Genomic DNA, 83,632 nt, shown 5'->3' on the forward strand with positions numbered 1-83,632 from the left:
TTTGTTTTGCCCACAGAAAAGTCACGGTTACTGGATTTCTATGCAATAGCTCGGTGCGTGGCTATCATGCGGACCTCATTGTGAGGCGAGACCTGCATGCTGACGTTGTTAAAGCTTCTTAAAGATGGCCGATTCCATTCGGGTCAAGCATTGGGTGCCGCCCTGGGCATCAGTCGTAGTGCTGTGTGGAAGCAGCTTCAGCATTTAGAAGCTGAGTTGGGTTTGTCTATTCATAAGGTTCGTGGGCGTGGTTATCAACTGTCCGCACCATTAGCGTTGCTTGATCCTTCCGAGATAAGCGCAAAAGCGCTTTCTTGCGACTGGCCCGTTCAGGTTTACGACTCAATCGACTCCACGAACGCCGAAGCGCTGCGTGCTATAGAGCGGGGGCAAGCGGCGCCATTTCTTGTGCTTTCTGAGCGACAGACGGCCGGGCGCGGGCGACGTGGTCGCAAGTGGGTCAGTCCATTCGCAGAAAACGTCTATTACAGCCTGGTGCTACGCATTGATGGTGGGATGCGCCAGCTGGAGGGTTTGAGTCTCGTCGTTGGGCTTGCTGTTTTGCAGACGTTGCGTGAGCTCGGTATTGCGGCGGCTGGATTGAAGTGGCCCAACGATGTTCTGGTGGGTCAGAAAAAGATTGCTGGAATATTGCTCGAGTTGGTTGGTGACCCTGCTGATGTGTGTCACGTGGTTCTGGGGGTGGGAATCAATGTGAACATGCAGTCCGCTGACGAAGTGGACCAGCAGTGGACATCCATGCGGCTCGAGTCGGGCAAGTTGTTTGATCGCAATCAATTGGTCGCCATGTTGGGGGAGATGCTGCAGCGATACCTGGCTCGTCATCAGTCGGGTGGTTTTTTGGCTATCCAGTCAGAGTGGGAGCAAAATCACCTGTGGCAGGGGCGAAGTGTGTCGTTGATTGCCGGTGTCAATCAAATAGATGGTGAGGTGCTTGGTATTGATGGCCAGGGCGCCTTGCGCCTGAAGGTGGATGGTGTGGAGAAAGTCTTCAGTGGTGGTGAGTTGAGCCTGAGGTTGCGTGATGATTCTTGAGCTCGATTGTGGGAATAGTTTCATCAAGTGGCGCGTGCTTGCCGTTAATGCTGGGCAGGTGCTTGGTGAGGGGGTCGTCGATTCCAATCTCGCATTGCTTGAGGGGTTGGGGGAGCTCAAAGGGCTTGCCCTTACGTTTTGCCGGCTGGTGAGCGTCAGGACTGCGGAGGAGACCGCTGCGCTGACGTCTTTGCTCAGGGATGCCTTTGATGTGCCGGTTGTGTGCGCAACGCCAGCGCGCGAAATGTCAGGCGTGCGCAATGGGTATGAGGAATTTGAGCGGCTGGGTCTGGATCGGTGGCTTGCAATGCTTGGAGGCTTTCATTTGGCTTCAGGTGCGTGCCTGGTGCTCGACTTCGGTACGGCTGTGACTGCTGACTTTATCGCAGCGGATGGTGAGCACTTGGGTGGTTTCATCTGTCCGGGGATGCCGTTGATGCGAAACCAGTTGCGCACCCACACTCGCAAAATTCGTTATGGGGACCTTGCGGCTGAGCAGGCTCTGGAGAGTCTTGTTCCAGGTCGTGCGACTGTAGAGGCTGTAGAGCGTGGTTGTTTGTTGATGCTGCGCGGCTTCGTACTGACTCAGCTTGAATTGGCGCACAGCTACTGGGGTGAGGACTTTGTCGTATTCCTCACCGGGGGGGATGCGAGCCTGGTTTCTGAGGTCGTGCCTCAGGCCAGGGTTGTTCCGGACTTGGTGTTTGTCGGATTGGCCATGGCCTGTCCCTTGTCCTGAGGTTTTTATGCGTTGGTTGTTCCTGCTGCTGCTTGTCCTCAATGGGTTTTACTACATTTGGCATCAACAAGAGGCTCCTCTGCGCGCGAAGGATGTCACGCCTTTGAGTCTGTATCGTGGGTCTCAACAAGATATCCGCTTGCTGAGCGAGGCAAGTGACGTGTCCAAAGAGAAGGGTAAGGCTGTCTCGACAGACAATGGCTGCCTTTATCTGGGGGGGTATACGCGCCAGGAGGCCGCGCAGGCGGTTGAGCGGCGGTTGAGCGGGATGGAGGTCAAGTATCAATCCCTGCCCAGGGGCTCGGAAAGCGCAGGGTATTGGGTGCGTATTGCCCCGGAAAGCCGGCGTTGGCTGGACGATCTGCAGCTGCAAAACCTTTCTAAAGAATTCAATGAGTTAAAACATAAAATAATGCCGTGCGAGGGGGTTGCACCCACCGAATAGTTTGCATAGAATGGCGCCCGCTCCACAGCGAACACCGGAAACGGTTAACGAAGTGAAGCGAGGTCAACGCAGCTAAGCTCAGGTTTTTAATGAGAAAAATGCTTGACAGAAGGCTGGCATGATGTAGAATGCCGGCTCGCTTAGGAGGGGTTCCCGAGCGGCCAAAGGGATCAGACTGTAAATCTGACGTCTACGACTTCGAAGGTTCGAATCCTTCCCCCTCCACCATTTTTAGCGAGAGCTGTAAGCCTCGCGGGTATAGTTTAGTGGTAGAACCTCAGCCTTCCAAGCTGATGATGCGGGTTCGATTCCCGCTACCCGCTCCAAGTTTACAGGTTTTGCACAGTGTTACGCTCTTGTAGCTCAGTTGGTAGAGCACACCCTTGGTAAGGGTGAGGTCAGCGGTTCAAATCCGCTCAAGAGCTCCATATAACAAGGCAGATATGAAAATATCTGCCTTTGTTTTAGGTGGTTGTGGTTGCGCCTCGTTGTGTTTTCGGGGTTGCCGGTATCGCAGATGCTGGTGTTGCAGTCGGGATTGCCTGGTAGGTGTTGTAAAGTCTTTTTCGGGTCGGCATAATGGTCGGCCTGATTTTGTTTTAGGTCAGTAGCTCAATTGGCAGAGCGACGGTCTCCAAAACCGTAGGTTGGGGGTTCGATTCCCTCCTGACCTGCCAGATTCACTCGGTGTGTCTGGCTTTCTTTTCACAGGATCTTCATAGATGACTCCTAAAGCTGAAGCTCAGGGCTCTCGTTTCGACCTCCTCAAGTGGCTTGTAGTAGTCGCTCTGGTGGTTGTTGGCGTTGTTGGCAATCAGTACTTTTCTGCTTCGCCGATCCTGTACCGCGTACTCGCATTGCTTGCTATTGCTGCTGTAGCTGCCTTTGTAGGCCTGCAGACGGTCAAGGGCAAGTCTTTCTTTGTACTGGTTAAGGAAGCTCGCACCGAAATTCGTAAAGTCGTTTGGCCAACTCGCCAAGAAACCACGCAGACCACGTTGATCGTTGTGGCTGTTGTCCTGGTTATGGCGTTGCTGTTGTGGGGGCTTGATTCCCTGCTCGGCTGGCTTGTTTCCTTGATTGTCGGCTAAGGGTGTCCCGTGGCTAAGCGTTGGTATGTTGTGCATGCTTACTCCGGTTACGAGAAGCATGTAATGCGCTCGCTGATCGAGCGCGTAAAGCTGGCCGGTATGGAAGACGGCTTCGGCGAGATTCTGGTTCCCACTGAAGAAGTGGTTGAAATGCGCAATGGCCAGAAGCGCAAAAGCGAACGCAAATTCTTCCCTGGCTACGTGCTGGTACAGATGGATATGAACGAGGGTACTTGGCACTTGGTCAAGGATACTCCTCGGGTGATGGGTTTCATCGGCGGTACCGCCGACAAGCCTGCACCGATCACCGATAAGGAAGCAGAAGCGATTCTGCGCCGCGTTGCTGACGGTAGCGACAAGCCGAAGCCGAAGACGTTGTTCGAGCCGGGTGAGTCGGTGCGTGTCAATGACGGTCCATTCGCGGACTTTACCGGTGTTGTTGAAGAAGTTAACTACGAAAAGAGCCGGATTCAGGTCGCAGTGCTCATTTTCGGTCGCTCTACTCCGGTGGAGCTCGAGTTCAGCCAGGTCGAAAAGGTCTAGCTGAGCAAAAATCCCAACCCCGCAGCCGTAGGCTGTGGGGTTTTGTCGTCACTGGGATAAACGCGCAAGTAACCGGGGAGCCTCTCGAGGCGTTCGAACCCGTAATTGGAGTGCCTCATGGCCAAGAAGATTACCGCTTACATCAAGCTGCAAGTGAAGGCCGCTCAGGCTAACCCAAGCCCACCTGTTGGTCCTGCTCTGGGTCAGCACGGCGTGAACATCATGGAATTCTGCAAGGCTTTCAACGCCCGTACTCAGGGTCTTGAGCCAGGTCTGCCGACTCCAGTGATCATCACTGTCTACAGCGACCGTAGCTTCACTTTCGAAACCAAATCCACCCCTGCTTCGGTTCTGCTGAAGAAGGCGGCCGGTCTGACCAGCGGTTCCGCTCGTCCGAACACCGTTAAGGTTGGCACCGTAACTCGTGCTCAGCTGGAAGAAATCGCGAAAACCAAAAACGCGGATCTGACTGCAGCTGATATGGAAGCAGCCGTGCGTACTATCGCCGGTTCTGCTCGTAGCATGGGCCTTAACGTGGAGGGTGTGTAATGGCTAAGCTGACCAAGCGTCAAAAGGCTATCGCCGGCAAAATCGAAGCAGGCAAGGCCTACAACTTTGTAGACGCCGCTGCTCTGCTGGCCGAGCTGTCGACTGTCAAGTTCAGCGAGTCGTTCGACGTAGCTGTAAACCTGGGTGTTGACCCGCGTAAATCCGACCAGGTCGTTCGTAGCGCTACTGTGCTGCCACACGGCACTGGCAAGACCGTTCGCGTTGCTGTGTTCACCCAGGGTCCTGCTGCTGAAGCCGCTCTGGCTGCCGGCGCTGACCGTGTAGGCATGGACGACCTGGCTGCCGAAATGAAAGGCGGCGACCTGAACTATGACGTCGTGATCGCATCCCCGGATGCCATGCGCGTTGTGGGTCAGTTGGGTCAGATCCTCGGTCCACGTGGTCTGATGCCTAACCCTAAAGTCGGCACCGTGACTCCAGACGTAGCTACCGCGGTTAAAAACGCCAAGGCTGGTCAGGTTCGTTATCGCACCGACAAAAACGGCATCATCCACACTTCCGTTGGCAAGATCGGCTTCGACGCCGTCAAGCTGAAGGAAAACGTTGAAGCCCTGATCGCTGATCTGAAGCGTATCAAGCCAGCTTCCTCGAAAGGCATTTACGTCAAGCGCGTTACCCTGAGCACCACTATGGGCCCAGGTCTGGTCATCGACCAAAGCTCGCTCGACGCGTAAGACAAAGATTGGCGCAAGCGATTGCGCCAATTGAAAAATTGGGGTCCCTGCCTGGCGGGGGCTATCCAAGACCGTAGGCGACGCAAGTCTTAAACCACAAGCCTACGCAGATGGTGCTCCCGGTTCCTTACCGAATCAGACACCAAAACGACATCCGGTTTCGACCAGATGAAACGGTAACAAGCAGGAGTTAAACCCGTGGCAATTAAACTCGAAGACAAGAAGGCCATCGTCGCTGAAGTCAACGAGGCTGCCAAAGTCGCTCTGTCCGCTGTCGTGGCTGATGCCCGTGGCGTAACAGTAGGCGCGATGACCGGACTCCGTAAAGAGGCTCGTGAAGCTGGCGTTTACGTACGTGTTGTACGTAACACCCTGCTCAAGCGCGCTGTTGCTGACACTGAATTCAGTGTTCTCAACGACGTGTTCACCGGCCCTACCCTGATTGCGTTCTCCAAAGAACATCCAGGCGCTGCTGCCCGGATCTTCAAGGAATTCGCAAAGGGTCAGGACAAGTTCGAGATCAAGGCAGCTGCGTTCGAGGGCAAGTTCCTCGCAGCTAACCAAATCGACGTACTGGCAACTCTGCCGACCCGTGACGAAGCAATTTCTCAGCTGATGAGCGTGATTCAAGGCGCTACCAGCAAATTGGCTCGTACTCTGGCGGCAATTCGCGACCAGAAAGAAGCTGCTGCAGCCTAAGGCTCGTCAACTTCTCGCGTTTTTTGTTTTTTTCGATGGTCGCGTAGGCCGTCCCCAATATCAGGAATTAGATTCATGTCTATCTCTCAGAACGATATCCTTGAAGCCGTTGGCAACATGTCCGTAATGGAAGTTGTTGAACTGATCAAAGCTTTCGAAGAAAAATTCGGCGTTACCGCTGCTGCTGCATCGGCTGGTCCAGCTGTTGCTGCTGCCGTTGCTGAAGAGCAAACCGAATTCAACGTCATGCTGACCGAAGCTGGCGAGAAGAAAGTTAACGTGATCAAGGCTGTACGTGAACTGACCGGTCTGGGCCTGAAAGAAGCCAAGGCTGTAGTTGACGGCGCACCTGCCATGGTTCTGGAAGCTGTTGCCAAAGACGCAGCTGACAAAGCCAAAGCAGCTCTGGAAGAAGCAGGCGCTAAAGTCGAGCTGAAGTAAGCATCGACTTTGCTCCTCCAGCCCGAGCGTTAAGCGACAGGCTGATGGCTGGTGGCTCTTGCCACCGGCCTTTTTCCGTTATTGGCAGCCGACTGGGTCGGTGCCGATAACGTGCTGTAACCACCCGATGCGGTGGCGCAAACCATGGGGTTTGCACGATTTTCTGGCTGCTCCCGTCGGGAGGGGCCAAACAAGCAGGTGACCAAGCTGGGGAACGCTGATGGCTTACTCATATACTGAGAAAAAACGTATCCGCAAGGACTTTAGCAAGTTGCCGGACGTCATGGATGTGCCGTACCTCCTGGCCATCCAGCTGGATTCGTATCGTGAATTCTTGCAAGCGGGAGCGACTAAAGATCAGTTCCGCGACGTGGGCCTGCATGCGGCCTTCAAATCCGTTTTCCCGATCATCAGCTACTCCGGCAATGCTGCGCTGGAGTACGTCGGTTATCGCCTGGGCGAACCGGCATTTGATGTCAAAGAATGCGTATTGCGCGGTGTAACTTACGCCGTACCTTTGCGGGTAAAAGTGCGCCTGATCATTTTCGACAAAGAGTCGTCGAACAAAGCGATCAAGGACATCAAAGAGCAAGAAGTCTACATGGGTGAAATCCCCCTGATGACTGAAAACGGTACCTTCGTAATCAACGGTACCGAGCGTGTAATCGTTTCCCAGCTGCACCGTTCCCCGGGCGTGTTCTTCGACCACGACCGTGGCAAGACGCACAGCTCCGGTAAACTGCTGTACTCCGCGCGCATCATCCCTTACCGCGGTTCGTGGCTGGACTTCGAGTTCGACCCGAAAGACTGCGTATTCGTGCGTATCGACCGTCGTCGCAAGCTGCCTGCATCGGTACTGCTGCGCGCGCTGGGCTATACCACCGAAGAAGTGCTGGACGCGTTCTACACCACCAACGTATTCCACGTGAAGGGCGAGACCCTGAGCCTGGAGCTGGTGCCTCAGCGCCTGCGCGGTGAAATCGCTGTCCTCGATATTCAGGATGACAAAGGCAAGGTTATTGTCGAGCAAGGTCGTCGTATCACCGCTCGCCACATCAACCAGCTGGAAAAAGCCGGGATCAAAGAGCTGGATGTGCCTCTGGACTACGTCCTGGGTCGTACAACCGCCAAGGTCATCGTGCATCCGGCAACCGGCGAAATCCTGGCAGAGTGCAACACCGAGCTGAACACCGAGATCCTGGCCAAAATCGCCAAGGCTCAGGTTGTTCGCATCGAAACTCTGTACACCAACGATATCGACTGCGGTCCGTTCGTCTCCGACACTCTGAAGATCGACTCGACCAGCAACCAATTGGAAGCACTGGTCGAGATCTATCGCATGATGCGTCCAGGCGAGCCGCCAACCAAAGACGCTGCCGAGACTCTGTTCAACAACCTGTTCTTCAGCCCTGAGCGCTATGACCTGTCTGCGGTCGGCCGGATGAAGTTCAACCGTCGTATCGGTCGTACCGAGATCGAAGGTTCGGGCGTGTTGTGCAAGGAAGACATCGTCGCGGTATTGAAGACTCTGGTCGACATCCGTAACGGTAAAGGCATCGTCGATGACATCGACCACCTGGGTAACCGTCGTGTTCGCTGCGTAGGCGAAATGGCCGAGAACCAGTTCCGCGTTGGCCTGGTACGTGTTGAGCGTGCGGTCAAAGAGCGTCTGTCGATGGCTGAAAGCGAAGGCCTGATGCCGCAAGACCTGATCAACGCCAAGCCAGTGGCTGCGGCGGTGAAAGAGTTCTTCGGTTCCAGCCAGCTGTCCCAGTTCATGGACCAGAACAACCCGCTGTCTGAGATCACCCACAAGCGTCGTGTCTCTGCACTCGGCCCTGGCGGTCTGACTCGTGAGCGTGCCGGCTTTGAAGTTCGTGACGTACACCCGACGCACTACGGTCGTGTTTGCCCGATCGAAACGCCGGAAGGTCCGAACATCGGTCTGATCAACTCCCTGGCTGCCTATGCGCGCACCAACCAGTACGGCTTCCTCGAGAGCCCGTACCGCGTGGTGAAAGACGCTCTGGTCACCGACGAGATCGTGTTCCTGTCCGCCATCGAAGAAGCCGATCACGTGATCGCTCAGGCTTCGGCCACGATGAACGACAAGAAAGTCCTGATCGACGAGCTGGTAGCTGTTCGTCACTTGAACGAATTCACCGTCAAGGCGCCGGAAGACGTCACCTTGATGGACGTTTCGCCGAAGCAGGTAGTTTCGGTTGCTGCGTCGCTGATTCCGTTCCTCGAGCACGACGACGCCAACCGTGCGTTGATGGGTTCGAACATGCAGCGTCAAGCTGTACCGACCCTGCGTGCTGACAAGCCGCTGGTAGGTACCGGCATGGAGCGTAACGTAGCCCGTGACTCCGGCGTTTGCGTCGTGGCTCGTCGTGGCGGCGTGATCGACTCCGTCGACGCCAGCCGTATCGTGGTTCGTGTTGCCGATGACGAAGTTGAAACCGGTGAAGCCGGTGTCGACATCTACAACCTGACCAAGTACACCCGCTCCAACCAGAACACCTGCATCAACCAGCGTCCGCTGGTGCGTAAGGGTGATCGGGTTCAGCGTAGCGACATCATGGCCGACGGCCCGTCCACCGACATGGGTGAACTGGCTCTGGGTCAGAACATGCGCATCGCGTTCATGGCATGGAACGGCTTCAACTTCGAAGACTCCATCTGCCTGTCCGAGCGTGTGGTTCAGGAAGACCGTTTCACCACGATCCACATTCAGGAACTGACCTGTGTGGCCCGTGACACCAAGCTTGGCCCAGAGGAAATCACTGCGGACATCCCGAACGTGGGTGAAGCTGCACTGAACAAGCTGGACGAAGCCGGTATCGTTTACGTAGGTGCTGAAGTTGGCGCAGGCGACATCCTGGTCGGTAAGGTCACTCCGAAAGGCGAGACTCAACTGACTCCGGAAGAAAAACTGCTGCGTGCGATCTTCGGTGAAAAAGCCAGCGACGTTAAAGACACCTCCCTGCGTGTACCAACCGGTACCAAAGGTACTGTCATCGACGTACAGGTCTTCACCCGCGACGGCGTTGAGCGTGATGCTCGTGCCCTGTCGATCGAGAAGTCCCAGCTGGACGAGATCCGCAAGGACCTGAACGAAGAGTTCCGTATCGTTGAAGGTGCTACTTTCGAACGTCTGCGCTCCGCTCTGGTCGGCCACAAAGCCGAAGGCGGCGCCGGTCTGAAGAAAGGCCAGGACATCACCGACGAAGTTCTCGACGGTCTTGAGCACGGCCAGTGGTTCAAGCTGCGCATGGCTGAAGATGCTCTGAACGAGCAGCTCGAGAAGGCTCAGGCCTACATCGTTGATCGTCGCCGTCTGCTGGACGACAAGTTCGAAGACAAGAAGCGCAAACTGCAGCAGGGCGATGACCTGGCTCCAGGCGTGCTGAAAATCGTCAAGGTTTACCTGGCAATCCGTCGTCGCATCCAGCCGGGCGACAAGATGGCCGGTCGTCACGGTAACAAGGGTGTGGTCTCCGTGATCATGCCGGTTGAAGACATGCCGCACGATGCCAATGGCACCCCGGTCGACGTCGTCCTCAACCCGCTGGGCGTACCTTCGCGTATGAACGTCGGTCAGATCCTTGAAACCCACCTGGGCCTCGCGGCCAAAGGTCTGGGTGAGAAGATCAACCGCATGGTTGAAGAGCAGCGCAAGGTTGCCGAGCTGCGTAAATTCCTGCACGAGATCTATAACGAGATCGGCGGTCGTCAGGAAAGCCTCGATGACTTCTCGGACCAGGAAATCCTGGACCTGGCTCAAAACCTGCGTGGCGGCGTTCCAATGGCCACTCCAGTGTTCGACGGCGCCAAGGAAAGCGAAATCAAGGCCATGCTGAAACTGGCAGACCTGCCAGAAAGCGGCCAGATGCAGCTGACCGACGGCCGTACCGGCAACAAGTTCGAGCGTCCGGTTACCGTTGGCTACATGTACATGCTGAAGCTGAACCACTTGGTAGACGACAAGATGCACGCGCGTTCTACCGGTTCGTACAGCCTGGTTACCCAGCAGCCGCTGGGTGGTAAGGCGCAGTTCGGTGGTCAGCGTTTCGGGGAGATGGAGGTCTGGGCACTGGAAGCATACGGTGCCGCTTACACTCTGCAAGAAATGCTCACAGTGAAGTCGGACGATGTGAACGGCCGTACCAAGATGTACAAAAACATCGTGGATGGCGATCACCGTATGGAGCCGGGCATGCCCGAGTCCTTCAACGTGTTGATCAAGGAAATTCGTTCCCTCGGCATCGATATCGATCTGGAAACCGAATAACACGTGACGCGAATCGAGAGCGGGGCAGGATTGCCCGCTCTCTGCTCCGCCAGGAGGAAAGGCCTTGAAAGACCTACTGAATTTGCTGAAAAACCAGGGTCAAGTCGAAGAGTTCGACGCCATCCGTATCGGATTGGCATCGCCTGAGATGATCCGTTCGTGGTCGTTCGGTGAAGTTAAAAAGCCGGAAACCATCAACTACCGTACGTTCAAACCTGAACGTGACGGCCTGTTCTGCGCCAAGATCTTTGGCCCGGTAAAGGATTACGAGTGCCTGTGCGGTAAGTACAAGCGCTTGAAGCATCGTGGTGTGATCTGCGAGAAGTGCGGCGTTGAAGTCGCGCTGGCAAAAGTTCGTCGTGAGCGCATGGCGCACATCGAACTGGCCTCGCCGGTTGCTCACATCTGGTTCCTGAAATCGCTGCCGTCCCGTATCGGCTTGCTGATGGACATGACCCTGCGTGATATCGAGCGCGTTCTCTACTTCGAGAGCTACGTCGTTATCGACCCAGGCATGACCACCCTTGAAAAAGGTCAGCTGCTGAACGACGAGCAGTACTTCGAAGCGCTGGAAGAGTTCGGCGACGATTTCGATGCCCGCATGGGTGCCGAAGCTGTCCGCGAGCTGCTGCACGCTATCGACCTGGAACACGAGATTGGCCGTCTGCGTGAAGAGATTCCGCAAACCAACTCCGAAACCAAAATCAAGAAGCTGTCCAAGCGTCTGAAGTTGATGGAAGCCTTCCAGGGTTCCGGCAACCTGCCAGAGTGGATGGTGCTGACCGTTCTGCCGGTTCTGCCGCCAGATCTGCGTCCACTGGTCCCGCTGGATGGCGGTCGCTTCGCGACTTCCGACCTCAACGATCTGTATCGTCGAGTGATCAACCGTAACAACCGTTTGAAGCGCCTGCTGGATCTGTCCGCTCCGGACATCATCGTGCGCAACGAAAAGCGTATGTTGCAGGAAGCCGTCGATGCACTGCTCGACAACGGTCGTCGTGGCCGCGCTATCACCGGTTCGAACAAGCGTCCTCTGAAATCCCTGGCTGACATGATCAAGGGTAAGCAAGGTCGTTTCCGTCAGAACTTGCTCGGTAAGCGTGTTGACTACTCCGGTCGTTCGGTAATTACCGTAGGTCCGACCCTGCGTCTGCACCAGTGCGGTCTGCCGAAGAAGATGGCTCTCGAGCTGTTCAAACCGTTCATTTTCGGCAAGCTGGAAATGCGTGGTCTTGCGACCACCATCAAAGCTGCCAAGAAGATGGTCGAGCGTGAGCTGCCAGAGGTTTGGGACGTTCTCGCTGAAGTGATTCGCGAACACCCGGTTCTTCTCAACCGTGCACCGACTCTTCACCGTCTGGGCATCCAGGCGTTTGAACCGGTACTGATCGAAGGTAAGGCTATCCAGCTGCACCCGCTGGTCTGCGCCGCGTACAACGCCGACTTCGACGGCGACCAAATGGCCGTGCACGTACCGCTGACGCTGGAAGCCCAGCTGGAAGCGCGTGCGTTGATGATGTCGACCAACAACATTCTGTCGCCAGCCAACGGTGAGCCAATCATCGTTCCGTCGCAGGACGTTGTATTGGGTCTGTACTACATGACGCGTGAAGCGATCAACGCCAAGGGCGAAGGTCGTGTGTTCGCGGATCTGCAGGAAGTTGACCGTGTGTTCCGTGCCGGCGAAGCCGCACTGCACGCCAAGGTCAAAGTGCGGATCAACGAAACCGTCAACGACCGTGACGGCGGCAGCGTGACCAACACTCGTATCGTCGACACCACTGTCGGCCGTGCGCTGTTGTTCCAGGTTGTGCCAAAAGGTCTGTCGTACGACGTCGTCAACCTGCCGATGAAGAAAAAGGCGATCTCCAAGCTGATCAACCAGTGCTACCGCGTGGTTGGTTTGAAAGAGACCGTGATCTTCGCTGACCAGTTGATGTACACCGGTTTTGCCTACTCGACCATTTCCGGCGTTTCCATCGGTGTTAACGACTTCGTTATCCCGGATGAAAAAGCCCGCATCATCGGTGCAGCCACCGACGAAGTGAAAGAGATCGAGAGCCAGTACGCCTCCGGCCTGGTAACCCAGGGCGAGAAGTACAACAAAGTGATCGACCTTTGGTCCAAGGCGAACGACGAAGTTTCCAAGGCGATGATGGCCAACCTCTCGAAAGAGAAAGTCATCGACCGTCATGGCGTCGAAGTCGACCAGGAATCCTTCAACTCGATGTACATGATGGCCGACTCGGGTGCGCGGGGTTCCGCAGCACAGATTCGTCAGCTGGCCGGTATGCGTGGCCTGATGGCCAAGCCGGACGGTTCCATCATTGAAACGCCGATTACTGCGAACTTCCGTGAAGGTTTGAGCGTACTTCAGTACTTCATCTCCACTCACGGTGCTCGTAAAGGTCTGGCGGATACCGCGTTGAAAACTGCGAACTCCGGTTACCTGACTCGTCGTCTGGTAGACGTGGCGCAGGATCTGGTCGTAACCGAGATCGATTGCGGCACCGAACACGGTCTGCTGATGACTCCGCACATTGAAGGCGGTGACGTTGTAGAGCCGTTGGGTGAGCGCGTATTGGGTCGTGTTATTGCCCGTGACGTATTCAAGCCGGGTACCGAGGACGTCATCGTTCCTGCCGGCACCCTGGTAGACGAGAAGTGGGTCGAGTTCATCGAGCTGAACAGCATCGACGAAGTGATCGTGCGTTCGCCGATCAGCTGCGAAACCCGCTACGGCATTTGCGCCAAGTGCTACGGCCGTGATCTGGCTCGTGGTCACCAGGTGAACATCGGTGAAGCGGTCGGCGTTATCGCTGCCCAGTCCATCGGTGAGCCGGGTACCCAGCTGACGATGCGTACGTTCCACATCGGTGGTGCGGCAAGCCGGACCTCCGCAGCCGACAGCGTTCAGGTGAAGAATGGCGGTACCGTCCGTCTGCATAACCTGAAGCACGTTGAGCGAGTGGATGGTCACCTGGTGGCTGTATCCCGTTCCGGTGAGCTGGCCATCGCTGATGACTTCGGTCGTGAGCGTGAGCGTTACAAGCTGCCGTACGGTGCTGTGATTTCGGTTAAAGAAGGTGACAAGGTCGACGCTGGCGCAATCGTGGCCAAGTGGGATCCGCACACTCACCCGATCGTTACCGAAATGAAAGGTACCGTGACCTACGTGGGCATGGAAGAAGGCATCACGATCAAGCGTCAGACTGACGAATTGACCGGTATGACCAACATTGAAGTACTCGACGCCAAAGATCGTCCAGCTGCCGGTAAGGACATCCGTCCTGCCGTGAAGATGGTCGACGACAACGGCAAGGATCTGTTGCTGCCAGGCACTGACGTTATCGCTCAGTACTTCCTGCCAGCCAACGCCCTGGTCGGTGTAGCGGACGGTGCGAAGATTGCGATCGGTGATGTTATCGCTCGTATTCCGCAAGAAACTTCGAAGACCCGTGACATCACCGGTGGTCTGCCGCGTGTTGCCGACTTGTTCGAAGCCCGTCGTCCGAAAGAAGCGTCGATTCTGGCTGAAGTCAGCGGCACCATCGCGTTCGGTAAAGAGACCAAGGGCAAGCGCCGTCTGGTTATCACCCCGAACGACGGTAGCGATCCGTACGAAGAGCTGATTCCGAAGTGGCGTCACCTGAACGTGTTCGAAGGCGAACAGGTAAACCGCGGCGAAGTTATCTCCGACGGTCCTAGCGATCCACACGACATCCTGCGTCTGCTGGGTGTGAGTGCGCTGGCCAAGTACATTGTTAACGAGATCCAGGACGTTTACCGTCTGCAAGGCGTGAAGATCAACGACAAGCACATCGAGACCATCCTGCGTCAGATGCTGCGTAAAGTTGAAATCGCTGAATCCGGCGATTCCAGTTTCATCAAGGGCGACCAGATGGAATTGACTCACGTTCTGGTAGAGAACGAGCGTCTGAGCGGCGAAGACAAGTTTGTCTCCAAGTTCACTCGCGTTCTGCTGGGTATCACCAAGGCGTCGTTGTCCACCGAATCGTTCATCTCGGCGGCTTCCTTCCAGGAAACCACTCGCGTACTGACCGAAGCGGCGGTAACCGGCAAGCGCGATTACCTGCGCGGCCTGAAAGAAAACGTGGTCGTGGGTCGTCTGATCCCGGCCGGTACCGGTCTGGCTTATCACAGCGAGCGTAAGCGCCGCCGTGATGCAGACAAACCGTTGCGCGTAAGCGCCAGTGAAGTGGAAGCTGCACTGACCGAAGCGCTGAACTCGAGCGGTAACTGAGTTCTGCGGTAAATGAGTGTGAGGCCCTGGTCGCTCCGTTCATCGAATCGAGACAATTTGTCGAGATTGGATGAGCGGGGAGGGCGGGGCCTTGCCTTGACTGGGGACAAGATCCTCTTTAGACTCTTGTACCCCTAAATTTGGCGGGAACTCGTTCCTGCCATTTTGCTTTTCTTGCAAGACAATAGCGTCGCAAGACAACAGTGGAGCTAGTAGATGGCAACTATCAACCAGCTGGTACGTCAGCCGCGTAAGCGTATCGTCGAGAAATCCGACGTGCCTGCGCTGCAGAACTGCCCGCAACGCCGTGGCGTGTGCACCCGTGTGTACACCACCACGCCGAAAAAACCTAACTCGGCACTGCGTAAAGTATGCCGTGTGCGCCTGACCAACGGTTTCGAGGTTTCCTCGTACATCGGTGGTGAAGGTCACAACCTGCAAGAGCACAGCGTGGTACTGATCCGCGGCGGTCGTGTAAAAGACTTGCCAGGTGTTCGTTACCACACCGTTCGCGGTTCGTTGGATACTTCCGGTGTTAAAGGTCGTAACCAGGGTCGTTCGAAGTACGGTACCAAGCGTCCGAAGTAATCGGCCGTTTTGCAGTTTTTCATTTTATTGAGTCGATAAGAGTAAGGTCGGGCACGTATCCACAGGATCTGTCCCGGGCTAACCTGAAGACCGTTTGAGGGCTTATCAATGCCAAGACGTCGCGTAGCAGCCAAGCGTGAGATTCTGGACGATCCGAAATACGGAAGCCAAATCCTCGCCAAATTCATGAACCACGTAATGGAAAGCGGCAAGAAAGCCGTTGCCGAGCGTATCGTTTATGGTGCCCTGGATACCGTGAAGGCTCGTAAGGCCGGCACCGATCCCCTGGAACTCTTCGAAAAAGCACTCGACGCCATCGCTCCGCTGGTCGAAGTGAAGTCGCGCCGCGTTGGTGGTGCTACTTACCAGGTTCCGGTCGAAGTTCGTCCTTCCCGTCGTAACGCTCTGGCAATGCGCTGGCTGGTAGACTTCGCCCGTAAGCGTGGCGAGAAGTCTATGGCTCTGCGTTTGGCTGGCGAACTGTTGGACGCCGCCGAAGGCAAAGGTGCTGCAGTTAAGAAGCGTGAAGACGTGCACCGTATGGCTGAAGCCAACAAGGCTTTCTCGCACTACCGCTTCTAATTCTAGCGTCACTCATTTTGCGAGGGCTTTATGGCTCGTACTACACCGATTAATCGCTACCGTAACATTGGTATCGTTGCTCACGTGGATGCTGGTAAAACCACCACCACCGAGCGCGTCCTTTTTTACACTGGCAAAAGCCACAAGATGGGCGAAGTGCATGACGGCGCTGCGACCACTGACTGGATGGTTCAGGAGCAGGAGCGTGGTATTACCATTACTTCTGCTGCCATTACTGCCTTCTGGCAGGGTTCCGCCAAGCAGCACAAAGACCAGTACCGCTTCAACGTCATCGATACCCCGGGTCACGTAGACTTCACCATTGAAGTTGAGCGTTCCCTGCGTGTACTCGACGGCGCGGTCGTTGTGTTCTGCGGCACCTCCGGCGTTGAGCCTCAGTCCGAAACCGTATGGCGTCAAGCCAACAAGTACGGTGTTCCACGTATTGTTTACGTGAACAAGATGGACCGTGCCGGTGCGAACTTCCTGCGTGTGATCGCTCAGATCAAGCAGCGTCTGGGTCACACTCCGGTGCCGATCCAGTTGGCTATCGGTTCCGAAGACAACTTCCAGGGTCAGATCGATCTGATGACCATGGAAGCGGTTTACTGGAACGATGCTGACAAGGGCATGACTCCACGTCGCGAAGCTATCCCTGCTGAACTGCAGGAGCTGGCTGAAGAGTGGCGCAACAACATGGTAGAGGCTGCGGCCGAAGCCAGCGAAGAGCTGATGAACAAGTACCTTGAAGGTGAAGAGCTCACCATCGAGGAAATCAAGGGTGCTCTGCGTCAGCGTACTATCGCTGGCGAGATCGTTCTGGCTGTTTGCGGTTCTTCCTTCAAGAACAAGGGCGTTCCCCTGGTTCTCGACGCCGTTATCGACTACCTGCCTGCACCAACTGACATTCCTGCCATCAAGGGTACTGACCCGGATGACGAGGAAAAGCAGATGGAGCGTCATGCAGACGACAACGAGCCGTTCTCGGCTCTGGCGTTCAAGATCGCTACCGACCCATTCGTGGGTACCTTGACCTTCGTCCGCGTTTACTCGGGCGTGTTGGCCTCCGGCGACGGCGTGATCAACTCGGTCAAAGGCAAGAAAGAGCGCGTGGGTCGTATGGTGCAGATGCACGCAAACGCCCGCGAAGAGATCAAGGAAGTACGCGCTGGTGACATCGCGGCCTTGATCGGCATGAAGGACGTCACCACTGGTGAAACCTTGTGCAACGCTGACAAGCCAATCATCCTGGTTCGCATGGACTTCCCGGAGCCGGTTATTTCGGTTGCCGTTGAGCCTAAGACCAAGGATGACCAGGAAAAAATGGGTATCGCTCTGGGCAAGCTTGCTCAGGAAGACCCGTCTTTCCGCGTCAAGACTGATGAAGAGACTGGTCAAACGATCATCTCTGGCATGGGCGAGCTGCACCTGGACATCCTGGTTGACCGGATGCGCCGTGAGTTCAACGTCGAAGCCAACATCGGTAAGCCTCAGGTTTCGTATCGTGAGCGCATCACGAAGAGCTGCGAAATCGAAGGCAAGTTCGTTCGTCAGTCCGGTGGTCGTGGCCAGTTCGGTCATTGCTGGATCCGTTTTGCTCCTGCTGACGAAGGTCAGGAAGGTCTGCAATTCCTGAACGAAGTAGTGGGTGGTGTGGTTCCTAAGGAATACATCCCGGCGATCCAGAAGGGTATCGAAGAGCAGATGAAGAACGGCGTTGTTGCCGGCTATCCGCTGATCGGCCTGAAGGCTACCGTGTTTGATGGTTCTTACCACGACGTCGACTCGAACGAGATGGCGTTTAAAGTGGCTGCTTCCATGGCGACCAAGCAACTGGCCCAGAAGGGTGGTGGTGAGTTGCTCGAGCCGATCATGGCGGTAGAGGTTGTTACGCCTGAAGACTATATGGGTGACGTGATGGGCGACCTTAACCGTCGTCGCGGCATGATTTTGGGTATGGAAGACACGGTCTCCGGCAAGGTAATTCGCGCTGAAGTTCCGCTGGGCGAGATGTTCGGTTATGCGACCGACGTCCGTTCCATGTCCCAGGGTCGCGCAAGCTACTCTATGGAATTCAAAAAATACAATACAGCTCCGTCGCACATCGTCGAAACTGTAACCAAAAAACAAGGCTGATTCAGTCCTTTAGGCAAGGAGTTAATTGTCGTGGCTAAAGAAAAATTTGATCGTTCCCTACCGCACGTCAACGTTGGCACTATCGGTCACGTTGACCACGGTAAAACCACTCTGACCGCAGCTCTGACTCGCGTTTGCTCCGAAGTTTTCGGTTCCGCAATCGTTGAATTCGACAAGATCGACAGCGCTCCAGAAGAAAAAGCTCGTGGTATCACCATCAACACCGCGCACGTCGAGTACAACTCGAAGATTCGTCACTACGCTCACGTTGACTGCCCAGGTCACGCTGACTATGTGAAGAACATGATCACCGGTGCTGCCCAGATGGACGGTGCGATCCTGGTTTGCTCGGCCGCTGATGGTCCGATGCCACAAACCCGTGAGCACATCCTGCTGTCCCGCCAGGTAGGCGTTCCGTACATCGTGGTTTTCCTGAACAAGGCTGACCTGGTAGACGACGCTGAGCTGCTGGAACTGGTAGAGATGGAAGTGCGCGACCTGCTGAGCACTTACGACTTCCCAGGTGACGACACTCCAATCATCATTGGTTCGGCCCGTATGGCGCTGGAAGGCAAAGATGACAACGAGATGGGCACCACTGCCGTCAAGAAGCTGGTAGAAACTCTGGACAGCTACATCCCAGAGCCAGAGCGTGCTATCGACAAGCCGTTCCTGATGCCAATCGAAGACGTATTCTCGATCTCCGGTCGCGGTACTGTTGTAACTGGTCGTATCGAGCGCGGTATCGTTCGCGTTCAAGATGCACTGGAAATCGTTGGTCTGCGTGACACCACCACCACCACCTGCACCGGTGTTGAGATGTTCCGCAAGCTGCTCGACGAAGGTCGTGCTGGCGAGAACTGCGGCGTTCTGCTGCGTGGCACCAAGCGTGACGACGTTGAGCGTGGTCAGGTTCTGGTTAAGCCAGGTTCGGTTAAGCCGCACACCAAGTTCACCGCAGAAGTTTACGTTCTGAGCAAGGAAGAAGGCGGTCGTCACACTCCGTTCTTCAAAGGCTACCGTCCACAGTTCTACTTCCGTACTACTGACGTGACTGGTAACTGCCAGCTGCCAGAAGGCGTTGAAATGGTAATGCCAGGTGATAACATCCAGATGGAAGTTACCCTGATCAAGACCATCGCGATGGAAGACGGCCTGCGTTTCGCAATCCGTGAAGGCGGTCGTACCGTCGGCGCTGGCGTCGTAGCCAAAATCATCGAGTAAGCTTCTCTTTTGAGATAGCTTCGATGCTTTGAAAAAGCCCCCGCTCAGCGGGGGCTTTTTTATTGGGTTGACACCCATCTGGGGCGTCTATAGAATTGCGCCTCCTTTTAACGGGCGTATTGCGCCCGGTGGGAATAGCAGCCGGAGTCTGAAATCCAATGCAAAATCAGCAAATCCGTATCAGGTTGAAGGCTTTCGACCATCGCCTGATCGACCAATCAACCCAGGAAATCGTGGAAACCGCGAAACGTACTGGTGCTCAAGTGCGTGGTCCAATTCCACTGCCTACCCGTAAAGAGCGGTTCACCGTTCTGGTCTCCCCGCACGTCAACAAAGACGCGCGTGACCAGTACGAGATCCGTACTCATAAGCGTGTTCTGGACATCGTCCAGCCAACGGATAAAACCGTTGACGCTCTTATGAAGCTTGATCTTGCGGCCGGTGTGGAAGTGCAGATCAGCCTCGGCTAAGACTCGGTCTTAGTCGTGTAACGCTCTGAAATGGGCGGCCATAGCGGGTGAAAGCCCCGTACACTCATGAGGTTTACAACATGACTATTGGTGTAGTCGGTCGTAAATGCGGTATGACCCGTATTTTCACCGAAGAAGGTGTCTCCATTCCGGTCACGGTCATTGAGATCGAGCCGAATCGCGTCACCCAGTTCAAAACTGAAGAGACCGATGGCTATCGTGCAGTGCAAGTCACTGTCGGCGAGCGTCGTGCTTCGCGTGTAACAGCAGCTCAGGCTGGCCACTTCGCTAAAGCGAACGTTGCCGCTGGTCGTACCGTAATGGAATTCCGCCTTGAAGAAGGCGAGTACCAGGCCGGCGATCTGATCAACGCTGAAATCTTCGCCGCTGGTCAACTGGTTGATGTAACCGGTCAGTCCAAGGGTAAAGGCTTCCAGGGTACGATCAAGCGTTGGAATTTCCGCGGGCAAGATAACACCCACGGTAACTCCGTATCCCACCGCGTTCCAGGCTCTATCGGCCAGTGCCAGACTCCTGGTCGTGTATTCAAGGGCAAAAAAATGTCCGGTCATATGGGCGCTGAGCGCGTGACCGTGCAGTCCCTCGAAGTAGTGCGCGTGGACGCTGAACGCAATCTGTTGTTGGTCAAGGGCGCTGTTCCTGGCGCTACTGGCGGCAACTTGGTTGTACGTCCAGCAGCCAAGGCTCGCGGTTAAGGGGAAGCTGACATGCAATTAAATGTAAATGACGCTCAAGCGATCGAAGTTTCCGAACTGACATTTGGCGGCGAATTCAACGAGACGCTGGTTCACCAAGCAGTCGTGGCCTACATGGCCGGCGGCCGTCAGGGTTCCAAGCAGCAAAAGACCCGTTCCGACGTTCGTGGTGGCGGCAAGCGCCCATGGCGTCAGAAAGGTACTGGCCGTGCTCGTGCCGGTACTATCCGTAGCCCAATCTGGCGTGGCGGCGGTACCACTTTCGCAGCTCGTCCTCAGGATCACTCCCAGAAGCTGAACAAGAAGATGTATCGCGCAGCAATGCGTTCCATCCTTGCTGAGCTGGTGCGTACTGATCGTCTGGTCGTGGTTCAGGATTTCGCCGTTGAAACGCCGAAAACCAAAGACCTGCTGGGCAAGCTGAACAACATGAGCCTGACCGACGTTCTGATCGTGTCGGACGCTGTTGATCAGAACCTGTACCTGGCTGCTCGTAACCTGCCACACGTAGATGTACGTGACGTGCAAGGTTCCGATCCAGTTAGTCTGATCGCATACGACAAGGTGTTGATCACCGTGTCGGCCGTGAAGAAATTCGAGGAGCTGCTGGGATGAACCAGGAACGCGTATTTAAAGTTCTGCTTGGCCCGCACGTTTCCGAGAAGGCTACGGTTCTGGCAGACAAGAAAGGCCAGTTCGTTTTCAAGGTTGCTACTGATGCAACCAAGCTGGAAATCAAGAAGGCCGTCGAAAGCCTGTTCAGCGTGAAAGTAGAGCGTGTTACTACCCTGAACGTTCTGGGTAAGAGCAAGCGCACTGCTCGCGGTCTGGGCAAGCGTAATGACTGGAAGAAGGCAGTTATCTCCCTTCAGCCAGGCCAAGATCTCGATTTCAGCAGCAGTGCTGAGTAAGGAAGGGGTGCATCATGGCAATCGTTAAATGCAAACCGACTTCCCCTGGCCGCCGTTTTGTGGTCAAGGTGGTCAACCAGGAGCTGCATAAAGGCGCTCCTCACGCACCGCTGCTCGAGAAGAAATCGAAGACTGGTGGTCGTAACAACAATGGCCGTATTACCACTCGTCACATCGGTGGTGGTCATAAGCAGCATTACCGTATGGTCGATTTCCGTCGCAACGACAAAGATGGCATCGTCGCCACTGTCGAGCGTATCGAATACGATCCAAACCGTACTGCTCACATCGCACTGCTCTGCTACGCAGACGGCGAGCGCCGCTACATCATCGCCCCTAAAGGCGTGAGTGCTGGCGACCAGCTGATCGCAGGCGCTCTGGCTCCAATCAAGCCAGGCAACGCTCTGCAACTGCGCAACATTCCAGTCGGTTCTACCGTACACGGCATCGAACTGAAGCCAGGTAAAGGCGCACAGATCGCTCGTTCCGCTGGTGCTTCGGCTCAGCTGATCGCTCGTGAAGGCGTGTACGTTACCCTGCGTCTGCGTTCCGGTGAAATGCGTAAAGTCCTGGCTGAATGCCGTGCGACCCTGGGCGAAGTCTCGAACTCCGAGCACAGCCTGCGTTCGCTGGGTAAAGCCGGTGCCAAACGCTGGCGTGGCGTTCGCCCAACCGTTCGTGGTGTTGCCATGAACCCGGTTGACCACCCACATGGTGGTGGTGAAGGTCGTACCTCTGGTGGTCGTCATCCGGTATCGCCATGGGGCTTCCCGACTAAGGGCGCGAAGACTCGTGGTAATAAGCGTACCGACAAAATGATCGTCCGTCGTCGCAAGTAAATAGAGGGATACGACAGTGCCACGTTCTCTGAAAAAAGGTCCTTTTATCGATCTTCACCTACTGAAGAAGATCGAAGTGGCGGCGGAAAAGAATGATCGCAAACCAGTGAAAACCTGGTCGCGCCGTTCGATGATCCTGCCACAAATGGTCGGTCTGACCATCGCAGTACACAACGGTCGTCAGCACGTCCCAGTTCTCGTGAACGAAGACATGGTCGGCCACAAACTGGGCGAGTTCGCCGGTACCCGCACTTATCGCGGGCACGTGGCAGACAAGAAAGCCAAGCGTTAAGGGGTTAGGAAATGGAAGTAGCCGCTAAGTTGTCGGGCGCTCGAATCTCCGCCCAGAAAGCCCGCTTGGTCGCCGACCAGATTCGCGGGAAGAAGGTGGGCGAAGCGCTCAACCTGTTGGCTTTCAGCAGTAAGAAAGCCGCCGAGATCATGAAGAAAGTGCTGGAGTCGGCCGTAGCCAACGCCGAGCATAACGAAGGCGCAGACGTTGATGACCTGAAGGTCAGCACCGTTTTCGTCAACGAAGGGCGTTCGCTGAAGCGCATCATGCCACGTGCCAAAGGCCGTGCTGATCGCATCGTCAAGCGGTCTTGCCATATCACTGTCAAGGTTGCTGACAAGTAACGGAGTCGAAGAGATGGGTCAGAAAGTACATCCCATTGGCATTCGCCTGGGAATCGTCAAGGAGCACACCTCCGTCTGGTACGCAGACGGTCGGACTTATGCGGACTATTTGCTCGCAGATCTGAATGTGCGTGAGTACCTCCAAGACAAACTAAAAAGCGCGTCCGTAAGCCGTATCGATATCCATCGTCCGGCCCAAACTGCACGCATCACCATCCACACCGCTCGTCCAGGTATCGTTATCGGGAAGAAAGGTGAAGATGTTGAGAAACTGCGTCAGGACCTGACCAAGCAAATGGGTGTGCCTGTGCACATCAATATCGAAGAGATCCGCAAGCCGGAGCTCGACGGTATGCTGGTTGCGCAGAGCGTAGCTCAGCAGCTGGAGCGTCGCGTAATGTTCCGTCGCGCTATGAAGCGCGCTGTACAGAACGCCATGCGCATTGGTGCCAAAGGCATCAAAATCCAAGTGAGCGGTCGTCTCGGCGGTGCTGAAATCGCACGTACTGAATGGTATCGCGAAGGTCGTGTGCCATTGCACACCCTGCGTGCCGACATCGACTATGCCAACTACGAAGCTCACACCACTTACGGTGTGATCGGTGTAAAGGTTTGGATCTTCAAAGGCGAAGTAATTGGTGGTCGCCAAGAAGAACTGAAACCACAAGCACCAGCGCCTCGTAAAAAAGCTGCTAAGTAAGGGGTACGCCAAATGTTGCAACCAAAGCGTACGAAGTTCCGCAAGCAAATGACTGGTCACAACCGTGGCCTGGCATTGCGCGGTAGCAAAGTCAGCTTCGGCGAGTTCGCGCTGAAGTCTGTTGCTCGTGGTCGTCTCACCGCTCGTCAGATCGAGTCAGCGCGTCGTGCTCTGACCCGTCACGTAAAACGTGGCGGCAAGATCTGGATCCGTGTATTCCCGGACAAGCCGATCTCCAAAAAACCTCTCGAGGTTCGTATGGGTAAAGGTAAGGGTAACGTGGAGTACTGGGTTGCCCAGATTCAGCCAGGCAAAGTCCTGTATGAAATCGAGGGTGTTTCTGAAGAGCTGGCGCGTGAGGCTTTCGCCCTGGCTGCTGCAAAGCTGCCGCTCGCCACCTCCTTTGTTAAACGGACGGTGATGTGATGAAAGCGAATGAACTTCGTGAAAAATCCGCACAGCAGCTGAACGAGCAACTGCTCGGCCTGCTGCGCGACCAGTTCAATCTGCGTATGCAGAAAGCAACTGGCCAGTTGGGGCAGTCTCATCTGCTCTCGCAAGTTAAGCGTGACATCGCTCGCGTGAAGACTGTGCTCAACCAGCAGGCAGGTAAGTAATCATGGCTGAAGCCGAAAAAACTGTCCGTACGCTGACTGGCCGTGTTGTCAGCGACAAGATGGACAAAACCATCACCGTTCTGATCGAGCGTCGCGTTAAGCACCCGATCTACGGTAAATACGTTAAGCGTTCGACTAAGCTGCACGCGCACGACGAAACCAATCAGTGCCACATCGGCGACAAAGTCACTATTCGTGAAACTCGTCCTTTGGCCAAGACCAAGTCTTGGGCGCTGGTTGATGTTCTCGAACGCGCTGTGGAAGTCTAAGGACTAGGGGTCGGAGAAATTATATGATTCAGACTCAATCCATGCTCGATGTGGCCGATAACAGCGGCGCTCGCCGTGTTATGTGCATCAAGGTGCTGGGTGGCTCCCATCGTCGTTACGCTGGTATCGGTGACATCATCAAAGTTACCGTGAAGGAAGCAATTCCTCGCGGTAAAGTGAAAAAAGGCCAAGTGATGACTGCTGTTGTAGTCCGCACTCGTCACGGCGTACGTCGTGCTGATGGCTCCATTATCCGCTTTGATGGCAACGCTGCTGTTCTGTTGAACAACAAGCAAGAGCCGATCGGCACCCGTATCTTTGGGCCAGTGACCCGTGAACTTCGTACTGAGAAGTTCATGAAGATCGTCTCGCTCGCCCCAGAAGTGCTGTAAGGAGATCCGACATGCAAAAGATTCGTCGTGACGACGAGATCATCGTGATCGCCGGCAAAGACAAAGGTAAGCGCGGTAAGGTGCTGAAGGTTCTTGCTGACAACCGTCTGGTTGTTGGTGGTCTGAACCTGGTCAAGCGTCATACCAAGCCTAACCCGATGTCGGGCGTACAGGGCGGTATCGTCGAGAAAGAAGCGCCACTGCACGCTTCCAACGTCGCCATCTTCAATGGCGAAACCAACAAGGCTGACCGCGTTGGTTTCAAAGTAGAAGACGGTAAGAAAATTCGTGTCTTCAAGTCGACCCAAAAAGCGGTTGATGCTTGAACACTGCTAGGTAGAAGACCATGGCACGACTAAAAGAGATTTACCGGAAGGAAATCGCTCCGAAACTTAAGGAAGAACTTAAGCTTTCGAACGTGATGGAAGTTCCGCGCGTTACCAAAATCACCCTGAACATGGGTCTGGGCGAAGCGATCGGCGACAAAAAAGTCATCGAGCACGCTGTTGCTGACCTGGAAAAGATCACCGGCCAGAAAGTCGTTGTGACCTACGCTCGGAAATCCATCGCTGGCTTTAAAGTCCGTGAAGGTTGGCCGATCGGCGTCAAAGTGACCCTGCGCCGTGAGCGTATGTACGAGTTCCTGGATCGTCTGCTGTCGATCTCCCTGCCTCGGGTTCGCGACTTCCGCGGCCTGAATGCCAAGTCCTTCGATGGTCGTGGCAACTACAGCATGGGCGTGAAAGAGCAGATCATCTTCCCGGAAATCGACTACGACAAGATCGATGCTCTCCGCGGTCTGGACATCACCCTGACCACCACTGCCAAGAACGATGATGAAGGCCGCGCTCTGCTGCGTGCGTTCAAATTCCCGTTCCGCAACTGATTGGAGTAGGACCATGGCCAAGATGAGCATGAAAAACCGCGAGCTGAAGCGTCAGCTCACGGTTGCCAAGTACGCCAAGAAGCGTGCAGCACTGAAAGCTATCATCGTTGATCTGAACGCAAGTCCAGAAGCGCGTTGGGAAGCTACAGTAGCTCTGCAGAAGCAGCCACGTGACGCAAGCGCTTCGCGCATGCGTAACCGCTGCCGCCTGACCGGTCGTCCACACGGCGTTTACCGCAAGTTCGGCCTCGGCCGTAACAAACTGCGTGAAGCTGCCATGCGTGGTGACGTACCGGGTCTGGTTAAAGCCAGCTGGTAAGTACTGTCAAAGTCTCGGTGTCCAGGATCGCAAGATCCTGACCACCGGTGGCCTTGAATCTGGATCAAGCCCCTTTTGGGGCTTGATTCATTTCTGGGGTGTGTCTAGAATACCCGGCTCGCCTGAGCCCGTGTTTTTCATGCCCGGAGATTCTCGGCGACACGTAATAGCCGCAAGGCTAATTTTTTTGTATTAGGAGCGTCTAGCCCATGAGTATGCAGGACCCGTTAGCGGACATGCTAACTCGTATCCGTAATGCCCAGATGGCTGAAAAGTCCGTCGTAAGCATGCCATCTTCCACGTTGAAGGTAGCTGTTGCCAAAGTCCTGAAGGACGAAGGTTACATTGCGGGTTATCAGATCAGCAGCGAAATCAAACCACTGCTGTCCATCGAGCTGAAGTACTTCGAAGGCCGTCCGGTTATCGAAGAAGTGAAGCGCGTTAGCCGTCCAGGCCTGCGTCAGTACAAGTCCGTCGATGATCTGCCAAAAGTTCGTGGCGGTCTCGGTGTGTCTATCGTCTCCACCAACAAGGGTGTGATGACTGATCGTGCTGCGCGCGCTGCCGGTGTCGGCGGCGAAGTTCTTTGCACTGTGTTCTAAGGGGGGATAAGCATGTCTCGCGTCGCTAAGAACCCCGTTAAGCTGCCAGCCGGTGTCGAAGTAAAATTCGCAGGCCAACAGCTTTCGGTGAAGGGTGCCAAGGGCACTCTCGAACTGAACATCCATTCGTCCGTTGAGATCGTTGAAGAAGCTGGTGAGCTGCGTTTTGCTGCTCGCAATGGCGATCAACAGACTCGCGCAATGGCTGGTACCACTCGTGCGTTGGTAAACAACATGGTCCAAGGCGTAAGCCAAGGCTTCGAGCGCAAGCTCCAGCTGGTCGGTGTTGGTTACAAAGCGCAAGCAAAAGGCACAGTGCTGAACCTGGCTCTTGGCTTCTCGCACCCAGTGGATTACGAACTGCCGGAAGGCATCACCGCTGAGACTCCTAGCCAGACCGATATCCTGATCAAGGGCATCGACAAGCAGCTGGTAGGTCAAGTGGCCGCCGAGATCCGCGACTTCCGTCCACCAGAGCCGTACAAAGGCAAAGGTGTGCGCTACGCGGACGAAGTCGTCCGTCGTAAAGAAGCCAAGAAGAAGTAGGGCATAGCAAATGACCGACAAAAAAGTTACTCGACTGCGTCGCGCTCGCAAAGCACGCCTGAAAATGCACGAACTCGAAGTCGTGCGTCTCTGCGTGTTCCGCTCTTCGCAGCACATCTACGCCCAGGTCATTTCGGCCGACGGCAACAAAGTCCTGGCAAGCGCCTCGACTTTGGATAAAGAACTGCGTGATGGTGCCACCGGCAACATCGACGCGGCCACTAAGGTTGGCCAGCTGGTCGCTACGCGTGCTAAGGCCGCTGGCGTCTCGCAGGTGGCTTTCGACCGCTCTGGCTTCAAGTACCACGGCCGCGTTAAAGCGCTGGCTGATGCTGCTCGTGAAGCTGGGCTGGAGTTCTAAGTTATGTCAAATAACGACCAAAAGCGCGACGAAGGCTACATCGAGAAGCTGGTTCAAGTTAACCGCGTAGCCAAAACCGTTAAAGGCGGCCGTATCTTCACTTTCACCGCGTTGACCGTGGTTGGTGATGGTAAGGGCCGTGTTGGCTTCGGCCGTGGCAAGTCGCGTGAAGTGCCTGCTGCGATCCAGAAGGCAATGGAAGCTGCTCGCCGCAACATGATCCAGGTTGATCTGAACGGCACCACCCTGCAGTACGCAATGAAGTCCGCTCACGGCGCTTCGAAGGTGTACATGCAGCCTGCTTCTGAAGGTACCGGTATCATCGCTGGCGGCGCTATGCGTGCCGTTCTCGAAGTTGCTGGCGTTCAGAACGTTCTGGCCAAGTGCTACGGCTCGACTAACCCGGTAAACGTGGTTCACGCCACTTTCAAGGGTTTGAAAGCAATGCAGTCTCCTGAATCCATTGCCGCCAAGCGTGGCAAAAGCGTCAAGGAGATCTTCTGATCATGGCTACCGTTAAAGTTACGCTGATCAAAAGCATGACCGGCCGCATCCCTAACCACAAACTGTGCGTTAAGGGTCTGGGTCTGCGTCGCATCGGTCACACTGTAGAAGTCCAGGATACTCCCGAGAATCGCGGGATGATCAGCAAGGCTTACTACATGCTGCGTGTCGAGGGTTAATCGATGAAACTCAATGATCTGAGTCCAGCGCCGGGTTCCCGTCGCGAAAAGCATCGTCCGGGCCGTGGTATCGGTAGCGGTTTGGGTAAGACTGGTGGCCGTGGTCACAAAGGTCAGACCTCTCGCTCCGGTGGCACCATTGCTCCAGGCTTTGAAGGCGGTCAACAGCCGCTGCATCGTCGCCTGCCGAAGTTCGGTTTCGTTTCCCTGAAGGCCATGGACCGCGCAGAAGTGCGTCTGTCCGAGCTGGCTAAAGTGGAAGGCGACATCGTCACCGTGCAGTCCCTGAAAGATGCCAACGTGATCAACGTCAACGTACAGCGTGTGAAAATCATGCTGTCCGGTGAAGTGACTCGCGCTGTCACTATCGGCAAGGGAATCGGCGCCACCAAAGGTGCGCGTGCGGCTATCGAAGCAGCTGGCGGCAAGTTCGAGGAATAAATGGCTAAGCAAGGTGCTCTCTCTGCGCTCGGCAAAGGCGGTATGTCTGAACTCTGGGCTCGTCTGCGTTTTCTGTTCCTGGCGATTATCGTCTACCGAATAGGCGCACACATCCCGGTTCCAGGTATCAACCCGGACCGACTCGCGGACCTGTTTCGACAGAATGAGGGGACCATTCTTAGCTTGTTCAACATGTTTTCCGGCGGCGCGCTGGAGCGGATGAGCATCTTTGCACTGGGGATCATGCCGTACATCTCGGCATCGATCATCATGCAACTGATGACCGCCGTCAGCCCGCAGCTGGAGCAGTTGAAGAAGGAAGGTGAAGCTGGCCGTCGCAAGATCAGCCAGTACACCCGCTACGGCACTGTCGTCCTCGCTCTCGTTCAGGCCATTGGCATGTCCATTGGTCTGGCGGGGCAGGGCGTTGCGTTCACTGGTGACTTTGGCTTCCATTTCGTCGCGGTATCCACGTTTGTGGCTGGTGCGATGTTCATGATGTGGCTGGGTGAGCAGATTACTGAGCGTGGTGTTGGCAACGGTATCTCGATGTTGATTTTTTCGGGTATCGTCGCCGGTCTTCCGAGAGCGATCGGGCAGTCTTTCGAGTCTGCACGTCAGGGTGATATCAACATCTTCGCCCTGGTTGCCATCGGTTTGCTGGCAGTAGCGATTATCGGTTTCGTGGTGTTCATTGAGCGTGGTCAGCGTCGTATTGCTGTTCACTACGCCAAGCGTCAGCAGGGCCGCAAGGTCTTCGCTGCGCAGACCAGCCACTTGCCGCTGAAGGTGAACATGGCCGGTGTTATTCCGGCTATTTTCGCGAGCAGCATTTTGCTGTTCCCGGCTTCGTTGGGTGCCTGGTTCGGTCAGTCTGAAGGTATGGGCTGGTTGCAGGACATCTCGCAGTCGATCGCTCCTGGTCAGCCGTTGAATATTCTGCTGTTTAGTGCAGGGATTATTTTCTTCTGCTTCTTCTATACGGCGTTGATGTTCAATCCGAAAGACGTAGCGGAAAACCTGAAGAAGTCCGGTGCCTTTATTCCGGGCATCCGTCCAGGTGAGCAGTCTGCGCGCTACATTGATGGCGTTCTGACCCGCTTGACCATGTTCGGTGCTCTTTACATGACGGCCGTCTGCCTGTTGCCCCAGTTCCTGGTGGTTGCAGCCAACGTACCGTTCTACCTTGGCGGGACCTCGTTGCTGATCGTCGTCGTGGTTGTGATGGACTTCATGTCCCAAGTACAATCGCACCTCGTTTCGCACCAGTACGAATCCCTGATGAAGAAAGCCAACCTGAAGGGTTACGGCAGCGGCATGCTGCGCTGACCCATAAGGTTCGAGGAGTTGGTGATGAAAGTTCGTGCATCGGTGAAAAAGCTGTGCCGTAACTGCAAGATTATTCGCCGCGAAGGTGTTGTTCGAGTAATTTGCAGCGCGGAACCGCGTCACAAACAGCGCCAAGGCTGAGTGTGATTGTGCTTCAAGCCCGGCAGCTAGTGCGCTGCCGGGTTGATTATTTGTTATTACAGCGATATTATCTCGCGCCCTATTTCTTGGCTTCCGGGGCGTAGGTAGCTGTCAATTGGAGTCCCACTGAATGGCCCGTATTGCAGGCGTTAACATTCCAGATAACAAGCATACTGTTATCTCGCTGACCTACATCTATGGTGTTGGTCGCACTACTGCACAGAAAATTTGTGCAGAGACTGGGGTAAACCCAGCAGCAAAGATCAAAGATCTGAGCGACGAGCAGATTGAACAGCTGCGTGGCGAAGTGGCGAAGTTCACCACTGAAGGTGACCTGCGTCGCGAAATCAACATGAAAATCAAGCGCTTGATGGACCTCGGTTGCTATCGCGGTCTGCGTCATCGTCGCGGTCTTCCAGTGCGCGGTCAGCGTACCAAGACCAACGCGCGTACCCGTAAAGGTCCGCGTAAGCCGATCCGCAAGTAATCGCCCCAGCGAATCGACAGGAATTTAATCATGGCAAAACCTGCTGCTCGTCCTCGTAAAAAAGTTAAAAAGACAGTGGTTGATGGCATCGCCCACATCCATGCATCTTTTAACAACACCATCGTGACCATTACCGACCGTCAAGGTAACGCTCTTTCCTGGGCTACCTCCGGTGGTTCGGGTTTCCGCGGTTCCCGCAAGTCCACCCCGTTTGCTGCTCAAGTAGCTGCTGAACGTGCTGGTCAAGCTGCGCTGGAATACGGCCTGAAAAACCTCGACGTAAACGTCAAAGGTCCAGGTCCAGGTCGTGAATCCGCAGTCCGCGCTTTGAACGGCTGTGGCTACAAGATCGCCAGCATCACCGACGTGACGCCAATCCCGCACAACGGGTGCCGTCCGCCGAAGAAGCGCCGCGTGTAATCCAGGAGATTGTAAAGAATGGCTCGTTACATTGGTCCAAAATGCAAACTCGCTCGTCGCGAAGGCACCGATCTCTTCCTGAAGAGCGGCGTGCGCGCGATCGAATCGAAGTGCAACATTGAAGCAGCACCTGGTATCCACGGCCAACGCCGCGGTCGCCAGTCCGACTACGGCACCCAACTGCGTGAAAAGCAGAAGGTCCGTCGTATCTACGGCGTTCTCGAGCGTCAGTTCAGCGGCTACTACAAAGAAGCTGCTGGCAAGAAAGGTGCAACTGGCGAAAACCTGCTGCAACTGCTCGAATGCCGTCTGGACAACGTTGTATACCGTATGGGCTTTGGTTCGACTCGTGCCGAATCCCGTCAGCTGGTATCGCACAAGTCGATCAGCGTAAACGGTCAGACCGTTAACGTTCCGTCCTACCAGGTTCGTGCTGGTGACGTGGTTGCTGTTCGCGAGAAAGCAAAAAATCAACTTCGCATTGTCCAAGCTCTCGATCTGTGTGCCCAACGTGGCCGCGTAGAATGGGTAGAAGTAGACACTGAGAAGAAGTCGGGCGTTTTCAAGAACGTTCCAGCTCGCAGTGATCTGTCCGCCGACATCAACGAAAGCCTGATTGTCGAGCTCTACTCCAAGTAAGGGCTAGAAAATAGGTGCATCCATGCAGATTTCGGTAAATGAGTTCCTGACACCCCGCCACATTGATGTGCAGGTTGTCAGTCCAACCCGCGCCAAGATCACTCTCGAGCCTCTCGAGCGTGGTTTCGGCCATACCCTGGGCAACGCGCTGCGCCGCATCCTGTTGTCCTCAATGCCCGGCTGTGCAGTAGTCGAGGCCGAGATTGACGGTGTGCTCCACGAGTACAGCGCCATCGAAGGTGTACAGGAAGACGTAATTGAAATCCTGTTGAACCTTAAAGGTCTGGCTATCAAGCTGCACGGTCGTGACGAAGTTACGCTGACCTTGTCGAAGAAGGGTTCGGGGGTGGTTACCGCTGCCGATATTCAGCTGGATCATGATGTCGAGATCGTTAATCCCGATCACGTAATCGCTAACCTGGCGTCTAACGGCGCCCTGAACATGAAGCTCGTAGTAGCTCGTGGTCGTGGTTATGAACCGGCAGACTCGCGTCAGAGCGATGAAGACGAAAGCCGCAGCATCGGTCGCTTGCAGCTTGACTCTTCGTTCAGCCCGGTTCGCCGTATCGCATACGTGGTGGAAAACGCCCGTGTCGAGCAGCGTACTAACCTGGACAAGCTGGTTATTGATCTGGAAACCAACGGTACTCTGGATCCTGAAGAGGCTATCCGCCGCGCTGCAACCATTCTGCAACAGCAGTTGGCTGCGTTCGTCGACCTCAAAGGTGACAGTGAGCCAGTGGTTGTCGAGCAGGAAGACGAGATCGATCCGATCCTGCTTCGCCCGGTTGACGATCTGGAACTGACTGTACGTTCGGCTAACTGCCTTAAGGCGGAAAACATTTACTACATCGGTGACCTGATCCAGCGTACCGAAGTGGAACTGTTGAAGACTCCGAACCTGGGCAAGAAATCCTTGACTGAAATCAAGGACGTTCTGGCCTCCCGCGGTCTGTCCCTCGGCATGCGCCTCGACAACTGGCCGCCTGCAAGTCTTAAGAAGGACGACAAGGCGACTGCCTGATCGTCGTAATCACCGAACGTAGTGTTTGGTAAGGAATGAACCATGCGTCATCGTAAAAGTGGTCGTCACCTGAGCCGCACCAGCTCGCACCGCAAGGCCATGTTCCAAAACATGGCGGTGTCGCTGTTCGAGCACGAGCTGATCAAAACGACTCTGCCAAAAGCCAAAGAACTGCGCCGCGTTGCCGAGCCGCTGATCACTCTGGCCAAGACAGACAGCGTTGCTAACCGTCGTCTGGCTTTCGACCGTACTCGTTCGAAAGCTATCGTTGGTAAGCTCTTCAACGATCTGGGCAAGCGTTACGCTACCCGTGAGGGTGGCTACCTGCGCATCCTCAAGTGCGGTTTCCGCGCTGGCGACAACGCGCCTATGGCGTACGTCGAGTTGGTTGATCGTGCTACTGCCGGCGAAGCTGTATCCGCCGAGTAAGACGTCAGTCTGAAACAAAGAACCGGGCCTAGTGCCCGGTTTTTTGTGCCTGTAAGAAATGTACCTTCGTATAATCCTTGAATCCTTCCCGTTGTCATATTATCGGTTGGGGGCTGATCATTAGTAATTTTCTATCGATGCCTGCAAGTTAATGAATTTGTAGGTGTAACATTGATGATCAATACTCCTTCTCAGCCGATAGCCGGCAGTTCAAGACCGACAGAGGAAGGAAGATCGCATGAGCCAAAACAAAACGCTTACCACCGCCAGTGGCGCTCCTGTTGCCGATAACCAGAATTCCCGTTCCGCCGGCCCTCGTGGCCCGCTGCTGCTCGACGACTTTCACCTGATCGAGAAGCTTGCCCACTTCAACCGTGAAAACATCCCTGAGCGCCGCGTGCACGCCAAAGGCTCGGGTGCCTACGGTACGTTCACCGTGACACGCGATATCACTCAATACACCAGCGCGAAGTTGTTTGATGCAGTCGGCAAGCAAACTCCAACGTTCCTACGGTTTTCCACTGTGGGTGGTGAGCGCGGTTCGGCCGACACCGAACGTGATCCACGCGGATTTGCCTTGAAGTTCTACACCGAGGAAGGCAACTGGGACATCGTCGGTAACAACACGCCAGTGTTCTTCATTCGTGACCCACTGAAGTTTCCGGACTTTATTCACACCCAGAAGCGCTTGCCGCAAAGCAATCTGAAGAGTGCTCAGATGATGTGGGACTTCTGGTCGCATTCGCCTGAGGCGTTGCACCAAGTCACCATCCTGTTCTCCGACCGGGGTATCCCTGACGGATACCGCCACATGCACGGCTTCGGCAGCCACACTTACAGCCTCATCAACGCTCAAGGCGAGCGTCACTGGGTGAAGTGGCACTACAAGACCAAACAGGGGATCAAGAACCTTGCTCCTGCCGAGGCTGCGCGCCTGGCGGGTACAGATCCGGATTACGCCCAGCGCGATTTGTTTAATGCCATCGAGCAGGGTGATTTCCCGAAATGGCGCGTGTGCATTCAGCTCATGAGCGAAGCTCAGGCGGCAGCACACTACGAGAACCCGTTTGATGTGACCAAAACCTGGTCGCAGAAAGAGTTTCCATTAATTGAAGTCGGAGAGCTGGAGCTCAATCGCAATCCGCAGAACTACTTCGCGGAAGTCGAGCAAGCGGCGTTTGGCCCCAGCAATATGGTGCCAGGCGTTGGTCTCTCGCCGGATCGTATGCTACAAGGCCGGGTATTCGCTTATGCGGACGCTCACCGCTACCGTGTCGGCACCAATCACCAACAGTTGCCGGTCAACGCTGCGCGGAGTCCGGTGAACACTTACCAGCGCGATGGCTCGATGGCTTTTGGCAGCAATGGCGGTGCGGCACCGAACTATGAGCCGAACAGCTACGTCGAGTCGCCGAAGCAGGCGCCTCGTTACGCAGAGCCGGCGTTGGCCCTCAGTGGTGCTGCCGATCGTTACGACCACCGTGAAGATACGGATTACTACAGTCACGCCGGCGCGTTGTTCCGCTTGATGACTGAGGAGCAGAAATCACTGCTGGTCAGCAACATCGCCAGTGCGATGGCGGGTGTGTCGAGTGATGTGGTTGACCGCCAGTTGCAGCATTTCTACAAGGCTGACCCGGCGTATGGAGAAGCAATCGCAAAGCTGCTCAACGTACAGCTTAACGAAGTCTAAATGAGAAGCAGAACCGCCCTTGTTTGGGCGGTTTTTTGCGTTATTTAAGCTGTTTTTCTCAGAATATCTTCGCTTTTATTGCGTCTGGCGAGTGACGATAGGGACATGTTGGTTCAAACTACAACTTTCAAGCAGGGAGATGTAGGGCGATGCAAGGCCACCCAGATGTGATCGATTACCTCAACACGTTGCTGACCGGCGAACTGGCCGCGCGTGATCAATATTTCGTCCACTCGCGGATGTATGAGGACTGGGGTTTCACCAAGCTCTACGAACGAATCAACCACGAGATGGAAGAAGAAGCCGGGCACGCCGATGCCCTGATGCGCCGGATTCTGATGCTCGAAGGCACGCCGCGCATGCGTCCTGATGATCTGGATGTCGGCACCACCGTTACCGAGATGCTTGAAGCGGATTTGCGTCTGGAATACAAGGTCCGTGCTGCACTGTGCAAAGGCATCACGCTCTGCGAGCAGCACAAGGACTATGTCAGTCGCGAAATGTTGCGGGTTCAATTGCATGACACCGAAGAAGATCATACCTATTGGCTCGAGAAGCAGTTGGGTCTGATCAAGTTGATCGGGCTTGAGAACTACCTGCAATCCCACGCCTGATTCAGCGGATACAAAAAAGCCCCTGTCACTGACGAAGTGACAGGGGCTTTTTCATGGGGCCCGGTTAAGCCCGGTCACGCTCCAGCAGTGGTTTGAGGTAGTAGCCAGTGTGAGATTGCTTCATCTCGGCCACTTCCTCTGGCGTGCCGACGGCAATGATCTGCCCGCCCTTGGAACCGCCCTCTGGACCCAGGTCCACCAGCCAGTCAGCTGTCTTGATCACATCCAGGTTGTGTTCGATCACCACCACGGTGTTGCCGTGGTCGCGCAGGCGATGCAACACGTCCAGCAGTTGCTGAATGTCTGCGAAATGCAGCCCGGTGGTCGGTTCATCGAGGATGTATAGGGTTTTACCGGTATCGCGCTTGGACAGTTCGCGGGAGAGTTTCACCCGCTGGGCTTCACCGCCGGACAGCGTGGTCGCCGATTGCCCCAGCTTGATGTACGACAGGCCGACGTCCATCAACGTTTGCAGCTTGCGCGCCAGTGCCGGTACGGCATCGAAGAACTCCCGCGCTTCCTCGATGGTCATCTCGAGGGTTTCGTGGATGCTCTTGCCCTTGTACTTGATCTCCAGGGTTTCACGGTTGTAGCGCTTGCTCTTGCAGACATCGCATGGCACATAGATGTCCGGCAGGAAGTGCATCTCTACCTTGATCAGGCCGTCGCCCTGGCAAGCCTCGCAGCGTCCACCCTTGACGTTGAAGGAGAAACGCCCCGGCCCGTAGCCCCGGGAGCGGGACTCCGGTACGCCAGCGAACAACTCGCGGATCGGTGTGAACAATCCGGTGTAGGTCGCCGGGTTGGAACGCGGTGTGCGACCGATCGGGCTCTGGTCGATATCAACCACCTTGTCCAGGTGCTCCAGGCCCTTGATGCTGTCGTGGACGGCTGCCTCAAGCGTCGTTGCGCCGTTCAACGCCGTGGCGCTCAAGGGGAACAGTGTGTTGTTGATCAGCGTCGACTTGCCTGAGCCGGACACGCCGGTGACACAGGTCAGCAGGCCAATCGGAATCTCCAGGTCGACATTGCGCAAATTGTTGCCACGCGCGCCCTTGAGCGACAGCGTCAGCTTCTTGTTGCGTGGCGTACGTTTGGCCGGGACTTCGATCTTCACCCGGCCCGACAGGTATTTGCCCGTCAGCGAGTCCGGGTGCGCCATGACCTCGGCCGGTGTGCCTTCGGCGACGATATGCCCGCCGTGCACGCCAGCACCCGGGCCGATGTCCACCACGTAGTCGGCCAGGCGAATGGCGTCTTCGTCGTGCTCGACCACGATCACCGTGTTACCGATATCGCGCAGGTGCTTGAGGGTGCCCAGTAGCCGGTCGTTATCGCGCTGATGCAGGCCGATGGAGGGTTCGTCGAGGATGTACAGAACGCCCACCAGACCGGCGCCAATCTGGCTGGCCAGACGGATGCGCTGGGCCTCGCCACCGGACAAGGTGTCTGCACTGCGATCCAGCGACAGATAGTCGAGGCCGACGTTGACCAGGAACTGCAGGCGTTCGCGGATTTCCTTGAGGATCTTGTCGGCAATTTCGCCACGGCGACCGGTGAGCTTGAGCCCGCCGAAATAATCGGATGCATCACCAATCGGCAGGTTGGTCACCGCCGGCAGGGTTTTCTCACCGACCCACACGTGTCGCGCCTCACGGCGCAGGCGGGTGCCGCGGCAGTCCGGGCACGACTGGGTGCTGAGGAACTTGGCCAGCTCCTCGCGCACCGATGCCGATTCGGTTTCGCGGTAGCGTCGCTCCAGGTTCGGCACGATGCCTTCGAACGGATGCGAGCGTTTGACGATGTCGCCACGGTCGTTCAGGTATTTGAAATCGACGTTTTGCGAGCCGCTGCCTTGCAGGATGAATTTCTGCTGGTCGGCGGGCAGTTCGTTGAACGGCACTTCCAGGCTGAACTTGTAGTGCGAGGCCAGCGAGCCGAGCATCTGGAAGTAATAGACGTTGCGCCGGTCCCAGCCACGAATCGCCCCTTCGGCCAGGGTCAGTTCGCCGTTGACCAGGCGCTTGATGTCGAAGAACTGTTTTACCCCCAGACCATCACAGGTCGGGCAGGCGCCGGCCGGGTTGTTGAAGGAGAACAGCTTGGGCTCCAGCTCGCTGATGGCGTGGCCGCAGATCGGACAGGCGAAGCGTGCGGAGAAGATCATCTCTTCACCCGGCTCGTCGTCCATCGGTGCCACCAGGGCGATGCCGTCCGCCAGCTTCAGCGCGGTCTCGAAGGATTCGGCCAGGCGTTGTTGCAGGTCGGCGCGGACCTTGAAGCGGTCGACCACGACATCAATAGAATGCTTTTTCTGCTTGTCGAGCTTGGGTGCTTCGTCCAGTTCGTAAAGCTTGCCGTTGATCCGGGCACGGACGAACCCTTGGGCGCGCAGTTCTTCGAAGACCGACAGGTGCTCGCCTTTGCGCTCGCGGATGACCGGCGCCAGCAGCATCAGCTTGCTGCCCTCCGGTTCGGCGAGAACCAGGTCGACCATCTGGCTGACGGTCTGTGCTTCCAGCGGGATGTCGTGATCCGGGCAGCGCGGAATACCCACGCGCGCATAAAGCAGGCGCAGGTAGTCGTAGATTTCGGTGATGGTGCCGACCGTCGAACGCGGGTTGTGCGAGGTGGACTTTTGTTCGATGGAAATCGCCGGCGACAGGCCTTCGATGGTGTCGACGTCGGGTTTTTCCATCATCGACAGGAACTGCCGGGCGTAGGCCGACAGCGATTCGACGTAGCGGCGCTGACCTTCGGCGTACAGGGTGTCGAACGCCAGGGACGACTTGCCGGAGCCGGACAGGCCGGTGATGACGATCAGCTTGTCCCGTGGCAGGGTCAGGTCAATGTTCTTCAGGTTGTGGGTTCGAGCCCCACGAATCAGGATCTTGTCCAAGGTGGCCTCGCTTGGCGGGCGTCGAAAACGTAGGAGTATACGGCCAAATACTGGATGGATGCACACTATCAAACGAGAGGGTGACTGTCTTACATGAAGAGTGTGTCAGCAATGCGCGTCAAAGCGTCGCGATATACCCCGCCAATCGATGGGGCTGGTAGAATCGGCGCCGGTTCACATGAGGTTTTTCCATGCACGATCCCCACAGCGAGCGCATGAGTGGCAGCGAGACCCGCGCAGCAAGCGGTCTGGCCCTGGTGTTCGCCTTCCGTATGCTTGGCATGTTCATGGTGTTGCCGGTACTGGCGACCTATGGGATGGATCTGGCCGGGGCTACGCCGGCGCTGATCGGCCTGGCGATTGGCGCTTATGGCCTGACGCAGGCGGTCTTCCAGATTCCGTTCGGTTTCATTTCCGACCGCATCGGCCGTCGCCCGGTGATTTATCTGGGCTTGATCGTCTTTGCCCTCGGCAGTCTGCTGGCCGCCAATGCCGATTCGATCTGGGGCGTGATCGCCGGGCGAATCCTGCAGGGCGCCGGGGCGATTTCCGCGGCGGTCATGGCCTTGCTGTCCGACCTGACCCGCGAGCAGCACCGGACCAAGGCCATGGCCATGATCGGCATGACCATCGGCCTGTCATTTGCGGTGGCCATGGTGGTCGGCCCGCTGCTGACCCGTGCCTTCGGACTGTCCGGGCTGTTCCTTGCCACGGGCGGCATGGCGCTGTTCGGCATCGTGATCGTGATGTTCATGGTGCCGCGCTCCACCGGCCCGTTGCAGCACCGCGAATCCGGTATCGCGCGCCAGGCGCTGATCCCGACACTCAAGCATCCGGACCTGCTGCGTCTGGACCTGGGCATTTTTGTGTTGCACGCGATGTTGATGTCCAGCTTCGTCGCCTTGCCGCTGGCGCTGGTCGAGAAAGCCGGGCTGCCCAAAGAGCAGCACTGGTGGGTGTACCTGACCGCGCTGCTGATTTCTTTCTTCGCCATGATCCCGTTCATTATCTATGGCGAGAAGAAACGCAAAATGAAACGAGTTTTACTCGGCGCCGTCGTGACGTTGATGCTCACTGAGCTATTCTTCTGGCAGTTCGGCGATAGCTTGCGGGCTCTGGTGATCGGTACGGTGGTGTTCTTCACCGCATTCAATCTGCTGGAAGCTTCGTTGCCATCGCTGATCAGCAAGGTTTCACCGGCAGGCGGCAAGGGCACTGCGATGGGGGTTTATTCCACCAGCCAGTTCCTCGGCTCGGCACTGGGGGGAATCCTCGGTGGCTGGCTGTTCCAGCATGGCGGTCTGTCGGTTGTGTTCCTCGGATGCGCCGGTCTGGCTGCCCTCTGGCTGGCCTTTGCTGTTACCATGCGCGAACCTCCCTACGTCACAAGCCTGCGCTTGCCGTTGTCGCCCGAGGCGATCCGCGAAGCGGGTCTGGTCGAGCGCCTGAAGGCGGTCGTAGGGGTAACAGATGCAGTCATCGTCGCAGATGAGGCGGCGATTTACATCAAACTGGACACCGAACTATTGGATCGCACCACCCTTGAGTGCCTGGTGAACAACCCGGCCGGGGCAGCGTGCGTAGCCTAGGAGAACGTTATGGCCCGTGGGGTTAACAAAGTCATATTGGTCGGCACTTGCGGCCAGGATCCCGAAGTTCGCTACTTGCCTAACGGTAATGCCGTGACCAACCTGAGTCTGGCGACCAGCGAACAGTGGACCGACAAGCAAACCGGTCAGAAAGTCGAAAAGACCGAATGGCACCGTGTGTCGATGTTCGGCAAAGTGGCGGAAATCGCTGGCGAATACCTGCGTAAAGGTTCGCAGGTGTACATCGAAGGCAAGCTGCAGACCCGCGAGTGGGAAAAAGACGGTATCAAGCGTTACACCACCGAAATCGTGGTCGACATGCAAGGCACCATGCAACTGCTGGGCGGCCGTCCACAGGGCGACCAGCAGGGCCAGGGCGGCGGTAACAACTACCAGCAATCCGCTCCGCGCCAGCAGGCTCCGCGTCCACAGCAATCGGCACCGCAGCAATCGCGCCCGGCGCCACAGCAGGCTGCTCCTCAGCCGGCTCCGGATTTCGACAGCTTTGATGACGATATTCCGTTCTAAAGCAGCTGCTAGCCTCAAGCTACAAGCAGCAAGCTGACAAAACAAAACCCGCACTTCGGTCTGAAGTGCGGGTTTTTTATGGGCGGTGAGATTTAGTTGCAGACTCAGGCCGCGATGAACTCGTCGGTCGAGACCACGCTGGCATACGCAAACGCCAGGGCTGCCATGAACGCCGCATGAACCTGCGCCGCCGGAACCGTCACGCCATTGAATTCCAGGTCACGGGTCGCGCAGGCATCGTGGATCACGGTGACCTTATAGCCAAAATCCGCCGCCGCACGGGTGATGCCATCGATGCACATGTGGCTCATGCTGCCCACGATCACCAGCTCCTTGATGTCTTGCTCGTCGAGGATCGATTTCAGCCCGGTTTCGCGAAATGAATTGACGAAGTGCTTGAGCACCACCGGTTCGTCGGCGCGGTTGAGGACTTTGGGGTGCAGCTTGGCGCCTTCGGAGTTCGGGGTAAAAAACGGTGCCTCTTCGGAGGTGAATTCGTGGCGGATGTGCACCACTGGATCCCCCGCGTCGCGGAAGGCCTTGATCAGGCGTGCGGCGTTGTCGGCGGCCGCGTCGGCGCCAACCAGCGGCCACTTGCCTTGGGGGAAGTAGTCATTCTGGATATCGACTACGATGAGCGCTTGCCTGGCCATGACTGTTTCCTCGAAGTGTGTGTTGGCTGTGGAATGAAGTATTGGCTCTGGCAGGCGATCCGGGGATTGGCCGCACCGACAATAGAAGGGGGAAAACTGACAATGGACGCAGAAAGGGCAATCGCCGAACTGGGGGTGTTGATCTATCCCGGCGCGCAGATGGCGGCGGTGCATGGGTTGACGGATTTGTTCGGGGTGGCGAACCGGATCGCCGCCGAACATCAGTCTGCGCAGTTGCCGCTGCTGCGGGTCAGCCATTGGCAGGTCGAAGGCGATCAGGCGCCGGTTCGGGTCTTCGACAGCCATCCCGGCCCGGACCGTGCGCTGGTGGCCGTGTTGATTCCGCCGTCGATCACCGGTTTTTCCGAGGACAAGGCGCCACAGGGATTGATCCACTGGTTGCGTCAGCAACATGCCAGTGGCGCGACGCTGGGCGGGGTTTGCGTGGGGTCTATCCTGTTGGCCGAAAGCGGTCTGCTCGATGGTCGCAGCGCCACCACCCATTGGACCTCGGCCAAAGCCTTCGCCGAACGTTATCCGGCGATCCGGCTCAAGGCCGATACGCCGATTGTCGATGACGGCGACCTGATTACCACCGCCGGGCTGATGGCCTGGTCGGAACTGGGTCTGCGCCTGGTCAACCGGCTGCTGGGGCCGAGCATCGCCACCAATACCGCACGTTTTCTGGTGGTGGAGCACAGCGACAGCGCCAGCGAGTGCGGCAGCAACTTCGCGCCGATCCTCAGCCACGGCGATGCCCAGATCCTCAAGGTGCAACACTGGCTGCAAAGCACCGGGGCAACCGATGTGTCGCAGGCGGCGATGGCCGAAAAGGCAGGGCTGGAAGAGCGCACCTTCCTGCGCCGCTTCCGCGCAGCCACCGGGCTCAAACCCACCGAATACTGCCAGCATCTGCGAGTCGGCAAGGCCCGGGAAATGCTCGAATTCACCAACGGCACCATCGACCACATTGCCTGGACGGTGGGTTATCAGGACCCCGGCGCGTTTCGCGCGACGTTCAGGAAAATCACCGGGCTGGCGCCGAGTGATTATCGGACGCGGTTCGGAGGTGACGCCGGGTGCCGCGGTCACGATAGGCCCATCACCACAAATCTTCTGTGGGAGCGGGCTTGCTCGCGAAGACAGAGTGTCATTCAGCGCAAATGTTGACTGAAAGTCCGCCTTCGCGAGCAAGCCCGCTCCCACATTGATTCTGTGCCAGTCTGGAGTCGTGCAAAATGCCGGCATATCAAAGGGCATCGTGCAGAATAAAACAGGCCTCATGCCATCATGTTTTACCCAATCGGTTGATTTGAAAGGTATTTCCCGGCACCGCGCCTTGGCCTGATCTCTGCACCCCCTCAGCTACATTCATCAAGCGTCGATTGAAGGGGGATGCATGACCCCGACGAACTGCAAGAAACTGGTGGTCGCCCATTCGGTGCTCGCCGACGCGCCGCTGCATGAAGTCGAAACCAACCGTGCGCTGGCCCGTTGGCTGGCGCAGATTTTGCGGCTCAAGTACGGCGGCAGCTACGACCCGCAGCTGCACGACGGACGGGACCTCTATCTGTTGCCGACCCAGACTCTGGTGGGCGCTGCGGCTGCCCGGCAACTGGGGGTCAAGGGGCCGGAGGATTTGTGGGGCGGTTATGTCGACCACGACTTCATCTGCACCAAAGCCATCAGTCACGGCTTGTTGAACCGCCATGCCCATGCACCACCAGGCTGGGCGCCGTTGTTTTCCGAGCGGGTGCGCAGCGTAGTGCTCGACGGCCTCAGCGTGTTTTCCCTGAAGGATGCACGGCCGGCGGCAGAACATTTGTTGTACGCCGGGCCGATCCGCCTGAAGCCGATTCATGCCTGCGCCGGACGTGGTCAGGAAGTGATCAACAGCCTCGACCGGTTCGACGAGATGCTTGCCAGGCCTGACGCCAAAAAACTGTTCAGCGAAGGCGTGGTGCTCGAACAGGATCTGGGCCAAGTGATCACCCACAGCGTTGGCCAGAGTTTTATCGGCAACAAGGTACTCAGTTACTGCGGTGATCAATACCTGACCGAGGACGCTCAGGGTGAACAGGTGTATGGCGGGTCCAACCTGCTGGTGGTGCCGGGTGGCTATGACCAATTACTGATGCTGGATCTGCCGGAAGACGTGCGCCTGGCGATTCATCAGGCACAGGTTTTCGACAAGGCGGCGGATGAAGCCTATCCGGGTTTTTATGCCTCGCGGCGCAACTACGACATCGCCCAGGGTATTGGCAGCGACGGCCAGCGGCGCAGTGGCGTGCTCGAACAGTCCTGGCGCATGGGCGGTGCCAGTAGCGCCGAGGTGGCGGCCTTGCAGAGCTTCGTCGACGATCCGGGAGTACGCGCGATTCGTGTGTCGTCGGTGGAGTCCTACATCGATCGGCCGCTGCCGGCAGACGCCATCGAGGTGTACCGCGGGCCGGCGCAGAACAATGACTTTCTCCTCAAGTACGTGACGGTTGAATCCTATGACGGCTAGAAGCGAATCCATTCAAATCGACATAGACAATGAACAGATGAGCGGGACTTTTCTGAGTCCCAAATCGAAGGTCCCCGGCGTGCTCTTCGTGCACGGCTGGGGCGGTAGTCAGGAACGGGATCTGGAACGCGCCAAAGGTATCGCCGGGTTGGGCTGTGTGTGCCTGACCTTCGACCTGCGCGGGCACACCGGCGGCACCGGTGGCACCGGCATTCCATTGTCCCGGGTGACCCGGGAAGACAATTTGCGTGACTTGCTGGCGGCCTATGACCGTTTACTCGCGCACCCGGCCCTCGATACTTCGGCGATTGCCGTGGTCGGCACCAGTTACGGCGGTTATCTGGCCGCGATTCTGACCTCGCTCAGGCCCGTTCGCTGGCTGGCGCTGCGGGTGCCGGCGCTGTATCGCGACGAGCAATGGCACACGCCGAAACGCGATCTGGACAAGCTGGATCTGCGCGATTACCGAAGCACCCTGGTGTGCGTCGACAGCAATCGTGCCTTGCATGCCTGTTCGCTGTTCACCGGGGATGTGCTGTTGGTGCAGTCGGAGACCGACGACCACGTCCCCCACGCGACGATCATGAGTTACCGCGCGGCGTGCCGGCAGACTCACTCGCTGACCCACCGCATCATCGACGGTGCCGACCATGCCTTGAGCGACACGGTTTCACAGCAAGCTTACACCTCGATCCTGGTGGGCTGGATTACCGAGATGGTGGTGGGGGAGCGGTTGAGCATTATTCAATCGTCCTGAGATTTGCGCTGTGCTTGCGGACGCCTTCGCGGGCAAGCCCGCTCCCACAATGTCTGCAAGTGTTCACAAAGAATGTGTTCATCACCGATCAACTGTGGGAGCGGGCTTGCTCGCGATGGCGGTCCTGGAAGCACTACAAATTATTTGGGTTTCTTCGCAATCCGTAACGACTTGGCCTTGGCTTCCACCAGCAGGTACATCACCAGGGCAATCAACAACGGCAGGATGAAATAAATCGCCCGATAGGCCAGCAAGCCCGCCACCAGGCTGCCCCGCGAAAACTCGTGTTGCAGCAGCGCCACGAACACCGCCTCGAGCACGCCGAGCCCGGCCGGGATGTGCGTGATGACTCCGGCGATGGCGCTGATCAACAACACCCCCAGCACCAGTGGATAGTCGAGCTTGCCCGGCAGCAACATGAAAATCACCGCCGCCATCAGCGACCAGTTCAGGGCCCCGAGCGCCAGTTGCAGCACCGCCATGCGCAACGACGGCAGGTCAATCTCCATGCCGCGAATCGCCCATTCCCGACGCTTGGCAAACCGGCACGCCGCCAGGTACCCGGCGCTCAGCAGCAATAACAAGACCCCCACGCCTTGTAGCGCGCTACTGCTGAGTTTCCAGCCCGGCGGCATGCGCACCAGCCCGCTGCTGAACACGGCGCCGGCAATCACCATGTAGCCGAACCAGTTGGTCGCCAGGCTCAGGCCAAGGATTTTCGCAATATTGCTCTTGCTGACCCCGAGCCGTGAATACAACCGGTAGCGCATGGCGATGCCGCCGACCCAGGCACTCAGGTTCAGGTTGAAGGCGTAGCTGATGATTCCCACGGGCAGGATCTGTTTCCACGTCAGGTTCTGACGGATGTAGGTGCGGCCGATCAGGTCGAAGCAGGCGTACACCAGAAAACTCACCAGGGTCAGCCCCGACGCGATGATCAGCGTGCGTACCTTGAAGTCGGCCAGGTTATCGAACACTTCGTCCCACTCGATGCGCTGGGCGAGCATTGTGAACAGCACGATCAGCATCAGGAAAAACAGCATCGTCAGCGGTCGTTTCCAGCGGCTCCAGTGGGACTTGCCCGAATGTTTGGCGGGGGCCGGCGCGTGGGTCTCAGCGCGGTTCATGGTCAGCGCTCCCGGTTGGAGGAGGGAAGGGTTTCAGGCGAGGTTTATGCGCGGGCAACCAACCGGCCCACGCCGGGAAATGCCGCAGGAAGTGAAACACCAGAAAACCAATGGTCATGTGCCAGACACGCCCGCGTGGCGCGATGTCGGGAGACATGACCTTGCAGTGGTTATCGCTGAGGTCTTCCAGGCGATCGAACAGATGACGATTGAAGTTGCGGTCGCGGATCAGCACGTTGGCTTCCAGATTCATCGACAGGCTCAACGGGTCGAGGTTGCTCGAGCCGACGGTGCTCCAGTCTTCGTCCACCAACGCGACCTTGCCGTGCAGCGGGCGGTCGCAATATTCGTAGATCTTCACGCCGGACTTGAGCAAGTAATCGTAGGTCATGCGCGCTGCGAGCCTGGCCACCAGCATGTCTGGCTGGCCCTGCAGGATCAGCCGCACATCCACGCCCCGGCGCGCGGCGTTGCGGATCTCGCGCAGCAAGCGGAAACCGGGAAAGAAGTAGGCGTTGGCGATCACCACTCGCCGCTGTGCCTGACGCAGCACCTGGCGATAAACCTCTTCGATGTCGCTCGGGTGTTCCCCGTTGTCGCGGTACACCAGCCGCACCTGGCCATCATGATCGTTGAGGGCCAGTTCCGAACGCCGCACCCGGCGCCGCTGCCACCAGTATTTGGCCCGCACCGGGCGACCGCATTGCAGCAGGGCGAAGTGATGGATGTCGGCCACGGCCGGGCCTTGCACTTCCACCGAATAATCCTGCTTGGCCTCGGGGCCGAAATCGGCCAGGTGATCGGCGGAAAAATTGATCCCGCCGATGAAGGCAATGGTGCCGTCCACCACCACAATCTTGCGGTGCAGGCGCCGGAACCAGTTGGTGCGGATGCCCAGGCGTTTCGGTGCCGGGTCAAACATTTGCAGATGGACGCCCGCTGCGGTCAGGTCGGTGAGGAACCCGGTACTCAGTTCACCGCAGCCAAAGCCGTCGAGGCTGACGGTGGTGCGCACGCCACGCCGAGCGGCTTCGATCAGGATCTGTTGCAGCTCATTGCCGACCTTGTCCTCGAACAGGATGAAGGTTTCCAGCAGGATTTCACTTTGCGCCCGGCGCAGAGCTTCAAACACCCGGGGAAAATACGCTTCGCCATTTTCCAGCAACTCGACGCGGTTACTGCCTTGCCAGCCGTATTCGACATCGACCGCTATCGGCTCGCGGTTGGGCGGAGCGGGGATGTGTTCCAGCGTGGTTTTTTCCATCGACTGGCTGCTCATAGCTCGATCTCCACCGACAGCGGTGCGTGGTCGGAAAGGTGCGACCAGGGCCGGATTGTCAGCACGCGTGGATGGCTGGCCTTGAGGTTGCGTACGTAAATGCGGTCCAGGCGCAATACCGGCAAGCGCGCCGGGAAACTGCGCGCCGGTTTGCCATGGTGCGCGGCGAAGACTTCACGCAGACCGCTGGGCTTGAGCAGCGCATCGGCGCGCTGGCGCCAGTCGTTGAAGTCTCCGGCGACGATGACCGGGGCGTCGCCGGGCAGGGAGTCCAGGCGCTGGGCGAGCAATTTCAGTTGTGCCGTGCGGTGGGTTTCGCGCAGCCCCAGGTGCACGCAAATGGCATGTACCTCCTGGCCGTCGCCGGGCAAGCGCAACACACAATGCAACAGCCCGCGGTTCTCGTGCCCGCTGATGGACACGTCGAGGTTGTCGTGGCGGATAATCTGGAATTTCGACAACAGCGCATTGCCGTGATCGCCCGCCGGATACACCGCATTGCGTCCATAGGCGAACTGTGGCCACAGGGTGTCGGCGAGGAACTCGTATTGCGGCATCGTCGGCCAGTTGGTGTAGCGTTTGGGGTGCTGCTCGTGGGTGCCGTGGACCTCCTGCAAAAACACCACGTCGGCAGACACGCTGCGCACCGCTTCACGCAGTTCCGGCAGGATGAAACGCCGGTTGAGCGCGGTGAAACCTTTATGGGTGTTGACCGTCAGCACCGTGAAACGACAAGTGACGGACGGACCCTGTACCTGCGTGTCGGTTGCGTTTGAGTGTGCGGGAATACCGGTGTGATTCGCTGTCATGTCACCTGCCGCCTGACTGCACCTGTTTTTGGATGACTCTGGGGCAGTGGCGAAAGTTTCGATGGGGCTACGGACGGTACCCGACTTGAACTCACATCCATCCAGTGTGGGAGCGGGCTTGCTCGCGAAGGCGTCGGCACACTCAACAATGAGGTGACTGACACACCGCTTTCGCGAGCAAGCCCGCTCCCACAGGGTTTATCAGTGGCCGGTGATAATGCGGGCAGAGCCCTCGGCCGGTTCGGCGAACACCGGGCCGAGGCGATCAAGACGTCCACTCCACGCGGTCAATGCCAGCGCCACCAGCACCACCAGGCCACCGATCCACGCGGTATGAATCAACCCCATGTGGGCGACGATCAGGCCACCGCCCCAGGCGCCACCGGCAATGCCGAGGTTGAACGCCGCAATGTTCAGGCCGGAGGCCACGTCCACGGCACGGGGCGTGTAATGCTCGGCCTGGCGCACCACGTACACCTGCAATCCCGGCACGTTGCCGAATGCCACGGCACCCCAGACCAGCACGGTGGCCAGCGCCAGCCAAGGATTGCCGGCCGTGAAAGTCAGCACGAACAACACGGCGGCGAGCAGGGCAAAGATGATTTTCAGGGCGCTGATCGGACCGCGTTTGTCCGCCAGTTTGCCGCCCCAGATATTGCCGACGGCCACAGAGATGCCATAGACCAGCAACACCAGGCTGACGGTGCTGGCGCTGAAGCCGGAGAGGTCCTGAAGAATCGGCGCGAGAAAGGTAAAGGCAATGAACGAGCCGCCGTAGCCGACTGCCGTCATCGCATACACCAGCAACAGGCGAGGTTGCTTGAGTACCTGCAATTGCTGCAACAACGACGCGGGTTTGCTGTGGGCGATAGTTTTCGGCACGTAGATCAGGCTGCCGATGAAGGCGATGACACCCAGTGCCGAAACGGCAAGGAAGGTTTCACGCCAGCCGAAATGCTGGCCGATGAATGTCCCCAGCGGCACGCCGGTGACCAGCGCGACGGTCAGGCCGGTGAACATGATGGCAATCGCGCTGGCGGCTTTTTCCTTCGGCACTAGACTGGTGGCGATGGTCGAGCCGATCGAGAAAAACACCCCGTGGGCCAGGCCGGTGACGATCCGTGCGAGGATCAGCGACTCGTAGCTCGGTGCTTGCCACGCCAGCAGGTTGCCGAGGGTGAACAGCACCATCAGCGACAACAGCAGCAATTTGCGCGGCACCTTGCCGGTAAGGGCGGTCAGCACCGGGGCGCCGACGGCGACGCCAAGGGCGTACAGGCTGACCAGCAGGCCGGCGGATGGCAGACTGACGCCGAGATCGGCGCCGATGGTGGGTAACAGGCCAACGATAACGAACTCGGTCGTCCCGATGGCGAAGGCGCTGAGGGTCAGCGCGAGCAGGGCAATGGGCATGGCTGCAACTCCGGTGGTTGATTCGATGGAGCGCAGTGTCGGGATTTTGCTCGTGCGGAAAAATACAGGGATGGACATTTGATATTTGCCTTGGACGCAAAGATCACAAGTGCGGGTGTTAGTCTGTGGCGAGGGAGCTTGCTCCCGCTCGACTGCGCAGCAGTCGCAAGCTCGTCGAACGCGGTGAGTCTGATGAATCTGACTGTAAGGTATTGGGGGCGCTTCGCACCCCTGCGGGAGCAAGCTCCCTCGCCACATGGGGTATCGCCATTCGGCTATCTGCTGGCAATGCCCGAACTTGCCCGGCATTTCTCGATCAGTTCCTTACAGACACAGCCAAAGGAGCGGGTGCTTTGATCAGGCTCAAGAGCGCGATACTGCTGGGGGCGTTACTGCTTCTGGGCAGCGAGGAACTGGAAGCCGCCGCGATACCGGGGTTGCCGGCCGTTGCGACCGCCGCGACACCGCTGGCCCACCCCGAGCCGCTGGTACAGGGCGGGTTGCTCGGTGCCATCAGTTCAAGCATCGACGAGGCCCAGACCAAACTCGATCTCAACGAAAACCTGGTCGACGTCTGGCGCCTGCGTGCCGATCGCGCAGCCGATGAAGTGGAGCAACTGGTCAATCAGCCATCGGCCCGTTCGCCCTGGAGCGTCGCCGGGGATTTCCTGCTGCTGACCTGCGTGTGGGCGGTCGTGTTTGCCGGGCTTTGGCTGCTTGGGCGGCTGACCGCCAGACGCCTGTGCGAGCAGCGTTTACTGCTCAGGCGCGAACGGGGCCAGGCGTTGCTCGGTTACGTGCTGCCCTACGCCCTTCCGGCGGTGATCAGTTTGCCGTTGACGATTTATGCCAGCCAGTTTTTGCCGATATCGGCCGGTCGGGCGCTGGCGCTGTGTTTGGCTTATGCCACAAGCGCGGGGATCTTTGCCGCGTCATTGGTGATGTCGCTGATGATGGTGTTCAATGCCGGCCACAAGCGCCGGGCGGTGCAGATCATCCGTGAGAAAAGTCCCCGGCCTTTGTTTGGTATCGGCTTTCTGGTGGCCTTGAGCGATGCCCTGACCAGTCCGCAGATCTCCCTTCAACTGGGCAGCAACCTCACCAGCAGCATTGCGGTGTTCACCGGGTTGGCGGCCTCGATTTCCTTCGGCTTGCTGGTGATTCGCATGCGTCGCCCGGTCGCTCATGTGATCCGCATCCTGCCGTTGGCTCAACGTCTCGGCCAACCGGCATTACGTGAAACCCTGCGGATTTTTTCCGGGCTCTGGTATTGGCCGATTCTGCTGATGGTGCTGGTTTCGGTGATCAACCTGATCGGCGCCGGGGCGGACAACCAGAGAGTGCTGCGCAGCGCCTTGTTCACCACGGTGTTGCTGATTGCCACGGTGTTTCTCAGCACCACGCTGCATCATCTGTTCAAGGCGCGCAGCGAAGCGGACCAGCGCCGCAGCGGCGCATACAAGGAGCGCTTCCTCAACCTTTCCCATGCCTTGCTGCGTATCGGCATGGCTGTCGTCTTCATCGATATTCTCGGGCGGATCTGGGGCGTATCTCTGTTCGAGTTTGCGGTGAGTAATGCCGTGGGCCGGGCGATCAGTGATTCCCTGAGCCACATCGGCCTGATCCTGCTGGTGACCTGGATGGTCTGGGTAGTGCTCGACACGGCGATTCAGGAAGCCCTGAAACCGCCGACCAACAAGCGCTCGGCGCGCCAGCCGAGTACGCGTATCAAGACCATCCTGCCGTTGCTGCGTAACGCGATCAAAATCATCCTGGTGGTGATCTGCGCTATCACCACCATGGCCAACCTGGGGATCAACGTCGCACCATTCCTGGCCGGTGCCGGGGTCATTGGCCTGGCAATCGGTTTCGGTTCCCAGCAACTGGTGCAGGACGTGATCACCGGGTTGTTCATCATCATCGAAGACACCCTGTCCATCGGTGACTGGGTGGTGCTCGACTCCGGGCACGCCGGCACGGTCGAAGGCCTGACCATCCGCACCTTGCGCCTGCGTGATGGCAAGGGCTTCGTGCACTCGGTGCCGTTCGGCCAGATCAAGGCCGTGACCAACCAATCGCGGCAATTCGCCTATGCGTTTTTCTCGGTGCAATTCACCTACGACACCGATGTCGACAAGGCCATTGAACTGATCCGCGAGGCCGGGCATTCCATCAGCAGCGACGCGTTCCTGCGCTACAACCTGCAAGGGCCGCTGGATGTGTTTGGCGTAGACAGGATGGACCTCAACGGCGTGGTGCTGACCGCGCAATTCCGTACGGTGTCCGGTGGCCAATATGCGGTGAGCCGGGCGTTCAACCAGCGTTTGAAAAAGCTTGTGGATAACTGCCCGTGGGTGCATTTCGCGCAAACTTATCCACAACAGGCGCTGGTGCCGCGGCATCCGGTCGAGCCACCGCTGGAGGCTGGAGCTGAGCCGGAGCATGTGGCGGTGCTGATGCCGGATCGGCCGCGGTCTCAATAGTTTTTTGTCGACAGTACTGGCCCCTTCGCGGGCAAGCCCGCTCCCACAGGGGGATTTGTGAACGACACAAATCAACTGTGGGAGCGGGCTTGCTCGCGAAGGGGCCAGACCAGACACCCTCAATGCCGGATCAGCTTGCTGCGCACCTCGGCACTCGCCTGCTGATCCAGCTCCAACCAAAAAAGCGGCTTGCCGGCAATCTCGGCAGCGACCGGCAATCCGTCGCGATACACCAGCCGATTGCTCGCCAGCGCCGGGACTTTCACGCCGGGCAATAGCGTGCCGGCGAGGTTCAGCGGATCGACCCCGCACACCGCGACCAAACTTCCGTCATGGGGCTGGCGTCGCACCTCCCGCAGCAATGGAATCGCCTCGGGCAGGGCGAACTGTTCGCCCGCCAGGCCACTGACAAAACGCCCGCCGCGAATGTCGCCGCGTGCCTCCAGGCGATGGAAAGTACGCAACAGTTCACGCCAGCTCGGCAGCCAGTCCGCCTCACGCTCCAGCAAGCGCCAGAACACCACGCCGTAGCGCCGCAGCAAGGTCATGGCGATGTGTTCCAGGGTGTCGCCCGGCGTCGGCGCGGCACGCTGGTTTTCCACCGCCGGTGCGGCAGGTGTGCGGCGCAGCAAGGCCCAGCGCCCGGCGTCGTCCATGCCACCGATGAATGCCCCACGTCCACGCCGGCTGTTGCGAGGCTGGCGTTTGCTGGCCGGGGTAATCAGTGCGCGCAATCCGGCGAAGCTGTCGGCGTTTACCAGCCCCGCACCCACCAGTTCCTGCAGGGCGATTTCCAGCTCCGAACGCAGCAAGTGCGCCTCATGGATCAGCTCATCGAAAAACAGCGCGCCATGTTGGCTGAGGGCGGCGTGGACCTTTTGCGTTTTCGGCGACAATTCGCTGACCGGCGTCTGTTCGGTCAAGCCGCTCCAGAGTCCGACCCGGTTGCGCGGCAGCAACACGATTGGCGTGCTGCGCAGCGCGATGCTGGCGCTTTTGTTGTGCGCGGTCAGGCGTGTCCACACCAGTCTGCCGCTGCGACACAATTCATCCAGCCAGATCGCCGAGTAGTCCTTGATTCGCGCTGGCAGGATGTCACTGTCCCAGGCCGAGGCGGCGGCGGGGTAGCCTTCGAATTGCGCAGTAACGGCTGGCAATGCTGCCGCGCCCTGGACCTGACTCACGGTCGACACATGCTGCCAGTCGAACAGGAATCGCATGAAGTCCTGCAACGCCACCGGTTCGATTTCCCGACGCAGGCGCTTGACCGTGTAGCGGTGAATCCGCGCCAGCAAATGCCGCTCGCACCATTCTTCCCCGGCGGTGCCCGGGGTGAAGCGGCCGCGCAACACGTAGCCTTCGCGTTCCAGTTGCGCCAAGGCCTGGTTCGCTTGTGCAGCGGGCAAGCCGAGTGGTTCGGCAATGCGATTGAGCGCAAGTGGCCCGAAGGCGCTGAGCCGCGCGCGGATCAGTTCGAGTACGGCTTCGTCGGATTCCCAGGCTTCATCGAAGTCCGGCAACGCTTGCAGGGGTGGCGTCAATTCGGCTTGTGGATAGATCGCCCGCAAGCAGGTCAAACGCTCCAGCGCCAGCCACAACGATTGTCCGGCATTGATCTGCAAACGGCTGGCGCGCCCACTGTCGGCCAGGGCATTGAGCCAGTCGAACCACTGCGGGTTGGCCCGAGCCTCGATATCGGTGATGCACGCCAGGCTCATCAACGCTTCGTGCATTTCATCGACACCGGAGGGCGCAGGCCAGGCTTCGTCGCGCACGGCGGCAATCGCCTCGGCGTCCAACGCACCGAGATCATCGGTGGATTGCGGGTCGCTCCAGCGGCGATTGAGCACCGCTTGGGTGCGGCGTTCCTCCAGCGGTGCATCGTCGAGGAAGGTGTAGGGGCGGGCGCTGAGAATTTCCGCCGCCAGCGGCGAGGGCGCCGGCAAGTCGCGGCTGATCAGGCGAATGTCGCCGCGTTCCATGCGCCGCAACAGTGCCAGCCAACCTTGGGTGTCCATGGCGTCGTGTAGGCAATCGTCGAGGGTCTGCTCCACCAGTGGATGGTCGGGAATCTCCCGTTCGCCGGCGAGGTTTTCCACGCAGGCGATCTGATCGGGAAACACGCTGGCGATCAGGTCTTCGCTTTTCATCCGCTGGATCTGTGGCGGCACTTTGCGCCCGCCGCTGTAGCGCGGCAGCGCCAGGGCCACGCCGGCATTCCAGCGCCAGCGCACGCCGAACAGCGGCGCGTCGAGCACGGCTTGAGTCAGGATGTGCTCGGCGCTGTTGCTGTGCAGGTAGCGCCAGACATCGTCCAGTTCAAAACTGTGGCTGGTGGACAGCGACAGCACGATGGCGTCTTCGCTGGCGGCGGCCTGCAATTCGAAGTTGAAGGTGCGACAGAATCGCTTGCGCAGGGCCAGGCCCCAGGCGCGGTTGATGCGGCTGCCGAACGGTGTGTGAATGACCAGTTGCGTGCCGCCTGACTCGTCGAAAAAACGCTCCATCAACAGCGTGTCTTGCGACGGCAGGGCACCCAGCGTTTGTCGCGCACGGGCCAGGTAATCCACCAGTTGTTCGGCACTTGCGACGTTCAGGCCCAGGGTCTCGGTCAGCCAGTCGAGTGCTGGCTGCAAGTTGCCTGGCGCGGCACCCAGCAAGTCGTCGAGTTGTGCCTGCAAGCGCGCCACCGCCGAAGACAATTCGGCACTGCGCCCCGGCGCTTCACCGAGCCAGAACGGAATGGTCGGCGGCTGGCCCTGGGCATCCTCGACCCGGACCTTGCCTGTTTCCACGCGCAGGATTCGATAGGAGGTATTGCCCAACTGGAAGACATCCCCGGCGATGCTTTCCACCGCGAAGTCTTCATTGATGGTGCCGATGTTCAGCCCTTGAGGCTCCAGCAGCACGCTGTAGTCGGCATTGTCCGGAATGGTCCCGCCACTGGTCACTGCGGTCAGTTTCGCGCCACGGCGCCCGCGCAGGGTGCGGCTCACGGCGTCGCGGTGCAGGTAGGCACTGCGGATGCCCTGACGCCCGTTGTAACCCTCGGCGAGCATGTGCAGCAGCGCCTGGTAGTGTTTGTCGTCGAGCCCGGCGTAGGGCGAGGCACGGCGCAGCATCTCTAGCAGCGCTTGCTCCGGCCACTCCTGGCAACTGACCTCGGCGATGATCTGCTGTGCCAGCACGTCCAGCGGCGCTTGCGGGATCAACAAGGTGTCGAGTTCACCCCGGCGCACGCAGTCGAGCAGCGCGGCGCATTCGATCAGGTCGTCGCGGGTGGTGGCGAACAAACGGCCCTTGGGCGTGCCGCCGACCTGGTGCCCGGAACGGCCGACCCGTTGCAGAAAACCGGCAATCGAGCGCGGCGAGGCGATCTGGCACACCAGGTCGACGTCGCCGATGTCGATCCCCAGTTCCAGTGATGCCGTGGCGATTAGCACTTGCAGGTCGCCGCGCTTGAGTCGCTGCTCGGCGTCCAGGCGAAATTCCTTGGCCAAGCTGCCGTGGTGGGCCGCTACGGCGTCCTTGCCCAGGCGTTCGCTCAGGTGCCGGCTCAGGCGTTCGGCCAAACGCCGGGTATTGACGAAAATCAGCGTGGTCCGATGCTCGCGGGCGAGGGCGGCGAGGCGGTCGTAGACCAGTTCCCAGACATCGTTGGCCATCACGGCCGATAGCGGCACGGGCGGCACTTCGATGTCCAGGTCGCGGGGGCGGGCGTGGCCGATGTCGATGATCTCGCACGGACGGTCGCGACCGACCAGGAAGCGCGACACCGCTTCGATGGGCTTTTGCGTGGCCGACAGGCCGATGCGCAGAAGCGGTTCCGGGCAGAGTGCTTGCAGGCGTTCGAGGCTCAAGGCCAGATGACTGCCGCGTTTGCTGGCGGCCATGGCATGGATTTCGTCGATGATCACCGTTTGTGTGGTGCCGAGCATCTGCCGGCCGGAATCAGAGCCGAGCAGCACGTACAAAGATTCCGGTGTGGTCACCAGGATGTGCGGCGCCGTCTTGCGCATCGCCGAACGGTCTTTTTGTGGCGTGTCACCGGTGCGTACTGCGGTGCTGATCTGCAATTCGGGCAGGCCCATCACGCGCAATTGCCCGGTAATGCCGGCCAGCGGGTTCTGCAGGTTGATCTGGATGTCGTTGGACAGCGCCTTGAGCGGCGAGACGTAGACCACCAGGGTTGCGTCAGGCAGGCCTTCGGCGGATTCCAGGCCGCGGTGCACCAGGTCGTCGATGACGGCGAGAAAGGCCGTGAGGGTCTTGCCGGAGCCGGTGGGCGCGGCGATCAGGGTCGAGCGGCGCTGGCGGATCAACGGCCACGCCCGGGCCTGGGCGGCGGTGAGCGCTGGGAATGTGTGGCTGAACCAGGCGCTGACGGCAGGGTGAAAGCCGCTCAGGGCACTGTCTGCGGGGATGGGCAGGTTCATGCAGCAAGTTATGCGGGTGGGGGCCGAAGATGCAAGTACCGCTCGGGATCTCTAGTGGCCTTCAGGGCCCCTTCGCGGGCAAGCCCGCTCCCACAGGGGATCGGCGGTGTACCCAAATCCAGTGTGGGAGCGGGCTTGCCCGCGAAGAGGCCAGTCCAGGCACCGCAAAAGTCGGACATCTACACTTTACGGATGACGGTTGCGCACTAAACCCGCAAAATGCAACGATTCCGGCAATTACCAACGACATCGCCTGGGTGCGGTGTCGATAAAGCCATTGTTCCAATCAGACTGGGCCTGCTGACTCTATGCGAATGCGCCTTATGTTACTGGGCGGCGGAAATGCCCTTGGGCAGGCGCTGATTCGCCTCGGTGCGGAGGAAGACATCGGTTTCCTCGCCCCCCGCCCGCCCGAAAACGGCTGGGACGCCGCGAGCCTGACACAACTGCTCGACGACACCCGTCCCGATGCGTTGATCAACCTTGCCTACTACTTCGACTGGTTCCAGGCCGAAGCGGTCAGCGAACAGCGCCTGGCCGGGCAAGAGCGTGCGATCGAACGTCTGGCGGAACTGTGCCAGCACCACAACATCGTTCTGCTGCAACCTTCGAGCTATCGAGTATTCGATGGCTCCCGCGCCACCGCCTACAGCGAAAAAGACGAACCGGTGCCCCTGGGCCTTCGCGGCCAGGCCTTGTGGCGGATCGAGCAAAGCGTTCGCGCCACCTGCCCGCAACACGTGCTGCTGCGTTTCGGCTGGTTGCTGGATGACAGCCCGGACGGCACCCTTGGGCGCTTCCTCGCCCGCGCCGAACAACCCGAAGAACTGCTTATGGCCGATGACCGGCGCGGCAATCCGACACCGGTCGACGATGCTGCCCGCGTGATCATTTCAGTGCTCAAGCAACTCGATTGCGCCGCGCCGCTGTGGGGCACCTACCACTATGCCGGGCATGAGGCGACCACGCCGCTGGCGCTGGGGCAGGCGATACTGACCGAAGCCCGCAGCCTGCATCCGCTGGCTATCGAAGCCCCGACCGCCCAGGCCCACGCCGCGTGTCCGGATGCTGCGCAAGAGCCGCAACACGCGGTATTGGCCTGCAAAAAAATTCTGCACACCTTCGGAATCAAACCGCGCGCCTGGCGTGCGGCGCTTCCCGCTCTACTGGACAGGTTCTATCGCCATGGCTGACGGTCCCGTTTTGATCACCGGCGGTGCCGGTTTCATTGGTTCGCACCTGACTGACGCCCTGCTTGCCAAGGGCCATGCGGTGCGGATTCTCGATGACCTGTCCACCGGCAAGCGCAGCAATCTGCCGCTGGATAATCCCAAGGTCGAACTGATCGTCGGCGACGTGGCCGATGCGGCCGTGGTCGCCCAGGCGATGGCCGGTTGCAGCGCCGTGGCGCACCTGGCCGCCGTGGCTTCGGTGCAGGCCTCGGTGGACGATCCGGTGCGCACGCACCAGAGCAACTTCATCGGCACGCTGAACGTCTGCGAAGCCATGCGCCAGGCTGGGGTCAAGCGCGTGCTGTTTGCTTCCAGCGCGGCGGTGTATGGCAACAATGGCGAAGGTGAGTCGATCGACGAAGACACGCCCAAAGCACCGTTGACGCCTTATGCGGCGGACAAACTGGCCGGTGAACATTACTTCGATTTCTACCGCCGCCAGCATGGGCTGGAGCCGGTGATTTTCCGCTTCTTCAACATCTACGGCCCACGCCAGGATCCGTCCTCGCCGTACTCCGGGGTGATCAGCATTTTCAGCGAGCGCGCGCAAAAGGGCCTGCCGATCACCGTGTTCGGAGATGGCGAGCAGACCCGGGATTTTGTCTACGTTGAAGACCTGGTCGACTTGCTGGTGCAGGCTATCGAGAAGCCCCGGGTCGAAGACGGTGCGGTCAACGTGGGCTGGAACCAGGCGACGACCCTCAAGCAAATGCTCGAAGCGCTCGAAGCCGTGGTTGGTCAGTTGCCATCAGTGAGCTACGGTCCGGCGCGTTCCGGTGACATCCGCCATTCCCGGGCGAATAACCGGCGTCTGCTGGAGCGCTTTCACACCTCCTCGCAAACGCCGATGAGCGTGGGGCTGGCGCGGTTGTTGGGGCGCTGAGGATCTTGCAGATACAAAAAAGGCGCCTTTGACAGGCGCCTTTTTTGTGGCCGGAATTTGCGTTAAAGCGGACGCAATCCCTGTGGCGAGGGAGCTTGCTCCCGCTCGACTGCGCAGCAGTCGCAATCCAGGCAATGCGGTTTGTCTGAGTCACCGCTTCTGCCGGTTTTGGGGCTGCTTCGCAACCCGGCGGGAGCAAGCTCCCTCGCCACAATGACCCGCACTCACCACCACGTGATTGCTCTTTAGAACTTGTAGCCCAGGCCGACCATGTACACAAACGGATCGACGTCGACGTTGACCTTGGCGCGGGTGCCCGGTGCAATTGAGTTGTTTTCAACGGTGGCGCGGGTGTCGATGTCGATGTAGCGCACCTGGGCGTTGAGCAAAATGTTGTCGGTCAGCATGTAGTCGGCACCGACCTGCCAGGCCAGGCCCCAGGAGTTCTTCGCCTTGAAGTTGCTGAAGCCGGCGGACTTGGCTTCGCTGCTGAGGCTTTCGTCGTAGATCCAGGTGTAGTTGATGCCACCGCCGACGTACGGCTGGAAGGCTGACTTCGAATCCAGCGGGTAGTAGACCACGCTCAGGGTTGGCGGCAGGTGTTTCAGGGAGCCGAGTTTGCCGTTGGCAGCCGGCAGGGCAGTGCCTTTGAGCTTCACGTCATGCTCGAACGGGGTGGCGGCGAGCAGTTCGATCCCCCAATTGTTGGTGAGCATGTAGGCGAAGTTCAGGCCCAGCTGCGTGTCGCTGTCCATGGTCGCCTTGCCGCCCAGGTTGGTACCGGCCAACGGACCCTGATCGACCTTCACGCTGGAGCTGTCGGCTTTAGGGTTAACGGTGATGGCGCCCGCACGAAGGATGATGTCACCGGCCTCGTGGGCGTGGGCGAGCGGGGCTGCGAGCGCGAGGGCAACCAGCGTAGCGCTGAGCATGGACTTGTTCATGGGGGCTCCAGAGGACGTTAAAAATGTTCGATGTCCAATGGTAAGGTGCCTAACGAATCGGTCTTTTGATGCAGCTCAATGAATGTGGGAAGGGGTTGGATTTTGTGGTGATTTTGATGGCGCCTTCGCGAGCAAGCCCGCTCCCACATTGGAATGCGTTCCCCCTGTGGGAGCAGGCTTGCTCGCGAAGACGGCATTTCTAACAACACAAAACGACCGGATTCACTCCGGCAATTCATACAGATAAATCTTGTCCGCCTCCATCTGATACCCGGCATCCGCCAACTCGCTGGTCGACGCCTTGACCTGCAGCGCACCTTCGATCCAGTACGGCTGATACAACTCGTCAAGCTTCACGCCGACTTCGCTTTTGACGTGCACGATCTGGTTCGACGGCGGAGGCGGTACGTGGATGCAGGCGCCGAAATACGGCACCAGCAGAAACTCCGTGGTGCGTCCTTCCTCGCTCACTTCCAGTGGCACGATGTAGCCCGGCAGGCGAATGTTCTGGCCATCGAGGGCCTTGACCACCGGTGCATTGGGCATTTCCTGCCTGGCGGCGGGTGCCGACTCGGCCGACAGCGCATTGCTCATCTGCGACAGATCGTGCAGCGGCGTCATGTTCGGTATTTCTTTCGGCGCATCCGGCGGAATCATCTCCGCCCAGGTCAGGTCTTTTGGCTGGGCCGCCCACAGGGGCAGGGCAACCAGCATCAACAGCGCAAGTACAGCGCGGGGCATTTTCAACGTCCTCATAAACGGATCGACAGGCCATCGGCCAGGGATTGGCGATAGGCGCGCCAGGCCGGCACGCTGCCCATCAGCAGCGCGGCGATCAGGATGCCACCGAGCAGTGTCCATTCATATTCGCTGGGCCAGGACAGTGGCAGGTACAGACCGTAATTGGCCTGCACATAACCCTGGGCCGCCGCGATGCACACATACAGCAACGCCACGCCGGCGATCACACCCGACAGCGCCAGGGCAAAGGCTTCCAGCACCAGCAACGTTGCGATGTGCCACGGTCGTGCGCCTACCGAGCGCAGGATCGCCATCTCCCGGCGGCGCTCGTTGAGGCTGGTGAGAATGGCCGTGAGCATGCCGATCAACCCGGTCAGCACCACAAACAACGAGACCACGAACAAGGCTTGTTCCGCGGTGCCCATCAGGCTCCACAGCTCTTGCAACGCCACGCCCGGCAGGATTGCCAGCATCGGCTCACCACGGAATTCGTTGATTTCGCGCTGCAGGGCAAAGGTTGAAATCTTGTTGTTGAGGCCGAGCATGAACGCGGTGATCGCTTGCGGCGTCAGGTCCATGTTGCGCGCCTGATCGGCCGTGATGCGACCCTCGCCCCGGGCCGGCACGCCGTTGTGCCAGTCGATGTGAATCGCTTCCATGCCGCCGAGGCTGATGTGCAGCGTGCGGTCCACCGGGGTGCCGGTGCGCTTGAGAATGCCGACCACGGTGAACGGCTTGTCGTCGTGCTTGACCAGGCTGATCGCCGCCACACCGTGGGATAGCACCAGTTTGTCGCCGAGTTTGTAGTGCAGCGCATCCGCCACTTCGGCGCCGAGCACCACTTCGAACGGGTCCGTGGCGAAGGCCCGGCCATCGGCCAGTTCCAGGTGTTGCTGGCGGCCGTACTGGTAATGCTCGAAGTAGGCTTCGGTGGTGCCCATCACCCGGTAGCCGCGATGGGAATCGCCGAGGGAAATCGGGATCGCCCACTTCACTTTCGGGTTGTTGGCGAAGTGTTCGAAGCTGTCCCAGCGAATATTGTTGGTGGCGTTGCCGATGCGGAACACCGAGTACAGCAACAGGTTCACCGAGCCGGAGCGGGCGCCGACGATCAGGTCGGTGCCGCTGATGGTGCTGGCGAAACTGGCCTTGGCTTCGGTGCGCACGCGCTCCACCGCCAGCAGCAGGCACACCGACAGGGCGATGGCGAACGCCGTGAGGATCGCGGTGAAGCGGCGGTTAGCCAGGCTGGCCATGGCTAGACGAAACAAATACATCTCAAACCTCGGACAGGATGGCGGCGCGATTGAGTTCGGCCAGCGACAGGTTGTGATCGAACAGCGGCGCCAGGCTCTGGTCATGGCTGACGAACAACAGGCTCGAACCGGCTTCGCGGCACTCGGCGAACAGCAGGCGAATGAAGTTCTCGCGGGCGTCGTAATCGAGGGCTGAGGTCGGTTCGTCGGCGATCACCAGTTCCGGTTGACCGATCAACGCGCGGGCAGCGGCGACCCGTTGCTGCTGGCCGATGGATAGCGAGTCGGCGCGGCGACCGAGGATGTTTTCATCCTTCAAACCCAGGTGTGCGAGCAGCGTCGCGGCCGCTTGGTCGACGCTGCCGTGGCGTTGTTTCGCCCGTTCGGCACGCAGTTTCGAGAAGTGGCAGGGCAGTTCGACGTTCTCGCGCACCGACAGAAACGGCAGCAGGTTGAACTGCTGGAAGATGTAGCCGGTGTGATCGACGCGGAAGTGGTCGCGGGCGCCGGCCGACAGTTGCGTCAGTTCCTGGCCGAGCAGGCGGATGCTGCCGCGATCGGGTTTTTGCACGCCGCCGAGCAGACCGAGCAGGGTGGTCTTGCCGCTACCGCTGGGGCCTTTGAGGAACAGGGTTTCCCCGCGCTCCAGGCGAAACGCCGGGATGTCCAGCAGTGGCGGGTGACCGGGCCAACTGAAGCCCAGGTTGGACAGTTCGATGAGTGCTTGGGTCATGTGAAACCGGTCAGGTTGGTGGTGAACCCTTGTGGGAGCGGGCTTGCTCGCGAATGCGGTGTGTCAGAGACATTGATGCAAACTGATACGGCGCCTTCGCGAGCAAGCCCGCTCCCACATTTGATTTGCGGTGGATCAGAACTTCAGCGCAGCAGTCTTGGCCGTCACTTCAACGCCTTGCTGCCCGCTTGGGCCGATCAGTTGTACCTGAATTTTCCGGGTGGCCGGGAACGTGTTGAAAATGCTCGCCAGGTCCAGGGTCTTCAACGCGTCTGGCGTAGCGCAGGTGAACTGATAGCGAGCGTGGATTTCGCTGTGATCATGGTGATGTTCGTGGCCGTCTTCGTCCTTGGCGTCTTCATCATGGTCATCGTCGGCATCGGGCTGGTCACCGAACAACGGGCTTTCCAGTTCCTGGTTTTCCACCACGCAACCGGCGGCTTTCGGCAGGTTGAACAGGGCCAGTGGTTGCTCAAGCCGGGTACGTGCGGCGACGACTTTGGCTTTGTCGGCATCGCTGGTGGCGACGTGTTCGAAACCCACAAGGTTCATGGCCGGACTTTCCAGCTCCAGCTCCAGGGTCTTGCCGTCCAGCACAGCGTTCAGGCGCCCCACGCCATGTTCGTGGGCACCCAGGCTGCCATGCTCATGATCGTGTTCGTCGGCAGCATGGGCGACAACCAGCGGCAACATGGCAAACGGCAGAGCGAGAAGCAGACGGCGCATGACGAGTCTCCGAAAAGTAAAATGAATAAATTGTTATGTAATCTTATAACGTAAGTGCGGAGAGTTTGACTGCCTGCTTGGCGTTGCACAAGTCCCATGGGAGCATGCAGGGAAGAAATGTGCGGGAGCAGACCTATGTTGCGAATTCGCGGAAGCATCGGCGACTGGCCGGTGGATTTGACCCTAGAAATGGACGACGCGGACTGGGCGCGACTAGGGGCGCAGTTGCAGGTGGAAAAATCCGCAGTCAGCGCACCGGCGGCGAAACCGCTGAATCAGGATGATGCGCTGTGGCAGATCGCCCGGGATTTGTTGCGTAAGGCCGGACAGTTGAGTGGACCGGACTTGCTCGATCAATTGGAAGGCCTGACCGGCAGTGCGGCGGCGGGCAAGCGCCTGCTGGTGCGTTTGCGCCATTGTGCGGATGTGAAGGTGGAAAGCGGCGGCGATACACCGTTGTACCGCTGGTTGTTGTAGGAGCGAGCTTGCTCGCGAAGGGCGTCAGGGCACCGCGGTCATACAGGTAGCCCTCATTATCGTTGACGCCCATCGCGAGCAAGCTCGCTCCTACAAGGTGGCGCTTAGTACAACGCGGCAAACAACTTGCGACGGTACGTGCTCACCAGCGGGTGATCGTTGCCCAGCAACTCGAACACCTGCAGCAAGGTCTTGTGCGGCAAGCCTTCGCTGTAAGTGCGGTTGCGGACGAACAGCTTGAGCAATGCATCCAGCGCGGCGTCGTATTGCTGACGGGCCAGTTGCTGGATGGCCAGTTGATAAACCGCTTCATCGTCCTGGGGATTTTTCGCCAGCCGGGCTTTCAGGTCGGCGGCATCCGGCAAGTCTCTGGCCAAACCGAGAAACTTGATCTGCGCCTTGGCACCGGCCAGCGCGGCCTTGTGCTCGTCGCTCTTGACTGCATCCAGCACGGCTTGCGCTTCGCCCAGTTCACCGCGCTCGGTCAGGCAGCGGGCGTACAGGATCAGCGCCTTGGCGTTGGTGTTGTCTTCACCCAGCAGCACTTTGAGCAGGGCTTCGGCATCGGCAAAGCGGCTGTCGTCGAACAGTGCCTGGGCCTGTTCGAACGGATCGGCAGCGGACGGTGGCGGCATCTGCACATGGGGTTCGAGCAGGGCGCGCACGGCGGATTCCGGTTGTGCACCGGCAAAGCCGTCGACAGGCTGGCCGTCCTTGAACAGCACCACGGTCGGCAAGCTGCGGATGCCGAAGCGGGCGACGATGTCTTGCTCGATGTCGCAGTTGACCTTGGCCAGCAGCAATTCGCCCTGATAGCTCTCAGCAATGCTCTGCAACATCGGCATCAGCACTTTGCAGGGCGCGCACCATTCGGCCCAGAAGTCCACCAGCACCGGCTTGTGGAAAGAGTTCTCGATCACCGACTGGTCGAAATCGGCAGTCGTGGCGTCGAAGATGTACGGCGTTTCCTGACTCATGGGCAATCTCGTAGAAGCGTGAATGGGGCAACTATACGACTTGCTGGGGGCGCGCCGGAAGCGGGGTAGTCGTGAGAGGTATGTTGCCTGACCGGACGCCTTCGCGAGCAAGCCCGCTCCCACAGGGATGGAAGTCAGCCACAAGATTTGTGGTGCACACCAACCACTGTGGGAGCGGGCTTGCTCGCGAAGCTCTTGGCTAACGCTGCGCGTGGTACAGGCTCACATGTCGAAACTCGTGGGGCTCGGCCAGATCCGGCAGGGTCATGGCTTCAAGCATTTCGATGCGCCGGTACAACGGATGGCGAAAATCCCGCACTCGAGAGTCCGCCACCAGCGCCTCCCGGCCGCGACTGAGGAACTGGTCGAGCAGCGGCAGGTTCGCCCGGTCGTACAACACATCCGCCACCAGGATCAGATCAAAGCGATCGGCCTCGGCGAAAAAATCCGTCGAGTAGTTGAGCTGCACGTCGTTGAGCTCGGCGTTCGCCCGGCACGCGGCAATCGCCAGCGGGTCGAGGTCGCAGGCCAGCACCTCCAGCGCGCCGGCCTTGGCCGCGGCAATCCCCGCCACGCCGGAACCCGCGCCGAAATCCAGTACCCGCTTGCCTTCGACCCAATCTGGGTTTGCCGCCAGATAACGGGCCACGGCCAGGCCGCTGGCCCAGCAGAAACTCCAGTACGGTGGTTCATGCAGGATGCGCCGGGTTTCTTCCGGGCTGAAGGCGCGGTCCATGTTGTCGCCGTCGATCAGCCACAGTTGCAAGTCGGTTTCCGGCAACGGGCAGGCCACCAGCTGTGCATCGCCGAGCAATTCAGCCAGGGCCCGTTGCAGGTCGAGCGGTGCACTCATGGGGCTTTGACGAATTGCAGTTGGCCCAGGGCCTGGGTGGTCGGCTGGGTAATCAGCTGCGACGGCAGGTGCAGGATCAACTGGCCGGACTGACTGGCGCGGCCTCGCAGTTCAACGCGGGCACCGACCGGGAAGGATTCCGGATTGAAGCGCAGGTGAAACGGCAGCACCTGGTTGTTGCCGATCAGGCTGGAACTGGCGAGCAATTGTTGCGGGCGGTCTTTTTCGTCGATCACCAGCAGCGCCAGCTCGACTTCAGCGCCGGCCGGCACACCTTGCAAGGTGCCGCTCAATTCGCGCTGATACGCGGGCAGCGGGCCAAGTTCGGCAGCCTCCCGGGCCTTCTTCTGTGCTTGCTGCGGCGCCGGGCCTGGCGTTGGCGGCTGGGGCTTGGGTGCATCGCTGCCGCAAGCCACCAGCAGGCTGAAAACACTGAGCAAAATGAGCGGACGTAACGACATTGGTGGCTCCATAAAGCTGAATTCCATGGATCAAGTGATCATCCCGTCTGTATACCGCAAACCCTATGGCTTGTCTTGCCACGGGGATGCGCTACCATGGCCCTCCCTTTTTTTGTTGCCTGCCACCATGCACTGTCCCTTCTGCGGTGCCAACGACACCAAGGTCATCGACTCGCGTCTGGTCGCCGAGGGCGAACAGGTGCGCCGCCGGCGTGAATGCCTGGCCTGCGGCGAGCGTTTCACGACGTTCGAGACGGCTGAACTGGTGTTGCCGCGCCTGATCAAAACCGACGGCAGTCGCCAGCCGTTCGACGAAGAAAAACTCCGCGCCGGCATGCAGCGTGCGCTGGAGAAGCGCCCGGTGAGCGTCGAGCGCCTCGAATCGTCGCTGGTGCACATCAAACACAAACTGCGTGCCACCGGCGAACGCGAAGTCAAATCCCTCGTGGTCGGCGAACTGGTGATGGCCGAGCTGCAGAAGCTCGACGAAGTCGCCTACATCCGCTTTGCTTCGGTGTATCGCCGCTTCCAGGACCTCAACGAGTTCCGCGAAGAGATCGATCGCCTGGCCCGTGAACCGGTGAAAGAATGACCACGCCTGCCGAACAAGCCATCCTCGACGCTCATTTCATGGCCCGTGCCCTGGAACTGGCGCGCAAGGGGCATTACACGACGCATCCCAATCCGCGGGTCGGTTGCGTGATCGTGCAGGGCGGGCAGATTGTCGGCGAAGGCTGGCACGAGCGCGCCGGCGAGCCTCACGCCGAGGTCCACGCCCTGCACGCCGCCGGTGAGCAGGCTCGTGGCGCTACCGCTTATGTAACGCTTGAACCTTGCAGCCACCATGGTCGCACACCGCCCTGTGCCGATGCGCTGGTGAATGCCGGTGTGGCCCGCGTGGTCGCGGCGATGCAGGACCCGAACCCGGAAGTCGCCGGTCGTGGCCTGCAACGCCTGGAACAGGCCGGTATCGTCACCGAAAGCGGCGTGCTGGAAGGCGAGGCGCGCAAGCTCAACCAAGGCTTCCTCAAACGCATGGAACACGGCTTGCCGTTCTTGCGGGTCAAGCTGGCCATGAGCCTCGACGGGCGTACGGCGATGGAAAGTGGCGAAAGCCAATGGATCACCGGCCCGGCCGCACGTTCGGCGGTGCAACGCCTGCGCGCCCAGGCCAGCGTGGTGCTGACCGGCGCCGACACAGTGTTGGCGGACAACGCACGCTTGACCGTGCGCGCCGATGAGCTCGGACTGGACGCCGAACAAACAGCACTGGCCATGAGCCGGCCGCCGTTGCGCGTGCTGGTCGACGGTCGCCTGCGGGTGCCGCTGGATGCACCGTTCTTCAAGGCCGGCCCGGCGCTGGTTGCCACCTGCGTGGCGGTGGAAGAGCAATACGCCAACGGCCCGGAATGCCTGATCGTGCCCGGTTACGATGGCCAGGTCGACCTGCGTCAACTGCTGGTCGAACTTGCCGCCCGTGGCGTCAATGAAGTGTTGGTCGAAGCCGGTCCGCGTCTGGCAGGCGCGTTTGCCCAGCTCGGGCTGGTGGACGAGTTCCAGATTTTCATCGCCGGCAAGTTTTTGGGCTCCTCGGCGCGGCCGCTGCTGGACTGGCCGCTCGCGCAAATGAAGGATGCGCCGGAACTCAAAATCACCGAAATTCGTGCAGTTGGCGATGACTGGCGAGTCATCGCCATCCCAGTGCCAGCAGCAAGCGTATAATTTCCGGCCATCGCTATAGCGCTGGCTTTGTTCTCGAGGAGAACCTCATGTTTACCGGCATCATCGAATCCATCGGCAGTATTCGTGCATTGACCCCAAAGGGCGGTGATGTGCGGGTTCACGTCGAAACCGGCAAGCTCGACCTGAGCGACGTCAAACTGGGCGACAGTATCGCGGTCAACGGCGTGTGCCTGACTGCCGTTGAATTGCCGGGCAATGGCTTCGCCGCCGACGTCAGTCGCGAAACCCTCGACTGCACCGCCATGAACGACCTGAAAAGCGGCAGCCCGGTCAATCTGGAAAAAGCCCTGACCCCGACCACTCGCCTCGGCGGGCATCTGGTCAGCGGTCACGTCGATGGCGTGGGTGAAGTGGTTGCCCGTACCGAAAACGCACGCGCCGTGGAATTCCGCATTCGTGCGCCCAAGGACCTGGCCAAGTACATCGCCCATAAAGGCTCGATCACCGTCGACGGCACCAGCCTGACCGTGAACGCGGTCGATGGCGCCGAGTTCCTGCTGACCATCATTCCGCACACCCTGAGCGAAACCATCATGGCGTCGTATCAGCCTGGTCGCCGGGTGAACCTGGAAGTGGACTTGCTGGCCCGTTATCTGGAGCGCCTGTTGCTGGGCGACAAGGCCGCAGAGCCTGCAAAATCCGGAAACATTACCGAAAGCTTTCTGGCCGCCAACGGCTACCTCAAATCCTGACTCAAGGGGGTGCCTTGTGGCGCTCAATAGCATCGAAGAACTGGTTGAAGACATCCGCCAAGGCAAGATGGTCATCCTCATGGATGACGAAGACCGCGAGAACGAAGGCGACCTGATCATGGCCGCCGAGTGCTGCAAGCCTGAGCACATCAACTTCATGGCCAAGCACGCCCGTGGCCTGATCTGCATGCCGATGAGCCGCGAGCGCTGCGAACTGCTCAAGCTGCCGTTGATGGCACCGCGCAACGGCTCCGGTTTCGGCACCAAGTTCACCGTGTCCATCGAAGCCGCCACCGGCGTGACCACCGGCATTTCCGCTGCCGACCGCGCGCGCACCGTGCAGGCTGCTGCCGCCCGTGATGCCAAGGCTGAAGATATCGTCAGCCCGGGTCACATCTTCCCGCTGATGGCCCAGGCTGGTGGCACCCTGGCCCGCGCCGGTCACACCGAAGCGGCCTGCGACCTGGCGCGCATGGCCGGTTTCGAACCGAGCGGCGTGATCTGCGAAGTGATGAACGACGACGGCACCATGTCCCGTCGCGCCGAGCTGGAAGCTTTTGCCGCCGAACACGACATCAAGATCGGCACCATCGCCGACCTGATTCACTACCGGATGATCCACGAACGTACCGTTCAGCGGATTGCCGAGCAGCCGCTGGACAGCGAACTGGGCCAATTCAACCTGGTGACCTATCGTGATTCGGTGGAAGGCGACGTGCACATGGCACTGACCCTGGGCAATGTCTGCGCCGAAGAGCCGACCCTGGTTCGCGTGCACAACATGGACCCGCTGCGCGACCTGCTGATGGTCAAGCAACCGGGCCGCTGGAGCCTGCGCGCCGCCATGGCCACGGTTGCCGAGGCCGGCAGCGGCGTGGTGCTGTTGCTCGGTCACCCGCTCGATGGCGACGTGTTGCTGGCGCATATCCGCGAAACCGCCGATCACGCAGCGGTGAAAAAACCGACCACCTACAGCACTGTGGGTGCCGGTTCGCAGATTCTGCGGGACCTGGGCGTGCGCAAAATGCGCCTGATGTCGGCACCGATGAAATTTAATGCGATATCCGGTTTCGATCTGGAAGTTGTAGAATACGTGCCCTCCGAATAATGACCGGGTGTTTCCGGCCCTGAATTCGCGGCAAATAAATCACCGAGGGGCGCGTAGAAGACGCGTCCCGGCTCTTTAAGAGATCTAACGAATGACCCTGAAGACCATCGAAGGTACCTTCATCGCCCCTAAAGGCCGCTACGCTCTGGTAGTGGGCCGTTTCAACAGCTTCGTCGTTGAAAGCCTGGTCAGCGGTGCAGTTGATGCCCTGGTTCGCCACGGCGTAAGCGAAAGCGACATCACCATCATCCGCGCACCTGGCGCCTTCGAAATTCCGCTGGTTGCACAGAAAGTCGCTCAAAAGGGCGAGTTCGCGGCAATCATCGCCCTGGGCGCAGTCATTCGTGGCGGCACTCCGCATTTCGAATACGTGGCTGGCGAATGCACCAAGGGCCTGGCCCAGGTGTCCATGGAGTTCGGCGTACCGGTTGCATTCGGCGTGCTGACCGTTGACTCCATCGAGCAAGCCATCGAGCGTTCCGGCACCAAGGCCGGCAACAAAGGTGCTGAAGCTGCCCTGTCCGCTCTGGAAATGGTCAGCCTGCTGGCGCAGTTGGAGGCCAAGTGATTAGCGACGATAGCGATCGTTTCAACCCGCGCGATCCAAAGCCTGCGGATGCCGGCAAGCCATCGAAAAGCGCCAAGCGCCGCGAAGCCCGTCAGCTCGCGACTCAGGCGCTGTACCAATGGCACATGGCCAAGCAGTCGCTGAACGAGATCGAAGCGCAGTTCCGGGTCGATAACGATTTCAGCGATGTCGACGGCGCGTACTTCCGCGAAATCCTGCACGGGGTTCCGCAGTTCAAGACCGAAATCGACACTGCACTCAAGCCTTGCCTGGACTTGACCATCGAAGAGCTGGACCCGGTTGAACTGGCGGTTCTGCGCCTGTCCACCTGGGAGCTGCTCAAGCGCGTCGATGTGCCGTACCGCGTTGTGATCAACGAAGGTATCGAACTGGCCAAGGTCTTCGGTTCCACCGATGGCCACAAGTTCGTCAACGGTGTGCTCGACAAGCTGGCCCCGCGTCTGCGTGAAGCTGAAGTGAAGGCGTTCAAGCGCTGACCGGCGCTTGAGTTGCTGCCAATGGGCGAGTTTGAGCTGATCCGCAATTTCTTTGCCGCCGCGCCTTGTGCGCAAGGCGGCGAAGGCGTTGCCCTCGGGATCGGCGATGACTGCGCCTTGCTGGCTGTTCCTCCCGGGGAACAGTTGGCGATTTCTACCGATACGCTGGTGGCCGGCGTGCATTTCGCCGATCCCTGCGATCCCTTTCTGCTCGGTCAGCGTTCGCTGGCCGTGGCCGTCAGCGACCTGGCTGCCATGGGCGCCACTCCGGTTGCCTTTACCCTTGCCCTGACCTTGCCGACGGTAACCGCCGAATGGCTGCAAGCCTATGCCCGTGGTTTGAACCAGATGGCGCAAAGCTGCGGCGTGGCGCTGGTGGGCGGTGATACGACCCGTGGGCCGCTGAGCCTGACCATGACCGTGTTCGGGCGTGTACCGGGCGGTCTGGCGTTGACCCGCAGCGGTGCACAACCGGGTGATCTGCTGTGTGTCGGTGGCGACCTGGGCAATGCGGCCGGTGCCTTGCCCTTGGTGCTTGGCCAGCGCACGACCGACGCGAGCATTGCCGAGCCGTTGCTGGCGCATTACTGGTCGCCGCAACCGCAGCTCGGATTGGGGCAGGCACTGCGGGGCAAGGCCACTTCGGCAATGGATATCTCCGACGGTCTGCTCGCTGATTGCGGGCATATCGCGCTGGCCTCGAAGGTCGGTATCGAAGTCGAGCAGGAGCGTTTACCGCTGTCGCAAAGCCTGGTCGACTTTCTCGGTCAAGCGGATGCACAGGTGGCGGCCCTGAGCGGAGGCGACGACTACGTCCTGGTTTTCACCTTACCGTCCGTCGAGTTACCACTATTGTTGGCCGACGGCTGGCCGATCCATGTGATTGGGCAGGTGGTGACGGGGCAGGGCGTGAAGCTGCTGGACGCCGATGGCCAAGACATCACCCCGCAAACCCGGGGCTATCAACATTTTCGGGAGTCACCGTGACAGATCATCCCAAACAGGTCCCGGCGGAATTCGTACCGCCGTCGGTCTGGCGTAATCCGTGGCATTTCCTGGCGTTCGGCTTCGGCTCGGGCACCTTGCCAAAGGCGCCCGGCACTTGGGGGTCGTTGGTTGCACTACCGTTTATTCCGTTGTGGCAGATGCTGCCCGACTGGGGTTACTGGCTGATGCTCGGCATCACCATGTTGTTCGGCTTCTGGCTGTGCGGCAAAGTGGCCGACGATTTACGGGTACACGACCATGAAGGCATCGTCTGGGACGAAATGGTCGGCATGTGGATCACCCTGTGGCTGGTGCCGGAAGGTTGGCAATGGTTGCTCGCGGGCTTCTTGATGTTCCGCTTCTTCGACATCCTCAAGCCGTGGCCGATTCGCTGGATTGACCGGCACGTACATGGCGGCGTGGGCATCATGCTGGATGATGTCCTGGCCGGGGTGTTTGCCTGGTTGGGGATGCAGGGACTGGTGTGGTTTTTCGCCTGACCGGAGAGGTTATGAGGCGTAAATCGGGAGAACTGGGGATGGCTCGACGCGGGTTGATGGTGCTGGTGTGCGCCTTGTTTTGCTCACTCGTCCAGGCGGGTGAGGTCGCGACGACGCCGTCCGTGATCCATCTGGCCAGCGAAGACTGGGAAGACTACACCGCTGCTGACGGTCATGGGTTGGGTTGGGACGTGCTACGGCAAGTGTTTGAGCCGGCGGGCGTCAAGCTAGACATTCGCACCGGGCCCTACTTGCGCTCCCTGGGGCTGGCCGAACGGGGTGAGGTCGATGCCTGCGTCGGTTCCTATCGTGACCAATCCGAGGGCGTGCTTTATCCCCACTGGAACTTCGACACTGATCACATCTATGCCTTGGGCCTGGCCAGCAGACCGGTACCTACCCCGGAAACCCTGGGCAATTATCGGCTGGCCTGGGTTCGCGGCTACGATTACCAGAATTATTTGCCCAACGTGCAGCACTTTGCTGAAGTGCAGCGGCGCGACGGCATCGTGTCGATGCTGTCCCACAACCGCGTCGACTTCTATATCGATGCCCTGACCGAAGTCGATTACGTCCTCAACCGCGCCAAGGATCCGTCCCAATTTCGCCGCACGCAAATTGCCGAATTACCGCTGTATCTGTGTTTCGCCAAGACCGCAAAGGCCCGGAGCCTGATGGCTTTGTTCGATCAGCGCATGGAGCAACTGGTGAAAAGCGGCGAGCTGAAACCCATTTTCGAGCGCTGGAAGCAGCCGTATCCGTTTGATTCGAATTGACACGGTTCTTACGGCTGATGATGTACCCATTGTGGGGGCGGGCTTGCTCGCGAAAGCGGTGAGTCATGCAACATTGATGTCCACTGACACGACGCCTTCGCGAGCAAGCCCGCTCCCACATTGATTGCAGTGCGGCGTATATCAAACATTTTGATAGTTATCGCCGATAATTCAGCCTAAGCGTCCTCCGGAACCTGCTGTTACAATGCCGGCTCTGCGAATCTTCAGACTTTTAGATCAGGAGCACACCGGTGCCTGTCGTTTTTGTCGCCGCTTCCAAGCTGCCAACGCCTTTTGCGCAATTCACCATGCACGGCTTTCTCGATGAGGCCACCGGCCGCGAGCACGTTGTGCTGAGCCTGGGTGAGTTCGCCGACGGTGCCCCGGTGCTCGGCCGGTTGCACTCCGAATGCCTGACGGGCGATGCCTTGTTCAGCCAGCGTTGCGACTGTGGCTCGCAACTGGAGGCCGCCTTGCAGGCCATCGCCCGCGAAGGTCGTGGCGTTTTGCTCTACCTGCGTCAGGAAGGCCGGGGCATTGGCCTGCTGAACAAGATCCGCGCCTATGAGCTGCAGGACGGTGGCGCCGATACCGTTGAAGCCAACGAGCGTCTGGGTTTTGCCGCCGACCAGCGTGACTACGCCATGTGCCTGCCAATGCTGGAGCACCTGGGTGTGAAGTCACTGCGCCTGATGACCAACAACCCGCGCAAGGTCAAAGCCTTGACCGACATGGGGATCGCAGTCGCCGAGCGCGTGCCGCTGCACACCGGCCACAACCCGCATAACCGTCTCTATCTGGCGACCAAGGCCAGCAAGCTCGACCACATGATGGGCAATGAGCATCAGGGCGAGGTAGACCGGGCGTGACCCGCGGTCAGGTGCGGCGGCGACTGTCCGTCAACTGGTGGCAATATCTGGCACTGGCCTTGTTGCCGCTGTTTGTGATCAACGCGATGTTCGGCCAGACCGAAGCCATTCTGCCGGTGTTGGCGATGCCGTTGTTCATCGCCGGTGTCGCCTCGATGTTTGTCAGCCTGAAGTTTTTCGGCGCCTACAAACACGCGCTGATCGCCACCCAGAAAGCCCTCGATACCCCTGAAGAACCTGCCGCCTGGATCAGCCTTGCGGCCAAGCGCCGCACGGCATTCCTTGCCGCCGGTCTGCCGGCCTGGATCGGTGCCCTGGCGGTGTTCGTCGGTCTCGAAGCGGTACCGCTGATGCTGCTGGCGCTGTCGACCGTCGTGTTGTTCTATCTCTACCGTATTCCGCGTCAACTCAGCTGATGCGCACGGTCTGGCTGGCGCTGTTGCTGCTGGCCGCCAGCGGCTCGGCAGTCGCGGTCGAGCGGGTTGTCAGCCTTGCACCATCGCTTTCTGAAATTGTCGTTGAGCTGGGTTCCGCCGACCTGCTGGTCGGTGTGCTGGACGCCGGTGAACGTCCTGCCGAACTCAAGAACCTGCCCTCCGTTGGCCGCTATGGCCAGTTGGACATGGAGCGCCTGCTCAGCCTGAAACCCGATCTGTTGCTGCTATGGCCCGGTAGCGTCGGCCCGGCCCAGCGCGACCAACTCAAGCGTCTGAATATTCCCACTTTCGTCGCCGAACCCCACAGCCTGGACCAGCTCGCCGCGCAGATCGAGGCCATTGCCGCTCAGCTCGGTCGGCCTGAACGCGGAATTTCATTGGCCACCGATCTACGCCAGCGGCTGGATGAATTGCGCCAACGCTATCGACGGGGTCAACCATTGCGGGTGTTCTATCAGGTGTGGGATCGACCGCTGTACACCGTCGGTGGCGAGCAGATCATCAGCGATGCGCTGGATGTCTGCGGCGCGCACAACGTGTTTGCCGACCTGATGCTGCCAGCACCGCAAGTCAGTGTGGAAGCCGTGTTGCAGCGTAATCCCGAGGTGATCCTGGCGAGCGATCAGGCACAACTTGATGCGTGGAAAGCCTGGCCGCAGGTCGCGGCCGTGGCGCAAGGACAGTTGCGATTGGTGACGGACAAGGGGTTGGAACGGCCGAGTGGGCAGATGATCGAGGCGACCGCCAAGCTTTGCCAGTTGATCGCGCCCGGCCGCTGAGACCGAGTTGACTGTTTCGCGAGCAAGCCCGCTCCCACAGGATCGCGCTAAACCTGTGGGAGCGGGCTTGCTCGCGAAGAGGTCGGCCCAGACAGTACAAGGTTCGGATCAGATCTCCGGCGTCCACGTTACCCCGAACATCCACGCCCGACCTTCCTCGCGATACCCATACTGGCTACCTTGGTAGCTGTACAACGCCCGGCTGTAACCCTTGTCCAGCAGGTTATCGACTTTCAGTTGCAGCCTGATTTCGCGATTGAGCTCCCAGCTGCTGCGCAGTCCCAACAGGGCATAGCCGCCGAGCGGCTGTTGATTGTTCAGGTCGTCATAGCTGCTGCTGACCGCTTGCCAACTGGCGCCGAGGCCCAGGCGATCGAATTGCCGATCCAGGTCCAGGCTCAAGGTGCGCCGCGCACGACGGGCCAGGGTATGGCCAGTGTCGCGATCCCTCGGATCGATAATCGCCACGCCAAGGTTGCTCTGCCAGCCGAACAATTCCTGCTTCAATGCCGCTTCAAAGCCGTTGATCCGCGCGGAGGCAACGTTCTCCGGGCGCGAGTTGCTGCCGAAGATGATCGCGTCTTCAAGGTCGGTGCGATACAGCGACGCCTCCAGACGACTGCTCTCGGTCAACTGGCTGCGCCATTGCAGCTCATAGCTTTTCGAGGTTTCAGGCTTCAGGTCCGGGTTGCTGAAGTCGGGGTAGTACAGGTCGTTGAACGTCGGCGCGCGGAAGCCTTCGCTGTAGGTCAGCAGCATTTCGTTGTCCGGGTTCAGCGGCAGGGTGAAGGTGCCGCTCCAGGTATTCTGGCTACCGAACTGCTGGTTATCGTCGTGACGCAGGCCCAACTCCGTGGAGAAACTGTCCGCCTGAAAGCGATGCTGGATAAACGCTGCGCGATTCCAGCGGCTGTCCTCGTCGTACGTCGTGCTGCTGTTGATCCGGTCTTCATACCAGTCGCCGCCCAGCAGCAGGCTGTTGCGCTCGTTGAGCGTCAGGTCGTTCTGCCAGGTCACCGAATCGCGGTAAGTATTGAAAACACTGCGCTCATCGCTGAGTTTGTCGAGGGTCTTCTCGCGGTTTTCACTGTGACCGAGTTCAACACGGGTTTTCCATGCTTCATTGATGCGCGCGTCGATGTAACTGCTGACACTGCTCACATCGAATTCGTTGTAGGGCTGCTGTTGGACTGCCCCGAACGGGCTGTCGAACTCGCTCTTGCCACGGTTATCCAGCACGTTGGCGCCGATCTCGATGTCATCGCCGAGGGCATGGCTCATGCTCAGGCTGAACGACTGGTTGCGATACTCGTCATGGTCGCCGTCGCTAGGGTGCGACTCGTGGGTGCGATTGATCCCCGCGGTTTCGTCGAGGCTGGCGCCGAGGTTGAAGCGGGTTCGCTCATCACCACCGGACAGGCCAAGGCTGTGCTCCCAGGTCTGGTTGCTGCCAAAACCCGTGTGTAAACGCGGTTGCAGACCCTGCTCGTCGCCACGGCGGGTGAAGATCTGGATCACTCCGCCAATCGCATCGCTGCCATAAATTACCGAGCGAGAGCCGCGCAGCACTTCCACGCGCTCGACCTGCTCGATATTGATGTGTTGCAGATTGCTGTCGCCGGAGGTCGAGCTGCCGATGCGCTGGCCGTCCACCAACACCAGGCTCTGGGCCGACTGGGTGCCGCGAATGTGGATGCCCGGCAAACTGCCGCGCCCACCCGATTGCGAGACTTGCACGCCCGGCACCCGGCGCAGCAGATCGGTAACGCTATCGGGTTGCAGGCGATCGATGTCTTCACGGGTGAACACCGTGTTGGCGGCGCTGCTGTCGTTGCGCGCTTCAACCTGGCGGTTGGCGCTGATCAATACGTCGGGCAGCTTCAGGGCTTGATCGCGTTCGAAGGTGTCGGCCAGCAGCGGGCCGGCCGGCAGCAGGCTCAGCGTCAGGGCGAGGGGGGAGAGTTTCATTGGGAGTCCGTCGGTGTTTCGTGGCGCACACAAATCAAATGTGGGAGCGGGCTTGCTCGCGAATGCGGTGTGCCAGCCACCTATTGGTTAACTGACAGTCCGCATTCGCGAGCAAGCCCGCTCCCACAGGGTATTGCGTTTAAATGCTGAGCAGTTGCAGGCGCTCGCGGATCGAAGCCTCGATCCCGGCTTCATCCAGCCCACACTCGGCCAGCATTTGCGCAGGCTTGGCGTGTTCGACGTAGATGTCCGGCAAGCCCAGGTGCAGCATCGACTTGAGAATGTTCTCGCGAGCGAGGAATTCGCTGACCGCGCCACCGGCGCCGCCCATGATCGCGTTTTCTTCGACGGTCACCAGTAGCTCGTGGCTGCCGGCGATTTCGCGCACCAGCGCTTCATCCAGCGGCTTGACGAAACGCATGTCGACCACGGTCGCATCCAGCGTCTCGGCGACTTTCAGGGCTTCGGCCAGTTGCACGCCGAACACCAGCAGGGCGACTTTGCTGCCCTGGCGGCGAATCACGCCCTTGCCGATCTCGATCGGTTCGAGGTCTTTCTCGATGTTCGCGTTCGGGCCATTGCCGCGTGGATAGCGCACGGCCGCCGGGCCTTCATACAGGTGACCGGTGGTGAGCATTTTGCGCAGCTCGTTTTCATCGCTCGGGGTCATCACCAGCATGCCCGGGATGCAGCGCAGGAACGACAGGTCGAAGCTGCCCGCATGGGTCGGGCCGTCTTCGCCCACCAGACCTGCACGGTCGATGGCGAACAGTACGTCGAGGTTCTGCACGGCGACGTCATGCACCAACTGGTCGTAACCGCGCTGCAGGAAAGTCGAATAGATGGCGACCACGGGTTTGGCGCCTTCGCAGGCCATGCCGGCCGCGAGGGTGACGGCGTGCTGCTCGGCAATGGCCACGTCGAAGTAGCGCAGCGGGAAACGTTCGCTGAACGCGACCAGGTCCGAGCCTTCCTTCATCGCCGGGGTAATCCCGACCAGGCGCGGATCGGCCGCCGCCATGTCGCACAGCCATTCACCGAACACACCGGAATATTTCGGCCCGCTGGCCTTTTTCGGCGCGGCAGCCGGGGCATCCAGCGGTTCGAGTTTGGTGATGGCGTGGTAACCGATCGGGTCGACTTCCGCCGGGGCGAAGCCTTTGCCTTTCTTGGTGACGATGTGCAGAAACTGCGGGCCTTTCAGATCGCGCATGTTGCGCAGGGTGGCGATCAGGGTCGGCAGGTCGTGGCCATCGATCGGGCCGATGTAGTTCCAGCCCAGCTCTTCGAACAGCGTGCCGGGAACCAGCATGCCTTTGGCATATTCTTCGGTCCGGCGAGCGATTTCCCAGGCCCCGGGCAGGCGCGACAGCACTTTCTTGCTGCCTTCGCGCATGCTCGCGTAGGTGCGGCTGGAAAGGATCTTCGCCAGATAGTTCGACAAACCGCCGACGTTGCGCGAGATCGACATGTCGTTGTCGTTGAGGATCACCAGCATGTTGGCGTCCACTTCCGGCGCATGGTTCAGCGCCTCGAACGCCATGCCCGCGGTCAACGCGCCGTCGCCGATCACCGCGATGGCCTTGCGATCACTGTTCTGCAGGCGGGCGGCAATCGCCATGCCCAGCGCCGCACTGATCGACGTGCTGGAGTGGCCGACGCCAAAGGTGTCGTACTCGCTCTCGGAGCGGCGCGGGAAGGCAGCGACGCCGTCCTTTTGGCGCAGGGTGCCCATGCGCTCGCGACGACCGGTGAGGATCTTGTGTGGATAAGCCTGATGACCCACGTCCCACACCAACCGGTCGTCCGGGGTGTCGAAGACGTAATGCAGCGCGATGGTCAGCTCGATCACACCCAGGCCGGCACCGAAATGCCCACCGGTCTGGCCGACCGTGTAGAGCAATTCCAGGCGCAACTCATCGGCCAGGGTTTCCAGCTCGGCTTCGCCTAACCGGCGCAGGCCGTCCGGCGTGTTCGCGCGGTCGAGCAGGGGCGTGGTTGGGCGCTTGCGGGGAATCTCATGAAACGTCGTGGGCATCAGGCGAATCGTTATAGGTATAAAAGATGCGGCAGTTTACCTGATGCTTCGTCCCCTGCCCACGCGTTGGTTTTTTTTGGCGGATACGCCGTCAACTGCGGCGATCGACGATATACCGGGCCAGATCACGCAACGGCTCGGCCGCCGCGTCAAACGGTCGCAGTGCGTGCAGGGCCTGGTCGCGCAACTCCAGGGCATAGGCCTTGGCGGCGTCGAGGCCGAGCAGGGCCGGGTAGGTCGGTTTGTCCCGGGCAATGTCGGCGCCCTGGCGTTTGCCAAGGGTTTCGGTATCGCTTTCGACGTCGAGAATGTCGTCCTGGACCTGGAAAGCCAGGCCGATGGCCTGTGCATAAGTCTGCAGGGACTTGAGTTCGTCCTTCTCGGCACGGCCGCTGGCCAGGGCACCGAGTTTGACGCTGACCTCGATCAGCGCGCCGGTCTTGTGCCGATGCATGTATTCCAGGGCTTTCTGGTCGAGCTTCAGGCCGACCGAGCCGAGGTCGATGGCCTGACCGCCGACCATGCCCGCCGGGCCTGCCGCCAGTGCCAGGGCGCTGACCATTTGCAGGCGGATTTCCGCCTCAGAAGTGCTCAGGCGTGGGTCGAGCAGGGCACTGAAGGCCAGGCTCTGCAGACCGTCGCCGGCGAGGATCGCGCAGGCTTCATCGAATTTCTTGTGGGTGGTTGGCTGGCCGCGACGCAGATCGTCATCGTCCATGGCCGGCAAATCGTCATGCACCAGCGAGTAGGCGTGGATCAGTTCCACCGCACAGGCCGCGCCATTGGCTTGCTCGGGTTTGCCGCCCAATGCTTCGCACGCGGCGTAGGCCAGCAGTGGGCGCACGCGTTTGCCGCCATTCATCACGCTGTAGCGCATGGCCTCGTACAGCCGCGCAAGCTCCGGGCTCGGTGCCGTGAACAGGGTCTCCAGAGCCGCATTGACGCGGGCCTGGCTGGTTGCCGAGTACGCTGCAATCATTCTGGCTGATCCGCGTCGAAGGGTTCCTCGGCCAACTCGCCATCACGCTCGAGCAGCACCTGAACCTTTTGTTCGGCCTGGGCCAGCGCCGCCTGGCAATCGCGGGTCAGACCGATGCCTTGCTCGAAAGCGGCCAGCGAGTCTTCCAGCGACAATTCGCCATTCTCCAGACGCTCCACCAGCGTTTGCAGGTCGGCGAGGGACTGTTCGAAATCCAGTGCAGCTTTTTTGCGGGCCATGGCGGCGATTTCCGGTTGACGTTAAACCGGCGCGACACTAGCAGATAGGGGGTTTATGGGCAAATGAGCGGGGTGTTTGACAGGTGGAAAGCGCAGCTCTGTGGCGAGGGAGCTTGCTCCCGCTGGGTCGCGGAGCGGCCCCAAAACCAGCCACCCTGATTTTCATGGGTATTTGGGCCTGCTTCGCAAGCCAGCGGGAGCAAGCTCCCTCGCCACAGGAATCAGGAGTCCTTCACATCGGGATATTTGATCTGGTAGCGAGTGCTGCGCCCGCCACCGGGCAGGCGTTGCAGGCAGCCCTTATCCAGCAGATCGGCCAAATGACGGGTTGCGGTCGCTTTGGATACTTTGGCGACGGCCTGGTATTGAGCCGCACTGATGCCGTGCTCGAAGCCTCTTTCGCCGCCATCGAGCAAGCGATTCAGTACCTTGGTTTGTTCGGTCGACAGCCCGGATGTCTGGTGCGCCTGCCAGAATCGCGCCTTGCCCAGCACACTGTCGATCCGTGTCATGGCTTGTTGCAGGCTGCGCAGAAGGGTTTGCAGGAACCACTCCAGCCACTCAGTGACATCGGTCGTAGCCTTTTGACTCGTTTCCAATACCCGGTAGTAACCGGTGCGATCTTCAAGAATGCTTGCCGACATTGCGTAAAAACGAATCGCCTGAGCCTCGCCCTGCGCCAATGCCAGGTCGGTGATGGTGCGCGTGAGGCGACCATTGCCGTCGTCAAAAGGGTGGAGCGTGACAAACCAGAAGTGTGCGATGCCAGCACGCAGCAATGGGTCGAGCCCGGCCTGACTTCGGCCGCTCTCAAACCAGTCGAGGAAAATTTCGAGTTGACGTTCAAGGCCAGGTCGAGGCGGCGCTTCGAAGTGCACGGTTGGCTTATCGAGACGACCGGAGACGACCTGCATCGGTTCATCGCCTCGCAATGCACCGACACGAATCGCCCGGGCGGCCAGGTCGCCGTCCTGTTCCGGAAACAACCATTCATGCCAGTCCAGCAAACGATCCAGCGTCAGCGGTTCAGCGAAATGCCGTGTAGCATCGAGCATCAATTGCGCAAGACCTTCACTGCGTTGGCTAACCCTGTCGCCATCAACCAGATCCAGACCCAAGCGTCGAGCCAGCGACGAACGAACGGAGCCAACGTTCAGTTGTTCACCTTCAATGGCCGATGAGGTGACGATGTTTTGCAACAACGCATCCAGCTCACTTTGCGCGCTCAGCGAACTGCCCACGGAACTGGCCATGCCCATTAACCGACCTTGCGCTTGAACGCACTCGCGTAACAAGGGCGCCAAGCGTTCGGCATTCCAGGTGAAATTCGGCCAATCGGGCTGTTGCCATATCCATTGAGGGGTCATGAACTTGATGCTCTAGAGAAGGGTGAGCCGATTAGAAAGGCTATTCGGCTCACATGATGAGCCGAATATGACGAATATTCGGCTCACCGTCCACCGTGAGTCGTGAATCCATCCGCACTTTGCGACACATCCGATTGTTAAAAAACAACCAACTGGCTAACCTTCGCGCCATCTACGACCCAACGGTCACGGGTCTTTCAGACGAAACGCAGTATCCACATCTGTAACGCGCCGAGGATCAGGCGCAAGGTTTCGTCATGCATGCCAGGAGGCGTCACATGCGCTCATTTTTTTTGCTGCTGGTCGGGATGGCTATCGCGCCCGTGATTCTGGCCGCGCCGGGTGCCGAGTTGTCGGAACCGGTGGGCGGCTGGCGTTACAACGGCTTGCTGGACCGCAGTGAAACCCCGCAAGTCGCTTATCCCACGCCGCCGATTGACCGAGGCGTACAGCGCAATCGCACGATGATCGAAGGCCAGCTCAAGGCCCTCGGCACTCAACGCGGACCGCACACCTTGGCGGTCAACGGCAATCCGCTGAATCTCTACACCGACGAACAAGGGCGCTTCGCCCGGCCGTATGCGTTTGGTGCCGGTTCCAACAGCGTCGAAATCCGCAGCGCCGAAGGTCAGTCCCTCAAGCGTGTGCAATTCTATGAAGCCAACAACCTGCGCACACCGGCAAGGATTCGCGTGGTGCTGGGTTGGGACGATCCGAAGGCCGAACTCGACCTGCACATCATCACGCCGGACGGCCAGCATGCCTTTTGGGCGCACTCGGCCTTGACCAACGGCGGCGGCCTCGACCCTGACGGCGTCGATGGCCCGGGTCCGGAAATGTTCACCATGACCGCACCGCTGCACGGCACCTATCTGGTTTACGTGAACTATTGGGGCAACTTCGGCAGCGGCGGCTATAACTTCGATGAGACCAGCAACCAGAACGAGGTGATTACCTCGCAGATCAACCTGGTGCTCAACGAAAACACTGTCGATGAAAAGCGCGAAACGTTCATCGTGCCCCTGCGCGCAATCGGCGACCTGCTGCTGGTCAAGACTTTCAACTACTAAGCATCCCCGCTCCACGGATGAACATCGGGTTTTGTGAACATGAGTGAAAACACCGTTTCCCCGGCCGCCAACGCACCCGTGGCCAAACCTTCCCGGCGTTGGCCGGCGCTGCTGGTCGGGTTGTGCCTGGTGGCGGGCGTGGCGGGTGGCCTGGGGTGGTTCATGCATAAGTCCAAGGCCCCCGTCATCGTGCTGGCCAGCGACAAGCTCGGGATGAGCCGGCCCGATGGCCTGCTGGAAACCCGTTCCTTGAGCCAATTGCCCAAGGACCTGCTGGCAGTGCCGTTCCTCAAGGAAACCCTGACCGAAGATTTCGTCTTCTATTACGAAACCCACGCCGATCGCCTGGGTTTGATCGGCAGCTTGCGGCGGATCATCTACGAACATGACCTGAAGTGGCAGGACACCCTGATCGAGCAACTGTTCGATCAGCCTGCCGACGTAGCGTTGTGGCGCGGGGCGGATGGGCGGCTCAAGGATTTCCTGCTGGTGATGGATCGCGGCGGGTTGGCCAAGGTGCTGGAACCGCTGGCCAAAGTGGCGCTGGACGACTCGCAATTGAGCAAAGTCGCGGACGTGAAAGTCGGTACCGACGACGTGGCGCTCTATCAACTCAGTTACAACGCGAGCAAGGCGCTGCTGTTTGCGTCCCATGGCGACAAACTGGTGGTGCTGTCCAATCCGGCGAAACTCTACGACTCGCAAAGTGGTGCTGCACAGGAAAACGGCAGCGTTTCGACCCAAGCCATCGCAGCCCTGCTCAATGGCGACCAACTGTTCCCCGAAGCCTTCGGCCTGCCACCGCGTGCGCCGCAGGTGAAGCAACGCCTGTCGGTGAACGCCAGTGTGCTGGCCATGGGTTACCAGCGTTTCATTCCGAACTTTGCCGGCCTGCGCTTTGACATGGACGACACGGGCTGGCACAGCTTTCTGGCCATGGATGAACTGGAAAATCAGCCGGACTTCGATTTCAAACCGATCTGGCAAGCCATGCCCATGGGTGCCAGCGCTTGCGTGGCGTTGCCGCTGGCTGCCGAACAACAGAAACCGCTGCTGGTGAAACTCGGTGCCGAAGAGAAGTTGGCCCAGGCGCTAACGGAGCACATGGCCGGCGCAGCGGGCCTGTGCTGGTATGCCGATTCGCGGTTGTACACACCCTTGCTGGTGGCCAGCCTCAACGATGACGACAGCGGCAAACTCGATGGGGATTTGGGCAGCCTGTTCGGCTCGATGGTCGGCGCCTACGAGAACAACGTCGAAGACGGTGCCTTCCCGGTGCTGGAAAAGCAGGAAGGCCAGAGCCGCCAGTGGCAACGTCAGGTCAGCTCCAGTTTCGGTCCCTATGCGGCCAAGGAAGCTGAAGACCCTGACGCCATCAGCGGCAAGGCGTTCATGAAAGTCAGCCTGGCGCGGCACGGTTCAACGCTGCTGTTTTCCCTCGACGACAAGCTGCTGGACAAGGCCCTCGGCACCCTCGACAAACGCTTTCCGCCGATGGCCGACGTGGTGCCCAAAGACCTGTTGATGCCGGTCTATTTCGGCCCGGATTCGATGGCGCAAATGCTGCAGCAGGAAACCCTCGACAGCCTGCCTCAGGACATGGAACCGGTGTTCTACAACGCTGCGCAAACCTACCTGATCCCGAAACTTCGCAAGCTCGGCGGCTACGGCAAATACGCCCTGACCTTGCCCGAAGGCAGCGAGCCCGACGGCCACTGGCAGTGGCTGGCGCTGGGGGGG

At 59.1% G+C, this 83,632-nt stretch carries 88 protein-coding genes and 4 tRNA genes; 72 read left to right on the forward strand and 20 right to left on the reverse strand.

All coding sequences use genetic code 11. The features are described 5' to 3' along the window. Window positions 1-96: 96 nt before the first annotated feature. From birA to bfr, 49 genes are all read left to right on the forward strand, one after another. Entirely contained in the window at window positions 97-1,056 is a 960-nt protein-coding gene (gene birA / locus PMI28_RS21030; RefSeq protein WP_007984397.1) for a bifunctional biotin--[acetyl-CoA-carboxylase] ligase/biotin operon repressor BirA, read from the forward strand. Further along, complete coding sequence (locus PMI28_RS21025; protein ID WP_007984399.1) at window positions 1,046-1,795, forward strand: pantothenate kinase; 750 nt, start codon at window positions 1,046-1,048, stop codon at window positions 1,793-1,795. The genes birA and PMI28_RS21025 overlap by 11 nt, the downstream gene beginning before the upstream one ends. Before the next feature lie 7 nt (window positions 1,796-1,802). Then, window positions 1,803-2,240: a hypothetical protein gene (locus tag PMI28_RS21020; protein ID WP_007984401.1), complete on the forward strand. Its 438-nt coding sequence runs from the start codon at window positions 1,803-1,805 to the stop codon at window positions 2,238-2,240. 143 nt (window positions 2,241-2,383) lie between these two features. After that, a tRNA-Tyr gene (locus tag PMI28_RS21015) sits at window positions 2,384-2,468 on the forward strand. A 24-nt stretch (window positions 2,469-2,492) separates the two neighbouring features. Next, a tRNA-Gly gene (locus PMI28_RS21010) sits at window positions 2,493-2,566 on the forward strand. A gap of 26 nt (window positions 2,567-2,592) precedes the next feature. After that, window positions 2,593-2,668 (forward strand) — tRNA-Thr (locus PMI28_RS21005). Between the two features lie 173 nt (window positions 2,669-2,841). Further along, window positions 2,842-2,917, forward strand: a tRNA-Trp gene (locus PMI28_RS21000). A 45-nt stretch (window positions 2,918-2,962) separates the two neighbouring features. After that, window positions 2,963-3,331, forward strand: coding sequence for a preprotein translocase subunit SecE (gene secE / locus PMI28_RS20995; RefSeq protein WP_007984402.1), 369 nt, complete (start codon window positions 2,963-2,965; stop codon window positions 3,329-3,331). Between the two features lie 9 nt (window positions 3,332-3,340). Next, window positions 3,341-3,874, forward strand: a complete 534-nt coding sequence (gene nusG / locus PMI28_RS20990; RefSeq protein WP_007984405.1) for a transcription termination/antitermination protein NusG — start codon at window positions 3,341-3,343, stop codon at window positions 3,872-3,874. A gap of 117 nt (window positions 3,875-3,991) precedes the next feature. Next, window positions 3,992-4,423, forward strand: coding sequence for a 50S ribosomal protein L11 (gene rplK / locus PMI28_RS20985; protein WP_007933726.1), 432 nt, complete (start codon window positions 3,992-3,994; stop codon window positions 4,421-4,423). Further along, window positions 4,423-5,118 carry a 50S ribosomal protein L1 gene (gene rplA, locus PMI28_RS20980; protein ID WP_003186095.1) on the forward strand — a complete coding sequence of 232 codons (696 nt, stop codon included), beginning with the start codon at window positions 4,423-4,425 and terminating at the stop codon, window positions 5,116-5,118. Before rplK ends, rplA begins: the two co-directional genes overlap by 1 nt. Before the next feature lie 198 nt (window positions 5,119-5,316). Continuing rightward, window positions 5,317-5,817, forward strand: a complete 501-nt coding sequence (gene rplJ, locus PMI28_RS20975) for a 50S ribosomal protein L10 (RefSeq protein WP_007970413.1) — start codon at window positions 5,317-5,319, stop codon at window positions 5,815-5,817. A 75-nt stretch (window positions 5,818-5,892) separates the two neighbouring features. Continuing rightward, a complete protein-coding gene (gene rplL / locus PMI28_RS20970) occupies window positions 5,893-6,258 on the forward strand; it encodes a 50S ribosomal protein L7/L12 (protein WP_007970414.1) in 366 nt (121 codons plus the stop codon). A gap of 220 nt (window positions 6,259-6,478) precedes the next feature. Beyond that, on the forward strand, window positions 6,479-10,552 hold the full coding sequence (gene rpoB / locus PMI28_RS20965; protein ID WP_007984407.1) for a DNA-directed RNA polymerase subunit beta: 4,074 nt from the start codon (window positions 6,479-6,481) through the stop codon (window positions 10,550-10,552). 64 nt (window positions 10,553-10,616) lie between these two features. Beyond that, window positions 10,617-14,816 carry a DNA-directed RNA polymerase subunit beta' gene (gene rpoC, locus PMI28_RS20960; protein WP_007984408.1) on the forward strand — a complete coding sequence of 1,400 codons (4,200 nt, stop codon included), beginning with the start codon at window positions 10,617-10,619 and terminating at the stop codon, window positions 14,814-14,816. A 216-nt stretch (window positions 14,817-15,032) separates the two neighbouring features. Beyond that, complete coding sequence (rpsL, locus tag PMI28_RS20955) at window positions 15,033-15,404, forward strand: 30S ribosomal protein S12 (protein ID WP_003186084.1); 372 nt, start codon at window positions 15,033-15,035, stop codon at window positions 15,402-15,404. 108 nt (window positions 15,405-15,512) lie between these two features. Continuing rightward, on the forward strand, window positions 15,513-15,986 hold the full coding sequence (rpsG, locus tag PMI28_RS20950; RefSeq protein ID WP_007970418.1) for a 30S ribosomal protein S7: 474 nt from the start codon (window positions 15,513-15,515) through the stop codon (window positions 15,984-15,986). A gap of 30 nt (window positions 15,987-16,016) precedes the next feature. Continuing rightward, window positions 16,017-18,122: an elongation factor G gene (fusA, locus tag PMI28_RS20945; RefSeq protein ID WP_007984410.1), complete on the forward strand. Its 2,106-nt coding sequence runs from the start codon at window positions 16,017-16,019 to the stop codon at window positions 18,120-18,122. A 30-nt stretch (window positions 18,123-18,152) separates the two neighbouring features. After that, window positions 18,153-19,346, forward strand: coding sequence for an elongation factor Tu (tuf, locus tag PMI28_RS20940; RefSeq protein ID WP_007984412.1), 1,194 nt, complete (start codon window positions 18,153-18,155; stop codon window positions 19,344-19,346). Window positions 19,347-19,504: 158 nt separating this feature from the next. Beyond that, window positions 19,505-19,816, forward strand: coding sequence for a 30S ribosomal protein S10 (rpsJ, locus tag PMI28_RS20935; protein WP_003186070.1), 312 nt, complete (start codon window positions 19,505-19,507; stop codon window positions 19,814-19,816). Between the two features lie 80 nt (window positions 19,817-19,896). After that, the gene (rplC, locus tag PMI28_RS20930) at window positions 19,897-20,532 is read left to right on the forward strand and encodes a 50S ribosomal protein L3 (protein ID WP_003186059.1); all 636 of its coding nucleotides are present in this window, start codon (window positions 19,897-19,899) and stop codon (window positions 20,530-20,532) included. Window positions 20,533-20,544: 12 nt separating this feature from the next. After that, window positions 20,545-21,147 (forward strand): 50S ribosomal protein L4, encoded by a 603-nt coding sequence (rplD, locus tag PMI28_RS20925; RefSeq protein ID WP_003228735.1) that lies wholly within the window; start codon window positions 20,545-20,547, stop codon window positions 21,145-21,147. Next, a complete protein-coding gene (gene rplW / locus PMI28_RS20920) occupies window positions 21,144-21,443 on the forward strand; it encodes a 50S ribosomal protein L23 (protein ID WP_002555488.1) in 300 nt (99 codons plus the stop codon). The genes rplD and rplW overlap by 4 nt, the downstream gene beginning before the upstream one ends. Before the next feature lie 14 nt (window positions 21,444-21,457). Beyond that, a complete protein-coding gene (gene rplB, locus PMI28_RS20915; protein ID WP_003228734.1) occupies window positions 21,458-22,282 on the forward strand; it encodes a 50S ribosomal protein L2 in 825 nt (274 codons plus the stop codon). Between the two features lie 16 nt (window positions 22,283-22,298). Beyond that, entirely contained in the window at window positions 22,299-22,574 is a 276-nt protein-coding gene (rpsS, locus tag PMI28_RS20910; RefSeq protein ID WP_002555486.1) for a 30S ribosomal protein S19, read from the forward strand. 11 nt (window positions 22,575-22,585) lie between these two features. Next, window positions 22,586-22,918: a 50S ribosomal protein L22 gene (gene rplV, locus PMI28_RS20905; RefSeq protein WP_003103908.1), complete on the forward strand. Its 333-nt coding sequence runs from the start codon at window positions 22,586-22,588 to the stop codon at window positions 22,916-22,918. Between the two features lie 13 nt (window positions 22,919-22,931). Then, on the forward strand, window positions 22,932-23,618 hold the full coding sequence (gene rpsC / locus PMI28_RS20900; protein ID WP_007970424.1) for a 30S ribosomal protein S3: 687 nt from the start codon (window positions 22,932-22,934) through the stop codon (window positions 23,616-23,618). Between the two features lie 12 nt (window positions 23,619-23,630). Beyond that, window positions 23,631-24,044 carry a 50S ribosomal protein L16 gene (rplP, locus tag PMI28_RS20895; RefSeq protein WP_003228729.1) on the forward strand — a complete coding sequence of 138 codons (414 nt, stop codon included), beginning with the start codon at window positions 23,631-23,633 and terminating at the stop codon, window positions 24,042-24,044. Then, the gene (gene rpmC / locus PMI28_RS20890) at window positions 24,044-24,235 is read left to right on the forward strand and encodes a 50S ribosomal protein L29 (protein WP_002555481.1); all 192 of its coding nucleotides are present in this window, start codon (window positions 24,044-24,046) and stop codon (window positions 24,233-24,235) included. Before rplP ends, rpmC begins: the two co-directional genes overlap by 1 nt. Window positions 24,236-24,237: 2 nt before the next feature. Beyond that, window positions 24,238-24,504: a 30S ribosomal protein S17 gene (rpsQ, locus tag PMI28_RS20885; protein WP_003176419.1), complete on the forward strand. Its 267-nt coding sequence runs from the start codon at window positions 24,238-24,240 to the stop codon at window positions 24,502-24,504. Between the two features lie 23 nt (window positions 24,505-24,527). Beyond that, window positions 24,528-24,896: a 50S ribosomal protein L14 gene (gene rplN, locus PMI28_RS20880; protein WP_002555479.1), complete on the forward strand. Its 369-nt coding sequence runs from the start codon at window positions 24,528-24,530 to the stop codon at window positions 24,894-24,896. Between the two features lie 11 nt (window positions 24,897-24,907). Continuing rightward, window positions 24,908-25,222 carry a 50S ribosomal protein L24 gene (gene rplX, locus PMI28_RS20875; protein ID WP_003186046.1) on the forward strand — a complete coding sequence of 105 codons (315 nt, stop codon included), beginning with the start codon at window positions 24,908-24,910 and terminating at the stop codon, window positions 25,220-25,222. Between the two features lie 20 nt (window positions 25,223-25,242). Beyond that, the gene (rplE, locus tag PMI28_RS20870) at window positions 25,243-25,782 is read left to right on the forward strand and encodes a 50S ribosomal protein L5 (protein ID WP_003210069.1); all 540 of its coding nucleotides are present in this window, start codon (window positions 25,243-25,245) and stop codon (window positions 25,780-25,782) included. Between the two features lie 13 nt (window positions 25,783-25,795). Next, a complete protein-coding gene (gene rpsN, locus PMI28_RS20865; protein ID WP_003176414.1) occupies window positions 25,796-26,101 on the forward strand; it encodes a 30S ribosomal protein S14 in 306 nt (101 codons plus the stop codon). 209 nt (window positions 26,102-26,310) lie between these two features. Then, window positions 26,311-26,703 (forward strand): 30S ribosomal protein S8, encoded by a 393-nt coding sequence (gene rpsH, locus PMI28_RS20860; protein ID WP_003186040.1) that lies wholly within the window; start codon window positions 26,311-26,313, stop codon window positions 26,701-26,703. A gap of 12 nt (window positions 26,704-26,715) precedes the next feature. After that, window positions 26,716-27,249 (forward strand): 50S ribosomal protein L6, encoded by a 534-nt coding sequence (gene rplF, locus PMI28_RS20855; protein WP_003176412.1) that lies wholly within the window; start codon window positions 26,716-26,718, stop codon window positions 27,247-27,249. Window positions 27,250-27,259: 10 nt separating this feature from the next. Continuing rightward, the gene (gene rplR / locus PMI28_RS20850; RefSeq protein WP_003186037.1) at window positions 27,260-27,610 is read left to right on the forward strand and encodes a 50S ribosomal protein L18; all 351 of its coding nucleotides are present in this window, start codon (window positions 27,260-27,262) and stop codon (window positions 27,608-27,610) included. Window positions 27,611-27,613: 3 nt separating this feature from the next. Continuing rightward, window positions 27,614-28,114, forward strand: a complete 501-nt coding sequence (gene rpsE / locus PMI28_RS20845) for a 30S ribosomal protein S5 (RefSeq protein ID WP_003186035.1) — start codon at window positions 27,614-27,616, stop codon at window positions 28,112-28,114. A gap of 2 nt (window positions 28,115-28,116) precedes the next feature. Beyond that, window positions 28,117-28,293, forward strand: a complete 177-nt coding sequence (gene rpmD / locus PMI28_RS20840) for a 50S ribosomal protein L30 (protein WP_007984422.1) — start codon at window positions 28,117-28,119, stop codon at window positions 28,291-28,293. Window positions 28,294-28,296: 3 nt separating this feature from the next. Next, complete coding sequence (gene rplO / locus PMI28_RS20835) at window positions 28,297-28,734, forward strand: 50S ribosomal protein L15 (protein ID WP_003228720.1); 438 nt, start codon at window positions 28,297-28,299, stop codon at window positions 28,732-28,734. After that, window positions 28,735-30,063 (forward strand): preprotein translocase subunit SecY, encoded by a 1,329-nt coding sequence (gene secY / locus PMI28_RS20830; protein ID WP_003228718.1) that lies wholly within the window; start codon window positions 28,735-28,737, stop codon window positions 30,061-30,063. It begins immediately after the preceding gene. Between the two features lie 24 nt (window positions 30,064-30,087). Then, the gene (gene rpmJ / locus PMI28_RS29440) at window positions 30,088-30,204 is read left to right on the forward strand and encodes a 50S ribosomal protein L36 (RefSeq protein ID WP_002555468.1); all 117 of its coding nucleotides are present in this window, start codon (window positions 30,088-30,090) and stop codon (window positions 30,202-30,204) included. A gap of 130 nt (window positions 30,205-30,334) precedes the next feature. Next, entirely contained in the window at window positions 30,335-30,691 is a 357-nt protein-coding gene (gene rpsM / locus PMI28_RS0128375) for a 30S ribosomal protein S13 (RefSeq protein WP_009045849.1), read from the forward strand. A gap of 30 nt (window positions 30,692-30,721) precedes the next feature. Then, on the forward strand, window positions 30,722-31,111 hold the full coding sequence (gene rpsK / locus PMI28_RS20825) for a 30S ribosomal protein S11 (RefSeq protein ID WP_002555466.1): 390 nt from the start codon (window positions 30,722-30,724) through the stop codon (window positions 31,109-31,111). An 18-nt stretch (window positions 31,112-31,129) separates the two neighbouring features. After that, entirely contained in the window at window positions 31,130-31,750 is a 621-nt protein-coding gene (gene rpsD, locus PMI28_RS20820) for a 30S ribosomal protein S4 (RefSeq protein ID WP_003176404.1), read from the forward strand. A gap of 22 nt (window positions 31,751-31,772) precedes the next feature. Then, window positions 31,773-32,774: a DNA-directed RNA polymerase subunit alpha gene (locus PMI28_RS20815; protein ID WP_007970428.1), complete on the forward strand. Its 1,002-nt coding sequence runs from the start codon at window positions 31,773-31,775 to the stop codon at window positions 32,772-32,774. 42 nt (window positions 32,775-32,816) lie between these two features. Beyond that, window positions 32,817-33,203, forward strand: a complete 387-nt coding sequence (rplQ, locus tag PMI28_RS20810; RefSeq protein ID WP_007970429.1) for a 50S ribosomal protein L17 — start codon at window positions 32,817-32,819, stop codon at window positions 33,201-33,203. A 238-nt stretch (window positions 33,204-33,441) separates the two neighbouring features. Continuing rightward, entirely contained in the window at window positions 33,442-34,896 is a 1,455-nt protein-coding gene (locus PMI28_RS20805; RefSeq protein WP_007984426.1) for a catalase, read from the forward strand. Window positions 34,897-35,045: 149 nt separating this feature from the next. Then, window positions 35,046-35,510, forward strand: coding sequence for a bacterioferritin (bfr, locus tag PMI28_RS20800; RefSeq protein WP_007984427.1), 465 nt, complete (start codon window positions 35,046-35,048; stop codon window positions 35,508-35,510). A 64-nt stretch (window positions 35,511-35,574) separates the two neighbouring features. Here bfr and uvrA read toward each other — a convergent pair whose 3' ends face one another. Beyond that, window positions 35,575-38,409 carry an excinuclease ABC subunit UvrA gene (uvrA, locus tag PMI28_RS20795; RefSeq protein WP_007984428.1) on the reverse strand — a complete coding sequence of 945 codons (2,835 nt, stop codon included), beginning with the start codon at window positions 38,407-38,409 and terminating at the stop codon, window positions 35,575-35,577. Between the two features lie 191 nt (window positions 38,410-38,600). On the opposite strand from uvrA, the gene PMI28_RS20790 reads away from it, so the two are divergent. After that, on the forward strand, window positions 38,601-39,998 hold the full coding sequence (locus PMI28_RS20790; RefSeq protein ID WP_007984429.1) for an MFS transporter: 1,398 nt from the start codon (window positions 38,601-38,603) through the stop codon (window positions 39,996-39,998). Window positions 39,999-40,007: 9 nt separating this feature from the next. Continuing rightward, window positions 40,008-40,526 carry a single-stranded DNA-binding protein gene (locus PMI28_RS20785; protein WP_007984430.1) on the forward strand — a complete coding sequence of 173 codons (519 nt, stop codon included), beginning with the start codon at window positions 40,008-40,010 and terminating at the stop codon, window positions 40,524-40,526. Window positions 40,527-40,630: 104 nt separating this feature from the next. Here the strand turns inward: PMI28_RS20785 and PMI28_RS20780 are convergent, their stop codons facing one another. Beyond that, a complete protein-coding gene (locus PMI28_RS20780) occupies window positions 40,631-41,179 on the reverse strand; it encodes a cysteine hydrolase family protein (protein WP_007984431.1) in 549 nt (182 codons plus the stop codon). A 102-nt stretch (window positions 41,180-41,281) separates the two neighbouring features. On the opposite strand from PMI28_RS20780, the gene PMI28_RS20775 reads away from it, so the two are divergent. From PMI28_RS20775 to PMI28_RS20765, 3 genes are all read left to right on the forward strand, one after another. After that, window positions 41,282-42,349: a GlxA family transcriptional regulator gene (locus PMI28_RS20775; protein ID WP_007984432.1), complete on the forward strand. Its 1,068-nt coding sequence runs from the start codon at window positions 41,282-41,284 to the stop codon at window positions 42,347-42,349. Between the two features lie 229 nt (window positions 42,350-42,578). Beyond that, window positions 42,579-43,688: a DUF3182 family protein gene (locus tag PMI28_RS20770; RefSeq protein ID WP_007984433.1), complete on the forward strand. Its 1,110-nt coding sequence runs from the start codon at window positions 42,579-42,581 to the stop codon at window positions 43,686-43,688. Beyond that, the gene (locus PMI28_RS20765; protein WP_007984434.1) at window positions 43,678-44,445 is read left to right on the forward strand and encodes an alpha/beta hydrolase family protein; all 768 of its coding nucleotides are present in this window, start codon (window positions 43,678-43,680) and stop codon (window positions 44,443-44,445) included. The genes PMI28_RS20770 and PMI28_RS20765 overlap by 11 nt, the downstream gene beginning before the upstream one ends. A 140-nt stretch (window positions 44,446-44,585) precedes the next feature. Here PMI28_RS20765 and PMI28_RS20760 read toward each other — a convergent pair whose 3' ends face one another. The 4 genes from PMI28_RS20760 to PMI28_RS20745 all read right to left on the reverse strand — a co-directional run bounded on the left by PMI28_RS20760 (window position 44,586) and on the right by PMI28_RS20745 (window position 49,073). Further along, a complete protein-coding gene (locus PMI28_RS20760) occupies window positions 44,586-45,572 on the reverse strand; it encodes a lysylphosphatidylglycerol synthase domain-containing protein (protein WP_007984435.1) in 987 nt (328 codons plus the stop codon). Continuing rightward, complete coding sequence (gene clsB, locus PMI28_RS20755; RefSeq protein WP_007984436.1) at window positions 45,559-46,851, reverse strand: cardiolipin synthase ClsB; 1,293 nt, start codon at window positions 46,849-46,851, stop codon at window positions 45,559-45,561. Before clsB ends, PMI28_RS20760 begins: the two co-directional genes overlap by 14 nt. After that, complete coding sequence (locus tag PMI28_RS20750; RefSeq protein WP_007984437.1) at window positions 46,848-47,660, reverse strand: endonuclease/exonuclease/phosphatase family protein; 813 nt, start codon at window positions 47,658-47,660, stop codon at window positions 46,848-46,850. Before PMI28_RS20750 ends, clsB begins: the two co-directional genes overlap by 4 nt. Window positions 47,661-47,861: 201 nt before the next feature. Continuing rightward, window positions 47,862-49,073 carry an MFS transporter gene (locus PMI28_RS20745; RefSeq protein WP_007984438.1) on the reverse strand — a complete coding sequence of 404 codons (1,212 nt, stop codon included), beginning with the start codon at window positions 49,071-49,073 and terminating at the stop codon, window positions 47,862-47,864. Between the two features lie 353 nt (window positions 49,074-49,426). On the opposite strand from PMI28_RS20745, the gene PMI28_RS20740 reads away from it, so the two are divergent. Further along, window positions 49,427-51,556, forward strand: a complete 2,130-nt coding sequence (locus PMI28_RS20740) for a mechanosensitive ion channel family protein (protein ID WP_007984439.1) — start codon at window positions 49,427-49,429, stop codon at window positions 51,554-51,556. A 119-nt stretch (window positions 51,557-51,675) separates the two neighbouring features. On the opposite strand, the gene PMI28_RS20735 is transcribed toward PMI28_RS20740, so the two are convergent. After that, on the reverse strand, window positions 51,676-55,992 hold the full coding sequence (locus tag PMI28_RS20735) for a DEAD/DEAH box helicase (protein ID WP_007984440.1): 4,317 nt from the start codon (window positions 55,990-55,992) through the stop codon (window positions 51,676-51,678). A 308-nt stretch (window positions 55,993-56,300) separates the two neighbouring features. On the opposite strand from PMI28_RS20735, the gene PMI28_RS20730 reads away from it, so the two are divergent. Together PMI28_RS20730 and PMI28_RS20725 are read left to right on the forward strand one after the other, a co-directional pair. Next, window positions 56,301-57,185, forward strand: coding sequence for a sugar nucleotide-binding protein (locus tag PMI28_RS20730; RefSeq protein WP_007984441.1), 885 nt, complete (start codon window positions 56,301-56,303; stop codon window positions 57,183-57,185). Next, window positions 57,178-58,107: an NAD-dependent epimerase/dehydratase family protein gene (locus tag PMI28_RS20725; protein ID WP_007984442.1), complete on the forward strand. Its 930-nt coding sequence runs from the start codon at window positions 57,178-57,180 to the stop codon at window positions 58,105-58,107. Before PMI28_RS20730 ends, PMI28_RS20725 begins: the two co-directional genes overlap by 8 nt. Window positions 58,108-58,352: 245 nt before the next feature. Here PMI28_RS20725 and PMI28_RS20720 read toward each other — a convergent pair whose 3' ends face one another. The 5 genes from PMI28_RS20720 to PMI28_RS20700 form a co-directional block, all read right to left on the reverse strand. Further along, the gene (locus PMI28_RS20720) at window positions 58,353-59,051 is read right to left on the reverse strand and encodes an OmpW/AlkL family protein (protein ID WP_007984444.1); all 699 of its coding nucleotides are present in this window, start codon (window positions 59,049-59,051) and stop codon (window positions 58,353-58,355) included. A gap of 222 nt (window positions 59,052-59,273) precedes the next feature. Continuing rightward, on the reverse strand, window positions 59,274-59,792 hold the full coding sequence (locus tag PMI28_RS20715) for a DUF3299 domain-containing protein (protein ID WP_007984446.1): 519 nt from the start codon (window positions 59,790-59,792) through the stop codon (window positions 59,274-59,276). An 11-nt stretch (window positions 59,793-59,803) separates the two neighbouring features. Beyond that, on the reverse strand, window positions 59,804-61,069 hold the full coding sequence (locus PMI28_RS20710; protein WP_007984448.1) for an ABC transporter permease: 1,266 nt from the start codon (window positions 61,067-61,069) through the stop codon (window positions 59,804-59,806). Window position 61,070: 1 nt separating this feature from the next. Further along, window positions 61,071-61,781, reverse strand: a complete 711-nt coding sequence (locus PMI28_RS20705; protein WP_007984450.1) for an ABC transporter ATP-binding protein — start codon at window positions 61,779-61,781, stop codon at window positions 61,071-61,073. A 135-nt stretch (window positions 61,782-61,916) separates the two neighbouring features. Next, window positions 61,917-62,507, reverse strand: coding sequence for a DUF2796 domain-containing protein (locus PMI28_RS20700; protein WP_007984451.1), 591 nt, complete (start codon window positions 62,505-62,507; stop codon window positions 61,917-61,919). Between the two features lie 135 nt (window positions 62,508-62,642). Between PMI28_RS20700 and PMI28_RS20695 the strand changes: the two genes are divergently transcribed. Next, window positions 62,643-62,984: a hypothetical protein gene (locus PMI28_RS20695; protein WP_007984452.1), complete on the forward strand. Its 342-nt coding sequence runs from the start codon at window positions 62,643-62,645 to the stop codon at window positions 62,982-62,984. Window positions 62,985-63,088: 104 nt separating this feature from the next. On the opposite strand, the gene trxA is transcribed toward PMI28_RS20695, so the two are convergent. The 3 genes from trxA to PMI28_RS20680 form a co-directional block, all read right to left on the reverse strand. After that, window positions 63,089-63,961: a thioredoxin gene (gene trxA, locus PMI28_RS20690; RefSeq protein ID WP_007984453.1), complete on the reverse strand. Its 873-nt coding sequence runs from the start codon at window positions 63,959-63,961 to the stop codon at window positions 63,089-63,091. Between the two features lie 199 nt (window positions 63,962-64,160). Beyond that, a complete protein-coding gene (locus tag PMI28_RS20685; protein WP_007984454.1) occupies window positions 64,161-64,814 on the reverse strand; it encodes a class I SAM-dependent methyltransferase in 654 nt (217 codons plus the stop codon). Next, window positions 64,811-65,275, reverse strand: coding sequence for a YbaY family lipoprotein (locus tag PMI28_RS20680; protein ID WP_007984455.1), 465 nt, complete (start codon window positions 65,273-65,275; stop codon window positions 64,811-64,813). The genes PMI28_RS20685 and PMI28_RS20680 overlap by 4 nt, the downstream gene beginning before the upstream one ends. 127 nt (window positions 65,276-65,402) lie before the next feature. Here PMI28_RS20680 and nrdR point away from each other — a divergent pair, with 127 nt between their 5' ends. The 12 genes from nrdR to PMI28_RS20620 all read left to right on the forward strand — a co-directional run bounded on the left by nrdR (window position 65,403) and on the right by PMI28_RS20620 (window position 74,231). Then, window positions 65,403-65,867 carry a transcriptional regulator NrdR gene (gene nrdR, locus PMI28_RS20675; protein WP_003228656.1) on the forward strand — a complete coding sequence of 155 codons (465 nt, stop codon included), beginning with the start codon at window positions 65,403-65,405 and terminating at the stop codon, window positions 65,865-65,867. Beyond that, on the forward strand, window positions 65,864-66,997 hold the full coding sequence (ribD, locus tag PMI28_RS20670) for a bifunctional diaminohydroxyphosphoribosylaminopyrimidine deaminase/5-amino-6-(5-phosphoribosylamino)uracil reductase RibD (protein ID WP_007984457.1): 1,134 nt from the start codon (window positions 65,864-65,866) through the stop codon (window positions 66,995-66,997). The genes nrdR and ribD overlap by 4 nt, the downstream gene beginning before the upstream one ends. Window positions 66,998-67,044: 47 nt before the next feature. Beyond that, window positions 67,045-67,710 carry a riboflavin synthase gene (locus PMI28_RS20665; RefSeq protein ID WP_007984458.1) on the forward strand — a complete coding sequence of 222 codons (666 nt, stop codon included), beginning with the start codon at window positions 67,045-67,047 and terminating at the stop codon, window positions 67,708-67,710. A 16-nt stretch (window positions 67,711-67,726) separates the two neighbouring features. Beyond that, window positions 67,727-68,818, forward strand: a complete 1,092-nt coding sequence (gene ribBA, locus PMI28_RS20660) for a bifunctional 3,4-dihydroxy-2-butanone-4-phosphate synthase/GTP cyclohydrolase II (protein WP_007984459.1) — start codon at window positions 67,727-67,729, stop codon at window positions 68,816-68,818. 91 nt (window positions 68,819-68,909) lie between these two features. Continuing rightward, the gene (gene ribH / locus PMI28_RS20655) at window positions 68,910-69,386 is read left to right on the forward strand and encodes a 6,7-dimethyl-8-ribityllumazine synthase (protein ID WP_003228649.1); all 477 of its coding nucleotides are present in this window, start codon (window positions 68,910-68,912) and stop codon (window positions 69,384-69,386) included. Then, on the forward strand, window positions 69,383-69,883 hold the full coding sequence (gene nusB, locus PMI28_RS20650; RefSeq protein ID WP_007970164.1) for a transcription antitermination factor NusB: 501 nt from the start codon (window positions 69,383-69,385) through the stop codon (window positions 69,881-69,883). Before ribH ends, nusB begins: the two co-directional genes overlap by 4 nt. 21 nt (window positions 69,884-69,904) lie before the next feature. Then, a complete protein-coding gene (gene thiL, locus PMI28_RS20645; protein ID WP_007984460.1) occupies window positions 69,905-70,870 on the forward strand; it encodes a thiamine-phosphate kinase in 966 nt (321 codons plus the stop codon). Further along, window positions 70,867-71,370, forward strand: coding sequence for a phosphatidylglycerophosphatase A family protein (locus tag PMI28_RS20640; RefSeq protein WP_007984461.1), 504 nt, complete (start codon window positions 70,867-70,869; stop codon window positions 71,368-71,370). The genes thiL and PMI28_RS20640 overlap by 4 nt, the downstream gene beginning before the upstream one ends. Before the next feature lie 38 nt (window positions 71,371-71,408). Beyond that, window positions 71,409-72,146, forward strand: a complete 738-nt coding sequence (locus PMI28_RS20635; protein ID WP_033063190.1) for a substrate-binding periplasmic protein — start codon at window positions 71,409-71,411, stop codon at window positions 72,144-72,146. 251 nt (window positions 72,147-72,397) lie between these two features. Further along, the gene (gene ribA, locus PMI28_RS20630; protein ID WP_007984463.1) at window positions 72,398-73,015 is read left to right on the forward strand and encodes a GTP cyclohydrolase II; all 618 of its coding nucleotides are present in this window, start codon (window positions 72,398-72,400) and stop codon (window positions 73,013-73,015) included. Further along, entirely contained in the window at window positions 73,012-73,431 is a 420-nt protein-coding gene (locus tag PMI28_RS20625; protein ID WP_007984464.1) for a hypothetical protein, read from the forward strand. Before ribA ends, PMI28_RS20625 begins: the two co-directional genes overlap by 4 nt. Then, window positions 73,431-74,231, forward strand: a complete 801-nt coding sequence (locus PMI28_RS20620) for a cobalamin-binding protein (protein WP_007984465.1) — start codon at window positions 73,431-73,433, stop codon at window positions 74,229-74,231. Before PMI28_RS20625 ends, PMI28_RS20620 begins: the two co-directional genes overlap by 1 nt. Window positions 74,232-74,339: 108 nt before the next feature. On the opposite strand, the gene PMI28_RS20615 is transcribed toward PMI28_RS20620, so the two are convergent. The 5 genes from PMI28_RS20615 to PMI28_RS20595 form a co-directional block, all read right to left on the reverse strand. Further along, window positions 74,340-76,199 carry a TonB-dependent receptor domain-containing protein gene (locus PMI28_RS20615; protein ID WP_007984466.1) on the reverse strand — a complete coding sequence of 620 codons (1,860 nt, stop codon included), beginning with the start codon at window positions 76,197-76,199 and terminating at the stop codon, window positions 74,340-74,342. A 139-nt stretch (window positions 76,200-76,338) separates the two neighbouring features. Next, the gene (dxs, locus tag PMI28_RS20610) at window positions 76,339-78,237 is read right to left on the reverse strand and encodes a 1-deoxy-D-xylulose-5-phosphate synthase (RefSeq protein WP_007984467.1); all 1,899 of its coding nucleotides are present in this window, start codon (window positions 78,235-78,237) and stop codon (window positions 76,339-76,341) included. A gap of 91 nt (window positions 78,238-78,328) precedes the next feature. Then, window positions 78,329-79,216, reverse strand: coding sequence for a (2E,6E)-farnesyl diphosphate synthase (gene ispA / locus PMI28_RS20605; protein ID WP_007984469.1), 888 nt, complete (start codon window positions 79,214-79,216; stop codon window positions 78,329-78,331). Then, on the reverse strand, window positions 79,213-79,455 hold the full coding sequence (locus PMI28_RS20600; RefSeq protein ID WP_007970180.1) for an exodeoxyribonuclease VII small subunit: 243 nt from the start codon (window positions 79,453-79,455) through the stop codon (window positions 79,213-79,215). Before PMI28_RS20600 ends, ispA begins: the two co-directional genes overlap by 4 nt. Window positions 79,456-79,676: 221 nt before the next feature. After that, window positions 79,677-80,822 carry a Fic family protein gene (locus tag PMI28_RS20595; RefSeq protein WP_007984471.1) on the reverse strand — a complete coding sequence of 382 codons (1,146 nt, stop codon included), beginning with the start codon at window positions 80,820-80,822 and terminating at the stop codon, window positions 79,677-79,679. Between the two features lie 278 nt (window positions 80,823-81,100). Here PMI28_RS20595 and PMI28_RS20590 point away from each other — a divergent pair, with 278 nt between their 5' ends. Further along, complete coding sequence (locus PMI28_RS20590; RefSeq protein ID WP_007984473.1) at window positions 81,101-81,892, forward strand: YfaP family protein; 792 nt, start codon at window positions 81,101-81,103, stop codon at window positions 81,890-81,892. A gap of 39 nt (window positions 81,893-81,931) precedes the next feature. After that, window positions 81,932-83,632: DUF2138 domain-containing protein (locus PMI28_RS20585; RefSeq protein WP_007984474.1), on the forward strand; the 1,701-nt coding region annotated here is incomplete at its 3' end.

The sequence above is a fragment of the Pseudomonas sp. GM48 genome (assembly GCF_000282335.1).
Classification (GTDB): domain Bacteria; phylum Pseudomonadota; class Gammaproteobacteria; order Pseudomonadales; family Pseudomonadaceae; genus Aquipseudomonas.

What these genes read in the sequence shown, in the direction of transcription:
- rplR (WP_003186037.1), top strand. Translation starts at nt 27,260, where the DNA reads ATGACCGACAAAAAAGTTACTCGACTGCGTCGCGCTCGCAAAGCACGC.
- rplP (WP_003228729.1), top strand. Translation starts at nt 23,631, where the DNA reads ATGTTGCAACCAAAGCGTACGAAGTTCCGCAAGCAAATGACTGGTCAC.
- PMI28_RS20685 (WP_007984454.1), bottom strand. Translation starts at nt 64,814, where the DNA reads ATGAGTGCACCGCTCGACCTGCAACGGGCCCTGGCTGAATTGCTCGGC.
- rplN (WP_002555479.1), top strand. Translation starts at nt 24,528, where the DNA reads ATGATTCAGACTCAATCCATGCTCGATGTGGCCGATAACAGCGGCGCT.
- PMI28_RS20790 (WP_007984429.1), top strand. Translation starts at nt 38,601, where the DNA reads ATGCACGATCCCCACAGCGAGCGCATGAGTGGCAGCGAGACCCGCGCA.
- rplK (WP_007933726.1), top strand. Translation starts at nt 3,992, where the DNA reads ATGGCCAAGAAGATTACCGCTTACATCAAGCTGCAAGTGAAGGCCGCT.
- rplD (WP_003228735.1), top strand. Translation starts at nt 20,545, where the DNA reads ATGCAATTAAATGTAAATGACGCTCAAGCGATCGAAGTTTCCGAACTG.
- birA (WP_007984397.1), top strand. Translation starts at nt 97, where the DNA reads ATGCTGACGTTGTTAAAGCTTCTTAAAGATGGCCGATTCCATTCGGGT.
- rpsM (WP_009045849.1), top strand. Translation starts at nt 30,335, where the DNA reads ATGGCCCGTATTGCAGGCGTTAACATTCCAGATAACAAGCATACTGTT.
- PMI28_RS20710 (WP_007984448.1), bottom strand. Translation starts at nt 61,069, where the DNA reads ATGTATTTGTTTCGTCTAGCCATGGCCAGCCTGGCTAACCGCCGCTTC.
- PMI28_RS20590 (WP_007984473.1), top strand. Translation starts at nt 81,101, where the DNA reads ATGCGCTCATTTTTTTTGCTGCTGGTCGGGATGGCTATCGCGCCCGTG.
- PMI28_RS20785 (WP_007984430.1), top strand. Translation starts at nt 40,008, where the DNA reads ATGGCCCGTGGGGTTAACAAAGTCATATTGGTCGGCACTTGCGGCCAG.
- PMI28_RS20760 (WP_007984435.1), bottom strand. Translation starts at nt 45,572, where the DNA reads ATGAACCGCGCTGAGACCCACGCGCCGGCCCCCGCCAAACATTCGGGC.
- rpmJ (WP_002555468.1), top strand. Translation starts at nt 30,088, where the DNA reads ATGAAAGTTCGTGCATCGGTGAAAAAGCTGTGCCGTAACTGCAAGATT.
- PMI28_RS20815 (WP_007970428.1), top strand. Translation starts at nt 31,773, where the DNA reads ATGCAGATTTCGGTAAATGAGTTCCTGACACCCCGCCACATTGATGTG.
- nrdR (WP_003228656.1), top strand. Translation starts at nt 65,403, where the DNA reads ATGCACTGTCCCTTCTGCGGTGCCAACGACACCAAGGTCATCGACTCG.
- PMI28_RS20725 (WP_007984442.1), top strand. Translation starts at nt 57,178, where the DNA reads ATGGCTGACGGTCCCGTTTTGATCACCGGCGGTGCCGGTTTCATTGGT.
- PMI28_RS20620 (WP_007984465.1), top strand. Translation starts at nt 73,431, where the DNA reads ATGCGCACGGTCTGGCTGGCGCTGTTGCTGCTGGCCGCCAGCGGCTCG.
- rpsC (WP_007970424.1), top strand. Translation starts at nt 22,932, where the DNA reads ATGGGTCAGAAAGTACATCCCATTGGCATTCGCCTGGGAATCGTCAAG.
- rpsN (WP_003176414.1), top strand. Translation starts at nt 25,796, where the DNA reads ATGGCCAAGATGAGCATGAAAAACCGCGAGCTGAAGCGTCAGCTCACG.
- rpsD (WP_003176404.1), top strand. Translation starts at nt 31,130, where the DNA reads ATGGCTCGTTACATTGGTCCAAAATGCAAACTCGCTCGTCGCGAAGGC.
- rplB (WP_003228734.1), top strand. Translation starts at nt 21,458, where the DNA reads ATGGCAATCGTTAAATGCAAACCGACTTCCCCTGGCCGCCGTTTTGTG.
- secE (WP_007984402.1), top strand. Translation starts at nt 2,963, where the DNA reads ATGACTCCTAAAGCTGAAGCTCAGGGCTCTCGTTTCGACCTCCTCAAG.
- PMI28_RS20635 (WP_033063190.1), top strand. Translation starts at nt 71,409, where the DNA reads ATGGCTCGACGCGGGTTGATGGTGCTGGTGTGCGCCTTGTTTTGCTCA.
- secY (WP_003228718.1), top strand. Translation starts at nt 28,735, where the DNA reads ATGGCTAAGCAAGGTGCTCTCTCTGCGCTCGGCAAAGGCGGTATGTCT.
- rpsG (WP_007970418.1), top strand. Translation starts at nt 15,513, where the DNA reads ATGCCAAGACGTCGCGTAGCAGCCAAGCGTGAGATTCTGGACGATCCG.
- fusA (WP_007984410.1), top strand. Translation starts at nt 16,017, where the DNA reads ATGGCTCGTACTACACCGATTAATCGCTACCGTAACATTGGTATCGTT.
- PMI28_RS21020 (WP_007984401.1), top strand. Translation starts at nt 1,803, where the DNA reads ATGCGTTGGTTGTTCCTGCTGCTGCTTGTCCTCAATGGGTTTTACTAC.
- PMI28_RS20770 (WP_007984433.1), top strand. Translation starts at nt 42,579, where the DNA reads ATGACCCCGACGAACTGCAAGAAACTGGTGGTCGCCCATTCGGTGCTC.
- rpsH (WP_003186040.1), top strand. Translation starts at nt 26,311, where the DNA reads ATGAGTATGCAGGACCCGTTAGCGGACATGCTAACTCGTATCCGTAAT.
- trxA (WP_007984453.1), bottom strand. Translation starts at nt 63,961, where the DNA reads ATGAGTCAGGAAACGCCGTACATCTTCGACGCCACGACTGCCGATTTC.
- rplX (WP_003186046.1), top strand. Translation starts at nt 24,908, where the DNA reads ATGCAAAAGATTCGTCGTGACGACGAGATCATCGTGATCGCCGGCAAA.
- rplQ (WP_007970429.1), top strand. Translation starts at nt 32,817, where the DNA reads ATGCGTCATCGTAAAAGTGGTCGTCACCTGAGCCGCACCAGCTCGCAC.
- PMI28_RS21025 (WP_007984399.1), top strand. Translation starts at nt 1,046, where the DNA reads ATGATTCTTGAGCTCGATTGTGGGAATAGTTTCATCAAGTGGCGCGTG.
- rpsL (WP_003186084.1), top strand. Translation starts at nt 15,033, where the DNA reads ATGGCAACTATCAACCAGCTGGTACGTCAGCCGCGTAAGCGTATCGTC.
- PMI28_RS20735 (WP_007984440.1), bottom strand. Translation starts at nt 55,992, where the DNA reads ATGAACCTGCCCATCCCCGCAGACAGTGCCCTGAGCGGCTTTCACCCT.
- rplV (WP_003103908.1), top strand. Translation starts at nt 22,586, where the DNA reads ATGGAAGTAGCCGCTAAGTTGTCGGGCGCTCGAATCTCCGCCCAGAAA.
- rplC (WP_003186059.1), top strand. Translation starts at nt 19,897, where the DNA reads ATGACTATTGGTGTAGTCGGTCGTAAATGCGGTATGACCCGTATTTTC.
- rplF (WP_003176412.1), top strand. Translation starts at nt 26,716, where the DNA reads ATGTCTCGCGTCGCTAAGAACCCCGTTAAGCTGCCAGCCGGTGTCGAA.
- rpsJ (WP_003186070.1), top strand. Translation starts at nt 19,505, where the DNA reads ATGCAAAATCAGCAAATCCGTATCAGGTTGAAGGCTTTCGACCATCGC.
- dxs (WP_007984467.1), bottom strand. Translation starts at nt 78,237, where the DNA reads ATGCCCACGACGTTTCATGAGATTCCCCGCAAGCGCCCAACCACGCCC.
- PMI28_RS20615 (WP_007984466.1), bottom strand. Translation starts at nt 76,199, where the DNA reads ATGAAACTCTCCCCCCTCGCCCTGACGCTGAGCCTGCTGCCGGCCGGC.
- rpoB (WP_007984407.1), top strand. Translation starts at nt 6,479, where the DNA reads ATGGCTTACTCATATACTGAGAAAAAACGTATCCGCAAGGACTTTAGC.
- PMI28_RS20715 (WP_007984446.1), bottom strand. Translation starts at nt 59,792, where the DNA reads ATGCCCCGCGCTGTACTTGCGCTGTTGATGCTGGTTGCCCTGCCCCTG.
- bfr (WP_007984427.1), top strand. Translation starts at nt 35,046, where the DNA reads ATGCAAGGCCACCCAGATGTGATCGATTACCTCAACACGTTGCTGACC.
- thiL (WP_007984460.1), top strand. Translation starts at nt 69,905, where the DNA reads ATGGGCGAGTTTGAGCTGATCCGCAATTTCTTTGCCGCCGCGCCTTGT.
- PMI28_RS20680 (WP_007984455.1), bottom strand. Translation starts at nt 65,275, where the DNA reads ATGTCGTTACGTCCGCTCATTTTGCTCAGTGTTTTCAGCCTGCTGGTG.
- rplW (WP_002555488.1), top strand. Translation starts at nt 21,144, where the DNA reads ATGAACCAGGAACGCGTATTTAAAGTTCTGCTTGGCCCGCACGTTTCC.
- PMI28_RS20665 (WP_007984458.1), top strand. Translation starts at nt 67,045, where the DNA reads ATGTTTACCGGCATCATCGAATCCATCGGCAGTATTCGTGCATTGACC.
- rpsQ (WP_003176419.1), top strand. Translation starts at nt 24,238, where the DNA reads ATGGCTGAAGCCGAAAAAACTGTCCGTACGCTGACTGGCCGTGTTGTC.
- ribD (WP_007984457.1), top strand. Translation starts at nt 65,864, where the DNA reads ATGACCACGCCTGCCGAACAAGCCATCCTCGACGCTCATTTCATGGCC.
- rplA (WP_003186095.1), top strand. Translation starts at nt 4,423, where the DNA reads ATGGCTAAGCTGACCAAGCGTCAAAAGGCTATCGCCGGCAAAATCGAA.
- PMI28_RS20745 (WP_007984438.1), bottom strand. Translation starts at nt 49,073, where the DNA reads ATGCCCATTGCCCTGCTCGCGCTGACCCTCAGCGCCTTCGCCATCGGG.
- rplL (WP_007970414.1), top strand. Translation starts at nt 5,893, where the DNA reads ATGTCTATCTCTCAGAACGATATCCTTGAAGCCGTTGGCAACATGTCC.
- PMI28_RS20780 (WP_007984431.1), bottom strand. Translation starts at nt 41,179, where the DNA reads ATGGCCAGGCAAGCGCTCATCGTAGTCGATATCCAGAATGACTACTTC.
- PMI28_RS20595 (WP_007984471.1), bottom strand. Translation starts at nt 80,822, where the DNA reads ATGACCCCTCAATGGATATGGCAACAGCCCGATTGGCCGAATTTCACC.
- PMI28_RS20705 (WP_007984450.1), bottom strand. Translation starts at nt 61,781, where the DNA reads ATGACCCAAGCACTCATCGAACTGTCCAACCTGGGCTTCAGTTGGCCC.
- rpmC (WP_002555481.1), top strand. Translation starts at nt 24,044, where the DNA reads ATGAAAGCGAATGAACTTCGTGAAAAATCCGCACAGCAGCTGAACGAG.
- rpsE (WP_003186035.1), top strand. Translation starts at nt 27,614, where the DNA reads ATGTCAAATAACGACCAAAAGCGCGACGAAGGCTACATCGAGAAGCTG.
- ispA (WP_007984469.1), bottom strand. Translation starts at nt 79,216, where the DNA reads ATGATTGCAGCGTACTCGGCAACCAGCCAGGCCCGCGTCAATGCGGCT.
- PMI28_RS20775 (WP_007984432.1), top strand. Translation starts at nt 41,282, where the DNA reads ATGGACGCAGAAAGGGCAATCGCCGAACTGGGGGTGTTGATCTATCCC.
- PMI28_RS20700 (WP_007984451.1), bottom strand. Translation starts at nt 62,507, where the DNA reads ATGCGCCGTCTGCTTCTCGCTCTGCCGTTTGCCATGTTGCCGCTGGTT.
- clsB (WP_007984436.1), bottom strand. Translation starts at nt 46,851, where the DNA reads ATGAGCAGCCAGTCGATGGAAAAAACCACGCTGGAACACATCCCCGCT.
- rplO (WP_003228720.1), top strand. Translation starts at nt 28,297, where the DNA reads ATGAAACTCAATGATCTGAGTCCAGCGCCGGGTTCCCGTCGCGAAAAG.
- PMI28_RS20765 (WP_007984434.1), top strand. Translation starts at nt 43,678, where the DNA reads ATGACGGCTAGAAGCGAATCCATTCAAATCGACATAGACAATGAACAG.
- ribH (WP_003228649.1), top strand. Translation starts at nt 68,910, where the DNA reads ATGACCCTGAAGACCATCGAAGGTACCTTCATCGCCCCTAAAGGCCGC.
- PMI28_RS20805 (WP_007984426.1), top strand. Translation starts at nt 33,442, where the DNA reads ATGAGCCAAAACAAAACGCTTACCACCGCCAGTGGCGCTCCTGTTGCC.
- PMI28_RS20730 (WP_007984441.1), top strand. Translation starts at nt 56,301, where the DNA reads ATGCGAATGCGCCTTATGTTACTGGGCGGCGGAAATGCCCTTGGGCAG.
- PMI28_RS20695 (WP_007984452.1), top strand. Translation starts at nt 62,643, where the DNA reads ATGTTGCGAATTCGCGGAAGCATCGGCGACTGGCCGGTGGATTTGACC.
- rpsK (WP_002555466.1), top strand. Translation starts at nt 30,722, where the DNA reads ATGGCAAAACCTGCTGCTCGTCCTCGTAAAAAAGTTAAAAAGACAGTG.
- rpmD (WP_007984422.1), top strand. Translation starts at nt 28,117, where the DNA reads ATGGCTACCGTTAAAGTTACGCTGATCAAAAGCATGACCGGCCGCATC.
- PMI28_RS20720 (WP_007984444.1), bottom strand. Translation starts at nt 59,051, where the DNA reads ATGAACAAGTCCATGCTCAGCGCTACGCTGGTTGCCCTCGCGCTCGCA.
- rplE (WP_003210069.1), top strand. Translation starts at nt 25,243, where the DNA reads ATGGCACGACTAAAAGAGATTTACCGGAAGGAAATCGCTCCGAAACTT.
- PMI28_RS20600 (WP_007970180.1), bottom strand. Translation starts at nt 79,455, where the DNA reads ATGGCCCGCAAAAAAGCTGCACTGGATTTCGAACAGTCCCTCGCCGAC.
- PMI28_RS20750 (WP_007984437.1), bottom strand. Translation starts at nt 47,660, where the DNA reads ATGACAGCGAATCACACCGGTATTCCCGCACACTCAAACGCAACCGAC.